The sequence below is a fragment of the Paenibacillus sp. LK1 genome, assembly GCF_002750415.1.
Taxonomy (GTDB): domain Bacteria; phylum Bacillota; class Bacilli; order Paenibacillales; family Paenibacillaceae; genus Paenibacillus; species Paenibacillus taichungensis.
Genome location: NZ_PEII01000009.1, coordinates 173,014 through 288,356 on the forward strand (window position 1 = coordinate 173,014; position 115,343 = coordinate 288,356).

At 47.5% G+C, this 115,343-nt stretch carries 106 protein-coding genes, 2 tRNA genes and 1 pseudogene (2 of these 109 only partly in view); 96 read left to right on the top strand and 13 right to left on the bottom strand.

Going from position 1 to position 115,343, the window contains the following annotated elements:
* The 26 genes from CS562_RS20485 to folE2 all read left to right on the top strand — a co-directional run.
* On the top strand, positions 1–607 hold the 3' end of the coding sequence (locus CS562_RS20485; RefSeq protein ID WP_179087204.1) for a glycosyltransferase family 2 protein. 959 nt of this gene lie to the left of the window's left edge; 607 of the gene's 1,566 nt are visible here — the last part of the coding sequence; its start codon lies off the left edge, out of view; it ends in the stop codon at positions 605–607.
* Between the two features lie 217 nt (positions 608–824).
* Entirely contained in the window at positions 825–1,772 is a 948-nt protein-coding gene (locus CS562_RS20490; RefSeq protein ID WP_099858065.1) for a phosphotransferase family protein, read from the top strand.
* 201 nt (positions 1,773–1,973) lie between these two features.
* Positions 1,974–2,249 (top strand): glutaredoxin family protein, encoded by a 276-nt coding sequence (locus tag CS562_RS20495; protein WP_063566643.1) that lies wholly within the window; start codon positions 1,974–1,976, stop codon positions 2,247–2,249.
* Between the two features lie 308 nt (positions 2,250–2,557).
* Positions 2,558–3,898: an LLM class flavin-dependent oxidoreductase gene (locus tag CS562_RS20500; RefSeq protein WP_064635749.1), complete on the top strand. Its 1,341-nt coding sequence runs from the start codon at positions 2,558–2,560 to the stop codon at positions 3,896–3,898.
* A 197-nt stretch (positions 3,899–4,095) separates the two neighbouring features.
* Positions 4,096–5,739: an ABC transporter substrate-binding protein gene (locus CS562_RS20505; RefSeq protein ID WP_076290867.1), complete on the top strand. Its 1,644-nt coding sequence runs from the start codon at positions 4,096–4,098 to the stop codon at positions 5,737–5,739.
* A gap of 42 nt (positions 5,740–5,781) precedes the next feature.
* A complete protein-coding gene (locus CS562_RS20510) occupies positions 5,782–6,714 on the top strand; it encodes an ABC transporter permease (protein WP_062324145.1) in 933 nt (310 codons plus the stop codon).
* A gap of 55 nt (positions 6,715–6,769) precedes the next feature.
* Complete coding sequence (locus tag CS562_RS20515) at positions 6,770–7,687, top strand: ABC transporter permease (protein ID WP_076290866.1); 918 nt, start codon at positions 6,770–6,772, stop codon at positions 7,685–7,687.
* Between the two features lie 24 nt (positions 7,688–7,711).
* Complete coding sequence (ssuE, locus tag CS562_RS20520) at positions 7,712–8,260, top strand: NADPH-dependent FMN reductase (protein WP_099858066.1); 549 nt, start codon at positions 7,712–7,714, stop codon at positions 8,258–8,260.
* Between the two features lie 67 nt (positions 8,261–8,327).
* Positions 8,328–9,200 carry a LysR family transcriptional regulator gene (locus CS562_RS20525; RefSeq protein WP_063566647.1) on the top strand — a complete coding sequence of 291 codons (873 nt, stop codon included), beginning with the start codon at positions 8,328–8,330 and terminating at the stop codon, positions 9,198–9,200.
* 70 nt (positions 9,201–9,270) lie between these two features.
* The gene (locus CS562_RS20530; protein WP_099858067.1) at positions 9,271–10,332 is read left to right on the top strand and encodes an LLM class flavin-dependent oxidoreductase; all 1,062 of its coding nucleotides are present in this window, start codon (positions 9,271–9,273) and stop codon (positions 10,330–10,332) included.
* A gap of 207 nt (positions 10,333–10,539) precedes the next feature.
* Positions 10,540–11,655 carry an amidohydrolase gene (locus CS562_RS20535; RefSeq protein ID WP_257219569.1) on the top strand — a complete coding sequence of 372 codons (1,116 nt, stop codon included), beginning with the start codon at positions 10,540–10,542 and terminating at the stop codon, positions 11,653–11,655.
* A 795-nt stretch (positions 11,656–12,450) separates the two neighbouring features.
* Positions 12,451–13,284: a histidine racemase CntK family protein gene (locus CS562_RS20545; RefSeq protein ID WP_099858068.1), complete on the top strand. Its 834-nt coding sequence runs from the start codon at positions 12,451–12,453 to the stop codon at positions 13,282–13,284.
* A 27-nt stretch (positions 13,285–13,311) separates the two neighbouring features.
* Positions 13,312–14,106: a nicotianamine synthase family protein gene (locus tag CS562_RS20550; protein ID WP_076290862.1), complete on the top strand. Its 795-nt coding sequence runs from the start codon at positions 13,312–13,314 to the stop codon at positions 14,104–14,106.
* A gap of 30 nt (positions 14,107–14,136) precedes the next feature.
* Entirely contained in the window at positions 14,137–15,438 is a 1,302-nt protein-coding gene (locus CS562_RS20555) for an opine metallophore biosynthesis dehydrogenase (RefSeq protein WP_099858069.1), read from the top strand.
* A gap of 299 nt (positions 15,439–15,737) precedes the next feature.
* Positions 15,738–17,327, top strand: a complete 1,590-nt coding sequence (cntA, locus tag CS562_RS20560; RefSeq protein WP_099858142.1) for a staphylopine-dependent metal ABC transporter substrate-binding lipoprotein — start codon at positions 15,738–15,740, stop codon at positions 17,325–17,327.
* Between the two features lie 13 nt (positions 17,328–17,340).
* Positions 17,341–18,273 carry a nickel/cobalt ABC transporter permease gene (gene opp1B, locus CS562_RS20565; RefSeq protein ID WP_099858070.1) on the top strand — a complete coding sequence of 311 codons (933 nt, stop codon included), beginning with the start codon at positions 17,341–17,343 and terminating at the stop codon, positions 18,271–18,273.
* On the top strand, positions 18,273–19,160 hold the full coding sequence (gene cntC, locus CS562_RS20570; RefSeq protein WP_099858071.1) for a staphylopine uptake ABC transporter permease subunit CntC: 888 nt from the start codon (positions 18,273–18,275) through the stop codon (positions 19,158–19,160). Before opp1B ends, cntC begins: the two co-directional genes overlap by 1 nt.
* Positions 19,141–19,986, top strand: coding sequence for a staphylopine uptake ABC transporter ATP-binding protein CntD (cntD, locus tag CS562_RS20575; protein WP_099858072.1), 846 nt, complete (start codon positions 19,141–19,143; stop codon positions 19,984–19,986). Before cntC ends, cntD begins: the two co-directional genes overlap by 20 nt.
* A complete protein-coding gene (locus CS562_RS20580) occupies positions 19,952–20,716 on the top strand; it encodes an ABC transporter ATP-binding protein (RefSeq protein ID WP_076290857.1) in 765 nt (254 codons plus the stop codon). The genes cntD and CS562_RS20580 overlap by 35 nt, the downstream gene beginning before the upstream one ends.
* Positions 20,713–21,927 (top strand): staphylopine family metallophore export MFS transporter CntE, encoded by a 1,215-nt coding sequence (gene cntE, locus CS562_RS20585; RefSeq protein ID WP_099858073.1) that lies wholly within the window; start codon positions 20,713–20,715, stop codon positions 21,925–21,927. The genes CS562_RS20580 and cntE overlap by 4 nt, the downstream gene beginning before the upstream one ends.
* Positions 21,928–22,029: 102 nt before the next feature.
* Positions 22,030–23,226, top strand: a complete 1,197-nt coding sequence (locus tag CS562_RS20590) for a GTP-binding protein (protein ID WP_099858074.1) — start codon at positions 22,030–22,032, stop codon at positions 23,224–23,226.
* A gap of 31 nt (positions 23,227–23,257) precedes the next feature.
* A complete protein-coding gene (gene rpsN / locus CS562_RS20595) occupies positions 23,258–23,527 on the top strand; it encodes a 30S ribosomal protein S14 (RefSeq protein WP_076290854.1) in 270 nt (89 codons plus the stop codon).
* Between the two features lie 5 nt (positions 23,528–23,532).
* Entirely contained in the window at positions 23,533–24,669 is a 1,137-nt protein-coding gene (locus CS562_RS20600) for an NAD(P)/FAD-dependent oxidoreductase (RefSeq protein WP_099858075.1), read from the top strand.
* The gene (locus CS562_RS20605; RefSeq protein WP_099858076.1) at positions 24,663–26,333 is read left to right on the top strand and encodes a nucleoside recognition domain-containing protein; all 1,671 of its coding nucleotides are present in this window, start codon (positions 24,663–24,665) and stop codon (positions 26,331–26,333) included. The genes CS562_RS20600 and CS562_RS20605 overlap by 7 nt, the downstream gene beginning before the upstream one ends.
* A 27-nt stretch (positions 26,334–26,360) precedes the next feature.
* The gene (locus tag CS562_RS20610) at positions 26,361–26,693 is read left to right on the top strand and encodes a DUF3024 domain-containing protein (RefSeq protein ID WP_090904456.1); all 333 of its coding nucleotides are present in this window, start codon (positions 26,361–26,363) and stop codon (positions 26,691–26,693) included.
* A gap of 45 nt (positions 26,694–26,738) precedes the next feature.
* Complete coding sequence (gene folE2 / locus CS562_RS20615; protein WP_180287193.1) at positions 26,739–27,683, top strand: GTP cyclohydrolase FolE2; 945 nt, start codon at positions 26,739–26,741, stop codon at positions 27,681–27,683.
* Between the two features lie 140 nt (positions 27,684–27,823).
* Here the strand turns inward: folE2 and CS562_RS20620 are convergent, their stop codons facing one another.
* Positions 27,824–28,882, bottom strand: coding sequence for a substrate-binding domain-containing protein (locus CS562_RS20620; RefSeq protein WP_099858144.1), 1,059 nt, complete (start codon positions 28,880–28,882; stop codon positions 27,824–27,826).
* Between the two features lie 262 nt (positions 28,883–29,144).
* Here CS562_RS20620 and modA point away from each other — a divergent pair, with 262 nt between their 5' ends.
* Both modA and modB read left to right on the top strand, forming a co-directional pair.
* Positions 29,145–30,017, top strand: a complete 873-nt coding sequence (modA, locus tag CS562_RS20625) for a molybdate ABC transporter substrate-binding protein (protein WP_099858077.1) — start codon at positions 29,145–29,147, stop codon at positions 30,015–30,017.
* On the top strand, positions 30,014–30,697 hold the full coding sequence (modB, locus tag CS562_RS20630) for a molybdate ABC transporter permease subunit (protein ID WP_175381166.1): 684 nt from the start codon (positions 30,014–30,016) through the stop codon (positions 30,695–30,697). The genes modA and modB overlap by 4 nt, the downstream gene beginning before the upstream one ends.
* Before the next feature lie 143 nt (positions 30,698–30,840).
* On the opposite strand, the gene CS562_RS20635 is transcribed toward modB, so the two are convergent.
* Complete coding sequence (locus tag CS562_RS20635; RefSeq protein WP_099858078.1) at positions 30,841–31,377, bottom strand: GNAT family N-acetyltransferase; 537 nt, start codon at positions 31,375–31,377, stop codon at positions 30,841–30,843.
* A 265-nt stretch (positions 31,378–31,642) separates the two neighbouring features.
* On the opposite strand from CS562_RS20635, the gene CS562_RS20640 reads away from it, so the two are divergent.
* From CS562_RS20640 to CS562_RS20725, 19 genes are all read left to right on the top strand, one after another.
* Complete coding sequence (locus tag CS562_RS20640; RefSeq protein WP_063566659.1) at positions 31,643–31,972, top strand: hypothetical protein; 330 nt, start codon at positions 31,643–31,645, stop codon at positions 31,970–31,972.
* A 294-nt stretch (positions 31,973–32,266) separates the two neighbouring features.
* On the top strand, positions 32,267–33,106 hold the full coding sequence (locus tag CS562_RS20645) for a transporter substrate-binding domain-containing protein (protein ID WP_099858079.1): 840 nt from the start codon (positions 32,267–32,269) through the stop codon (positions 33,104–33,106).
* A gap of 26 nt (positions 33,107–33,132) precedes the next feature.
* Positions 33,133–33,876, top strand: coding sequence for an amino acid ABC transporter permease (locus CS562_RS20650; RefSeq protein ID WP_076290845.1), 744 nt, complete (start codon positions 33,133–33,135; stop codon positions 33,874–33,876).
* A gap of 4 nt (positions 33,877–33,880) precedes the next feature.
* Positions 33,881–34,591, top strand: a complete 711-nt coding sequence (locus CS562_RS20655; RefSeq protein ID WP_099858080.1) for an amino acid ABC transporter permease — start codon at positions 33,881–33,883, stop codon at positions 34,589–34,591.
* Complete coding sequence (locus CS562_RS20660) at positions 34,588–35,340, top strand: amino acid ABC transporter ATP-binding protein (protein WP_064635771.1); 753 nt, start codon at positions 34,588–34,590, stop codon at positions 35,338–35,340. Before CS562_RS20655 ends, CS562_RS20660 begins: the two co-directional genes overlap by 4 nt.
* Positions 35,341–35,461: 121 nt before the next feature.
* On the top strand, positions 35,462–35,749 hold the full coding sequence (locus CS562_RS20665; RefSeq protein ID WP_024632560.1) for a hypothetical protein: 288 nt from the start codon (positions 35,462–35,464) through the stop codon (positions 35,747–35,749).
* Between the two features lie 23 nt (positions 35,750–35,772).
* Complete coding sequence (locus CS562_RS20670; RefSeq protein WP_076290964.1) at positions 35,773–36,111, top strand: alpha-helical endospore appendage domain-containing protein; 339 nt, start codon at positions 35,773–35,775, stop codon at positions 36,109–36,111.
* Positions 36,108–36,407: a hypothetical protein gene (locus CS562_RS20675; RefSeq protein WP_076290843.1), complete on the top strand. Its 300-nt coding sequence runs from the start codon at positions 36,108–36,110 to the stop codon at positions 36,405–36,407. Before CS562_RS20670 ends, CS562_RS20675 begins: the two co-directional genes overlap by 4 nt.
* Position 36,408: 1 nt before the next feature.
* Positions 36,409–36,750 carry a hypothetical protein gene (locus CS562_RS20680; protein ID WP_076290842.1) on the top strand — a complete coding sequence of 114 codons (342 nt, stop codon included), beginning with the start codon at positions 36,409–36,411 and terminating at the stop codon, positions 36,748–36,750.
* A gap of 22 nt (positions 36,751–36,772) precedes the next feature.
* Complete coding sequence (locus tag CS562_RS32620; RefSeq protein WP_125477307.1) at positions 36,773–36,952, top strand: hypothetical protein; 180 nt, start codon at positions 36,773–36,775, stop codon at positions 36,950–36,952.
* Between the two features lie 56 nt (positions 36,953–37,008).
* On the top strand, positions 37,009–38,103 hold the full coding sequence (locus CS562_RS20685; protein WP_257219560.1) for a CgeB family protein: 1,095 nt from the start codon (positions 37,009–37,011) through the stop codon (positions 38,101–38,103).
* A 63-nt stretch (positions 38,104–38,166) separates the two neighbouring features.
* Positions 38,167–39,306, top strand: coding sequence for a CgeB family protein (locus CS562_RS20690; protein ID WP_246317951.1), 1,140 nt, complete (start codon positions 38,167–38,169; stop codon positions 39,304–39,306).
* Between the two features lie 60 nt (positions 39,307–39,366).
* Positions 39,367–40,959: a glycosyltransferase family 4 protein gene (locus CS562_RS20695; protein WP_257219561.1), complete on the top strand. Its 1,593-nt coding sequence runs from the start codon at positions 39,367–39,369 to the stop codon at positions 40,957–40,959.
* A 17-nt stretch (positions 40,960–40,976) separates the two neighbouring features.
* Positions 40,977–42,068 (top strand): non-hydrolyzing UDP-N-acetylglucosamine 2-epimerase, encoded by a 1,092-nt coding sequence (wecB, locus tag CS562_RS20700; RefSeq protein WP_099858148.1) that lies wholly within the window; start codon positions 40,977–40,979, stop codon positions 42,066–42,068.
* Positions 42,061–43,047 (top strand): polysaccharide biosynthesis protein, encoded by a 987-nt coding sequence (locus CS562_RS20705; protein ID WP_076290840.1) that lies wholly within the window; start codon positions 42,061–42,063, stop codon positions 43,045–43,047. Before wecB ends, CS562_RS20705 begins: the two co-directional genes overlap by 8 nt.
* The gene (locus CS562_RS20710) at positions 43,044–43,871 is read left to right on the top strand and encodes a dTDP-4-dehydrorhamnose reductase family protein (RefSeq protein WP_076290839.1); all 828 of its coding nucleotides are present in this window, start codon (positions 43,044–43,046) and stop codon (positions 43,869–43,871) included. The genes CS562_RS20705 and CS562_RS20710 overlap by 4 nt, the downstream gene beginning before the upstream one ends.
* Positions 43,853–44,794, top strand: coding sequence for an NAD-dependent epimerase/dehydratase family protein (locus CS562_RS20715; protein ID WP_099858081.1), 942 nt, complete (start codon positions 43,853–43,855; stop codon positions 44,792–44,794). Before CS562_RS20710 ends, CS562_RS20715 begins: the two co-directional genes overlap by 19 nt.
* On the top strand, positions 44,791–45,507 hold the full coding sequence (locus tag CS562_RS20720; RefSeq protein ID WP_076290837.1) for a glycosyltransferase: 717 nt from the start codon (positions 44,791–44,793) through the stop codon (positions 45,505–45,507). Before CS562_RS20715 ends, CS562_RS20720 begins: the two co-directional genes overlap by 4 nt.
* A gap of 230 nt (positions 45,508–45,737) precedes the next feature.
* Positions 45,738–46,454, top strand: coding sequence for a glycosyltransferase (locus CS562_RS20725; RefSeq protein ID WP_099858082.1), 717 nt, complete (start codon positions 45,738–45,740; stop codon positions 46,452–46,454).
* A gap of 137 nt (positions 46,455–46,591) precedes the next feature.
* Here the strand turns inward: CS562_RS20725 and CS562_RS33030 are convergent, their stop codons facing one another.
* Entirely contained in the window at positions 46,592–46,765 is a 174-nt protein-coding gene (locus tag CS562_RS33030; protein WP_170867946.1) for a hypothetical protein, read from the bottom strand.
* On the bottom strand, positions 46,762–48,000 hold the full coding sequence (locus CS562_RS20730) for a glycosyltransferase family 4 protein (protein ID WP_076290835.1): 1,239 nt from the start codon (positions 47,998–48,000) through the stop codon (positions 46,762–46,764). The genes CS562_RS33030 and CS562_RS20730 overlap by 4 nt, the downstream gene beginning before the upstream one ends.
* Before the next feature lie 187 nt (positions 48,001–48,187).
* Between CS562_RS20730 and CS562_RS20735 the strand changes: the two genes are divergently transcribed.
* Complete coding sequence (locus CS562_RS20735) at positions 48,188–48,535, top strand: hypothetical protein (protein ID WP_099858083.1); 348 nt, start codon at positions 48,188–48,190, stop codon at positions 48,533–48,535.
* A 263-nt stretch (positions 48,536–48,798) separates the two neighbouring features.
* The gene (locus tag CS562_RS20740; RefSeq protein ID WP_076290832.1) at positions 48,799–50,286 is read left to right on the top strand and encodes a DHA2 family efflux MFS transporter permease subunit; all 1,488 of its coding nucleotides are present in this window, start codon (positions 48,799–48,801) and stop codon (positions 50,284–50,286) included.
* 75 nt (positions 50,287–50,361) lie between these two features.
* Here the strand turns inward: CS562_RS20740 and CS562_RS20745 are convergent, their stop codons facing one another.
* Positions 50,362–51,435: a glycosyltransferase family 4 protein gene (locus CS562_RS20745; protein WP_175381168.1), complete on the bottom strand. Its 1,074-nt coding sequence runs from the start codon at positions 51,433–51,435 to the stop codon at positions 50,362–50,364.
* Positions 51,436–51,674: 239 nt separating this feature from the next.
* Between CS562_RS20745 and CS562_RS20750 the strand changes: the two genes are divergently transcribed.
* The 6 genes from CS562_RS20750 (at position 51,675) to CS562_RS20775 (ending at position 57,683) form a co-directional block, all read left to right on the top strand.
* Complete coding sequence (locus tag CS562_RS20750; RefSeq protein ID WP_099858084.1) at positions 51,675–52,805, top strand: ABC transporter ATP-binding protein; 1,131 nt, start codon at positions 51,675–51,677, stop codon at positions 52,803–52,805.
* Positions 52,802–53,518, top strand: a complete 717-nt coding sequence (locus CS562_RS20755; protein WP_099858085.1) for an ABC transporter permease subunit — start codon at positions 52,802–52,804, stop codon at positions 53,516–53,518. The genes CS562_RS20750 and CS562_RS20755 overlap by 4 nt, the downstream gene beginning before the upstream one ends.
* 4 nt (positions 53,519–53,522) lie before the next feature.
* A complete protein-coding gene (locus tag CS562_RS20760; RefSeq protein WP_099858086.1) occupies positions 53,523–54,917 on the top strand; it encodes a GldG family protein in 1,395 nt (464 codons plus the stop codon).
* Positions 54,914–55,933 (top strand): DUF4340 domain-containing protein, encoded by a 1,020-nt coding sequence (locus CS562_RS20765; protein WP_180287194.1) that lies wholly within the window; start codon positions 54,914–54,916, stop codon positions 55,931–55,933. The genes CS562_RS20760 and CS562_RS20765 overlap by 4 nt, the downstream gene beginning before the upstream one ends.
* A 234-nt stretch (positions 55,934–56,167) precedes the next feature.
* Positions 56,168–57,148 carry a YhcN/YlaJ family sporulation lipoprotein gene (locus CS562_RS20770; protein ID WP_099858088.1) on the top strand — a complete coding sequence of 327 codons (981 nt, stop codon included), beginning with the start codon at positions 56,168–56,170 and terminating at the stop codon, positions 57,146–57,148.
* A gap of 310 nt (positions 57,149–57,458) precedes the next feature.
* Positions 57,459–57,683 (top strand): helix-turn-helix domain-containing protein, encoded by a 225-nt coding sequence (locus CS562_RS20775; RefSeq protein ID WP_017692532.1) that lies wholly within the window; start codon positions 57,459–57,461, stop codon positions 57,681–57,683.
* A gap of 510 nt (positions 57,684–58,193) precedes the next feature.
* On the opposite strand, the gene CS562_RS20780 is transcribed toward CS562_RS20775, so the two are convergent.
* A complete protein-coding gene (locus CS562_RS20780; protein ID WP_099858089.1) occupies positions 58,194–58,547 on the bottom strand; it encodes a hypothetical protein in 354 nt (117 codons plus the stop codon).
* Between the two features lie 243 nt (positions 58,548–58,790).
* Here CS562_RS20780 and CS562_RS20785 point away from each other — a divergent pair, with 243 nt between their 5' ends.
* From CS562_RS20785 to CS562_RS20800, 4 genes are all read left to right on the top strand, one after another.
* Positions 58,791–59,654 (top strand): MurR/RpiR family transcriptional regulator, encoded by an 864-nt coding sequence (locus tag CS562_RS20785; protein WP_099858090.1) that lies wholly within the window; start codon positions 58,791–58,793, stop codon positions 59,652–59,654.
* A gap of 4 nt (positions 59,655–59,658) precedes the next feature.
* Positions 59,659–60,387 carry a glucosamine-6-phosphate deaminase gene (nagB, locus tag CS562_RS20790; RefSeq protein ID WP_099858091.1) on the top strand — a complete coding sequence of 243 codons (729 nt, stop codon included), beginning with the start codon at positions 59,659–59,661 and terminating at the stop codon, positions 60,385–60,387.
* Positions 60,384–61,598, top strand: coding sequence for an N-acetylglucosamine-6-phosphate deacetylase (gene nagA, locus CS562_RS20795; protein WP_257219563.1), 1,215 nt, complete (start codon positions 60,384–60,386; stop codon positions 61,596–61,598). Before nagB ends, nagA begins: the two co-directional genes overlap by 4 nt.
* A gap of 114 nt (positions 61,599–61,712) precedes the next feature.
* On the top strand, positions 61,713–62,084 hold the full coding sequence (locus tag CS562_RS20800; protein ID WP_076290821.1) for a hypothetical protein: 372 nt from the start codon (positions 61,713–61,715) through the stop codon (positions 62,082–62,084).
* 433 nt (positions 62,085–62,517) lie between these two features.
* Here the strand turns inward: CS562_RS20800 and CS562_RS20805 are convergent, their stop codons facing one another.
* Positions 62,518–63,873: a dipeptidase gene (locus CS562_RS20805; protein ID WP_099858092.1), complete on the bottom strand. Its 1,356-nt coding sequence runs from the start codon at positions 63,871–63,873 to the stop codon at positions 62,518–62,520.
* Positions 63,874–64,103: 230 nt separating this feature from the next.
* On the opposite strand from CS562_RS20805, the gene CS562_RS20810 reads away from it, so the two are divergent.
* The 13 genes and pseudogenes from CS562_RS20810 to CS562_RS20870 all read left to right on the top strand — a co-directional run bounded on the left by CS562_RS20810 (position 64,104) and on the right by CS562_RS20870 (position 84,534).
* Positions 64,104–66,506, top strand: coding sequence for an AraC family transcriptional regulator (locus CS562_RS20810; protein WP_099858093.1), 2,403 nt, complete (start codon positions 64,104–64,106; stop codon positions 66,504–66,506).
* A gap of 331 nt (positions 66,507–66,837) precedes the next feature.
* A complete protein-coding gene (locus CS562_RS20815; RefSeq protein WP_257219570.1) occupies positions 66,838–67,767 on the top strand; it encodes an ABC transporter permease in 930 nt (309 codons plus the stop codon).
* Between the two features lie 39 nt (positions 67,768–67,806).
* On the top strand, positions 67,807–68,694 hold the full coding sequence (locus tag CS562_RS20820) for a carbohydrate ABC transporter permease (RefSeq protein ID WP_024632531.1): 888 nt from the start codon (positions 67,807–67,809) through the stop codon (positions 68,692–68,694).
* An 18-nt stretch (positions 68,695–68,712) separates the two neighbouring features.
* Positions 68,713–70,218 carry an extracellular solute-binding protein gene (locus CS562_RS20825; RefSeq protein ID WP_099858095.1) on the top strand — a complete coding sequence of 502 codons (1,506 nt, stop codon included), beginning with the start codon at positions 68,713–68,715 and terminating at the stop codon, positions 70,216–70,218.
* 229 nt (positions 70,219–70,447) lie between these two features.
* Positions 70,448–73,756 carry a glycosyl hydrolase gene (locus CS562_RS20830; RefSeq protein ID WP_099858096.1) on the top strand — a complete coding sequence of 1,103 codons (3,309 nt, stop codon included), beginning with the start codon at positions 70,448–70,450 and terminating at the stop codon, positions 73,754–73,756.
* A gap of 73 nt (positions 73,757–73,829) precedes the next feature.
* The gene (locus tag CS562_RS20835) at positions 73,830–74,651 is read left to right on the top strand and encodes a polysaccharide deacetylase family protein (RefSeq protein ID WP_099858097.1); all 822 of its coding nucleotides are present in this window, start codon (positions 73,830–73,832) and stop codon (positions 74,649–74,651) included.
* Between the two features lie 56 nt (positions 74,652–74,707).
* On the top strand, positions 74,708–76,885 hold the full coding sequence (locus tag CS562_RS20840; RefSeq protein ID WP_257219564.1) for a glycoside hydrolase family 88/105 protein: 2,178 nt from the start codon (positions 74,708–74,710) through the stop codon (positions 76,883–76,885).
* 192 nt (positions 76,886–77,077) lie between these two features.
* Complete coding sequence (locus tag CS562_RS20845; protein WP_099858099.1) at positions 77,078–77,302, top strand: RHS repeat domain-containing protein; 225 nt, start codon at positions 77,078–77,080, stop codon at positions 77,300–77,302.
* A gap of 99 nt (positions 77,303–77,401) precedes the next feature.
* Positions 77,402–82,300 (top strand): RHS repeat-associated core domain-containing protein, encoded by a 4,899-nt coding sequence (locus CS562_RS20850; RefSeq protein WP_099858100.1) that lies wholly within the window; start codon positions 77,402–77,404, stop codon positions 82,298–82,300.
* A gap of 15 nt (positions 82,301–82,315) precedes the next feature.
* On the top strand, positions 82,316–82,558 hold the full coding sequence (locus tag CS562_RS20855) for a hypothetical protein (protein WP_099858101.1): 243 nt from the start codon (positions 82,316–82,318) through the stop codon (positions 82,556–82,558).
* Between the two features lie 62 nt (positions 82,559–82,620).
* Positions 82,621–82,866: pseudogene (locus CS562_RS33900) on the top strand (RHS repeat-associated core domain-containing protein); the annotation flags it as partial.
* A gap of 545 nt (positions 82,867–83,411) precedes the next feature.
* The gene (locus CS562_RS20865; protein ID WP_099858103.1) at positions 83,412–83,738 is read left to right on the top strand and encodes a hypothetical protein; all 327 of its coding nucleotides are present in this window, start codon (positions 83,412–83,414) and stop codon (positions 83,736–83,738) included.
* 472 nt (positions 83,739–84,210) lie between these two features.
* Positions 84,211–84,534, top strand: a complete 324-nt coding sequence (locus tag CS562_RS20870; protein WP_099858104.1) for a hypothetical protein — start codon at positions 84,211–84,213, stop codon at positions 84,532–84,534.
* Between the two features lie 1,001 nt (positions 84,535–85,535).
* Here the strand turns inward: CS562_RS20870 and CS562_RS20880 are convergent.
* Entirely contained in the window at positions 85,536–86,411 is an 876-nt protein-coding gene (locus tag CS562_RS20880) for a DUF72 domain-containing protein (protein ID WP_099858106.1), read from the bottom strand.
* A 314-nt stretch (positions 86,412–86,725) separates the two neighbouring features.
* Here CS562_RS20880 and CS562_RS20890 point away from each other — a divergent pair, with 314 nt between their 5' ends.
* From CS562_RS20890 to CS562_RS20910, 5 genes are all read left to right on the top strand, one after another.
* Positions 86,726–87,469, top strand: coding sequence for a class I SAM-dependent methyltransferase (locus CS562_RS20890; RefSeq protein WP_076290813.1), 744 nt, complete (start codon positions 86,726–86,728; stop codon positions 87,467–87,469).
* 18 nt (positions 87,470–87,487) lie between these two features.
* Positions 87,488–88,477 (top strand): MBL fold metallo-hydrolase, encoded by a 990-nt coding sequence (locus tag CS562_RS20895; RefSeq protein ID WP_099858108.1) that lies wholly within the window; start codon positions 87,488–87,490, stop codon positions 88,475–88,477.
* 168 nt (positions 88,478–88,645) lie between these two features.
* Positions 88,646–89,041, top strand: coding sequence for a hypothetical protein (locus CS562_RS20900; RefSeq protein ID WP_099858109.1), 396 nt, complete (start codon positions 88,646–88,648; stop codon positions 89,039–89,041).
* A complete protein-coding gene (locus CS562_RS20905) occupies positions 89,038–90,081 on the top strand; it encodes an FAD:protein FMN transferase (protein WP_099858110.1) in 1,044 nt (347 codons plus the stop codon). Before CS562_RS20900 ends, CS562_RS20905 begins: the two co-directional genes overlap by 4 nt.
* Before the next feature lie 33 nt (positions 90,082–90,114).
* On the top strand, positions 90,115–90,768 hold the full coding sequence (locus CS562_RS20910; protein WP_063566697.1) for a ferric reductase-like transmembrane domain-containing protein: 654 nt from the start codon (positions 90,115–90,117) through the stop codon (positions 90,766–90,768).
* 131 nt (positions 90,769–90,899) lie between these two features.
* On the opposite strand, the gene CS562_RS20915 is transcribed toward CS562_RS20910, so the two are convergent.
* Positions 90,900–91,466 (bottom strand): phosphatidylglycerophosphatase A family protein, encoded by a 567-nt coding sequence (locus tag CS562_RS20915; protein ID WP_076290808.1) that lies wholly within the window; start codon positions 91,464–91,466, stop codon positions 90,900–90,902.
* A 214-nt stretch (positions 91,467–91,680) separates the two neighbouring features.
* Here CS562_RS20915 and CS562_RS20920 point away from each other — a divergent pair, with 214 nt between their 5' ends.
* The 8 genes from CS562_RS20920 (at position 91,681) to CS562_RS20955 (ending at position 99,931) form a co-directional block, all read left to right on the top strand.
* Positions 91,681–92,736 (top strand): GerMN domain-containing protein, encoded by a 1,056-nt coding sequence (locus CS562_RS20920; protein WP_063566699.1) that lies wholly within the window; start codon positions 91,681–91,683, stop codon positions 92,734–92,736.
* 146 nt (positions 92,737–92,882) lie between these two features.
* Entirely contained in the window at positions 92,883–93,641 is a 759-nt protein-coding gene (gene rph, locus CS562_RS20925; RefSeq protein ID WP_053783129.1) for a ribonuclease PH, read from the top strand.
* Between the two features lies 1 nt (position 93,642).
* Entirely contained in the window at positions 93,643–94,266 is a 624-nt protein-coding gene (locus CS562_RS20930; protein WP_099858111.1) for an XTP/dITP diphosphatase, read from the top strand.
* Between the two features lie 368 nt (positions 94,267–94,634).
* Entirely contained in the window at positions 94,635–95,477 is an 843-nt protein-coding gene (locus CS562_RS20935) for an STM4015 family protein (protein WP_099858112.1), read from the top strand.
* A 12-nt stretch (positions 95,478–95,489) separates the two neighbouring features.
* Positions 95,490–96,842: an STM4014 family protein gene (locus CS562_RS20940; protein WP_257219565.1), complete on the top strand. Its 1,353-nt coding sequence runs from the start codon at positions 95,490–95,492 to the stop codon at positions 96,840–96,842.
* Positions 96,835–97,620: an STM4013/SEN3800 family hydrolase gene (locus tag CS562_RS20945; protein WP_099858113.1), complete on the top strand. Its 786-nt coding sequence runs from the start codon at positions 96,835–96,837 to the stop codon at positions 97,618–97,620. The genes CS562_RS20940 and CS562_RS20945 overlap by 8 nt, the downstream gene beginning before the upstream one ends.
* Before the next feature lie 53 nt (positions 97,621–97,673).
* Entirely contained in the window at positions 97,674–99,071 is a 1,398-nt protein-coding gene (locus tag CS562_RS20950) for an STM4012 family radical SAM protein (RefSeq protein ID WP_099858114.1), read from the top strand.
* Entirely contained in the window at positions 99,068–99,931 is an 864-nt protein-coding gene (locus CS562_RS20955; protein WP_099858115.1) for an STM4011 family radical SAM protein, read from the top strand. Before CS562_RS20950 ends, CS562_RS20955 begins: the two co-directional genes overlap by 4 nt.
* Positions 99,932–100,110: 179 nt before the next feature.
* On the opposite strand, the gene asnB is transcribed toward CS562_RS20955, so the two are convergent.
* Positions 100,111–101,955 carry an asparagine synthase (glutamine-hydrolyzing) gene (gene asnB / locus CS562_RS20960; protein WP_099858116.1) on the bottom strand — a complete coding sequence of 615 codons (1,845 nt, stop codon included), beginning with the start codon at positions 101,953–101,955 and terminating at the stop codon, positions 100,111–100,113.
* A gap of 194 nt (positions 101,956–102,149) precedes the next feature.
* Here asnB and CS562_RS33545 point away from each other — a divergent pair, with 194 nt between their 5' ends.
* From CS562_RS33545 to CS562_RS33555, 4 genes are all read left to right on the top strand, one after another.
* On the top strand, positions 102,150–102,278 hold the full coding sequence (locus CS562_RS33545) for a hypothetical protein (RefSeq protein ID WP_257219566.1): 129 nt from the start codon (positions 102,150–102,152) through the stop codon (positions 102,276–102,278).
* A 4-nt stretch (positions 102,279–102,282) separates the two neighbouring features.
* Positions 102,283–102,450: a hypothetical protein gene (locus tag CS562_RS33550; protein ID WP_257219567.1), complete on the top strand. Its 168-nt coding sequence runs from the start codon at positions 102,283–102,285 to the stop codon at positions 102,448–102,450.
* A gap of 25 nt (positions 102,451–102,475) precedes the next feature.
* A complete protein-coding gene (locus tag CS562_RS20970; protein ID WP_053783121.1) occupies positions 102,476–102,832 on the top strand; it encodes a hypothetical protein in 357 nt (118 codons plus the stop codon).
* Between the two features lie 91 nt (positions 102,833–102,923).
* Positions 102,924–103,052, top strand: a complete 129-nt coding sequence (locus CS562_RS33555; protein WP_256336669.1) for a hypothetical protein — start codon at positions 102,924–102,926, stop codon at positions 103,050–103,052.
* Positions 103,053–103,130: 78 nt separating this feature from the next.
* On the opposite strand, the gene CS562_RS20975 is transcribed toward CS562_RS33555, so the two are convergent.
* Positions 103,131–103,424: a magnetosome magnetite crystal formation protein family gene (locus tag CS562_RS20975; protein WP_053783120.1), complete on the bottom strand. Its 294-nt coding sequence runs from the start codon at positions 103,422–103,424 to the stop codon at positions 103,131–103,133.
* A gap of 281 nt (positions 103,425–103,705) precedes the next feature.
* On the opposite strand from CS562_RS20975, the gene CS562_RS20980 reads away from it, so the two are divergent.
* From CS562_RS20980 to CS562_RS20990, 3 genes are all read left to right on the top strand, one after another.
* Positions 103,706–103,779, top strand: a tRNA-Arg gene (locus CS562_RS20980).
* 161 nt (positions 103,780–103,940) lie between these two features.
* On the top strand, positions 103,941–104,735 hold the full coding sequence (locus CS562_RS20985; protein WP_257219568.1) for a class I SAM-dependent methyltransferase: 795 nt from the start codon (positions 103,941–103,943) through the stop codon (positions 104,733–104,735).
* A 382-nt stretch (positions 104,736–105,117) separates the two neighbouring features.
* Positions 105,118–109,107, top strand: coding sequence for a S8 family serine peptidase (locus CS562_RS20990; protein WP_099858117.1), 3,990 nt, complete (start codon positions 105,118–105,120; stop codon positions 109,105–109,107).
* Positions 109,108–109,348: 241 nt separating this feature from the next.
* On the opposite strand, the gene CS562_RS20995 is transcribed toward CS562_RS20990, so the two are convergent.
* Both CS562_RS20995 and CS562_RS21000 read right to left on the bottom strand, forming a co-directional pair.
* On the bottom strand, positions 109,349–110,581 hold the full coding sequence (locus CS562_RS20995; protein WP_099858118.1) for a CynX/NimT family MFS transporter: 1,233 nt from the start codon (positions 110,579–110,581) through the stop codon (positions 109,349–109,351).
* 158 nt (positions 110,582–110,739) lie between these two features.
* A tRNA-Arg gene (locus CS562_RS21000) sits at positions 110,740–110,813 on the bottom strand.
* Positions 110,814–111,217: 404 nt separating this feature from the next.
* On the opposite strand from CS562_RS21000, the gene CS562_RS21005 reads away from it, so the two are divergent.
* The 4 genes from CS562_RS21005 to clpX all read left to right on the top strand — a co-directional run.
* Entirely contained in the window at positions 111,218–112,060 is an 843-nt protein-coding gene (locus CS562_RS21005) for a hypothetical protein (RefSeq protein WP_099858152.1), read from the top strand.
* A gap of 135 nt (positions 112,061–112,195) precedes the next feature.
* Positions 112,196–113,536, top strand: coding sequence for a trigger factor (gene tig, locus CS562_RS21010; RefSeq protein ID WP_076290796.1), 1,341 nt, complete (start codon positions 112,196–112,198; stop codon positions 113,534–113,536).
* Positions 113,537–113,913: 377 nt separating this feature from the next.
* Positions 113,914–114,504, top strand: coding sequence for an ATP-dependent Clp endopeptidase proteolytic subunit ClpP (gene clpP / locus CS562_RS21015; RefSeq protein ID WP_024633993.1), 591 nt, complete (start codon positions 113,914–113,916; stop codon positions 114,502–114,504).
* A 12-nt stretch (positions 114,505–114,516) separates the two neighbouring features.
* Positions 114,517–115,343, top strand: partial view of an ATP-dependent protease ATP-binding subunit ClpX gene (gene clpX, locus CS562_RS21020; RefSeq protein ID WP_063566713.1) — the 5' portion only. It continues 427 nt past the right edge of the window; 827 of the gene's 1,254 nt are visible here — the first part of the coding sequence; it begins with the start codon at positions 114,517–114,519; its stop codon lies beyond the right edge, outside the window.

A 115,343-nucleotide genomic window follows, 5' to 3' on the forward strand; every position in this document is an offset into this window, starting at 1 on the left:
CCGGCTCTCGCTGTATGCCAAGGTGTCGACCAGTCAGCAGGAAAACAAAAACAAGACGACCCAGAGCAAGTCAGATTCCCCCGATCTGCGACAGCGCATTTCCACCAAGGGCAGCAGCGATGTAACACATAAGCTGAGACGCAGCACGGACTTTTACCCGGAGGGATGTTACATCTCTGATATCAAGGGCGATGTCTATCGACTGATGCGTGGACAGCGACGCAAGCTGAACATCCCCGTTCCACGCGGCATTTCTCCCGTTCTGGTTGCGAAACCGGATCTGCTCGGGGCACCTGAAGGTGAGCCACTGATATCTGCGGGTGAGGTACAAGGCTGGCCCCTGGAAAGAAGTCATGTTCACGCTCAACCCGTTCAGAGCAACCGCGATGCACTGGAGGAAGGTATGATTGTTGCCGCGACGAATGAGCGGGATATATGGTACCAGATTAGTGGCAGTAAACGCAGGAGGTTTGCAACCCCTTATGCTGCGGAACGGTGGGGAGTGCAGTCTGGGCATATCGTTCATGTATCTGCGAACCAATTGCGTACGATCGAAGAAGGCTGGCCCATTATTGCTCCTCCCCAGCTCTTGAACGAAGATTTGTAATGACCGGGTTCGGCTGCCATGTATATCGGCACGACAGCATGATGCGGAATATGATGTACAGCGTATCGTAACGCTACACATCTTTCCGCATCCGAACTTTACATATATCACGAATCATGAGATGTAACGATTGAAAGATTAGCGATTTACTTTTACACTATGACCAATTCAATTTTCTAAAGCATATTTAAGTATACCGAGATAGGGGGAATACACGATGAAAGACACCATGGTAGTACAAGCCCAAACTATTGCTGGTGAGTTTCTTCAGGAACAAGTGAGATCCTCATACCCGATTATCGGAAAAGGTTTTGTGAATCAGGTGTGCTTGGTTGAGACGGAACGTCATAAAGTCGTGGTCCGCATGAACAACAAGGTTAATTATCCTACCTTTATCAAAGAGAAATGGTGTATTGAGCAGGCAGCCGCAACGGGTATTCCAGGGCCATCTACATTGTCCGTTGGGGTTAAGGATGAGGTGGCATATATGATTCAAACGTTTGTCGAGGGGGATAACGGATTGGATAGTAAAGTAGCCCCGACTGACATCTGGAGGAAGCTCGGTGAATATGCGAGACGTATACATTCCATTCAAGTGGCCGGTTTTGGCGAGGAGCTGATTGATCCCATTCAGGGTACATTCCATTCTCCGCCTCATCCAGGATCAGATGGCAGCTGGAAAGGATATGTGCAGTATAACATCGATAGTTTGACAGAGCGTGATCCGTTGCTTGAGTTGGGCGTAATCAAGAAGAGTGAATTGGGGATTGTACGACAATGGTTCGAGCAATTGCAAGATGAAAAGTTCCGATTCGGTTTATGTCATGGTGATATTTCATTAAAAAATACGATGGTTCATCCGACAGGTCAGTTAATACTGCTCGATTGGGGGAGTGCCGAAGTTACGGTTGTGCCCTATGGAGATGTCATCCATCTGATGCGGTGTCAGCTCCGTGATGAAGGCCCTGATGCGGAACAATTGAAAGCGTTCTCGGAAGGATACGGAATGAGTGTGGAGGAACTGGATCTGGCGAGGCATGTATTGCTGTTAAAAGCCTTTGATACCCTCCGATGGGCTATGGATAAACGGCCGGACCAGGTTAACGATTATGCCAGTTCTGCCAAACAGGTCTTTAACATGGTTAGTGATAGGTTCAGGAATTAGAGAGCTCTTGAAGAGCTCTTTTCAAATTTTAAATTTAATCTTTCTATGTTCTTATAGGTTTATTCTATTGGAAGATCCATTGACGCTTGAAGAGGTGAGGAGTACATTTATAGCCATAATTCTTATTTAACAGATAGGAATTAATGGTCTGGGTGGTGATCCATCCCCGATCTGACAATGAAACAATCAGGAGGTATGCCGATGTCTTCTACATCGAAAAAAGTAGTGCTCTGGAGCAAAACAGGCTGTCATTTCTGCGGGGAGGTTAAGGCATTCCTAACGGCCCGCAACCAGCCTTTTGAGAACATCGAAGTGCAAGGCAACGATGTGCTGAGGGACGTGCTTGAAGCCAAATATGGGATTCGACATGTACCAGTCATTGAGGTGGGTGGAGACGGCAAGTATGAAGCATTGCTGGAGCCTGATTTGGAGAAACTGGCGGAACTTCTCGCCCAGCCCGATGAAGCAGCAGTCTGACCGGACGTGGCGGATCTCTTGATAAAGCAGTTTCCGGCTGCTAAAGGCTGTCATATCAGTGTGCAGCAGTCGGAGACTTTTAAAAGCTCTAATCCATCCTCTTATTTAGATATCCAATCCTTATATAGAAAAGTTCTATAAGCAACGCTGTTGACCGATGTGCGGGGCAGTGATAAGATTTGTGGAATTAAAGCTGACCAAACTCATAGGAATAGTTAACTTTTGAATTTTCTTCTTTCGTTATCCGTATCAGATCGGACTTTAGAAATTTCTTGATATATCCTAATCCAAGGAAGGCGGAATGTAATATGACGGCTCAGCGCAGTTTGAAATTTGGAGCGATTGTCCACGGTGTCGGAGGCAGCATGACGACTTGGAGACATCCGGAGATTCAATCGGATGCCAGTGTGAATTTTGAATTTTACAAACGCCAGACGTTGAAGGCAGAAGAAGGCAAATTCGATCTCGTTTTTATCGCTGACGGTCTTTATATTACCGAGAAATCCATACCTCACTTCTTGAATCGATTTGAGCCAATCAGCTTGTTGTCCGCCCTGGCCGCCATTACGTCACGGATCGGTCTGGTTGGAACACTTTCCACCTCCTATAGTGATCCATTCACAGTTGCCAGACAGTTCGGTTCCCTTGATCTGATTAGTAACGGCCGCGCTGGCTGGAATGTGGTTACATCCCCGCTTGAAGGTTCAGCCAAAAACTACAGTAAAAGCAACCATCCTACCCACCCGGAACGTTACCGGATTGCAACCGAATATTTGCAGGTGACCAAGGGCTTGTGGGATTCGTGGGAAGACGATGCCTTTGTAAGAGACAAAGAAAGTGGCGTTTTCTTCGATCCATCCAAGCTGCACACACTCAATCATGAAGGAGAGTTCTTCTCCGTACAGGGCCCACTTAACATTGCACGTTCAAAGCAGGGGCAGCCGGTTATTTTCCAGGCAGGTTCTTCAGAAGATGGCAAGACCCTTGCTGCCAAAGAAGCGGATGCTGTTTTTACAGGACATGATTCAATTGAGGATGCACAGGCCTTCTACAAAGATGTCAAAACCCGCGCAACAACCTACGGACGTTCCACACAGGATATCGTCATTTTGCCAGGGATCAATCCAATCATTGGACGGACAGAAGAAGAAGCAGAACAGAAATATCAGGAGATTGCCAGCCTGGTCACTATCGATAAAGCGCTGGACTACCTGGGACGTTTCTTCGAGCATCATGACTTCTCCCAATATCCGCTGGATGAACCATTCCCTGAATTGAATGGCATTGGTAGCAACAGCTTCCGCAGTGGTACGGACAAAATCAAGCGGGATGCCAAAGAGCAAGGATTGACGCTGCGTGAAGTAGCCCTGCGGGCAGCTACACCGAAGAGCAAATTCCTTGGCACACCGGAGCAGGTGGCTGACAAGATCCAGGAATGGTTCGAAGCCGAAGCGGCGGATGGATTCATTATTCATTCCGAACTGCCAAGTGGATTGGCCGATTTCGTAGAACTGGTTGTTCCGATTCTGCAAGAGCGTGGTATCTATCGCACCGAATACGAGCATGACACATTGCGTGGCAATCTCGGTGTGCAAATTCCCGTGAATCGTTACACGGCTGCCCGGGAGCAAGTGGGAACCGAGGCTTAAGAAACTGGGAAGCTGAAATTCGGCACAGTCAAGGAATGAGGCGTCTGGATAAACTATTCAGATTGCATATGCGGAAAGTGCCGAATGATGCTGCAAAACCAAGTTAACGGATAGGTTATGTAGATAAAAACCTATAATTCATTAAATCATTAATTCAATGAATCAATGACACCTGTATACACAGAGGGGGAAGCTATATGAACAGGTCTATCTCATGGATGAAATATATGGCATTGGCGGCAGTATTGGTACTGGTATTATCCGGTTGCGGAGCGGCAGGTAACTCGAACAGTGCAGTTCAGGCTTCCGGTGGGGAGCAGGCGGCTGGGCAAGCAGAAGGTGGGAACCTGACCTACGCACTCGCCACCTCGCCGGATACGCTGGACCCGCATCGAAGTGGCCTTGCCGTAACCGTACGTGCGATTCGAACGATCTATGACAATCTGGTGGTACAGCTGCCGGATGGCTCCATCAAACCTTGGCTCGCCAAGGAGTGGAGTGTATCGGAGGATGGCAAAAGTTATACGTTCAAACTGCGTGAAGATGTGAAGTTCCATGATGGCACACCATTTAACGCGGAAGCTGTGAAGTTCAATCTGGATCGGGTGATCGATCCGGCAACCAAAGCCGCCAATTCCCTTGCCCTGATTAGACCTTATAGCTCCTCGGAGGTTATTGATGAATACACCATTAAGGTGAATCTGGAACAGCCTTCACAAGCTTTTCTCGGTAACTTGAGTCAGGCCCTGCTGGGGATTGTATCTCCTACGGCCGCCAAAAAGTATGGCGATCAACTGGGTAAAAATCCGGTAGGGACCGGTCCGTATACCTTCGTGAAATGGGATGAAAATGCGGATATCGTTGTCGCCAAAAACAAGGATTACAACTGGGCTCCTGCAACCGTTGAAAATGAAGGTGCCCCTCATATTGATACGATTACGTTCAAAATTGTACCGGAAGAAGCAACGCGCATCGGCAGTGTACAGAGTAAGCAGGTGCTTGCTGCCGAGACCGTTCCGCCGCAAAATATTGCAGCCCTGAAGAACGATCCGAACCAGCAATTGTTGCAGGCCAATACCGTTGGTTTGCCATATACCCTCTTCTTCAATCTGCGCAAAGCGCCTTGGGATGATGTGAAAGTCAGACAGGCGGTGCAATCTGCAGTTGATGTGGAATCCATCGTGAAGACACTGTATCTGGGCAACTACGAACGAGCGTGGTCTGCGCTGTCTCCGGGAATCCTCGGTTATAATGCTTCTCTGGAAGGAAGTATCAATCCGGATATTAACAAGGCCAATCAGCTGCTTGATGAGCAAGGTTGGATCAAGGGAGCAGATGGCATTCGTGAAAAAGATGGTAAGAAGCTGACTCTGCATTATGTGGATGGTTCGCCGAACCGGGAGAAACGTAACGACATTGCAGCGATTATTCAGCAGCAGCTCAAGCAGGTCGGCATAGCAGTTGAAGTTGAAATTACGAAGGACGTTGCTACGGTCATCTATCAGAACTGGGATTATGATCTCTATGGCAACAGCCAGGTCAATTCTGATCCGAATGCGCTCTATGCCTTCTATCATACGAGTGCAGAAGGTGAACGTCCGACATTATCCGGTTTATCTGATCCGAAGATCGATAAACTGCTCGAACAGGGAGCGGTGGAGACTGATCAGGATAAACGCGTGGATATCTATAATCAGATTCAACAATATCTGATCGAGCAGGCTGTAATTCTACCGATCTACGTGTTCCCTTATACGGTGGCTGCATCCAAGTCGGTGCAGGGTATCAAGTTTGATTCACTTGGGTATCCGTTGTTCAACGATGTTCGGATTCAGCCATAACACGAAACGTCAATTATGCAGACAGGAAGGAGACGACCCGGTATGGTTCAAACGATACTGACAAGACTTGCTACATCGCTTCTGGTTATTTTGGGAGCTTCGGTGCTGGTGTACTGCATCATGTATCTGCTGCCGGGTGATCCGGTCCTGCTTATGCTGGACCCGTCATCGGCAACACCCGAGATGATTCAGAACCTGCGGGTTCAGCTCGGTCTGGATCAGCCGTTTTATATCCAGTTTGCCAACTATTTCGGAGACATGCTGCGTGGGGATTTCGGCAAATCCATGATTAATTCCGACCCGGTGCTGCCCAAAATTCTGGAACATTTCCCTGCCACACTGGCGCTGACCGCGCTCAGCTCAATCATTGCGATAACCATTGGCATTACGCTCGGCGTACTGTCTGCCATTCATCGTAATGGCGTGATTGATTTTATCGCCCGGCTTGTTGGATTGTTTGGCATCTCCATGCCGACCTTCTGGACCGGCATCCTGTTGATCCTGTTGTTCTCGGTTCAGCTCGGTTGGTTCCCGGCGATGGGCTCCGACGGATTCAGTTCATTGGTGCTTCCTGCTGCAACACTGGGCCTCGTCGGTGCGGGTTTCATCGTACGTATGGTGCGTAACAGCATGCTGGAAGTGGTGAACGAACCGTTTATCGTGGCATTACGAGCAAAAGGTCTTTCACAGCGGACCATCATGTACGGTCATGCGCTGCGTAATGCACTGATTCCTGCGGTGACGGTCATTGGCATGTTAATTGGTGATTTGCTTGCAGGAACCGTCGTGGTGGAGACGGTCTTCTCCAGACAGGGTATCGGCAGAATTATCGCGGATGCATTGATGGCCAAAGACCTACCTGTTGTGCAGGGCGTAGTCTTTTTCACAGCAATTATCTATGTCGTGTTGAATTTATTGGTGGATATCTCTTATGCGTACATTGATCCCAGAGTTAGGCGTGCAGTCCGAACGTGAGGACGGATGGAACAGTCTGAAACATCTGAACGCGTAGTGAGGAAGGAGGAGTCTTATGAGCATGAAACCATTGGTGGGTGACGAAAAAGGTTGGACGGCCAGAACAGGGCGTTTACGCCTCTGGAGTCGCCGTCCCCTGCGTCACCGCGTCTCATTCGCGGTATCCCGTTTATTCTTTTATGCAGCTTTGCTGGTCGTGGTGTTTACCGTCACTTGTGCAATCGTGCCGGGATGGATTGCTCCTTATGATCCAACTCAGATGATGACGGATGCCATCCTGCAGGCTCCCTCTGCTGCGCACCTGTTTGGGACCGATTATTTTGGCAGGGATATCTTCAGTGTGGTTGTGCATGGCAGCAGGGATTCACTGCTGATTGGATTTGCCTCGGTGCTGGTGGGTGGTCTTGTGGGCAGTGCCCTTGGCATTATTGCCGGCTATGCCGGAGGGGTTTTGGATACAATCACCATGCGGGCCGTTGATATTCTGATGGCTGTTCCAGGCGTGTTACTGGCATTATCCGTCGCGGCAGCGTTGGGGCCTGGACTGCTTAACATTGCACTGGCTGTTGCGGTATCCTCCATTCCGGGGTATGCACGGGTGATGCGTGGGCAGGTCATGTCCGTTAAAGGTTTGCCTTTTATTACAGCTACACGTTCACTTGGGGGCTCCAATGCCCGTATTTTCTGGAAGCACGTACTGCCTCATTCGTTGTCACCTTTGCTGGTTATGGCGACGCTGGGCGTGGGTACCTCCATTCTGACTGGCTCCGGGCTCAGCTTTCTCGGACTTGGCGTGTTGAAGGAAATTCCCGACTGGGGAGCGTTGCTCTCGCAAGGGAGAGGTTATCTGACGGTTGCCTGGTGGATCTGTACCTTCCCGGGACTGGCAATTACCATGTTTGTACTGGCGGTTAATCTGATTGGAGACGATATCCGCGATCGGCTGGACCCCAAAGTAAATGGAGCGGCTTGACCGCTATTCCAAGGAGGAATTATGATGTCACATGTCGTTATTATTGCCGGATCGCCTTCCAAACGTTCGCGTCTGACAGGCCTTACGGATTACAGCAGCAGTAAATTAAGAGAGGCAGGCATTACCGTTGAGGTGATTCATGTAGCCGACCTGCCAGCGGAAGATCTGGTGCAGGCCAAGTTCGATAGCTCATTCATTCGGGATGCGCTCGCTGTTGTTGAAGCCGCGGATGCAGTCATCGTGGCAACACCGGTATACAAAGCATCGTACTCTGGCGTGCTGAAGCTGTTCCTGGATCTGATTCCACAGGAAGGACTGCGGGGCAAGCTGGCTCTTCCATTAGTCATCGGTGGCTCGATTGCCCATCTGCTCGCCATCGATTATGCATTGAAGCCTGTTCTGGCAGCACTTGGCGGAAGACATATTCTGGGCGGAGTATATGCAGTTGATCAGGGAATTGATCGACTTGATGACGGAAAATATGTGCTTTCGGCGGACATCACTACAAGATTGGATCGTTCCCTGGAAGAATTGATATTGACTCTGGAAAAGAATGGTATTACGATATTATAAAACCAAGTAAATTCATTGGATAAATAGATATAGATAACGTCTGCGGACGTGGAATCGGGGGGCGCTTATGAATATTGAGAACATTGAAGCATTTGTATATATCAATCATTACGGAAGCTTCAATAAGGCTGCCGAGGTACTCTTTTTGTCCCAACCTTCTGTCACCGCTCGTATTCAGTCCCTTGAACGTGAACTCGGCTGCAAATTGTTTGACCGTCTTGGCAAACAGATTGTGCTCACGGAAGAGGGGAGAAAGTTCCTTCCCTACGCCCAGCAGGTACTGCAAGTGATTCAGAAGGGCAGACAGAAGATACAGCAACGCCGTACGACGCCCGATGCACTTCGACTTGGCAGTACGGTATCCGTATCCAACTATGTCATTCCCGACTTTCTGCCCAAAATCAAGGAAGCTTACCCTGAGGTGAACATCAAACTGACTACAGCGACGACGGACCAACTCGTCGCCAAGCTGCTGGGTCAGGAAATCGATCTTGCTTTTGTGCGGAAGGTTATGCACCCGGCGATCCGTACAGTTGCTTTTTATGAAGATCCAATCCAGCTATACGTGTACAAAGGCCATCCATTTATTGAACGCGGGCATGTCAGCATGGAGGCGATCAGGAATGAGCAGCTGGTCTTTTTTGAATGTGGTTCACTGGACTGGCTGCGCATACACCGGGCCTTTGACTCGCTGGAACACCCGCCGGATATTACATATCACGTTGATAATTCGGAAACGGCGAAGAAGCTGGTGAAGCAAGGAGCAGGTATTGCGTTTCTCCCAGGTCTGACAGTGCAAAAGGAAGTGCAGGATCAGGAGTTGTTCCCTATTCAGGTACATGAGGTTGCAGGTGTATCGTTGCAGATCAGCGTCGTTACGTTAAAAGAAGAACATTCGCCTTTTGCAGAGCCTTTTGGGGAACTGTTGCGGCAGCTATAGATAGAGTCATTATGGAAGCCAGGAAGGGTTTATTCAGTCAGGTTCGGCATGATCGAAGGAGGAGAATAGGATGGGTATTCGTGTTGGCATATTGGATCAAACCCCGATCTATGAAGGGGAGACGCCGATTGATGCTTTTCGGCATACGATTGAATTGGTTCAGCGGGCTGAACAGCTTGGATTTCATCGTTTCTGGGTATCGGAACATCATGATTCAGGTCATGTTGCCGGCTCCTCACCGGAAGTACTCATTTCCCACTTGCTGGCGCATACAGAGCGGATTCGTCTCGGTTCTGGCGGGGTGATGCTGCAACATTATAGTCCTTACAAAGTGGCCGAGAACTTCAATGTGCTTTCTGCGCTTGGTCCGGGGAGAATTGATCTGGGTATTGGACGTGCACCGGGAGGATTGCCCCGCTCCACGCAGGCACTACAGCAAGGGATTCAGGAGGCCGCTTCACTGAAGGAGAAAATTAATCAGGTAAAGCAGTTCATCCATAATGAACCGCATGAAGATGAAACACATCCTTTGGCCGGCTTAAGCGCTGCACCGGTATCCGAAAATCCTGCCGAGCTATACGTGCTTGGAGCAAGTATCGATAGCGCAGGCATGGCGGCAGAATTGGGACTGCCTTATGTATTTTCATTGTTTATTAATAGCAATACGGAGGTTGCTCTGGAGGCTCTGCGAACTTACAGGGAACAATTCGACCGCTCACTTGGACGGGAGCCATATGCCATCCTCGCTATATCACTGATTGTGGCGGAGAGTGCGGAAGAAGCCGAAGGACTGGCAAGTGAACATATGCTAGTCAAGATCCATCTGGAGAATGGCAAGGTATTGACGGTTGGTTCCGTTGAGCAGGCGGAAGAATTCGGACGGCAATCGAACGAGAAGTATCGGATCGAGATTCTGGAGCCAAGTGTGACGAGAGGTACGAAGGAAACGGTTGGTTCGGCTCTGGTGAAATTCCAGCAGGATTTTGCCGTGGATGAACTGATTGTTACCACAGCCACACGTGATTTTGCCAAACGCATTCGTTCATTTGAATTATTGCGTGAGGCGCTGGATGAGCAGGGACTGGGCGAATTTGCACATGAGTCGACACCTGCGCAAGCGGTGATCGGTTAGGCATATATATGATATAGAGCATACCTGTTGAAGTGACCCGTGTATTATATTAACCCATCTTACATGGCACATACGATGATAAAAGGAGGCAATATCGTGAGCAGTGATCTGAAACAGCCTGAGCAACAGGCAGAGCAAGAAGAACAGAGCCGCAAGCAGGAACTTTACGTTGGGCAGGATGAAGAATTCGCAGAGCACTTAACCGCGATTCGGCGACATTTGCATCGTAACCCCGAGCTATCCGGAGAGGAACGGGAAACGACAGAAGCCATTCGGGGCTGGCTGGTGGAGGAAGGGGTACGAATTGCAGATGAATATTCGCTGCGAACGGGCCTTATCGCTGAAATTGGGCAGGGCAATGGCCCGGTAGTGGCATTACGCGCAGATATTGATGCCCTGCCGATCCAGGAAGAAACGAAGCTGGAGTATGCCTCGCAAATCGCTGGCCGAATGCACGCCTGTGGTCATGATGCACACACCGCCATTCTGATCGGTGCTGCACGATTGTTGAAACAGCGAGAGTCCCGGCTGCCGGGCAAAGTTCGTTTGATTTTCCAGCCTTCGGAGGAGAAGGCGACGGGGGCACGGCAGGTTATTCAGAGCGGAGCGCTATCCGAAGTTCAGTCTATTTTTGGATTGCATAACAAACCGGATCTGCAGGTCGGTACGGTAGGTATTCGTGAAGGAGCGCTGCTCGCAGCGGCAGATGGTTTTGTGGTTAAAGTGGAGGGTGTCGGAACCCATGCGGCAGTGCCGGAAGCGGGCATTGACCCGATTGTGGTGGCATCTCATATTGTGACTGCATTACAGGCCATCGTGAGTCGTAATGTTGGAGCACAGGAGAGTGCCGTGATCAGTGTGACCAAAATTAACAGCGGCACCGCCTGGAACGTTATTCCGGAAGAAGCCATATTGGACGGCACCGTGCGTACCTTTGACGAGAAGGTGCGCGCCCGGATTCGCGAACGTTTCAACCAGGTGGTTGCCGGTGTCGCAGCAGCCTATGGTACACGGGCTACCGTGCGCTGGATTCAGGGACCACCTGCCGTAGTCAATGATGCCTCATTGGCTGCTGCGGCTGAGCAGGTCGCGAGTGAGGTTGGGTTGAACAGTATTCGACCGATCCCTTCCCCGGCTGGCGAAGATTTTTCCTTTTACCAAAAGGAGGTTCCGGGACTGTTCCTCTTCCTCGGAACGTCAGGTCCGCACGAATGGCATCATCCTGCATTCGATGTGGACGAACGGGCACTGCCGCTTGGCGCACATCTTCTGGCAGCGCTGGCTGAAGAGTCACTGCAGAAGTTGCAGTCCAACGGAGGATAAGCGATAACTGCTACGTAAATGCGCGAATAATGATTAATTAATAAGATAATATGCTAATACAATAGCGAATGGACGCAAAAAACGGTGACCTCAATCAGGTGGCCGTTTTTTGCTGTTTCCGTTTTTTTAATTTCAGTATGAAATGAACATGACCTATCTCTTTGTTGCACAAGATCTTCAGGCCGTGGCGAATCGGTGTGATCGGGTACTTTTTCTGTATCGGGGAACGATCGTGGAGGAGCTTGAACGGAATTGTCTCTCGGACGCAAAGAATGAATATGCAAAAGCATTGCTGGCATCCGTTATACCTTTTAATCGTCACTGATGTATCTCTAATTGCAAACGTTGGGCTAAATTGAGTTGACGCAAATACGTCAGATCCCTTCCCGTTTACGCATGAAATTACAGTCACAATGCTCACTTTTTGATATGGAAATATTTGTTGACGCTCCCAAGTGGGATGTGCTATATTTTTCTCGACTGTTAATCGTAATTATTACTATTAAAATTATTTTTATTAATTATCTACACATTTACATGAACGTAGAGGACAGAAAAAACCTGAAGAAGCGGAGCTAAAAGCTTTCTGAAAGAAAGCAGCATCGCAAGCATACACCTCGCCTTTATCCCCGGATTTTCCCCTTTGAAAAAGGGAATCAAAAAAATCTGGGGATAACAGCGATCGGAAGGTTGTTCTGTCATCGGAGTGGCAAGTGTAAATCTTCTTAATTTCAATTTATATAGCTAAGTGAGCTCAGGCTTAATTCCATCATAAGAATAGGAGTAGCGGCTGCGATGAAACAGGAGATTGATTTTATCAAGTTTAATCCCACGCAAAATATGACGGTTCTGGTGAAGACGAATCATCCAGCTGAGACATATTCACACATCGCCGCCCAAATTATGTCCTATGACAACGTATACGCTGAACAAGTGGGGTTTATTGGCGGATCGGATAAACCGGAGGCGGCTGCCCATTTGGAAATGGCCGGTGGAGAGTTCTGCGGGAATGCTTGCATGGCCTTGGCTGCGTATATCGCGTCCGAGAACGAGTTGAAATCCACCGATTTCACAGAAATCATCTTGGAAGTTTCCGGGACAGATCGATTAATCAGATGTCAGGTGAAGCAGCAGCAGAATGAATATTTTTGCCAAGTCACGATGCCCATACCTGAGCAGATTGAACAACGAACCGTAAAGTATGAGGGAATCGATATGGATATGGTGATCGTGCGGTATCGGGAGTTCATCCATATCGTCGTCGAAGTGGAAGCGTTTGATGAAACGATGAGAAAGAGGGCACAAGCGCTGGCGCGATTATTAGGCTTAACCTTGGGAGATAAGCTGATTGGCATTTTATTATACAACTCCCAATCGGAGGAGCTGGCACCGCTCATATTTGTCCCACAGCTGGATAGTCTGATCTGGGAAAGGGGGTGCGGTTCAGGTACAGCCTCGGTGGGAGCCTATCTGGCATGGAGCAGGCAAAAGGAAATCGTTCAGCATATCAAGCAGCCTGGTGGTGCGATTAAAGTGATGGCTGAGTGGAATGGAGCAGAGCTTGAACGAATTACGATCGAAGGATCGGTTGGAATCGTGGCCCAGGGCAAAGCATTTATAGATGCATGATTATGACGAGTTAGAGGAGGAAAAGGAATGGAGACATTGATTGATTTTCAAACATGCTTGAGTGAATTTTCTGAGAAATTCGATGAGTTGGCAGGCAGATATGATCATACGGTTCAGCATAGCTCAGAGCTGGAGGCTTTAATTGATGACTATTCCACGTTTATAACGGACAAGCAAAATGAACGAATCTGGGAACAACTCGCTCAAGAGGAATCAGGTAGCATGCACCAGCTGGTCCTTGATCTGCGAGATAAATCTGCACGGTGTGTGGCGGTCATGGAGAAATATCGGGCATTGAAGCTGCAAGACGGAGATGTGGAAATCGCGGATTATTTCAGAAATATAGAAGAATGTATTGAAAAAGAGTTTGGCAGCTTTCATGTCACCTCGGACTCCAAAGTGCTGCTGGTAGGCTCGGGGTCATTTCCCATGACACCTTTGTTTATTGCCAAGCGAACAGGGGCAGAGGTGGTTGGCATCGATATTGATGCAGAAGCTATTACACTCGGGCAGCAGGTTGTGGAGAAGCTGGGTGCGGGCTTGAACATCCATTTGGAGCAAACATTGGTGCAGGACCTTGCTTTTACGAGAAAAGCAACACATATCATTTTCAGTTCCACGGTTGCCAATAAATATGATCTGCTCGATCAATTGCACGCATTGACGAATGATCATGTGGTGGTGGCGATGAGATACGGTAACCAGTTAAAGTCATTGTTTAACTATCCACTGAGAGAAACCGACAGCAGCAAGTGGAAAATGGTCGACAATATTCTGCGTCCGGATGATGTGTTCGATATTGCATTATACCAAAAAGCATAGCTCGCTAGAGCTTGGGAAAGAGAGGTCCATATGAGCGGATTTCAACGAGTACTGTTGCTCGGAACAGGCCCTGCATCCATTCAGCTGGCAGTATCGCTCAAAAAGCAATTCAGCTGCACCATAGGTATAGCGGGAAGAGAATCGGTGCGTTCAGCATCTTTTTATGAAGCAGTTCGGCAAAGTGACGGATTCATTGCAACAAGCATTCAGAATGAAAAGCATCGACCGTTGGCAGGTGAATGCTTCGTCGATCAGGTGTTTAAGGGATATGAGACCATTGAAGGCGAATGGGATACGCTCATTTTCGCTGTGACAACAGATGCTTATATCGATGTATTGAAGCAAATGAAGAATAACTTCATCAAACAAGTAAAATACATTATTTTGGTTTCTCCAACCTTTGGCTCCAACCTGCTGGTAAGCCATTATATGAAGCAGCTGTATGCGGATACGGAAGTGATCAGCTTCTCTACCTATTTGGGGGATACCCGATGGATGACTGACCAACCGTCCAACCATGTCATTACAACTGGAGTCAAGAAAAAGGTCTATATCGGTTCTACTTCATCTCCTTCTGAACATGTGGACGGACTTTGTAGGATGTACGAGCAATTGGGCATTGCGCTGGAAGTTATGCCATCTGCACTCGAGGCGGAAACAAGAAATATTTCTTTATATGTGCACCCGCCATTATTCATGAATGACTTTTCATTGGACGCTATCTTCGGAGCGTCAGACACTCGGAAATATGTATATAAAATCTACCCCGAAGGTCCTGTAACCCAATATTTGATTCGGGACATGCGGACACAGTGGAACGAAATGATGAAAATCACGGATAGGCTCCGTATCCAGGGTGTTAATCTGCTTCAATTCATGACGGATGATAATTATCCGGTACGTTTGGAGAGTTTATCACGTCACGATATAGAGAATTTCAATCAGTTGCAGGACATTCATCAAGAGTACTTATTATACATACGGTACACCTCGTTGTTGATTGATCCCTTTTCGGAGCCCAACCCGGAGGGCAAGTATTTTGACTTTTCGGCTGTTCCCTTCAGGAAGATATTTGTCAATCAGGATGGAGCGTTGGACATTCCCAGAATGCCCAAGGAGGATTATTATCGCATCAAAATCATTCAGGGCATTGCGAGACATTTACAGGTAAGCTGCCCAACCATCGATTCGTTTATTGAAACTTATGAGGCGAAGATTCAAGAAGTCGCTCGCGCTCACCCGGATCAGGATCTATCCGAAGCATTTGTTGTTCAAACCTTCAATGAAGACATTCGGATGATCTGCACAGGGCTGGCGAACAGCACGGTTTAATTACATCTCAATCTATACAAGTGAACCTGAATTTTACATCATAACGGAGAGTGCAGAACCAATCTGAAGAAGCGAAGCTCCAAGCTTTCTGAAAGAAAGCTGCATCGGAAGCCTACGCTGCGCCTTTATCCCCAGATTTCTCCTTTTATATAAGGGAATCAAAAAAATCTGGGGATAAGAGCGATCGGAAGATGGTACTGCAATCGGAGTAGCACGATGTAACATTTTTGAAGTGAACTTATATATATCTTTCATGATCAGGAGGAAATGTTGTGAAAAAGGGTAGTGCTTTAGGTTTAATGTTGCTGTTATTGTCTGTCATTACCGCGCTCGCAGGATGTGGGCAGGATGGGGGAACAACAACGGAGTCAGCGAAAAGCGAGGTAAAGTCTGAACTCATTTATGCATCCGCTAAGGATATTAATGATATGAATCCTCATTTATACACCGGTTCCATGCCCGCACAAGGGATGGTTTACGAATCCTTGGTTGAAAACACGGTCGATGGAATCAAGCCATTACTGGCAGAGTCATGGGATATTGCCGAAGACGGGAAAACGTATACGTTCCATTTGCGACAGGGTGTGAAATTCCATGATGGTGAACCGTTTAACGCAGAGGCGGTCAAACAAAATATTGATGCGGTTCAGGCGAATGCTGAAAAACATGCCTGGATTAAGCTCTCCACCAAAATCGTAAGTACAAAAGTCATGGATGAATACACATTTGAACTGGTGCTTTCCGAGCCCTATTATCCAGCTCTGGTGGAGCTGTCCATGACCAGACCGTATGTATTTATATCACCCAAAGATTTTACGAATGGTGGCACAAAGGATGGGATAAGCGGCTATCACGGCACAGGGCCCTACAAGCTGACAGGACATAAAATCGATGAGAATGCGACATTTGAAGCCAATGAAGAATACTGGGGCGGCGCACCTATGATCCATAAAATCACGTCCAAGGTTCTCCCAGCAGGCGAAACGACATTACTGGCATTACAGAAGGGCGAAATCAACTTTATATTCACCGATGATCGGGGTGCGGACAGCATTGATGTTGAAGCCATGAATCAGTTGGCTGACTCGGGTGATTTTCAAGTGGTCCGAAGTGAAGCGATGAATACAAATATGATCGTAGCCAATAGCAGCAAAGTGGATAACCCTGTCCACGAAACGGCTGTTCGTGAAGCGATATGGGTTGCCATTGATCGGGAAACGATTAGCAACGACATTTTTAACGGAACCCAGACCGTAGCGGACACCTTATTCTCTTCAAACGTTAACTATGCCCATGTTGAATTGAAGAAGCGAGAGTATAATCCCGAGAAGGCAAAAGAGATTTTGGAGAAGGCAGGATGGACATTAGCAGAGGGCAAGGCTGTGAGAGCAAAGAACGGCCAGCAACTAGCTCTGACATTGTATTATGACAGCAATTCATCTTCGCAAAAAACACAGGCAGAATTGATCCAGCATGCCTTAAAAGGATTGGGCATTCAGCTGGAGATTGTCGGTGAGGAATCCACTTCCATTGCGAACAGAAGGGCAACCGGGGAATATGATCTGCTGTTCAATCAAACCTGGGGACTGGCGTACGATCCACAGAGCACCATCTCTGCGTTTACTTCGGATTCCGCCTATAAACACACAACAAGCGGCATAGCCCAGGCGGATGAACTATATAACAAAATTGATGAAGTCATGGTCTCTACAGATGAGGAATCCCGCCAATCCCTGTACGCCGACATTATGAAAATGGTTCATGATGAAGCGGTGTTTATTCCGATTACCAATGGGCGGGTTACTGTCGTGGCTCCCAAAAATCTGGACGGAATCACATTCAAACAGACTCAATATGAATTGCCATTTGAGCAAATGAAATTTAAATAGAGCGGGGATGGATATGGGAAGTTATATAGTCAAACGGATATTGCTCGCCATACCTCTGCTGTTCGTCATTTCATTGATAACGTTTGTTCTCATTAACCTTTCGCCCCTGGATCCCGCCGTAGTTGTATTACAGGCACAGGAGGTTCCTCAGATCACGGATGAATTAATCGCCCAAACGAATGAAGCATTGGGGTTCGATAAACCATTCGTCATTCAGTATGTGAATTGGTTGATTGCCTGTATGAAGTTTGATTTTGGTAGCTCGTATGTATCCGGTGAACCGGTGTGGTCCTTGGTTGGTCCAGCATTCCTGAACACATTAAAATTAACGCTGGTATCATCGGTGTTCATTATTGGATTCTCCATCCTGTTGGGTGTGATCTGTGCCATGAGAGAAGGGAAAGCCGTCGATAAATCGGTCAGAGGCCTCTCATTTGTCCTGACCGCAATGCCATCTTATTGGCTCGCAGCCATCATGATCTGGACTTTTTCCGTCAAGCTGGACTTGTTGCCTACGAGCGGAATGGATTCGTTGAAGAGTTATATTCTGCCAGTGGTTGTGATTACGGTGAGTTATACAGGTATTTATTTTAGAACGGTCCGGAGTTCGATGCTAAGCAACATGAATGAGGATTACGTGCTCTATGGAAGGGCAAGCGGCTTAAGTGAGCGGAAGGTGACCCTGCATATTTTACGTAATTCGCTGCAAGTAGCGGTATCCATATTTTGCATGGCGATCCCCATTGTGCTCGGCAGCACGGTTGTGATTGAAAATGTGTTTGCTTGGCCGGGACTCGGAAGATTAAGCGTGCGGTCCATCCTCAATCGGGATTTCCCGATTATTCAGGCGTATGTTCTTATTTTGGCCGTAACCTTTGTGCTGTTTAATACGATTTCTGACGTGATCAATGCGGCGATGAATCCCCGATTAAGAAAGGATCTCTGATGCGATTATTAAAAAATTTGAGCAAAGACAAGCTTGCGATGACATCGCTTGTTGTTATTGTGATCATTGTTGCTATGGGCATATTTGCCCCATTGTGCGCACCCCATGACCCGGAGGAAGTAAATATGAAACTTCGATATGCTACCTCCTCCTGGAGTTATTGGTTAGGAAATGATCATTTGGGCAGATGTGTGTTATCCAGACTCATTTATGGAATTCGTCCCAGTGTTCTATGGGTTTTGGTTGCTTTGATGATATCTGTTCTTGTCGGAGCTGTCGTCGGATTTATCGCAGGGTACTTCAAGGGGAAGACAGATGCCTGGATCATGAGACTTTGTGATATCATGCTGTCTTTCCCGGGATACGTCATGACACTGGCGGTGGTTGGTATTTTAGGTGCGGGACTTGAACATATTCTGATTGCGTTTGTGGTCATGAAATGGGCGTGGTTTGCCCGCGTCATTCGAACCTCCGTGATGCAGTTCTCCGAAATGGAATATGTGAAATTCGCCAAAGCCTCTGGCATTGGCAACTTTAGAATTATTACCAAACATATTGTTCCGGTTACATTTGCCGATGTTGCGGTGATTGCCAGTGGTTCCATGTGTTCGATGATGCTGCAGATCTCAGGACTTTCTTTTCTGGGTTTGGGAATCCAGGCCCCTCATGCCGAATGGGGGATGATGTTGAATGAGACAAGGGAAGTCATGTTCTCCAGACCGGAGTTAATGCTGGCACCTGGACTAGCCATCGTGATTGTGGTGTCGGCCTTTAATTTTTTATCGGATGCACTTCAGGTCGCGTTGGACCCCAAATTAATGACTTCCGAAGGTAAGCTTCGTAAAAAAGAGGTGGGAAAAGTCGTTTATGAATATAGTAGAGGTTAAACATTTGAAGATCTGGGACGCCAATACGGACAAGGTCATTATTCATAACAGTTCATTTCAGGTCAAACAGGGAAGCTGTCTGGCCATTGTCGGAGAAAGCGGAAGTGGTAAGTCCGTCACATGCAGGTCTATTATGCGTTTGAATAAACCCTGGATTCGCCAGTCCGGAACAATTCTCTTCAAAGGTGAGGACGTGAACCAGCTTTCTGAACAAGAGATGAGACGAAGAAGAGGAAAAAACCTGTGCATGATTCTGCAAAATGGCATGAGCGCATTTGACCCTTCTTGTGTAATCGGTGTGCAGATCCGGGAGACGCTACAGACGCATTTCGACTGGAATAACAAAGAAAGCGAACGGAAGATCATTAGCGCCATGGAAAGTGTCATGTTAAAGCATCCGCAAGAAATCCTGAATCAATATCCACATCAGCTATCAGGTGGCATGTTGCAGCGCATTATGATTGCATTGGCACTTGTGTTGGAGCCGGATCTGATCATTGCGGATGAACCCACAACGGCATTGGATACGATCTCTCAATATGAGGTGGTTGAACAATTGATTAAATTACGCGAACGAATGGGTTGTTCCATGTTGTTTATATCCCATGACCTCGGTGTGGTCCAGAAGATTGCAGATGAAGTGATGGTCATGAAAGACGGTGCCATTGTCGAAAGTGGGCCTATTCGGTCTGTTTTTAAGAAGCCGAAGCATGCCTATACTCAATATTTGGTTTCCACCCGGTTGGAGTTGAGCAATCATTTCAGGAAATTGATGCAGGGAGGGGATGCAGATGCTCAAGGTGGATGGGATCGAAAGGTCCTATAAACAAGGCGGATTATTCTCCAAACAAAGACAGAAGATATTGAAAAAAGTTGCATTTGAATGCCAGCATGGCGAATGTCTCGGCATCATCGGCGAAAGTGGGAGTGGCAAGTCTACGCTGGGACGTTTGATTCTGGGCATCGAGAAGCCTGATCGCGGGCGTATTTTATTTGAGGGGAAAAACGTGAATGATCGCCGCGTGAGAAGGGGAAGCATCAGTGCCGTATTTCAAAATTATACGTCCTCCATTAATCCATTTCTCACGGTGGAGGAAGCCATTATGGAGCCTTTGAAAGCTCATAAAAAAGTGGAAGCGGATATGCAAAGCAGGGTGGATACATTGTTGCATCAAGTGGGATTAGACTCGTCCTACAGGCTCAAATATCCGCATGAATTATCCGGTGGAGAGGCTCAGAGAGTATGTATTGCGAGAGCCATATCTACTGAACCCCGATGCATTGTATTTGATGAAGCGATCAGTTCTCTGGACGTGTCTGTGCAGATTCAGGTGCTGCGATTGTTAAAAGAATTGAAGCAATTCTATCAGATGAGCTACGTTTTCATTACGCATGATATTCAGGCGGCAGCCTATATTTGCGACAGAGTTATTATTTTCAGGGATGGTCAGATTGAGGAAATGGTGCCTATTGAGCAGCTGAAGGATGTTCAGTCCGATTATGCCAGGAGATTATTAACCTATTTAATTACGTTTCAGGAGGAGGACCAGGGATGAGTGGAGCGATGTCATGGCCGTTTCTGCGTTTGTACATCCTGGTTCTTCTGTATTTTAGTGCAAATGCAATTCTTAATGTCATTATTCCTTTACAGGGTGAATCCTTGGGGGCGAGTAGTACAACCATCGGGCTGATTATGGGTGCCTATATGTTCACGACCATGTTTTTCAGGCCATGGGCAGGTCATATCATTCAAAAGCGCGGACCAATCAAAGTACTTCGTTTTATTCTGATTATTAATGGTTTTGCCCTTGTTCTATACACGTTTACAGGGCTTGGAGGTTATCTGGTTGCTCGTATTTTACAGGGGGTATCCACTGCTTTCTTTTCCATGGCGCTGCAGATTGGCATTATTGATGCCCTGCCGGAGAAAGACCGTTCTCAGGGCATATCCTATTATTCGTTGTTCAGTTATATTCCAGGCATTGTGGGACCTGTCTTGGCGCTAGGGATCTGGCAGACAGGCGGCATGGACTATTTTACAGTCGTTCTGATCGGTATTGCTATCTGTACAGGCGTCTTCGGGTATACCGCCAAAATGGACAAGAGCAATGAGCAACATCCTGTTGAGAATTCATCGGTGCAGAACGTAAGCATGTTTGAATCCTTCCGTCAGTTGGTACAAAATCCATTCTTGTTTAGATGCAGTGTACTGATGCTAAGTGCTTCCGTTGTATTTGGTGCCATCACGACCTTTATTCCCCTGTACACCAGTCAATTGCCAAGCGGCAATGCGGGTGTCTATCTGATGCTTCAGGCAGGAACTGTTGTGATCGCCCGGATGTTGTTACGTAAAAAAATCCCCTCCGATGGCAAATGGCATGCACCTTTTATCATGGGAACGATGCTGCTGTTGGCAATAGCCGCACTATGTGTAAGCTGGGCAATCACAGGAGGAGCTGCCCTTTTGTATGTGGGGGCCATCTTGATGGGTATCGCTCAATCCATTCTCTATCCAACGTTAACTACCTATTTATCCTTTGTGCTACCGCAGTTGAATCGGAATGTGTTAATCGGTTTATTCATAGCGACAGCAGATCTAGGCGTATCTCTGGGTGGTGTGTTGATGGGACCGCTCGCTGATCTATCCTCCTATTCGTTTATGTACATGATTTGTGCTATCTTAGGGGCGGTAATGATAGCTTTTGCCTATGAACGAAGAAAACCAGTCACAGATGTGTCTGTGATCGCACGAGAAAAGCAAAAATGATTTGACAACATCCTTCAACAGGATTATAGTCATTGTTGTTAATCGTAATAATTACTATTAAGGTCAGAGTTATACGGACCACACCATAAGGAGTAGATACACATGACACAAAAGCGGGTTCCGGTAACTGTTCTTAGCGGTTACCTCGGTTCAGGTAAAACAACCGTTCTTAATCACGTACTGCACAACCGCCAGGGGCTCAAGGTCGCCGTCATCGTTAATGACATGAGCGAGGTCAACATCGATGCCGCTCTGGTGAAGGGTGAGGCGACATTGTCGCGCACCGAAGAAAAGCTGGTGGAGCTGTCCAATGGCTGCATCTGTTGCACTTTGCGGGATGATCTGCTGCAGGAGATTGAGAAGCTGGTGAATGAAGGCAGGTTTGATTATATCCTGATTGAATCCTCAGGCATCAGTGAACCTGTTCCGGTAGCGCAGACCTTTACATATGCCGACGAGGAATCGGGTATTGATCTGACAAGTCTGGCGAAGCTGGATTGTCTGGTAACCGTCGTGGATGCGCATCGATTCTGGCATGATTTTGCCTCAGGGCAGAGCCTGCTGGATCGGAACCAGGCCACAGGTGAGGAAGATACCCGCGATGTTGTGGACCTGCTGATTGATCAGATTGAGACTTGTGATGTTCTGCTGCTGAACAAATGTGATCTGGTCGATGACGTGGAGCTGAACAAGCTTGAAGGTGTCATCCGCAAACTTCAGCCTAACGCCAAAATCATTCGGATTGTGAACGGTCAAGTCAACCCGTCTGAAATTTTGAATACAGGTCTCTTCAACTTCGAGAAAGCAAGCATGTCCGCCGGGTGGATTCAGGAACTGGAGAAGGAATCACATACACCGGAGACCGAGGAATACGGTATTGGTTCCTTCGTGTATCGTCGTCGGAAACCATTTCATCCTTCTCGTCTAGCTGAATTCATGAGCTACTGGCCGGAAGAAGTGGTGCGTGCCAAAGGGCTGGTCTGGCTCGCGGCTGAAGGAGATGTGGCTGCAAGTCTGAGTCAGGCGGGATCGTCGATTCAGTTTGGCCCCGCAGGACATTGGGTTGCGGCTTTACCGGAAGCGGACAAGGAAGAAATTTTGCGTACAGAGCCAGATGTACTGGAGAAATGGGATGCGCAGTGGGGAGACCGTCAGACTGAGCTGGTCATGATCGGGATTGAAATGGAGCGCACCATTATTGAAGATGAACTCGACCAATGCCTGCTCAGTGATGAAGAAATGCAGGCCGACTGGGGGCATTTTGACAATCCCCTGCCTTGGCCAGTTGAAGTCGTATAGAAATTTAACTCATACAAAGGAGCTGTAATCCATGGCCAAAAAATCAAAAGTGGTACGTGAGAAACAACGTCAGGCAATCGTAGCCAAATATGCAGAGCTGCGCCGGGAACTGAAAGAAAAAGGGGATTATGAAGCACTGCAGAAACTGCCGCGCAATGCTTCGCCGACCCGATTGAAAAATCGGTGTGAACTGACAGGCCGCCCAAGAGGATATTTGCGCAAGTACAAGGTATCGCGGATTGTGTTCCGTGAGCTGGCTCATCAAGGGCAAATTCCGGGTGTCACGAAGTCAAGCTGGTAAGCCCCATGCATGATCCATATGATTATGATTGTGTAATTGTTGGAGGGGGGCCAGCCGGGATCGGCATGGCCTCTGTCCTGCAGGATATGGGGATGCCACGTTTTACCGTGCTGGAACGCAGTGAGGTGGGGGCAACTTTTCTGGCGTGGCCGGAGGAAATGCGTCTGATCACCCCTTCGTTCACCAGCAATGCCTATGGCATGATGGATCTGAACGCTGTAGCTTTGAACACGTCTCCGGCGTATACACTGGGAACAGAACATCCAACAGGGCTGGAGTATGCGAAGTATTTGCAGGTGGTGAGCCAGTTCAAGAAATTGCCTGTGCAAACGGGAGTAGACGTTTCGGAGGTTATTCCGGAGGAGAAAGGCTTCAGGGTCGTGACATCCAATGGACAACTGCGGACACGTTATGTCATCTGGGCAGCAGGTGAATTTCAATATCCGAGACTGGACTTGTTTCCTGGAACTGAGTATGGTGTGCACAGCAGCTTATTTTCCAGCTGGACGTTGGTTCAAGGAGAAGAATGTGTCATCGTTGGTGGCTATGAGAGCGGTGTGGATGCAGCTATTCACCTGAGTAAACTGGGGAAAAACGTAACGGTAATCGACCGTAATGGACGAGGACTCGCCAAGGGCAGCAGTGATCCCAGTGTGGAACTAAGCCCTTATACGAAGGATCGCCTGCGCGCGGCGATGATGGATAAGCGAATACACATGATGCAAGGTTATGAGGTCAAGTGGATTGAACCGGATGAAACGGGCGGTTATGTTCTCTATTGCGAGAACGATTCCGGAGAGTCCCACTTGCTTAAGACGGGTCAGGCTCCTATTCTGGCGACCGGGTTCCGCAGCAGTTTGCAACTGATTGAAAATCTCGTCGAGCGCAACAAGGAAGGTCAGCTACAATTGGGAGCGGCGGATGAATCGACGATTGCCCCCGGACTGTTTATTACTGGACCACAGGTCATGCATGGTCAACTCCAATTTTGCTTCATTTATAAATTCAGACAGCGCTTTGCGGTTGTGGCCCAGGCCATGGGTGAGAGACTTGGGCTGGATCTGGCTCCACTGGAAACCTATCGCAAAGAAGGCATGTTTCTTGATGATCTGTCCTGCTGCGGTGAAGACTGTACATGCTGAATTCGGTTGTGGAGCAACCCGAAGAACTTCGTAAAGTGGTGCTGGTTGGATTCGAATCCGCGGGCAAATCGGCTCTGTTTCGGGGACTTACGGGTAGAGATACAGGCGAGGAATCTAATGTACGGGGCTCCACGGTAACAATCCGCAGAGCGGAGTTGCTTGAGCACCAGCTTGAATTGCTCGATACACCCGGAATCCGGATGAAGGATGATAGCGTAACGACCATGCTGACGTTAAAACAGCTCGCAGCTGGTGACACAGTAATCTTGGTCATCCGCGGCACGGATGTGGTGCAGGAACTGCCTTTACTGCTCGGTATGCTGGATGTTACAGGCAAAAATGCTGTATTGGTGCTTACGTTTGCCGACAAATGTGGTCCCGGATTATCTGCTCAGGTTAACTATTACCGTAAAGGTTTGGGCATTTCCGTTCTGCCGCTCAATACAAGGGAAATGGATGGAAACGCTCAAGACCTGATATGCCGTGCGATTGTTGCCGCCAGATCCATGAAGAGGCATCCTGAGCTCGCATCAACTCCTGAATCCTCTGTGATCGAACCGCAGACTACGATGTTTGAGCATACGGTTTGGGGACGTTTTGTGGCTTTGGCTGCATTGGTATTATTATTTGCAGCACCAGTGTATGTGGCCTATCTGTTCTCCGGCTGGATACAATCGCTCGCAGATGCCTGGATTCTTGAACCGCTCCATCGCATGACTGCGGGATTATGGAGCCCGCTGCAGGCGATAATGCTCGGAGATTACGGCATGATTAGTCTGGGCTTGTATTCGTTTATATGGGCATTTCCGGTCGTATTCCTGATTGGGGTTAGTGTGGCAGTGACGGAGGAAAGTGGACTGAAAGATCGGATTACCGACTCGCTGGATGGGTGGATGCGCAAAATCGGCTTGAACGGCAAAGATCTGATTCCAGTCCTCAGTGGTTTTGGATGCAATGTTGTGGCTGTGTTCCAGAGCCGTACCTGCAGCTCCTGTACACGAAAGGCCTGTGTTTCAATGATCTCCTTCGGTTCTGCATGTAGCTACCAGATTGGAGCTTCTCTATCCATATTCAGTTCCGGCGGCAAGCCGTGGCTGTTCTTTCCTTATATGCTTGTACTGGTACTTGCAGGCGCACTTCATACACGTCTGTGGAATCGAAATCGGCTGGATGACACGCTCCCGTTACATGCCAACCGTACATTTCTGCAAAAGCCATCATGGCACTCTGTAAGCTGGCGTGTTCGGTCTGTCATGAAACAGTTTCTCGTGCAGGCGATGCCTATTTTCATCGCTATTTGTGTGGTGGCCACGTTGCTGGAGCAGACAGGGGCACTGTCTGCCCTGACTGACGCGTTGACGCCGGCACTTGCGATCTTTCATCTGCCGGGCGATGCCGCGGGCGGCATTTTGTTTTCCATTTTGCGAAAAGACGGGTTGTTGGTGCTGAATCAGGATCAGGGTTCCTTCGTTGAAGACTTGAGCGGCGGGCAGCTGTTTATTCTTGTGTATCTGGCTTCCACGTTAACGGCATGTCTGGTGACGATGTGGACCATTCGCAAGGAGTTGGGAGCAGTCTTTGCCATGCAACTGGCAGGCAAACAGCTCGTAACATCACTGGGCAGTGCATTTGTACTGGCATGGCTATGGAACTGGATTGCATAACGATGTTGATGAAAGGGTGTGATCTCCATGCTGGACTCGTTTACCATTCGGAGAATTCAATCGGTGATGAACGGTTATATCCATGAGAAGGTCCCGGCACCACTGCGCACCATGGTGAAATTAACGTATGAGATGAATGATAATGAACTGATTTTGACCGAGGAAAGACCCGCTGAAGAACGATATCAGTGGGACAAACTGCATATTGCCCGATTTTACTGGGAAGAGAATCAGTGGAAGGTATATGCCAAAGACGAACACAGCAGCTGGAATGTGGTAGACGTTATTGAGCCTTGTCCGGATTTTGAAGATCTGCTGGAGCAGGTTGAGCGGGACGAAGCGGGTCTGTTCTGGCGCTGAATGCGTGGTTTTTAACGCAAATATGTGCTGGAGGGAGGGTTTGCAATGCAAAAGGTACAACAGAATAACAGGATTAGCCGAGTAGTGAACGATTCTTTTATCATGCCGGATAAAGCTGAGCGCTTGCGGTTATTCGGCTCCATTGATCCGATACAGGGAGATAAGCCTGTACGGAAAGAAGAGATGCAAGATTTGCAGAATAGCAAAAATGATTTTCTATTTGAGCTGCAGCAAGTCGGTATTGATCAGGTGAAGTATCCTTTGGATGTCATTTCGGCCAAAGATCCCGTTCGATTGTCCAGCATCGGAACGTTCCGGCTGACGACTTCGCTGGATCGCGAATCAAAAGGCATTAACATGAGCCGCTTGATGGAGCAGCTTCAGCACAGTCGCGGAGAAGGGTTAAGTGACCGGATTCCGGATCTGGTTGCGCTGACGCAGCGGATGGCCGAACAGATGAATCAGGCGAAGGCAGAGCTGAAAGTGACCTATCCCTGGTTCTACGAAAGAACCGCCCCCGTAACCGATTTGTCTGGACTAAATCATTCTTTGGCTACGGTTCATGTCATCTGGGAAGCTGGAAAATCCCCTGTTCTGAGAACAGGTTTACATATACAGGTCACGACGTTATGCCCATGTTCGAAGGAGATCAGCGAATATAGCGCGCACAACCAGCGGGGGTTATTACGTATCCAGGTACAAGCCAACCCGGGAGACGCGCTACCGGGCTATTGGAAGGAAGAACTGCTAAATGTGGCCGAATCCAATGCAAGTAGCTGTCTTTACCCCATACTCAAAAGGCCTGATGAGAAACGGGTCACGGAACGTGCATATGAGAACCCGCGGTTTGTGGAAGATATCGTCAGGCTGGTGGCGGCAGATCTGTATGAGAAGCACTGGGTAAATAAATTTAAGGTAGACTGCAAAAATGAAGAGTCCATTCATCAGCATGATGCCGTAGCACGTATCGTATATGACAAGTCGAGATAACGATATTGTGAAGGCTAAGGAATTCATTTCATTTTATATCACATTACAAAATGAAGAGTAAACAGAAGAACACCGTCAGAGCTTCAGCGGCGGTTCTTCTGTTTTTTTGCGATCCTATGAGCAATCCAATTGCCATTACGCTAGACTTCATACAAAATTTCACCCGTTCGCGATACATCATATCCTTCAAATGATTGCAGTTCCTGCCTGAATGCGGGTGATTGCAGAATACGCAGTACCGATTCGATCCACGCTTCGTTCCCTTGTTTCTTCAGCATTACCAGATCATAACGTTCCTGAACAAGTGGAATAAAATCAACCTGACCGACAAGTCGTGCGGCCTTTTCGCTGCCGATTCCTACATCGGCTTCACCGGAACTGACCTTGGCAGCTACACCCATATGACTGGTTTCTTCCACGTCATACCCAATCAGATGTGAAGCAGCGATACCATGCAGACGTAATTGTTCATCCAGCAATACACGTGCACCCGAACCTTTCTCACGGTTAGCCAATCGCAGTTCAGGCTGCTTCAGATCTGTCCAGTTCTGCAAGCCCCGCGGGTTACCTCGTTGTACATACAACCCGGCAGGCCGTGTTAGCAGATTAACGACGACATACGACCAGCCAATCAGGATTTTGCGAATGTAGGGCAGATTATACTCTCCTGTATCTCCATCCAGCAGATGGGTGCTGACCAGATCCGATTCCCCGCGGTACATGGAGATCAAGCCGTCGAGACTGCCCATGAACGAACGCAGTGGACGAATATCCCGTGTTTGTTTTTCCATATATCGCATGAGAATATCGAGGCTAACATCTTGTCCCGTAATGACCAGATGACGGGCCGAATGCGCTGACAAAGGGTTGCCCGTCATGGAGCTTGAAGCTGGGAATGTCTCTCTGGATAGAGGAGTAGCACTTGCAGCGGAATGAACGGTATGATTGGTCAGATCACTTCCCGTCCCGGAATAAGATTCAGAGGGGGGAACTGAATCCACAGCGGCCCGGTGCGCTGGCGATTGAAGCTGCTTGGAGCGCTGTTTATAAGCCTCCAGATCGGTGGCGTCAACTCGCATTTGTTTGCCGACGCGATAAGCGACGAGGTCTCCCTTTTTGATTAGATCGTAGACCGTCAGTTTTGATATTTTGAGTAGCTTGGATATTTCTTCGGTGGTATAGGATTGCTCCTCCGTCATCAGTGAAGATCCTCCTTCAAGGTACAGATCATATAACGTTTCGTTCATCAACGCTCATCATCCCGGATAAACGCGGGGGTCTCTTGTACTATACCATTAACAGCCAGAGGGGATAAACTCGCCCACCACAATTCAGCTATTGATGGTTTGGCTTTCAACGAGTGCGCCAAAGACTACCTTCCTATTTCAATGATCTTATGTATAATGAAATATAATTAATTATATCTAGTTATAACTAAACATAACATCGGGGGAGAAGTAGATGAAGAAGAGTATTGGATATGTGTTGGGGAGTATGTCACTTGGACTGGCTCTTGTATTGGCCGGTTGCGGTGCAAGTACGGACAGTAAAGATACATCCACAGCAATGGAACAAACCGGTTCAACACCAGCGACATCAGGTGACAGTTCAACGGCTGGGGCAACAGATCCTCAGGAAAAGGTGGAGCTAACGATCTCAGCGGCAGCCAGTCTCACGGATGCCATGAAGGAAATTGAAACGAATTTTGAAGCCGCGAATCCCAATGTAGAGCTTAACTTCAACTTTGGCGCATCCGGTGCATTGCAACAGCAGATTGAACAAGGCGCGCCAGCAGATGTTTTTGTATCAGCTGCGACCAAAAATATGAACGCGCTCGTGGATGAGAAATTGATTGCATCCGGTGATCAGAAGAATTTACTGCAAAATTCATTGGTAGCCATTATTCCAGCGGATCGTTCAGATACCGTATCAAGCGAGAAGGATCTGACGGCGGATTCCATCAAGACCGTAGCGATTGGTATACCGGAAAGTGTACCTGCTGGAACCTATGCGAAGGAAGCATTGACCAATGCCAAACTATGGGATCAGTTGGAGGGTAAGCTTGTACAAGGCAAGGACGTCAGACAGGTTCTGCAATATGTAGAAACAGGCAATGCGGATGCGGGGTTTGTGTACAAAACGGATGCACTCACTTCTGATCAGGTGAAAATTGCATTTGAAGTGGACAAGAACAGCTATACACCAGCCAATTATCCAGTAGGGATTATTGAAGGTACGAAGCACCGGACAGAAGCAGAACAATTCTACACGTATTTGCAAACGCCTGAAGTGCTTGATGTATTTGCCAAGTACGGGTTCTCCATTCCGGAATGAATGTGAGCGCAATAGACTGGGCGGTATTCTGGCCACCGGTTCGTCTATCCCTTCAAGTTGCGCTGTTGTCCAGTGTGATCGCAGCAGTGTTTGGCATCGCTGTGGCCTGGAAGATGTCGCGTACCTCGTTCCGTGGCAAAATTGTTCTGGAAACGGCATTTATGCTTCCGCTCGTGCTTCCGCCGACCGTGGTCGGATTTATATTGCTCGTGTTACTGGGGCGTAAGAGCCTGCTCGGACAGTGGATTGAAGCCATCTTCTCCGCACCTGTCATTTTCTCTTGGTGGGCTGCCGTGATTGCCTCGGTAGTGGTTGCTTTCCCATTGGTATATCAGACGATGAAATCCGGCTTTAGCGGGATTGATCGGGATCTGGAAGATGCAGGCCGCTCCATCGGAGCGAATGAATGGCAGGTATTTCGTTATATCTCACTTCCGCTTGCAGGGAGAGCGTTGATGACAGCTTTTATCCTGGGTTTCGCTCGTGCACTGGGGGAATTCGGGGCCACGCTCATGATCGCAGGTAATATTCCGGGCAAAACGCAAACCGTACCCACTGCGATCTATGTTGCTGTGGATTCGGGCAATCAGACGATGGCCTGGATGTGGACCGGCTCTATTATTATCATTTCGTTTATCATGCTGCTCTTAACCCGACAGCCGCGCGACGGGAAGGCATGATGTGGGCTATTTAAAGTGAAAGCGATAAGGATTAGCATTCAAAAACCCGCTCAAGGAATCTTTCCTCGGAGCGGGTTTTCATTTACACAGGCCACGTATATCGTATATCATGTATGTTTACGTTCATCCAAGCCGCTATTTGTTCAGCCTGTTTGAACAGAAGGCGTCTCATAACGGGAAGGGTCGAGCGTTTTGATCATAAATACAATCTCTTCCTGCCGTTCAGGTGTCTGTACCGTTTTGTGATGGAAGGGTTCATATCCCCGCCGTTCATACATGGGAGCAAGCCAGGGATGGCGGGTCGCCGTTGCCAGAAATACGGCAGGAGCATCAAGCTTCTGTAGAATGATATTTTGCTCAACCCAATCCAATAGTTTAGAGCCATAACCCTGGCTTTTATGGTCCGGACTTACCGCGAACCAGCGGATAAAAGGATAAGGACTGATAGCTTGCCGCTGTACATCTTCAGCTCGATCAAGGGTAACCGTGGCAATGATTTCTCCCCCTTTTTCAAGAATGTAGCATTCATGCTGTACAATATTATTCTGGATGACTTCCAGTGTAGCGTGTCCGGCTGGAAAAGGAATGTTCAGAGCCCGAATTGTCTCATAGGCATCAACGGTAACAGCCTGCAATTGTTCAGCATCTTCAAGCGTAGCCAATCGGTATTGTTCGGTCATGATCGATCAATCCCTTCTATGAAAATTAACTATTCCAACCTGTTAAGTTGGTTTAATATTTTGGTGTTATTTTATCATGAAATTCATGGTTGGAATATAATTCTCGAATCAGATCTGTCTATAAGTCCATCGAAAGCTTCTATATGTAAAAATGACAAAACTTTTTCCAATTTTACTCGTTTCAGGACTCGCCTAAACCATGCTCTATCCTGTAAAATAGAACTAACTGATTCCAGCCAAGAACTGAAATAAGGAGAGACGACTAATGAATACGAAACCTGATTGCGGTATATCGTTGCAAATCGACGACTATCTGGATCTTTTGCATTTTGCCATCCAAATCGAGGATCAGGAATGGCAGCAGTCCCTTATCCACCAGCTCAAAATATTTCAGCCGGAAGCGGAGCAGCGCACACCTGAAGAAGAATTATGGATGAGATTTGATTATATCAACAGTAAACTGACAGGTCTCTGCCACCAGATTCACGCGGCCCATTCAACGGATGAACGCAAGAAGTTTGAAGAACGAATCGGACTGTTGCAACTGCAGCGTATAGAAGTAGCTCGCAAAATTAAATGGGCTAGTCGCAGATAGATGCGTATTGGAATTTAATGTGATCTGCAATTCAAGAAGCGATCCCCAACCCCGTTGGAGGATCGCTTCTTTTGGTTTATTTTTTGATGTAGGAATTGGTGAAGCATAGAGAAGTTCTATAACGTTATCAGGATGTCCTATTAACATACATATTGCCTAGGTATGATATACGATGCTATTCTTTGTTCAACCTAATTCCGACTATACAAGTGTGAATGGTTAGTTAAATCGAAGATGAGGAATGGGAGTACACATCATATTGGCTGAAATGACAGCCTGTGGAGGAGATCGGGAATGGTTAATCAATGGGGGATTCAGAAATTTCGGACAGCATTGCTGTTCATTACTATGTTGGCGGTACTGGCGGGTTGCAGTTCAGGCAATGCATCGAATGAATCGGATTCCGCATCTGCGTCCGGTCAAGATAAAGTGAAGAAGATCATAGTGGGTACAGGCACTCAATTCCCGAATGTTTGCTTTATTGATGAGAATGGCAAGCTGACGGGATACGATGTAGAACTGATCCGCGAGATTGATAAACGATTGCCAGAATATGAATTCGAGTTCAGTACGATGGAATTCAAAAACCTGCTGCTCAGTCTTGAAACGAAGAAAATAGACCTGATCGCTCACCAGATGGAAGTGAATGAAGAGAGACAGGCCAAGTTCCTTTTTAATGATGAGGCATATAACATTTTTCCTAATAAAATCGTTGTGAGCGAGAAAAACCAGGATGTAAAATCCATCGAGGATCTGAAAGGTAAAAAACTGATTGTTGGCGCTACGAGTAATGCGGCTGTACTGGCTGAGAAATGGAATGCAGCGAACGGGAACGCCATCGACATTGTGTATTCCGGAGCAGGGGAAGATACGAATACCCAAATCAAAACAGGTCGGGTGGATGCAACCATCAGCACGCAGTTTGCCATCGATTATCAGAATAAAGTGGTGGATGCACAGTTAAAGACTGTCGGAGAGGCTCTGTCCAACTCCAAAGTGTATTTCATTCTGAACAAGGATGAGGAAGAACTCAAAACGAAAATTGATGAAGCGCTCAAATCAATCAAGGAAGATGGAACATTGAGCAAATTGAGCACAGAGTGGCTGGGAGCCGATTACACGGTTGAGGAATAGTTCGTTGAGAAAGGTGAGCGACGGTTATGGGTAAATCATTCGATCTGTCATTGGTTCTGGATTTCGTCCCTGAACTGCTGCGATATTTGCATATTACACTGATTGTACTGGGTGGCTCCATTGTGCTCGGTCTGGTGGGCGGTGTGCTTCTGGCGGTTCCGAGGTTATACCGGATTCCGGTGCTGAGCCAGCTCGCGACCCTGTACGTCTCTTTCATGCGGGGCACACCGATTCTCATCAAGTTGTTTCTGGTCTACTACGGATTACCTGAATTGCTCAAGCCTATAGGAGTCGATCTGTCCAGGACTGATCCGCTGGTATTTGTCATCGTGACTTATGCGTTAAGTGATGCAGCGTCCTTTGCGGAAATCTTTCGCGGAGCTGTGCGCAGTGTGGACAAGGGACAGACGGAAGCAGCTTATGCAGCGGGCTTAACCACGTTTCAGTCGTTTCGGCGGATTGTGGTTCCGCAGGCACTCATTGTTGCTTTTCCGAATATGGCAAATACGTTGATTGGCTCGTTAAAGGATACGTCACTTGCATTTTCGATTGGGGTTATGGATATGGTGGGCAGGGGGCAAACGCTGATCTCGGCTACATCGCATGCACTTGAAGTGTATATCAGTCTGTCGGTTGTCTACTATGTTATTGTGCTGGTACTTGAAAAAGGATTTGCTGTCGCTGAACGCAGACTCCAGCGTCACGAACGTAAGAAAGAAGTCCGTGGGCCAGCGGTAAGAGCTGAACGCCTGAAACGAATAGCGGGGTGAGCGAATGTCTATTGATTTCAACTTTATCTACACATCTTTTTTCCAGATTCTAAAGGCATTGCCACTGACACTCGTCATTACGATTGTACCGTTGATCGCAGGTTTTGGCGTTGGTCTGGTCACGGCTTTAATTCGAATCTATAAAGTTCCCTGGGTCTACCGAATCGCTGATTTCTATGTCTCGTTTTTCCGAGGGACACCGATGCTGATGCACTTGTTTCTAATCTATTATGGGATTCCGCTGATCATCGACAAGCTTGCAGCCCGGTACGGCTGGGCCTTTCAGTCGTCTTCCATTCCGATTCTGGTGTTTGTGCTATTCGCCTTCTCCTTAACTGCGGGAGCTTATATGTCTGAGATTATCCGTTCCGGCATTCTGGCGGTGGATACCGGGCAGATGGAAGCTGCACATGCCGTGGGCATGAGTACCTCCCAGGCGTTGAGACGCATTATTTTACCTCAGGCTGTTGGTGCGGTTCTACCGAATCTGTGCAGCATGTTTGTTGGTTTCCTGCATGGATCAACTCTTGCATTTACCGTGTCACAGATGGATATTCTCGGCAAAGCGGATGTAGTGGCTTCAGTCAGTCTGAAATTTCTGGAGGCTTTCATTGCTGCCGCATTGATCTACTGGGGTCTGACGGTAATTGCCGAACGAATTACAGCTTTGCTGGAACGCAGAGTTGCCGTGTACAGCAAAGGAGGGGTGTCATGATATCACTGACGAATATACACAAATCTTTTGGTCAGCAGGAAGTGTTGAAAGGTATTGATCTGACTGTGGAGCAGGGGGATGTTGTTGCCATTCTTGGACCGAGCGGATCCGGCAAAACGACATTGCTGCGCTGTGTAAATTTTCTTGAACGTGCCGATGAGGGCAAGGTACAGATCAGCGGGTTAACCGTAGACTGTAAGCATGCCCGCAAACATGACATTGTGCAGTTGCGGCGAAAAACGGCAATGGTGTTCCAGCATTATAACCTGTTCAAACATAAAACGGTGCTGGATAACGTAACGGAAGGGTTAATCATTGCCCAGAAAATGTCCAAAGCAGATGCTCGTGAACGAGCCTTGCGTGTACTTGAACAAGTGGGTCTGTCCGCCAAAATTAATGAGTATCCCAGCATGCTGTCAGGTGGCCAACAGCAGCGGGTAGGCATTGCTCGGGCGCTGGCACTGAATCCAGAGGTAATTCTGTTCGATGAACCAACCTCTGCGCTTGATCCTGAACTTGTAGGTGAGGTGCTGTCGGTCATTCGATCGATTGCCCAGGAAGGCATCACCATGATTGTTGTCACCCATGAAATGGGTTTTGCCCGTGAGGTGGCAAATCGAGTTGTATTCATGGATGGGGGTTCCGTAGTGGAAGAAGGCACACCGGAGGAAGTGTTTGTGCGGCCCAAACAGGAACGTACCCGCCAATTCCTCAGTCGATACTCTTCCGATTGGAGTTATGTCATCTGACGATATAGGCGCAAGCTGGAGTAACTGACGATCCCGGCCCGGCATATGCTGTAGCAGGCAAATGCTGATAGGCCGGGTTTTTCTATGGGTGAAGCAGGCCGTGACGGTAAGGAGGAGGACCATGCAGAGCAAAATCGATGAAATACTCACACATATTGCACATTCTCACCAGCAAGTTGCGCGTGTACTGGATGCCAAACGTCAAGTCGCTGTGCGCATGTCTGAAATCATCAATCATTTGCCGGATATCGAACCGGAGCTGGATGGCGTTGACGGTCTGCTGGACAGCTCGGGACAAATCAACAAAAGCATCATCTCCTATTTGGGAGGCCTGGCAGACCTGGAAGAAGCCGTAGCCGAAACGCTGACCCAGGTGATGCGGGAAATGGCGGATCAAGAGGAAGAATAAGCCCGGAAGGCGGGTGAATGGACATGAGCAGAGAACAAAGTCTCATACTGATGCTGGACGCAGCAGCCAAGATGCAGTGGAATATTGCCCTGATTTTGGAGGCCAAGGCGATTGAAGCCGAGAAGGTAAGGAACTGGGCGTTAAATCATTTGAATGGTGAGGCTTTTCTGACGCATAGCGATCAGGTGGCAGAGCCACTCAAAATGCATGATCAGCTGGTGGAAATACTGGAAGGATTGACCCGAATGGAAACCGGATTATGCAACAACCTGAAGGCCATCATGGTACAGAACGATAGTGAAGAAGGCGGCATGGACGGTGGCATGTTTGGCGGTATGGATATGGGGGATCTCGGAAAATGAGTCTGTTGCGGCGTGAGCAGGAAGCGAAACTGTCCCTCATTGAGTCCATTGCACACAGTCAGCAGGCGCTCGCCCGCATTCTGGACAGTGTGGCCAGCGTGTCTGCCCACTCGGAAGTATCCGCCCGCAGTCTGGCCGAGAACATTCGTTTGCTGAGCCGTTATCAAGAAGAGATGTCCCGGATGGTTACGGGGATTCAATTGGCCCGAATCCAGCATGGGGAGCCTGGTGTGCCATGGCTCAAAGACCCTGGATATGCGATACGCATGGTCCGGAACATACAGGAGGAATGTTGACATGTTAAAGAAGAAAAAAATACGTCTGAGAACCAAAAGAGCTCTGCTTGCTCGCGGGGCCCGTCTGCGTAAAATCCGTAAACTACGTGCGGTCAAAGGCAAACGTGTACTGCACAAACGTACCCTCAAAGGACGCAGTGCGTGGCTCAAAAAAAAGAAACGTGCGGTACGACGGCACCGGAGTGTGAAGCCGGCGCAACCGTTCGTCCCGGCTACCCCTACCGATCCGAACCCGGACAGCGCGTACAGCCAGGGGTACAACGAGGCGTACAACGAGGGATTCAACGCGGGTTTCGCCAAGGGATTCGAGGACGGACATCAGTTGGCTTACAAAGCACAGTAACAGAGTAGGTGTGCATTTTCGGATGACTATAGATGCATGTCCAGTGTATGACGATTGCCCGGGGGGACGGATCCCTCCGGGTTATTTGTATCGCCGCAAAAGCGGACATGCCCGTGCAGGCGGATGTGGAGGGCAGACGCCAATTTTGCGCCTTGCAGGACACCCGTCCATGATGCATCTGACCCCGGGGCATATCCTTTAGAGGGAACACCAATCTCGGGGAGAATCTGAAAGTGGGATCTCCTGAAGGAAGACAGGGTGAAGGATGTGGCAAAACGACGACACCGGCCGCCTACAGAAGCGGAGACGGCTTACCGTGGCGGATATGCAGAAGGCCGCAGATTTGGCGGCTGTCAGGCCATGATGGAGCGAGTGCAGATATTTGAGCCGACCGTGCGGAATATGAAAGTGCTGTACATTCCGCAAGGATTCGATGCCATCGATGAAGGCGTCATTGGAGCCTTGCAGCAATCTGTTCGTGAATGTGTTGTCGGATCGCCGGCAAACATGCTGCAGGAAGCCAGCCAGCACAGGCCCGATCTGGTGCTGGTCATGAATGGACTACACGTATTTCCCCCCGATCATCTGGAACAGGTGAATGGCATAAGGGGACTGGGAATTCGAACAGCAGTATGGTTTGTGGATGACCCTTATTTTACCGAAGATACGACAAGCATTTGCCAGCATTATGATGTTGTGTTCACGCATGAGGAAGCGGCTGTGCCGTTCTATACTGCACATGGAGCGGGTCGGGTGGTCTATATGCCGCTGGCAGTGAACCCGGGGATGTTTCAGCCAAGGCGTACGGGGCCGCAGCATCAGTATGACATTTGTTTTATCGGTACCGGATTCTGGAATCGAATTGCACTGTTCGACGAGCTGGCTCCTTTTCTGGCGGACAAAAAGGTATTCATTGCCGGCAGTCAGTGGAACCGGCTGAAACGCTTCGACATCATGGGCCAATTTATCCATGAGGGCTGGATTGATCCGGGAGCAACAGTGGATTATTACAATGGCGCCAAAATCGTGATTAACGTTCACCGGACTTGCGAGAATGGGGAAGACAATCGCAATACGCATCATCTTCAAGGTCATTCCATTAATCCGCGGACGTATGAGATCAGCGCCTGTGGCACGATGCAGATAACGGATGCACGCAATGATCTGCCACGCTACTACCGGCCTGGATATGACATCGAGACCTTTACAACCGCGGCTGAACTTCAGCACAAAATCAAATATTATCTGCACCATGAAGAGGAACGGCGAGCCCTAGCTTGGCGTGGGCTGCTTACCACACTGAACCAGCATACGTTCACTCGTCGTATTGCTCAGCTGCTGGAACACGTGTAAATCACTTTCTGCAGAACAGCAAGAGTTAGAGAATCCTATCCCAAAAATAAAAGGAGTGGCGGTATGTCTCTCAAACACCGTAAAACGAGAAAGTCTCATGCACCAGTGCTCAGTCTGGCTGACCAAGCACGCAAAAACGGGCAACATGCCGGATATGATGCGGGTAAGGAAGAAGGATATCTTCGCGGCCGTGCCAACTATATAGTCAATTGTGCACAGGAACCATTGCCTTTTCGACAGATCCACGTCCTTTACGTATCTTCAGGTAAAGGTTTCCCGTACTCTCCACTGGATGAGGCAATCATGGCCACATTACAGGGCATGGTTGCTCAGGTAACTCTTTCCGATCCACGCCAGCCTGTATCGGAAATTGCATTGCAAACCCGGCCTGATCTTGTGCTTGTGTTGGATGGCATGGATATTCCAATGGAGCATCTGGATGCAATTCGGCAAGCAGGCATTCGGACGGCGATCTGGCTTACCGATGATCCGTACTATACGGATATGACGCTTGAGACAGTGCAGCATTTCGACCATGTGTTCACCTTGGAACTGAACTGTGTGGATCTGTATCGGCAGAATGGTTGCCCTTCAGTACACTACCTGCCGTTTGCTGCCTTTACCAACCACTACTTCCCAATTACAACGCCGTCTTCACTCCACCGGGAAGTCAGCTTTATCGGTTCGGCTTACTGGAACCGGGTGTATTTCTTTAATCCGATCATGGCACAGCTGATGTCACACAATACTGTGTTTAATGGCATCTGGTGGGACCGTCTGCCTGACTATGCTGCTTACGGTGAGAAGATTGAATTGGGTCGCTGGATGAGTCCTCAGGAAACGAACGATGTTTATAACGGCACTAAAATTGTCATCAACCTTCACCGTTCCCACGAAGACGATTCCGTCAATAACAACCATGTTAAAATTCCACCAGCCTCTCCGAATCCGAGAACATTTGAAATTGCGGCTTCCACGACCCTTCAATTGACCGATGCACGGGATGATCTGGCACGTTTCTATAAACCAGGTGTAGAAATCGAGACCTACTCTTCCCCTCAGGAGCTGCTTGATAAGGTTGAATACTATCTCACTCATGAGAAAGAGCGCCGTGAGATTGCACTTCGAGGGCTGGAACGGACATTAAAGGATCACACGTATGGAAAAAGAATCAACGAACTGCTGAGTATTATATTCCCTTAATCCTGTCCGGAAGGAGGTGTGCACAGAACCCTGACATTCGTATTCAGGGTCCGTGCAGCCATGGCGACTAAACCCAAACTCATGTTGTTTTCCCATGTGTGCAACACCCGCAGCATTACGGGGGCGGAGAAGCTGCTGCTTCATTTTATGAGGGAAATGGGTACCATCTTCGATTGTGTACTTGTCGTGCCTCAGGAAGGTAAGCTCGCCGGATTTGCGCGGAGGTTCGGTATTCAGGTCAAAATATGTTTCCTGCCGATGCTTCACGGTGTGTACACACCTTACCGGGGAATCGCAACGGATGCAGAACAGCTTCGCCAATCACCAGCCTATCAGGATGTGGTCTCCCTTATCCGGGAGACTGCGCCTGAACTGGTGTTAACGAATACCTGTGTCAACGTGATGCCAGCTGTAGCAGCAAAGTCTCTGCAAATTCCGGTTATCTGGAAGATTACCGAAATTATTCAGGAGAATGAACATACAAACGAGGCTGTACAGATGATTGGTCGTTACTCGGATTGGATCATAGGCATTTCCGAAACGGCGATAACCCCATTCAAACAAGCGGGCATGAGCGACAAACTCACCGTGATTTCCCCAACCTGTGATCCGTCTCTGCCAGCTCCAGATCGATGGGTGCACTTAAGGGAACGCAAACGCAAAGAGCTTGGTTTCAAGCCATCACAGATCTGCATTGGTTACATCTCTTCCTTTATATATGATGCCAAAGGTCTGAAACCTTTTGTGGATATGGCTCTGCAATTGTGCGAAACCCATCCACGCTGCCGATTCTGGATCATTGGTACATCAGCGGACAAAAAGTACTATGACGAATGTGTATCACGGGTGAAAAAATCCGGCTATTATCGGAGATTTACCTTTACGCCGTTTGAAGAGAACGTATCACTGGCCTATACGGCTATGGATATCGTTGTTATCCCGAGTATGGTCAAAGAAGGATTCGGAATGACCGCGCTGGAGGGGCTTTATTTTGCCAAACCGGTTATCGCATTTGCCCAGGGCGGATTGAAGGAATTGCTGGAATCGGTAGGCAGTGGTGCATTTCTGGCTCCGCCGGGTGATACTCAAGCGCTGTTCACGCTGGCCACAACGTTGTTGAATGATCCTGAACTGGCTTCCGACACCGGATGGCGCAATCGGACAGAAGCGGAAAAGCTCTATGGTATTGAAACCTACAGGGCAAAGTTGCATACGATGGTGACACAGTGGTTAACGCGTTTTCCCGGATGGTTTCCGTATATTCAGCCTCCGAATGGTCCAGTGTACGCATGGGGCGAGGGGCAATTGCGAACCGTGCTGGTTCTGGAACCAGCTACAGTTCGGGCACTTTTATTTCCACTGAATGTGATCCAGACGTTGCCGCTCTCACCGTTACCTCCGCTTGCGATAGGTCAACTTGTCCATGAAGCAACAGACACCCGATCAAACGGCAGAACGGGACGGAGCCGTCACCAGCGATTATCCCATCGCAGTGGGGTTCATGACAGAACGAAACGGGTGACGGGAACAGGTAGAAGGAAGCTGAAGGCGCGTAAAAAGAAACGTGTACGCGTGGGGCAACCGACTGCTCGCAAACGTGCTCCTGGCAAAGCCAGACGAAGCCGGGTACGCCGGAGAGTATCCAATAGATGATGAAGGCAGGGATTACGATGAAGATCATGACGGTGCTGGGGACGCGACCTGAAATCATACGGCTCAGCCTGATCATTTCCAAGCTGGACCAGTACGCGTCCAAACATATTCTGGTACACACGGGGCAGAACTTCACGGAAAGTCTCAGCGGTCTTTTCTTCAAGGAAATGAGCTTGCGGGCGCCGGACTACGTCCTTCAGGATGAAGCGGCCTCGTTGGGTCGGCAGTTATCCTCGATGTTTACGCAAATGGAAGATTTATTAAATCAGGAGCAACCGGATAAAGTGCTGCTGCTCGGCGATACGAACAGTGCATTATGTGCTGTGTTGGCTGAACGGATGGGCATACCCGTCATTCATATGGAAGCGGGCAACCGATGTTTTGATCTGGATGTGCCTGAGGAGAAAAATCGCCGGGTCATCGACGCCATTTCAACCATTAATATGCCTTATACCGAACAGAGCAAGAAACATTTGGTTAGTGAAGGGGTTCCCAGTCGACGAATTGTGCTGACAGGCAATCCGATCTATGAAGTGATGAGTCACTACGACACACAGGTGAGTACCAGCAAAATATTGAAAAAATTGAAGCTGAAGTCCGGGCAATATTTTTTGGTTACGGCCCATCGGGCAGAGAATGTTGATCACCCTCCTCATTTGCTGGAGATCATGAAAGGCTTGAACCAGGTTGCTGAAGAACATGCCATGCGAGTCATATGCAGCATTCACCCTCGAACGGCTATTCGAATTGCCGAGCATCTGCAACTGGAGATGCACCCGCTGGTGGAATTTCACGAACCATTCGGTTTTTTCGACTTCGTGATGCTGGAACGACATGCACGCTGTGCACTTACGGACAGTGGTACCGTACAGGAGGAGTGCTGCATTATGGGTGTGCCTACGGTAACCATGCGTCGCACAACAGAACGACCGGAGACGGTGGATTGCGGCAGCAACGTGGTCTCAGGTCTGGATGCGGAGCGTATTGCGGGCTGTGTGAAAGTAATGATCGAAATGTCAAACGACTGGGATTGTCCACAAGGCTACAAAGCAACCGATGTATCCAGTAAAGTGGTCAAATTTCTGCTTGGAGGGAAAATGCATGTTTGAAAATAAGCGTATACTCGTAACTGGCGGTACGGGATCATGGGGTTATGAACTTGTGGCTCAACTGTTGCCCCAGCAGCCCAAGGAGATTATTGTATACTCCCGGAATGAGTCCAGCCAAGTGGCGATGAGCCGTGAATTCGAAGACCCGCGTCTTCATTTTCGCATTGGTGATATTCGAGACAAGGAAGCGTTGACGGTTGCCTGTCAACAGGTGGATTATGTGTTTCATCTCGCAGCGCTCAAGCATGTTCCAGTGTGTGAAGATCAACCCTACGAAGCACTCAAAACCAATGTGATCGGCACACAAAATGTCATCGAAGCTGCAATTGAAAATAATGTGGAAAAAGTCATTTACATCTCGACCGACAAGGCCGCTAATCCATCCAATTTCTACGGCATGACTAAGGCGATCGGAGAGAAGTTGATCGTATACGCCAATCTGCTCCACAGCAATACGCGATTTGTCACTGTACGTGGTGGCAATGTACTTGGAACGAATGGCAGTGTTGTGCATTTGTTCAAAAATCAGATTCGTCAGAAAGGTCAAGTTTCCATTACCGACATGAACATGACGCGGTTCTTTCTGACCTTGAAAGATGCCATCACCTTGCTTTTCAAAGCATCGGTGGAAAGCGTGGGTGGCGAGATTTTTGTTATGACTATGCCGACGTGCAAAATTGTGGATCTCGCTGAAGTGTTGATTGAGGATTCAGGTGTGGAGAATGTGTCCATTGTGGAGCGTGGCACCCGGCCAGGCGAGAAGATTCATGAAATACTGATGAGTGAATTCGAGAGCATGACAACCGTTGTATACGATGAGCAATACTTGGTGATTTTGCCTACCCTCGGCATACCGGGGTTGAAGGAGCATTATACGAATTGTCCTCCAGTATCCTTCAGCAGCTTCAGTTCTGAGCATCAGCTGATGACCAAACAGGAGATTCGTGACATTCTGCAACGCGGAGGATTTCTGTCATGAAGCTGCTGATACTTGGGGGGAACGGAATGGCCGGCCATATTCTGGTCGACTATTTCCGCCGTCAAGGCGTGCATAGCGTTTTCTACACGACCCGTGATGTATCGGACCCTAATGGTCTTCTGTTGGATGTAAATGACTGCTTTATGGTCGACCGTCTGGTGGAGGTGGTGCATCCGGATGTCATCATTAACGCAGTGGGTGTTTTGAACAGCTTTGCAGATGAAGACAAAATTACCGCTTATCACATTAATGGATTCCTGCCGCATCGTTTGCGGCGGGTTGCCGACACGATTGGGGCACGTCTGATTCATATCAGTACGGACTGTGTGTTTAGTGGGGATCGAGGGGCGTACCGAGAGGATGATGTTACCGATGGAACATCTGCCTATGCAATTACAAAAGCATTGGGTGAAGTCCAGGATGCTGGACATCTGACAATTCGCACTTCCATTATTGGACCTGAAATTCGGAAGGGTGGCATCGGTCTGATGCATTGGTTCATGTCCACTACAGGGGAAGTTGGCGGATATACACGTGTCTTCTGGAATGGGGTAACCACCCTTGAATTGGCCAAATGGGTAGATCATTATCTGTCGTCCCCGCTTAGCGGTCTGATTCATTTGGCTCATCCGAAACCTGTCAGCAAGCATGATCTGCTTCTCCTGTTCCAACAGACATGGAATAAGCAGGATGTTGTTGTTGTACCGGATGATAGCGTAGTGCAGGATCGTACGCTGGTGTCCACACGTGAGGACGTGAAGACAGACCTTCCGGATTATTCTACAATGCTGAAGGAGCTGGCATTATGGATGGAGCAGAGCTGACAGGCAAAAAGGTGCTGATCACAGGTGCGTCCGGTTTTACAGGGCGGCATGCGGTCGCTTATTTCCGGGCAGCTGGTGCAATGGTTACAGCGGTGGTCAGGCGAGTCGGAGTGCATTCGTTCGGCGATGGTGTAGCTGTGCATGTCTGTGATCTGAATGATAAACAGCAAGTTCGTCATTTGATTGACGAGGTGAAACCGGACTATGCCCTGCATCTCGCAGGCAAAAATTCGGTGCCGGAGTCCTGGTCCGATCCGCTACTAGTATTGGAGACCAATGTGATGGCTGTACTGTATCTGCTAGATGCTCTCCGGAGCTGCCCAGCGGCACGGACCGTTATTGTAGGTTCCCGGTTAAAATACACGCCTGAACCCGGTCGGCCTCCGCAGCCTCCCCACCCGTACAGTCTCAGCAAAGCACTGGAGGAGATGGTGTCGCTGTCGTGGATGTCCCTCTTTGGACAGCAAATTATGCTGGCAGAGCCGGGCAATCTGATCGGTGCAGGTCCTTCAACAGGAATATGTTCGCTGCTGGCACGTCATGTTGTCGCCTGTGAACAGGAAGGTAAAACGGAGCCTTTCCGTCTATCTGGCCGGGATAATACCCGTGATTTTCTGGATGTACGGGATGCGGTTCGGGCCTACGCAACCTTGCTTGTTCAGGGCACGTCAGGCACCGTTTACCCCGTCGTATCGGGCAAAGAGAGAAGCCTGGGTGAAATAGCGGATACGCTGCTGACCATGACTGAAGCGAAAGTACCCGTACGCTGGGACGGAGCTTCTTCTGGTCCGGACGGCGCTGGAGAGCAGGAGGAGATGTCACTGCTGCGCAAGTTGGGCTGGCAGCCACTGATTCCTTTTGCCCAATCTCTTCAGGACATTCTGAGCGATGTTCGTACTCAGCAAGGGAGGTCCACTGGATGAATCCAAGAGTGTCCATTGTCATTCCGTTTTACAATTGTCCATATGTGCCTCAAGCGATTCAAAGTGCGATGAACCAGACGTATCCCGATGTGGAAATCATTATCGTCAACGATGGCTCTACCCGGCATGCGGATCTGCTTCAGCCTTATCTTCCATACATTAATGTTTTGGGCAAAAGTAATGGCGGCACAGCTTCAGCTCTGAATCACGGCATCCGTCATGCCTCCGGGGACTATGTCGCCTGGCTGAGTTCGGATGACCTCTTATATCCGGATAAGATTCGTCATCAGGTTGAATTTATGCAACGGGAGAATGTGCTCATCTCACATACCAACTTTAATTACATTAATGAACATTCAGCGGTGACCAAGTTAAACGGGGGGGCAGAACCGGTGGCCGAACCGGAGTGGCTGCGCCTCTTCGTATACGGCAATCCGGTGAACGGCTGTACTGTGATGATTCGCAAGGATCTCTTTAGTGGGGTGGGCCTGTTCAATGAACTGTTGCCTTATACGCATGATTTGGATCTATGGATGCGTATTTTGCTGAACGGCCATCGGTTTCCATATCTGAACGAATCGCTTACGGCATATCGACGGCATGGGGGAATGGGGACAGTACGCCATGCGGATGCCATCGGTCGGGAGGCCTCCATGGTATGGTCCAGATATCGGGAGCCTTTGTTGCAGCGGATTGCTGCCATGGGGGGATAAAGAACTTTGGTGGGGGTTATGGAGGCCGCAAGTTGGCCGAATAACGCCCTCTTTATTTATATGCATTTCTATCAGAATCTTACTGATGGAAAGCCGCTCTTTGGATTAATGCAAAATGCTCATATACGTAATTTATGAGTCGTTATGCAACAGATGCCCGATACCTAACGGATCTATCCTCATATAATAGGGAGAATGGTAATATTCACGCGGAGAAAGGGGAGGACCGAATGGAGCCCAAGGTATCAATTGTCATTCCTTTTTATAATTGTGCGTATATCGAGCAGGCTGTTCACAGCGCCATTCACCAGACGTATCCGCATATTGAGGTCATTGTGGTGGATGACGGCTCTACGAAGCATGTGGAGCGGCTGCAACCATTCATGGATCGCATTCACTATATTCGAAAAGAGAATGGTGGAACAGCAACCGCGTTAAACGAGGGAATCAAACAGGCGACAGGTGATTACTTTGTCTGGCTCAGCTCCGATGATGTGATGTTGCTGGACCGGGTAGAGAAACAACTGAAGTTCATGCTTGACGTCAAGGCTTCGTTCTGTCACGGTGCCTATCATTATGTAGATGCGAACAGCGAATGGATGGACACGGTGAGACCAGAAGTAGGGAGTCGTCTGGAGATGCTTCAGGTGCTGACCGAAGGTTGCCCAATCAACGGTTGCACGGTGATGCTTGAGATGGATGCATTTCGAAAGTTCGGCATGTTTGACACCGATTTTCGCTACACGCATGACTATGAGATGTGGCTGAGACTGTTTCCGCTCTATGAGCTGTTCTATTACAATGAGCCACTGATGTGTTATCGGGTTCATGAATCAATGGGAACCAAGAAACACTTTGAGGCATTGAAAGCCGAGATGGAACTTGTTCAAGCGAAGCATCGGCCCGTATTACTCAATCTGCTTCAGGTTGGCGGTTACTGGAAGTAGATGTGACAAGTGATGGAAGAAACCACGAATAGCTAGCTAGTGAACCGCAAGAAAAAGAGGGTATTCGGTTGCCGTAAAGTGATTACGGCATGAACGAATATCCTCTTGTTTGTTCCTGTTTGTATAGTTACTTGACTCTAATTTTTTTCGGAAGTGAGTATGTGCATGGTTGCCGGATCAGGAAAAACGTATCCTTTGGGCAGCTTCCTCATTAATTCGTTCATTACAGCGTAATCCACCTCGATATGCGTCGTCGACACAGGGGTGGAGAACCAACGATTATACAAATCACTAGGGACGAGCAGTGTCATATTCTCTGACCTCCCAACTGAATGGCTTCCTGATAGACATGCAGCGTGCGCAACCCCATCTCCTCCAGTGAACGATGTTGTTCAGCCCATGCTTTGGCTGCTGCTCCTACCTTTGCACGGGTAGCATCATCCTGCAGAAGGGCATTTAACAGTGCGCTAAGGGCTTCGACATCCTGTGGTGGAACGACCCAACCAGTATGTTCAGGCTGCACCATCTCAGGCATGCCTGCCGTACCGCTGACAATGACAGGCAATCCGGCGAGCTGAGCCTCTGTAACCGAGAAAGGCTGCGTATCCTGCAAGCTGGGCTGTACATAAATGTCAGCATGGCGTAGGAATGAAGGGATGTTGTCGAGTTTCCCCCAGAAAACGATGTCAGCACCTACCCCAAGATCATTGGCTAGGGAGCGCAAATCCTCCATCAGATTGCCTTCCCCAGCAATCCAGCAGACCCAATCCGAGCGATTCTTCTTAAGGCTGGAGAGTGCTTTGACCAGAATATGAACCCCTTTGATGTGTTCCAGTCTGCCCGTAAAGGCGATCACTTTTTTGCCCGCTGTCTTCCTCTGACGGAACTTGACTGCTGCTTGGGCACGGTAGGCCGGAATATCTACAGCATAAGGAATAATTCGAAATTTGGACTCGGGAACATGGAGGTCCGTAAGTGTGCTCTTAATCCAATGGCTGGAGACCAGAATAAGCTGGGATTGTTCAGCGCTTCGCTCTTCCAGTGACAGGAAGTAACGTCCGCGTTTGGATTGCAAGTATTCGGGAAGTGTGAGCTTCGCGTTAGAGTTCTGAGCATCGTAAAAGGCTTCGCGCGCAAGCGCTCCGTGATAACTCGTTACCATGGGTGTGTTGCGGTTTAATATACGTCTCATTGCAACCGCTGCTACCGGGTCCTGCGCGTGGATGACATCGTAATGATCAACGCCGAGATAGGCAGCTCCCATTTCAAAGGCATACCTGTTCAATTCATAATAAGCCACGAGAGAATCGGCAGTAAATTGAGGCAAATCTGTCGGATTCAGCTTGGCTTGAAGCATGGGCCATACCTTATCTTTGGAGAAGGAACGATTGAGATTGCGAATGTACACTTCATTTTTGGCTCCGTTGGTGCCCATAATATCCACCTCTACGCCAAGAGCCATCAGCCTGTCAGCCAGCTGTTTCACATATGTCCATATTCCACCCATCTGTGTAAGCTCCCAATAAGTCACGAGCAGAACTCTCATAGGTACCTCCTTGTCACGGCCTGTACAGGCCGATCTTCTATCCTGTTAGTTTATGAAAAAAAGCAGACAAAAGGGTGGGCATTTCGTTGGAATTAATTAAAATGGGTGATTGCAAATAGCAATGGACGAGAGCAGGCATACCATATCTAGAGAAAGGTTCAACTCTGCTTTAGAGGAGGGATATACCGTGGCCGCATATGTACTGGAGATTCACGAAAACTTGCTGCAAACCGTTGTACCGGTGAGATATATGGACATTGAATTGTCATTTGTGGGAAATGACGATGTGGATATCTTTGTCGGAGGAATCAGTCAGACCCGTGGGGAGTTGTATCGCTATCTTTGCCGGATTGGGGCTGACACAGGAAATCACATTATTCATAATCTCGCGGTCTCATCCGATCCGTGCGAACTGCGCATCATTAGCAACAGTTCTATACCAAGTCATCTGGTTATTCGAATGTACTGCAGAAGTGACCAAGGCCAGACCTTGGGTATACTTTCGGAGCATCAGATGATCAAATTGGCAGATTAGCAGAGGTCACCATAATGAGCATCGATTAACCAATGGGGTGGGGCAGGAGAAAACCTGGTCCATTTTTTGGCATACATACGTGATTCGTTATCCAATAAAAAAATAGCTTGACAGCAAAGGTATTTTCATTAGAATTAACCTATGCTTAAACAAAAGTTTAAAACGACGGTTTAAAACAAGGGTTTGAAACGTCGTGAATATAAGGCCGATGGAGAGACACATACAAAGATAATGCCTCCAGGCCGGAAAAGAGAGTGGAGAGAGTGAAACAACAAACAGCAGTGCCCCAGGACCCGGCGGAGTTCTCAATTAAAACGATTATTCTGCCGCTACTGGCTATTATTGTTGGGATGATTATGGTCATCTTGGACAGCACGGTGGTTAACGTGGCAATTCCGAATCTGGTTCAATATTTTGAGACCGATTTGAAGACCATTCAATGGACGGTTACAGGATATACGTTGGCCTTGTCAGCCGTCATTCCGCTGGCGGGATGGTTGACCGACCGATTTGGTGCCAAAAGAGTATTTCTGTTCACGATCGCGATGTTTACTCTGGGTTCAGTCTTGTGTTCGATTGCGCAATCTCCTGAACAATTGATTATTTACCGTATCATCCAAGGGCTTGGCGGAGGTATGGTTGCGCCGATTGGTATGGCGATGGTATTCCGTCTGGCTCCTCCTGAAAGAAGAGGTTCTATCATGGGTATGCTCGGGATTCCGATGCTGTTGGCCCCTGCGCTGGGTCCGGTATTATCCGGCTGGTTCATTGAGTCATTCAGCTGGCACTGGATCTTCCTGATCAATCTGCCGATTGGTATTGCCGCGTTTATTCTATGTATCAAATTCCTGCCGGATACGGATCGTGGACGCACGCCTGCGCTTGATCTGCTTGGTATGATTCTGGCACCAATCGCATTCTCGATGCTCGCATACGGTGTAAGTGAAGGCGGAACAAGCTGGACGTCTGCAACAACACTGACAGGTGTGATTGTCGGAGGCGTAGCGCTGATCTTATTCGTTATCGTGGAGCTTCGTCACAAAAATCCGCTGTTGGAACTTCGGGTGTTCAAATCATCTGATTTCACACGGGGTATTATTCTGGCATGGGTATCACAAGTCGCTTTATTTGGTGCAATGATTTTGATTCCACTTTATCTGCAACAAATTAAAGGCTACACTGCATTGGAAACAGGGCTCATTCTGCTCCCGCAGGCGCTGGCTTCGGGTGTGGGTATGCCGCTTGGTGGACGTTTGTTTGATAAAATTGGTGCAAGACCACTCGCTTTCGTGGGTCTGGGTATCATCTCGGGTGCACTGTTTATTCTGTCATCGATTACGGCGGAAACGGGCCTTGGCCTGATCATTCTTAGCCTTGTCATGATGGGATTGGGTATGGGTTTCTCCATGATGCCACTCAATACGCATGTACTGAATGCTGCTCCACGTAAGCTGGTAGGTCGGGTTACCCCGCTTACTGCTGCTGCACAACAAGTGGTTGTGTCCTTTGCAGTTGCCGGCTTGACCGGATTCCTGACCTCCCATATTGCAAGCAATACAGCTGGAGCTACTGATGCTACAAGTGTGGTGAATGGCTTAGTGGCTGGTTTCAACGATACCTTCTTCCTGGCAGCGTGTATTGCCTTGTTTGGATGCCTGCTTAGTCTGATCTTGCGCAAACCAAAACGGATGGAGGAAGAATCCCTTCAAACAGGGGATCAGCCTGATCCTGCAATGATGATGGGACACTAATTCTTATAATCTGATTTCATGAATTTAATGTTTAGGCAGTTCAGAGCATCTTTCTGAACTGCCTTTTTGTTTTGTTTAAAAGAAAATGCTCAAGGCAGTCATCATTTCCCGAAATGAAGTGGCGTATCGGTCAGGGGAGAAGGAGATGGCCATATGCTGTCTACCTTGAATGCGTATATATTCCCGCAGCTTTTTGTTGCGCATAAGGTCTACCGCTTCAGATACAGCGGTTTTCACGTTGCCTATCGGATAGAATTTTCCTGTTCGGTTATGAGTAATAAAGGACCTTACGCCATCCGAATCGGTACTGAGAACCGGGCATCCGCAGCTGATGGCTTCAGCAACGGCATATCCAAAGCCTTCAAGTAGGGATGTGGACAGCATGATACCCCCGGAAGCTGCAACCATGGAGTAGAATGTAGGCATCTGGGAATGGGGCACGTTGATAAAGATGCCAATCCGATCTTCAAGCCCGTATTCTGCAAGCATGTGACGGAACATGACCTCGTCCTCCGGATTAGCCAAGGTCGGATCATGGAAAAACCATAGTCTGGCTTTTGGAATTTTTTTAATGATTTCGCTGGATATCATCAAATACTCCCGCCAGTTTTTATTGTGTTCGAGCCTTCCTACCCATGCAAGTACCGGATAGGGAGGAGTATCCACCGAAATTGGGGCAAAGGTATTGGTATCCAGCATATTGGGAATGACAAACCGGTGAAGCCAAGGGCACATATGAATGAACAGCTCCAGTAAATGATCTGTTGGAGGAATGACCGCAGCATTACAGTGGGCTTGAAGATAAGGTACTCCCATCTGAATGGTTTCCATAGCCTGTTCACGCGTACCGAGTCCCTGTGCTTCATAGATAATGCGTCCTTTATACCCGAGGGCTCTTAATCTGCCCGGCATGGCAATATCGGAGGTAACAATAATGGCATCATAACGATGATGATGAATCAAACTGTGAATTTCCTCATCACTGGAAGCGGTGAAGACCGGCGTGCTGGTATTGTTCTGCATTCCCGAGCCAGGGTACAGATACAATACATGCGCTTCGATGCCATGGCGTTGCAGAACGGCTGTACGCAATCGGTTTAAAGTATCCACACCGCCGCTTGGAACAAAAAATGTGAATAGTACTTTCACACGGTTCACCCTCTGACTTTTGTGCAGGTGCTCATGCCCCTGTACTGTAAGGTACGTTGCCTCAGAGTGCAGGGTGTGGGTGAATGAAGTGTTGTTCACATTTTAGACACATATTTTTAAGCTCTCTTTTAAGTGACATTAAGCTGCATTTAGGATACAACACGTAAGATACAAGGAACTTCCCGTGTTGACCATCTGAAGAAAGCGATGATGGCACACGGGTATTTTAACGGGAAAGGATGAATGATGTGCTCGAAGTGAAACAGGTCAGCAAAGTATTTGATGGGCGGCGCGGCGTGCATCAACTGGATTTCACAATGGAGCGCGGTGAGATTGTTGGATTTTTGGGACCGAATGGTGCCGGAAAAACCACAACGATGCGAATGATTACGGGCTATTTGCATCCTACGGCAGGCTCCATTGCAGTGGATGGCATATCAGTGCACGATCAGGGCAGAAGCGTTCGTTCCAAGATCGGCTATCTGCCGGAGACACCGCCGCTTTATCCAGATATGACGGTACAGTCGTATTTGAAGTTCGTCGCTAATCTGAGGGATGTCCCGACCCGTGAAGTGAAATTGCGGATCAGTGAGATGGTCAGCAGGCTGGGTCTTCAAGGTCGCGAAAAGCAATTGGTTCGCGGACTGTCCAAAGGGTACAAGCAGCGTCTGGGTCTGGCTGGAGCCATTATTCACAAACCGGATCTGCTCGTGCTGGATGAGCCGACTTCAGGACTCGATCCAAATCAGATTATGGAGATACGGGATCTGATCCGTGAACTGGGTGAGAATCATACAGTGCTGCTCAGTACACATATTTTGCCGGAAGTGAGCACGCTTTGTAATCGGATGTTGATTATTAATCAGGGTCAGCTCGTATTGGATGGTTCACCGCAGCATTTTGGCTCAGCGATGGGGGATCAGTTTAAGGTATCTATTGAAGTGAAGGCAACAGAGCAGCAATTACATAATGTGCTGACACCATGGGAGGAGGTACGGAGCGAAGTCATTCAAGCAGCAGATGGACAGGCATCCAATGGTTCTGCTGATACGGTTAAAATGCTGCTTACCGGCGAATCTTCCGAAGATTTCCGGGAGGAACTATTCTACCTTTTGTCTGGTGCAGGCTTGCCGATCCTGGAGATGAAGAAAGAAAATCTTAGTCTGGAACAAATTTTCCTGAAGCTTACCACAACGGAAACGGAATCCGAAGTGGAACTGGTAAAACAGGAGACTGAAACTGATAAAGTGCAGCTCGCCAATCATGCGACAGATGAAGAGGCCAATTTGGGCACGACGTCAGATCTGAAGCAATCGACTAGTTCCGAGAGCACTTCATCTGATTCCCACACAGGGGAGGGTTCCAAATGAGACGAATGATGGCGGTTTGCAATAAAGAACTGCAGGCATATTTCCTGTCACCGACCTCGTATTTCGCTTTTGCCGTATATGTACTGATGACAAGTTTGCTGTTCTATTCCAGCTTTGTGTATTACCAGCCAAGCATTGTAGATTATCGTCTGGTGCTGGGGGACACGTTATCCATGCTGCTGTTTGTGGTGCCGTTGCTGACGATGCGTCTGGTGGCAGAGGAATTCCGGCAGGGCACTGACGAATTGTTGTTGACTTCACCTGCACGGGTGACCGAAATTATTTTCGGTAAATATTTGGCGTCACTCGCCATTCTTGTTGTACTTATTCTGTGCAGTCTCGTTTACCCGTTTATTATGTCCTTCTTTGGTGAACTGGATCTGACATCCGTATGGTTGTCTGCACTGGGTCTCTTTTTCCTGGGCGGAAGCATGATGGCGATTGGATTGTTTGCTTCCACGTTATCTCAGCACCAGATGGTGTCTGCGGTAGCCGGTTTTATTATTTTGCTCGTATTGTGGATGCTTGATTCATTTGCAGGCAATTCCGGATCTGCGTTACAACAATGGCTGGACCCGTTTGCGTTGACGAACCGGTTTGACAGCTTCACGAAGGGTGTAATTAGCGGCCCAGATATATTGTATTACGTGACGCTCTCAGGTGTGTTTCTGCTGTTAAGCATTCAAATTGTGGAACGGAAGCGGTGGAGGTGAGAAGATGAAAAAATGGTTGAGTCATACCAACAGTACCGTGCTGTCTGTAGCGGTGATTGGCATCTTTATTTTGCTGACCCTGTTTCTGAATTCACTTGGCGGGTTCCAACTGGATCTGACCTCGAATAAACAATATACCTTGTCTGACCAGTCTCTTACCGCGATCAAAAATGTAAAGGAAGACGTCAACATTCTGGTGTTAACCGTCGAAAATGCGAATAATACGGTCTTGAACCGGGAAGTATCGGATATGGTTCAGGAATATACGAAACGCAACAGCAAACTGACGATGAAGCAATATAATCTGACGCAGGAGCCTACGCTGGCCTCCAAATATGGTATCACAGGCAGTTCCATTGTATTAGAGCAGGGCGATCAATATAAAGTCATTGATATCGCCAGTCTGTTTACGGCTGTCGGAGATGGAAGCGATGGATCGTACCAGTTCACAGGTGAGGAAAAGTTGACACAAGCGCTAATGAATCTGTCTTCAACGGAGATGCACAAAATGGTCTTCCTGACAGGACATGAGGAGCTTGGCCTGGATCAACTGACTACGCTGCGCTCATCTTTGGAACAGAATAATATCACGACAGAAGAACTTCAGCTGAATCAGGCAGGTCAGGTTCCAGAAGATGCGGACGTACTCGCAATTATTGGGCCACAGCGGGATATTAGTGATACTGAACTGAAAGCTATTCGGACATATCTGAGTAACGGCGGTAAATTGCTGTTATCCCTCGGTTTTCACGAAGACATGAAGTTGACTTGGAAAAATATCGATGCACTCATGACGGATTATGGTGTGGTTGATGAGCATGCAGTCATGGTGGATAACCAGCAGGCCAGCACAATGGGCCCACTGTGGGTTGTGCCGGAGTATGGCACACATGCCATCACGGATAAACTGTCAGAAAGCAAACTGTACCCGATGTTATCCCTGTCCATTGCTTTGACGAGCAAAGAGCAGGATAAATACACGTTGTCGCCGCTTATTCATTCATCCGATGAAAGTTATGGCGAGACTAATATTGCAGGTTTATTGCAAAACGAAACAACCAACGATCCGGATCAGGATGTACAAGGTCCTGTTGAGCTTGGATATGCGGCGGATACAACAGATGGCAAACCGAAGGCTGTAATTCTGGGATCATCCATTTTCATGCAGGACTCGGAAATAGTGAACGGTGGTAACCGAGATTTTATTTTGAATACCGTCAACTATTTAAGTGAAAAAGAAGATGGAGTAACGATTCGGCCACGGGTGCAATCCGGTTATCAAACGGCGTATCTGGATGGTCAACAAGCCAGAACCATTTTCTTCGTGGCGATTGTCGCATTCCCGCTCATCTTTGTTATGATAGGTGTACTCTTATGGTGGAGGCGCAGACGTGTATGAAAAAATGGGTCCCAACGATTTTAGTCTTATTGGTCTTGATTATCGGGTGGGTCTATGCGGCCAGTCAAAATTATTTTCGTGAAGAGGAAGCGGAGAAGGTCAAGTTGCTCGGTATAAAGTCTGCCGATATACAGTCGATCACGATTCATGATAACAATACAGACACATCAGGTGCTTCAAAACCCTCATCTTCACAATTGGAACTAAAGAATGGTGTATGGAGTATGGTGGAACCCAAGGCCTATCCTTTGAACGGGTATACGGTTAGCAGCTGGCTTGATGCCTTAAGTGGTGCGGATCAGGAACTGGTTGTAGAGAAGGAGCCGAAGGACCTCGATAAGTATGGATTGGGTTCAGATGCAACGTTGCTCGATATCCAGCTAAACGATAACCGTGAGATCAAACTGAGCATCGGTGGCCAGCTGCCAGCTGATGACGCTCGTTATGTGCGGGTAGACTCCGGACCTGTTGTAGCTGTACAGACGGAATCCATCAGCAATATAGAATTATCACGGCAGGATCTGCTGGATACGACTCCGTTTAATCTGGATGAAACGAATGTCATTACACTGGAATGGGAAGGCGAAGCAGCCACCTGGATGCTCAAATCTTCGTCAGATGAGGGTGCGGCAGATCAGACGTGGACGCTTAATGGTGAAGCGATTGAAGCTACAGATGCTGTATCTCTGATTGGCAAAATCAAAAACCTGTCCACAGCTGACGATGTGCGCAAAGCTTCTGAACTGAAGGGAACCGTGCCACGCTTTACTTTATCCGTTGAGCAGAAGGTTAATGGAGAAGCTGTTACGGATGTGTACCGAGGGCTTACTATTCCATCAGAACCGGATCAGATCTGGGTAGTCACGCCGGACGGTCAGTGGGCCTATCCAATGGATGCAGCTAGTCTGAAGGAAGCTGAGCAGTTTCCGAATTCGATCAAAAAATCAGCATCAGCATCATCTTCGAGTGAAGATAATGCTGATGCTGATGCGAATTCCTCCTCCACATCCAATTAAGTGAATGGCTCCTTCAACATGATAATGAAGGTTCACACTAGAACAGGAAATCGAAGGTTATATGGAGCGGTGCTGCACTTTGTGCAAGCATCGCTTTTTTATTTTTTATGTAATAGAGAAATCGTTTGAGCCCAGATAAAGGAGGCTAATGTTCCATATCCTTTCAGCATATCGCATTGTACAGAAGAGCATCCTATCCTTGTGACCAAAACCAACATAATTGGAGGATGAGACATGCCAGCAGCCAAAAAGGCGACAGCAATCAGCTTATCTTTGTCTACTGCAATCTTCGTAATGGCTGGATTGACGGGTTGTGGAACGAGCACAAAAGATAACAATCTGCATACCCAAAGTGTTCGTCACGAAGTGAAAGGCATCAACCGTTATGGTGTTGAGTCCAATGGGATGGATGGTATTCGTGCGAAAAGCTATCGGACGCATAACGTCACTGACCTGAAATCAAGTGACGAGCTGGCTAAACGTATTTCAGAAATGAAGGAAGTAAAGTCCGCAAGTGTTATGCTGACTGATCGTAACGCATATGTTGCAGTCCGTTTGACAGATGGTCACACTGGCAAATTGGAAAGCAAATCTTTGCGTAACCGTGCAAATGGCACTATGCGTACAGAAAGCATGGGTCAGGATATGGGCGGTTTGCGTGTAAATGGTGGTAATGGAACCATGTCTCCATACAGCACCAGCGGCATAGCTCCGGGATTGAACACGGATGCAGCTACGGATCGCAGCCACATGGGCAATGACCGCAGCATCTATGGAACCATGGGAACTGGATCGTATGGAATGATGCGTGGTCTAACTAACAGTGGCAATGCACGTACAATGACAGAAGGTCCACGTACAATGAGCGAAGGTCGCTACGGGATGAAGAGTGAAACATCACGTATTGATAGCACGGATGATAACACCTCCGAAGAGATTAAATCCAAAATCTCGGCGAAAATCAAACAATTTGCACCTCACGTGGAGAACGTATACGTATCAGCTAACCCGGACTTTGTACAACATGTGGAGAGCTACGCCACAGATATCCGTAACGGCAAACCGGTTAGCGGCATGATTAACACGTTCCAATCGATGGTTGAACGTATTTTCCCAACGAATGCGTTGAACACAAATCACCGAGACGGCGTGCTTGATGATGGCATCATGAATCGTAACAACAAAGACGGCATGTTGAATCGCATGAATCGGTAATTTAGATTGAACAAGATGCCTTTGCGCTGATGGTCAACATTAGTCGCGAGGGCATGTTTTTTTAAAAGGAATATTGATAATAACGATTAAGAAGATAATTCATAGTATGCCCATATGATACTTAGTCCCAATTGACGATTCCAGATTACTACGTTTGTGTACCTTCATAGTGATTATTCATTCAAATTTCAATTCACTGCCCATTTTTTTGATAAAACTGAACCAACGCCCTTGACCTTACATAAGATGAGTTGACTGTATCCCCTTAACCTTGTTACACCAACACAACCCAGGCAAGGAGGGGTGAACATTGAAGGGTATCGATCATAAAAGCAAATTTCTGTTGACCCACCGTGAACGCGAAGTATTCGAATTACTGGTTCAGGACAAAACGACGCGTGACATCGCAGGGCAGTTATTCATCAGCGAGAAAACGGTGCGCAACCATATTTCGAATGTGATGCAAAAACTCAATGTTAAGGGTCGTTCGCAAGCAGTTGTCGAGCTGATTAAGCTCGGAGAACTGAAGATCTGACGCGATACTGCACAGTTGATTGAAGCAGCATGAAAGTCTTTTTCTATTCTTCATCATGAAGAATGGGGAAAGACTTTTTTGTTTTAGGTGGAAAGCAAAAACAAGCGAATTCCTAAAATGAAGGAATCGCTTGTTTTAAATAGTCATTCTCAGAAGTCTGAATTCAGAAGCTGCTGAGTGCAGTCCGCTATTCTGCTTAGCTCGGATTTAGGATAGCCTAGCCGCTTTGTCTTTTCGCAGCACCACCAGCAGGAACAATGTATTTTCCCTTTTGCAAAAATACCTTCGAACTTGTAGGACCAACCGTATCGTACAGCAAGCTGTTTTTTTCGTTGAATAACACGCTTTCTGTGATGCCTGTAATAGGCTTGATTTCTTTGCTGAGATTTCATGGATCATCACGCTCCCTTGGGAAAAGGCTCAGCCCGCAGAAATTCCAAGGGTACAGAATGCTACGGGCAGAGCGTGATGGGAATCACAACCGTAATCGTATATGGCATAAGGGTTCACCTACATATGGTTATTGGAATGCACCTCAATAAAGGATCTCCATTGTTTCTTTGAAAAAGGCTGATAGTAGAGCTGCTCCAATTCACCGTATTGTGTTTCATCTAAGTGCAGATAGAGTGCTTTTTTTGCAATTTTGGCAGCAGGTTGGAAGGAAGATTTTGAACCGCCAGTTTTACGTTTGATTGGAATATGAAACTGCAGCAAGTCTGCGAGGTTATTCCAACCTTCCCAGCTCAGTCGCGCTCCACGCTTCCAGTCGATGGCATAGAGGACATAGTATTTACGAGCTTCGGTCTGTTTTATGGCAATAATCCAGGTGGAAGGAATCATTTTTTGACGTTGTCGTCGATTCATCGAGTGTACTCCTTCCTTAGAAATGAAATGTCCACATTCACTTCAAGGTTTATCTCCAATATAAGCGGAATCCCACTCCTTAATCAAGAAGATACATTTTTAAAAAATTTATCATACATACCGTGAATACATGGTTAAAATCCTCTTGATTTGCAATAACGTATTGATTAAAATGAAAATATAAAAATAATTTTCTTTATTTATAATGAATTAATAAAAATAATTTTCATAAAAGGAGAGCCCATGGCAGCCATACTACATGCGTTGCAGCAAGAGCTGAATGAACTTCCGTCTCAGGAACGACGAATTGCAGAGGTGATTTTACAGTCCCCATCTGATATTCCTGGCTGGACCATTAACCATCTTGCACAGCAAAGCGGAACAAGTGCGGCTACGGTAACCCGCTTTTGCAAATCATTCCATTTCAAAGGTTTTCCTGATTTCAAAATGAAGCTGGCCGCAGAATTGTCCCATTCCACCAATGAAACAGCTTATCAGGATATCGTGGCAGGTAATCCTTTGTCCAAAATTGTGGAAGCCATTGAAGCCAATCATCTTGCATCCATTGCGGACACCACCCGTTTGCTGGATCTAGGAAGGCTGGAGCATGCAGTTCAGTTACTATGTCATGCCCGTCGTATTGATCTCTACGGTGTCGCAACCTCTTCCATTGTTACGCAGGATTTCTACCAGAAACTTGTGCGGATCGGCAAAAGCTGTACTGCCTTCTCGGATTCACATATGCAAATTACGTCGGCTTCTTCACTGGGTGAGGGAGATGTGGCGATGGCGGTATCTTATTCGGGTGAAACGCCGGAGACGATCGATGCCTTGCATTGTGCCAAACAGGCGGGAGCTTCTACCATTTCACTGACATCCTATGGCAATAACAAACTCGCGGCGGTGTCGGATATTCCGCTCTTTACGTCCTCGTTGGAAGAAGGCATGAGGCGCGGGGATATGGCTTCACGTATTGCATTGCTGCATGTCGTCGATATTCTGTTCACGGGCATGGTTAGTGCCGACTTTGACCGTTTTATCCCCAAATTGGAACAATCGTATCACAATGTACAGTCTTATCGAGTTCAACATAACGGAGGTGCCTAAGAAGATGAATATACGTATTTTTGAAAATGAAGAAGATTTGAACGCAACGGGTGCAGGTGTGATTGCCAGTTTGCTACAGACGAAACCCCGGGCTGTACTGGGGCTTGCGACTGGAAGTTCTCCTGTGGGTATCTATAAACAGCTTATTGCTTTGTATCAAAAAGGTCTGGTCAGCTTTGCGCAGGCATCTTCCTTCAATCTGGATGAATATGTCGGTCTTCCTGTAGACCATCGCGAAAGCTATCGCAGCTTTATGAATGAACAATTGTTTTCCCATATTGATATTGATCTCGCCAGAACCCAGGTGCCGAATGGACAGGCTTCGGATTTAAATGAGGAGTGTGTTTCCTATGAACAACGGATTGATGATCGTGGACCAGTAGATCTGCAACTGTTGGGTATCGGGCATAATGGCCACATTGGCTTCAATGAACCCGGAACCGAACTCACAGGACGAACACATGTGGTGGATCTCAAAGAAGAGACAAGAAAAGCAAACGCCCGCTTTTTTAATCATATTGATGAAGTTCCGACTCAGGCCATCACGATGGGTGTAGGTACGATTCTAAAAGCCAAACAAATCTTGCTGATCGCCCGTGGTGAGGAGAAAGCCGAAATTATTCGTGAAGCCTTTATGGGGCCGATTACAACACAATGTCCCGCTTCGCTGCTGCAATGTCATCCCAATGTGGTGGTATTGCTGGACCGTGCTGCGGGGAGGTTGGTGAAATGAACGTAGAACCTATGGAAAACCAGGAGCAAGAGAGTGAAAAAACCATTTCTCTTCTTCGAGGTAAAATCGTACTGCCCGATGGTGTAATGGAGGATGGTGTACTCGTCTGGACAGAAGGGAAAATCCTTTATGCTGGCGCACCCGAGGGACTATCTGAACAGATTCGCCGTGAAGCCGTATCTGTGCCTGTTTCCAAACATGGCGTCATTGTGCCTGGATTTATAGATATCCACGTACATGGTGGTAATGGAGAAGATTTTATGGACGCAAGTAAGGAAGTATTGGATAAAATCACTTCATTCCACAGCACACAGGGAACTACTGCAATGCTCGCAACGTCCATGACAGCGCCCAAAGACAGTCTCGATCGGGTATTGTCTGAAGTGGATAGTTATCGTTCCGGTGACATGCCTTTTGCACAGTTGGAAGGTGTACATCTGGAAGGCCCGTTTTTCAGTCCTAAGTGGCCCGGCGCACAAAACCCGGATCATATCGTGTTGCCTAATGTGTCCTGGCTTGAGGCGTGGGAAAAACAATATCCGGGCCTGATTCGTCAAGTCACCCTGGCGCCGGAACGTGAGGGAGCGCTCGAAGTCATTTCGTGGCTGCGTGAGCAGCGAATTACAGCGGCATTAGGACATACAGATGCGACCTATGAAGAAGTACAGCTTGCGGTCGAAGCCGGGCTGCACCATGCCGTGCATACATTCAATGCGATGACACCGCTGCATCACCGCAATCCCGGAGCTGCCGGCGCAGTGCTTAGTGATTCCCGCATCAGTGCAGAGGTCATTGCAGACGGTATCCATGTGCATCCGGCGGCGATGTCTATTTTGGCTCAACTGAAAGAACAAGCAGATCAGCTTGTGTTAATCACAGACGCGATGTCTGCTACCGGGCTGGATGATGGTGAATACAAAATTGGCGATCTGCCTGTGATTGTTACGAAAGGTGTGGCACGTTTGAAAGACGGAGGCCAACTGGCAGGAAGCACGCTCACGATGATTCGTGGTTTCCGCTATCTGGTACAGGAAGTAGGCTTGAGTCTGAATGCAGCGTCACGCGCAGCCAGCCTGACGCCGGCACGTCTGCTCGGCATTGATCACCGCACGGGTTCCTTTGCTAAAGGCAAACAGGCGGACGTCGTTTTGCTGAATGGTGATTTGAAAATTGAGGAAGTGTGGGTGAAGGGCAGACGAGTTGGCGGTTAATTCTACATTTGTAGTGTTGTCGTGTGCCTCAACAGGCAATAGCTTGCGTAATGTGTTAAAATAGATCTCAAAAAAGCCGGGATCTGCGGATCACGCATTACGGAGGCGTGAAACATGGAACGTAACGCTATGCTCGAATTCGACCCGTTCATCACAGAGCTGGCGGAAAAGCTGCACGTACACGGATATTATGCCTTTTATGGCGAGCACTACAATGAGACCGATATGGAGCAGTACCGTAGACACCTGTTCACCTCATTCAGCAATATCGTATGGGTGGAGCTGGATGCACGCAAAAAGTATATGATTGTGGATCACCGTGGACGCAACACGGTCATGAAGTTAATTGACGGTATGCTGAACACCCGTAGAACGCTGCGGGCCAATCTAGCGATGGCTGGCACAGACACCTCCGGAGTCCAGCAGGAAATCACGCATATGATGCAGCTTGTGCATATGTTAAATTTCACAACCTTCCGCTCATAAGTAGAGGATACAGGATTAAAATCTAGAGGATGTCTCCGGAAGTTTGTATACTTCTTCTAGTCACAACGCTAACGAATCTGTCGCACCAATTATAAAAGGGGCGTGCCGTCATGAATATAGACGGCACACCCCTTTTATCTATCTATATATCTACCTACTATCCTTCATTTGTAAAGTAGGTTCAATCTTAAAATAAGTCATGGAAAAGCTGCAAAGTAGTGAAGGAGACGAAATCGATTCTGAAGAAGCGAAGCGTTCGCCTAAAAGCTTTCTGCAAGAAAGCTACTTCGGAAGCATATGCTATCCCTGGATTTCACCTTTGTCAAAAGGGAATCAAAGAAATCCGGGGATAACAGCGATCGAAAGAACGATTCGTATCCGTAACGGCCACTTCGCACGCTGACCAGCACTTATTTTTGAAATGAACTAAACTTTACAAACTTTTCAAAAACTGAACAATTGTCAACAACCCTTTATCAAAATTCTCCAGGTTGAAATGCTCATTCGGTGCATGCAGATTCTCATCTGGCAAACCGAAGCCCATCATAACAGCCGGAATACCAAGCACGCGTGAAAGTTTCTCCACGATCGGAATGGAGCCGCCATCTTTCGTAAACAGGGCACGAACCCCATACACTTGTTCATAGGCATCAGCTGCTTTTTGCAGTACTGGATCAGATGGATCAGTGTTGAACGCAAAGGCTTTCTCAATCTGTTTCACATGTAGCGTTGCGCCTGGTTGAACATGAGCGCGCAGATGTGCTTCGATACGGTCCAGCACCTGCTGTGGATCTTGATCCGCAACAAGGCGGCATGTAATTTTGGCATGAGCTTCCTTCGGAATAACGGTTTTGGTGCCTTCACCTTGGAATCCGCCCCATACGCCATTCAGTTCCAGCGTTGGACGTGCGCCAACACGTTCGACGAACGAGTAGCCTTCTTCCCCGTATAATTGCTCCAGTCCGAGGTCTTGACGAAGCTGTTCTTCATTGAAGCCTTGCTTCACGAACTCTTCTCTCATCTCAGGAGAGAGCGGCAGAACACCATCATAGAAACCATCTACACTCACGCGGCCTTGCTCATCATGCAGCGAAGCGAGCAGGGATACCAATGCGTGCAGTGCGTTCGGTACACCGCCTCCAAATGAACCAGAGTGCAGGTCAGTATTGGCTGTGTTCAGATCCACTTCGAGTGAGCAAAGACCACGCAGACCTGTGGAGATCGCCGGTTTTCCTTTTTCGAGCAGGGACGTATCCGAGATAAGTACCATGTCTGCACGTAGCTTGTCTGTATTGTCATTCAGATAGATCGGCAGGTTCGGGCTGGAGATTTCCTCTTCGCCTTCGATGCAGAATTTCACATTAACGGGAAGTTCCTTGTTTTCGGCAAGCAGTGCTTCAACCGCTTTGATATGTAAGAAGATTTGTCCTTTGTCATCCGTAGCACCACGTGCAAACAGTTTGCCATCACGAACGGTAGGTTCGAATGGAGGTGTTTCCCACAGGTTAAGCGGATCGACAGGTTGTACATCATAGTGTCCATAGATCAGTGCAGTAGGTTTGCCGGGTGCATGCAGGTGATCTGCATATACAATCGGATGTCCCGCTGTTGGAATAACCTCTACATTTTCCATACCTGCACGAGTGAGTGCATCTGCAGCCCATTGTGCTGCACGGTTAATATCCTCTTTATGCGTCGAAATGGCTGAAATACTTGGAATGGACAACCATTCATTCAATTCTGCCAGGTGTTTCTCTCTATTTTCTTGAAAATAAGTTTGTTCCTTCATTAAAAGGCCTCCTTCATGTTTTGCTTTATCCTATTGTAATCCATTTTGATGCGTTAATAAAACATTGGTTAAAAAATGATCTGATACATACCGTTTCATTCCCCTGGAAATTATGCGTATAATACAAGAAACGGATTTCATCCATATATTCTCATGTAAACCATTCCGCAGGGGAGTTGAGGGAGTTCCCATGACAGTCAGACCTTACGCAAACAGGCAGGTGAGCGCTAATGGAACCAGTTAGGAAGGGAAGACCCTCCAGCAGACTCACGCGTTGGCCAGGGTTAACCACAGGACGACATAAAGGGCGTTTTTATCGAAATAGTTTGATGCTTATTTTGCTCATTGCCAGCATTCCCGGACTGATTACAGGCATCGTGATGTACCAGTTGGTCGTTGGCCGAATGGAAAATGAATTTAATCAGATGCACCGAAGCCAGATTGAGAACCGGGCGCGCAACGTGGACGACCAACTCGCTTATCTGGAGATGACCTTGTCCCATTGGGCTTTTGAACCCAGGTTTGGCAATGCGCTGCGAACGCTGGATTTTGTGTATTATTTCAACGAAACACAGGAGATCGTCACCACACTGTACGTGCTGCAAGGCTCTCATCCGCTCATCAAATCCGCGCAGCTATATTTACAGGAACCGAAACCGATTTTGTTTAATCGCGATTATAACGAGTTGAAGGATGATGCAAAAATACAGGCCTACGACCGCTATCTGACGATGGGGAACCATGTGTATTGGACAGACTGGATTGCGAGCCAAAGCAGTGATAAAGCATCTCAAACGAATGATAGTATACTGCATACCGATCCGGGTAATGCAATGGTTCTTGTACATAAGATTCCGGGTGAAAGCATTAATCCATTTGGTGCGCTGATCATTACGCTGGATAATGAGAAAGTCGCCAGTTTGTTGAAAACGCTTACTCCTTATGATGAAGGGTTAACGTTCCTCATGGACCAGCAGGGCAATACACTGCTTACCGGTAATCCGGTTGCAGGGAAGGCTGACCTTGCTTTTGAGCAGCAGCTCAAAGAAGAGGTAACCCTGCATGCAGACAACCATTCATTCCTGTTCAAATATGAGGACGAGACCTATTCCGTGTCCTATGGATCACTGAGTCGAATTGATTCGGACTGGACATATGTCTCCGCAGCTCCGCTGACATCGGTGACCTCGCCAGTGAAGCTCGTGTCCAAAATCATCGTCATTGCAAGTGCCGGCAGTCTTGTCCTGGGGTTGCTATTATCCTGGTTTGCTTCACGCAGAATATATTCTCCCGTAGCAAGGATGCTCCATTTATTGACGCCGGGCAGGAATGAAGCGACAACAGACACCAGGCTGGATGAATTCCAGCTGCTGGAACAACAGTGGAACGAATTGACCTCGCAGAGCCTGACCGCCCACCGGCAATTGCAGGAGCAGCTTCCCCATTTGCGGGATAGTTTTGTATTACAACTGGTGCAGGGGCATCTGTATGCCTATAATGAGCAGGATCTTCAGCAGCGGATGAGGAATCTTGGGTTTGAGGTGGACGACCAGCAGTTTTTGCTGCTTCAGATGTATTTTACGGGCTATGCCCAGCTGCAGGGGAGATTTGGGAGCCAGGACACGGGGCTGGTTACCTTTGCGGCGGTTAATATCATTGAAGAAGTTGCCAAAAATTATTTTAGTCAAATTAGTGTAATGAACTTTCACGACCTGTCTTCAGCCATGCTTGTGATTGCACCTGAGGACGAGCCTGTGAAGTCACACGCATTGTTATGGGGTCAGGAATTGGTGGAGGTCATTGGTCAGACATTGAGAATGAACGTGACCGTGATGGTGAGCCGTCCGGCCGCGTCTCCTCAGGAATTGCCGGGATTATTCATGGAGATGGAGCAGGCGGTTGCCTATCGCAGCGTGGAAGACGGGAGCCAGATTCTTGATCTGGAGGATGAGCAATGTTTCCGCAGAAAGGAAGAAGCCTCCTACCCATTGGGGCTGGAACGTGAGATCCTTCAGGCGATCAGACTTGGGAAGAAAAATGAGGCTGAGCGTGTACTGGAGCAATTTATGGCCGAGATCACCCGAGCAGGCAGTTCCGAATTCCAGGTGCAGCAGATGATGCTTCAATTGCTGGGAAGTATTCAGCATATGATGCTGCAGACTGGGGTAACGCCTTACAAGCTGTTTGGTGGCTGCAACATGTATGAGCGCTTATCTACGATTCGCGAACCAGCACAAATGATGAAATGGATGATCGGAGAAGTATTGCTGCCATATGTGCAGGAGATCGAGATGCGTTCCCAGGAGCCGATGAAGCAGGTCGTGGAACGTACGATGTTGTTTATTGATGAGAATTATAGAAACGAACTTTCCCTGGAAAGCTGTGCAGATGCGGAGCAGATGACCCCTTATGCATTAAGCAAGGCATTCAAGCAAGTATCGGGCATGAATTTCATTGATTATTTAACACGAGTACGAATGGATGCGGCGAAGCAATTGCTGCGTGAGACCACGATGAAAATCAATGATATCGCAGGCGCTGTTGGATACCAGCACAGTTACTTTAATCGGATTTTCAAGAAACAGGAAGGCTTAACGCCGAGCCAGTATCGGGATCAATGGCTAGGTAAATAAACCTGTTCATAAGAATTCATCATTGACCGGAATCCCGATTCATGGGACTCCGGTTTTTCATGTTTTATCTCGGAAACAAAGAAGGATAATGCTGCAAAAATGTGCAATAACCTCTGCCAAAATATATCCAAATTGAAGGAGGAATGGCGTTATAGCGGGCTTTCGGACCACTTTGCACAACCATGCAAAAAATGAAGGTTGCCGGAAACAAGGCAGCTGTATAGTCTGAGTAACAGGTCGATTGATAACGCTTACATAAATAGGGAGGGGAGACATTATGAACGGGAAGACGGACTGGAATGAAAATGGCGCTACAGCAGCTCAAGTGGAAATGGCCGCATTGCCGATGAAGCGGGAGTCCAACTGGAAGAGGCAGATCAAACGAAATAAATGGCTGTACGTGCTTGTGCTTCCCGGATTTTTGTACTTTGTCATTTTTAAATACTTGCCCATGTGGGGGATCGTTATTGCCTTCCAGGACTATCAGCCTTTTCTGGGTATTCGCGACAGTCAATGGGTGGGCATAGAGAACTTTACGAATTTCTTCTCCAATCCAGACTTCTTCCGATTGCTGAGGAATACGCTCGTCCTTGCCCTATATGATCTTATATTCTTTTTCCCGGCACCGATTATTATCGCTTTGTTACTCAATGAAATCCGGGTCGCTTTCTTCAAAAGAACGATTCAGACGCTGGTCTATGTACCTCACTTTGTTTCCATGGTCATTATCGCGAGTATCACTTATGTATTCCTGACTCCACAAGGTGGGGTACTCTATGACCTGATCTCCTGGATCACAGGCAAACCGATCGATGTATTGGCAAGTCCGGGGTCATTCCGTCCGCTCATTATTATTCAGATGATGTGGAAAGAGATGGGCTGGGGAACGATTATCTTCCTGGCGGCACTGGCAGGTGTGGATACAGAGCAGTATGAAGCTTCGATTGTGGATGGTGCAGGACGATTACGACGCATGTGGCATATCACGCTCCCAGCGATTCGCACAACCATTGTCATCTTGCTCATTCTCAGGCTGGGGAACTTTCTGGATACCGGTTTTGAACAGATCTATCTGATGACCAACTCGCTGAATCGTGATGTGGCAGATGTATTTGATACGTATGTATACACCGTCGGAATTACGCAAGGTGCATTCAGTTACAGTACCGCGGTTGGGTTATTCAAGTCTGTGGTCGGAATTATTCTGGTGCTGGGCAGCAACAAACTGGCCAAGAAATTCGGGCATCCCGGAATCTATTAAGAGCATGTACGTCATCCATTGATAAGGAGGAAATCGCCCATGAACAGCCGTCTATACAACAGCCCTGCCGGCAGAGTATTTGATATTTTCAATTACGTCATGCTGGGGATTCTGGGCATATTAACCGTCCTTCCTTTTCTGTATATTATAGGAAATTCATTCGCGACCGAAGCAGAGATTACCGAACGCAGTTTTTTCCTTATTCCGAAGGTGTTTTCATTCAGTGCGTATGAGTATATTTTTTCCTCGTCCACCATCTTCCGCAGTATAGGGGTATCAATATTTGTTACGGTTGCAGGTACATTGGTCAATCTCTTCTTCACGCTGACGATGGCTTACCCGCTGTCCCGAAGTGACTTCTGGGGCCGGAATGTCATGATGAACATGGTGATTTTCTCCATGCTGTTCGGCGGCGGGATGATCCCGACCTATCTCGTCATTCGTGGACTTGGACTTCTGGATTCCTACTGGGCCCTCATGCTTCCTGGCGCGATCAGCGCTTTTAACTTAATTGTTGTCAAAAACTTCTTTCAACAAATGCCGCCAGGGCTGGAGGAAGCGGCCCGCATCGACGGCTGTTCGGATCTTGGGGTACTGTGGCGAATTGTTCTGCCATTATCCAAACCGGTGATTGCCACATTTGCGTTATTCTACGCCGTAGGGCACTGGAATAACTTTTTCTCGGCACTCCTGTACATCTCTGACAGTGACAAATGGCCACTGCAAGTCATGCTGAGACAGATCGTATTGCTCTCGCAAGCCAGTGTCGGAGATATGGCGAACATGGACCCTAATTTTGTACAACCACCAGAGCAGTCGATCAAAATGGCAGTTATCGTCGTAGGTACTATTCCGATTTTGCTGGTTTATCCGTTTTTGCAGAAGCATTTTGCCAAGGGTGTCATGTTAGGTTCAATCAAAGGCTAAAGCCAAGGGGGAGAACGTATGGGACAAAAGACGGGATTCAAAAAAGGTGCATTGCTACTCTCTGCATCATTGGTACTGAGTACGGTTCTGGGAGCTTGCTCTACGGACAAAGCAGGTTCAGGAACAGCTGCGGGAGGCACGGATCAGATCACGATTATGCTTCCGAACTTTGAAGCGGAGAATCCGCCCGATAACAGCCCTGTGGTTCAGAAGCTTGAAGAATTGACCAAGGTGGACGTGAATTTGCAATGGGTACCGAGCAGCTCTTATGAGGACAAATTCAATATCACGCTGGCCTCGGGCAAGCTGCCCGATGTTATGGTTGTGCTTGGTAAGTCCCCAAGTTTTATTAATGCGGCTCGTACCGGAGCTTTCTGGGAGCTTGGACCTTATTTGAAAGACTATCCGAACCTGAGCAAGATGAATGAAATTATCACTAACAATGCTTCTATCGATGGCAAAACCTATGGCATCTACCGCGCACGTGCTCTGGGACGTAACGGAGTCACGATCCGCAAGGATTGGCTGGAGAAGCTCGGTCTGGAAGAGCCAAAGACCATTGACGAGTTCTACAATGTATTGAAAGCGTTCACGAAGGATGATCCAGACGGCAACGGTAAAGACGATACCTACGGTCTGGTGGCGAGCAAATTCACGGGCCCTTGGGATAACATGCAGATTTGGTTTGGTGCACCCAACAAATGGGGTGATGATGGTAATGGAGGTTTGATGCCAGCGCATGAGACTCCAGAATATATGGAAGCTCTGAAATTTTTCCGCCAAATCTATAGCGAAGGTCTGGTCAACAAGGACTTTGCCGTGATGGATGCAACGAAACTACCTGATCCTTTTGTAAACGGGCAAGCAGGTGTCATGGTGGATGTAGCGGATAACGCACAGCGGATGGATCAGAAGATACTGGAGAAAGATCCGTCAGCGACTGGACATGTGGATGTACTTCAAGCGATGGAAGGTCCAAAGGGATTACGCGATATGCCAACATCCGGCTATTCCGGTATGATTGCAATTTCCAAAAGCAGTGTCAAAACGGAAGAAGATCTGAAAAAGGTGCTGAGTTTCCTGGATCAACTGAATGAACCTGAATTGCAGGCGCTGCTAGGGAACGGTCTGGAAGGCAAGCAGTATGAGAAAAAAGAGGGTTACGTCATTCCGACCACTGACAAACTGGCGCTGAGAGATGTACAGGGTCTGAATCAGATCCTCATGTTTATTCCAGAGGACAAAACACTTCGTGTGCAGCAGACCCCTGTTCGCGAAAAAGTTGCACAGGTGCAGAAAGCCAATGAGGAAATCGTCATTGCTAATCCTGGCGAACCACTGATTTCCGATGTGTATGCCCAGAAAGGACCACAGCTGGATAACATCATCAATGATGCCCGTATCAAATTCATCGTGGGGCAAATTGATGAAAAAGGCTTCCAGGATGCTGTTGCATTGTGGAAAAGCAGTGGCGGCGACGACTATGTCAAAGAAGTGAATGAGCTGTACGCTGCACTGAAGTAGTTTGATGTTCCAGAGCCCGGCAGCCTTGCTTGTAGTGCAAAGGTGCAGCCGGGCATTTCCGTATATGCATAATTCAGGACAATTAAAACCATCTTCCTCTTTTTTTGTGAATTATAGCTTCCAGTCTTTGGATTTTGATGTATAATCATTGAAAACAAACCTATTTGAACTTAAATGAACGTTATCGGTAAATGGACGACCATTCTTGCACATACAGGGAGGAAGCGACATGTGGAACAGGGATGCATTTGAAAATCCCGAGGCGCAGTACCGGGTTCATCCCTTTTGGTTTTGGAATGGGGATATGGAAGAAGGGCAAATCAAACGGCAAATAGCCGAAATGTCTGCACAGGGCGTAGGTGGTTTTTTCATCTGTCCACGTCAGGGGCTAGAGATTCCCTATCTGTCCGAAGCATGGTTTGACAAGGTACGGATTGCAGTGGAAGCGGCGGCCGCCTGCGGCATGCAGGTATGGTTATATGACGAGTATCCCTATCCAAGCGGGATGGCCGGCGGTGAGGTGACACTTGATTTTCCTGAGGCGAAGCAGCGCCAGCTTGTACATCAGCAGATTTGTGTTCATGGCGAAGAAACAGTGGATCATGAGTTGCCGTGGGGTCGATTTTTAGTGGCGAAGGCAATACCCAAGGATGCGCAGGGCAAACGATTGTGGCATGAATCCATTGATTTGCGCAGTAACATCGGCAATATCCAGACTGATCAGGTATATCAGGAGACAGGACTCACGTCGTATAATCGCAAGCGGTTTTTTACATACCGAACGGCTTTTCGCCTGTTATGGAAAGCTCCCGCTGGGGAATGGGACGTGATTATATTTCAGGAAGAAGAGATGGATGATTTCAAATATTACGGCAACTTTGTAGACCCGTGTCACAAAGAAGCGATGAGCCGTTTTATTGAACTGACCCACGAACGGTATAAGGAAGCCGTTGGAGAACAGTTTGAAAGCGTAATCAAAGGCATGTTCTCTGATGAAATTGCGCCGCTTGGGCGTATTCCTTGGTCTCCACAGCTTCCTCGATTTTTTAGCGAACGCTGTGGTTACAGTCTGATCGAGTCCCTACCTGCTCTACTGCATGGCGATGTCCCAGACGCAGAACGTATCAGGTATGACTATTATCAGTCGCTACATCTGCTGCTCAGGGAGTCGTATCACAAACAGGTACATGACTGGTGTGAAGAGGCAGGGATTCAGTATGCGGCAGAAGTGCCCGGGGTACGGATGACCACGCAGTTGTTCAGTCATATGCCAGGTGGAGATTCGGCACATGAGAAAATCGGACGCCCCTTATCCTGGATTCTGGAACGGTATGGCAAAAAAATGCGCGACAACCCGAAGATGGTCAGCTCGCTTGCCAGACAGCTTGGCCGAAGCCGTAATCTGATTGAGTGTTTCCACAGTGTAGGCTGGTCGATGACCTTACAGGATGCCAAATGGATGATTGACCGGATGGCAGCCATGGGCACCAACTTTTTTAACTTCCACGCCTTTTTCTATACCATCGGCGGACTTGCCAAGCATGATGCACCGCCATCCCAGTTTATACAGAACCCGTATTGGCGTCATTTCCGGCAGCTGGGAGATTACACGGGACGTTTAAGCTATCTGATGAGCACCGGGACTGCGGACATTCGTATTGCTGTGCTTGATCCAACGACTACGTTCTGGAGCCTGATGGGCAATCCGCTTCACGGATTCGAATATGGCGGAGAAGACGAAGCAGAACGGGCGAAGCTGGATCGTCTCACGAACGATTGGATGCGGATCACCTCGCATCTGGTCGAAAACAGACGTGACTATGATCATCTGGACCCCGAGCTGTTAGCGGAAGCTGTGCTGAATGAGGGTACAATTCAGATTGGCGTTGCACGTTATGAAGTGCTGATTCTTCCACCGATGCTGAACCTGGAGGCAGCAGCCTGGCAGCAGGTGAAGCTGTTCGTAGAACAGGGGGGAACGGTCATATCGGTAGGCATGCCTCCGCATGTAGCCATCCAGAGAGGAAGCCCTGCAGGAAATGAGGCCGCTCAGTTCTTTGGCGCAGGCAACCAGCCGCACGAGGCATATTGGGGCAATGCGGAAGAAACAGGTCATGAGAGCAGCGAATTGATGTGGCAGCAGGGACAGGGGAATGCCTATTTTCTACCTGCTGGAACAGGTCGCGGGGATGACTTCTCCTTGGAACTGATCTCCCTGCTGCTGGATCATGTACTGCCCGAACCGATCTGTTGGATCATGGAAGAAGAAAGTGCGTCGCTGCTTATGCAGACCCGTCAATTATCGGACGGAGAGTTTATGATCTTTTTGTCCAACCAGGAAGGACAACAACTTGAAGGGCAATTGAAAATAGTAGCCAAGCGCTTATGGACGGATTTGGATCTTTCAGCGGGTACACGTCTGCTGGCGGAACGCCTCGATCTGGAGACAGGACAGCGTGAATTATTGCCGTTTACCAGCAGTGGTGGTGAATGGTGCATTTCGTTAAAGCTTGCTCCCTATGAAGCACATGCGGTGAGGCTTACTTTACAACATGCTCAAGAGGCATCAGAGGGGAATCGTTTAGTTACTGAGACTGAGAACGCACCCCATACCATTCAGCTTCCTTCGGAAGGGCCATGGCGTCTGGAAACCGTGCAGTCCAACACACTTCGAATGGGACAGTTCAACGTAACAGCTTCCAATGACAACGGTGTAATTTTTGAACGTAATCATGCTGCAGTCAAACCGTTTATTGACCAGGCGGCTGAATTGTCGGAGAACCATCATCTGCCGCTCCAGTTTAATCAGGTATTTGGTACACCGAAGAAAGCATCCGTTGCCTATCCAATCGAGTGCAAGTATACGACTACATTTGAGCTAAGAACGGCATTGGCAGAATGTCTGTTATTCATGGACAGGGCAGCGATATCAGGTGACTGGACCATGGATATCAACGGAAAACAGATCGGACCTGATCAATTTGAGCCGATTGAAATTAATGATCACCATAATATTGGCTGCAATATAACAGAATTGTTGCGCAATGGTCTGAATGAAATAACCGTTACCGTACAGGTCATGAGGGATGAAGAAGGTATCGTTGATCCACTGTATCTGCAAGGTCGGTTTGGCGTGGAATTTCATCATGAAGGCATGGTCTCTCTCGTTCGTGAGCCGGATACGTCGAGCCGAATTGGGCCTGAGCCACAGCCGTTTTATCCCCATTTTGCAGGAGAGATGAGTTACAAACGAAGCTTCTGGGTGGATCAGTCTGCTGAAGAGGTTGCGTCCTTTGAACTGGAATTCAATGATTGGCAGGTGCAGGATGTGGTCGAGGTACGGGTGAATGGTCACACTCTGGGCGTTCGATGCTGGTCTCCATATCGCTGGACGGGAGAAGCCTCGTGGCTGCGAGCAGGGGATAACGATATTGAAGTACGAGTTACCAATACACTAATTGGACTGCTGGAAGGTACGTATTTTGACTCGGGCAGCCACAGTTTGCAGGAAGCCGGTCATATATCAGCTGAAGAATAAGCCTCACAAGATAAACGGATATATTCCTTATGGAGATAGAAGGATAAGCAGTTGAAATGGGAGGAGTAAAAAGATGGGGCATCGTATCCAGTTTGACCGCTACCCAGGTGGTGTGATGAAGGCGTTGACGTTCAGTTATGACGATGGTGTGGTGCATGATCGCAGACTGGTGGAAATTTTCAATCAGCATGGGCTGCGGGGCACATTCAATCTGAATTCCGGTACGCTGAGTAAGCCTGGCCGAATTGAGACGACAGAAGTTGCGAAGTTGTATGCCGGGCATGAAGTGGCTGTGCATACGGTCACCCATCCCACATTGCCTTATGTTCCGGATGAGCTGCTGACCGAAGAGATCATGGAAGATCGGAGATCGCTGGAACAGCTTGTCGGTTATCCGGTAAGAGGTATGGCCTATCCGAATGGCGGTTATGACCGTTCACTCAGCACCAAGCTCGAATGGCTTGGCATCAATTATGCACGCACGGTTGAATCCCATGGCAGGTACACACTGCCTAAGCGGCCGCTTGAATGGCATCCAACCTGCCACCATAACCATGATTTGGCGGCCCATGCCGAACGATTTATCCAGCATACGAAGACAGGTACGCCACTCTTGTTATATGTATGGGGTCACAGCTACGAATTCAATGATAACGACAATTGGCAGATTATAGAGCAGTTTGCTGAGAAGATTGGCGGCCGGGACGACATCTGGTACGCAACGAACATCGAAGTGATTGCATACTGGAAAGCGGTCAAACGTCTGGAGTGTTCAGCAGACCGGTCGATTATCCATAACCCATCGGCCATCTCCATCTGGTTTACAGCGGATCAGCAGGTGGTTGAAGTGAAGGCTGGCGACACATTGCGACTAACCGAACGAATCAAGGTATAGGAAGGGAGCTGACGATCATTCGTTATTTTCATGAAAACGAGGCGATTGCAGGCAAGGTGTATGATTCAATTCCGGATATTTTGACTACTGTGGCACAGCGTTATATTGGGGACCATCCGAAACACTCCTTTCTGTTCCGAGCGTACCATCGTGAAGGCTTCCGAAGACTTGGGGATTATCGTTATGATCTGAATCTGGATGCCAAGTGGAAAGAGGCTGGTGCAGGACAGTATGTGTACGTATGGGGCAAGTTGTGGAGCCAGCAGGAGGCCACGTTAAATACGGGACTGAACTGTTATAGTCCGGTGACGGTCTATGTGAACGGAGAAGAGATTTTCAAATCGGAGCTATTGCAGGAGTTATTTCCCGAGCGAAGAACCCAGATTCCGATTTCCGTGAAATATGGCTGGAACGATGTGCTGCTTTGTTTTGTAAAAACAGAGGTGGGATTCGGCGGGATTTACGGAACAGCCTCATTTAAAAACTTTCCGCTTCACTTCCTCACACCAGGTGTGGATCGCCAAGGTCAGGAGGGCTGGTTGTACTCCGAACCAGTCGATGAACCTTTATCATCACTCCCTCGTGATGGCATGACTGAAGCAGAAACGGGCCTCTCCTGGTATCCGCACAGGGACTGGACAGAAGGGGAACAGAACGCTGGAGCTTTCGCCAGAATCTTTGGGACAGAGCAGCCTGCTGTTGCGTACGCATGGTCCAAACTGGATGTCATCCAACCGGGATCGTCACCTGTTCTTTTGCAAGGGAAACATGAAGGTGCCCTCACCCTGTATGTTGATGGCAAGGAAATATATTCCGCTGGGCAAAGCGGCAATTTCCGCATTGAACTGCCTCGCCGCTACGGTCCATCTGATCTGGTAGCGAAAGGCGAAACCAAGGCTGGGTGCAAGTTGTGGGGATTCACCTTGGAAGATGCGAAGGATTCCACTGCAACGGGATGGAGATTAAGACCACCTCATCCGGTTGCAGGATGTCCCGATGCGTGGCTGTATACGGGTGGATTTTCCCCAGGCTCTGAACCATCTCCCCAAGACATCGTGGTAACAGATACTGTATTTGATGATGGAGCCCAAGGTGTATACTGGCATGTTGATCTACCTGAAACGAGTGTCCGGCCCTATTTGGAAAATACCCATTATGGCAAATGGAATTATCCACTCGGTGTTACTCTGCTTGGACTTCTACAGATTGGACAGGAGTTGGGACGTGACGACTATGTTCAGTATGTGCGGGACCATATCGGCCTGAGTACGTCGTTTGACCGTTACGGTCTGTGGGATCGGGAAGGGTACGGCGCCGCGGGAATCAATAATCAGCTGTCTGCAATCGACAGTCTGGATGATTGCGGTTCGTTTGGATCTACTTTGCTGGCAGCGATGGAACTCGGCGACATTCGTGGAGGCAGGGATACCGCAGATCGTATTGCGGGCTATATTACGGATGAACAGGAACGTCTGGAAGACGGGGCCTTTTACCGTGTTCGTGGTAGCGGAGAGATGCGCCAGGAAACGATGTGGTGTGATGATCTGTATATGAGCACACCTTTCCTGATGCGGTACGGCCAGTTGACGGGAGATACTTCTTATTGGGAGGATGCAATCAACCAGTTCCTGATGTTTCGCAAATATTTGTATATTCCCGAACAACAGATCATGTCCCATGTGTATGATTTTGTGCGTGGACAGGCGACAGGTATACCATGGGGGCGCGGGAACGGATGGGTTCTGTTTTCGCTAACCGAACTACTGTCGATTCTGCCAAGTGATCACGTCAAACGGCCAGAACTGCTGAGCTTCTACCGGGATTTATGTCAGGGGTATCTGGCACTGCAAGGTGAAAATGGTCTCTGGCATCAGGTGCTGAACCGCCCGGATTCATATGAAGAAACCTCCTGCACGTCGATGTTCATCTACGCTTATGCCCGCGGTATTCGTGAAGGCTGGCTGGAGCAGCCAGAGGCCTATCTGGATGCGGTGCGCAAAGGATGGGAGGGCATGACCCATCTGTCCATTGATTATAAAGGCAACGTCTACGGTGTATGCCGGGGTTCCGGTTACTCCTTTACCGCACTCTATTACCGGGATGATTTGGGATGGATTCTGAACGATACGCACGGTATCGGCATTGTGCTCTTGGCCGGGATTGAGGTGTATAAAATGAACCAGCAGCTAAGCCGGATTTCGCTCGACGCTTCGGTTACAGCCGTGCAGCACTGATGTTTGATTAATCCATATGAAATAAAATAAGACTATTTAGGCAACTTAATTGCCTAAATAGTCTTATTATTGTTCTATTGCCACAATTTTTCTGTATATTATGGATCATACAACAAATTTTGATAGATAGTTACAAAATATATTTACTATAATGGGAAAGATCCAATTATTCTGTCATAGGGAGGAATTGAATTGAAAAACAAAGGGAAATGGAAAAGGTGGACTGGAGCATGCGTATTAGGTCTGGGAATATTTTGTATGGCTTCGTCCGTACAAGCGGCAGGCAAAACGACCTATGTATATGATTCCAACAATCGATTAACATCTGTGACGACCGCTAATGGAAAGGTATATACATATCGGTATGATACCAACGGAAATCTATTAAAAATAGTTCAGAGTGCGTCTCAGCGATAGGGCAGCATTATTGATAAATTATCGCAGTGGGGACGATTCAAAGTTAGTCTGCGTTCGTCCAACCGGAAATTACAATCCATACGAGGAGAGATTAATGAAATGAAAAAAGGGTTATCTGTTCTGCTCATTCTCACTTTTTTGGCATCCATGTTATTTCCGCCAGAACTGGGGATACAACGTGCTGTAGCTTCTCCATCCTATGACACACCGGATACCGTGAGTGTGACAGAAGATGTATACGGTGATGCTTCATTGAACCCAGCGTTGGGAAGCGCTGTGGATTCGAATGATCTGATCACCATTACGACCGTATCTGAACGCTTTCAAGTGGAACGGGACTGGATCATTCTTGAACTGGGCAAAGGCTACGCACTAAATGAAATCTATCAGGCATTGCTTGCTCAGGAACAAGGAGGCTCCTATGAATCATACATACAAGAGAAGTATCCAGACACCATAAATCATTCATTAACAGTTAGTCCTGAATCGGTTACATTTGAAAACGAACCCGGTTCGTTGGGCCGGGTGGATGAGCCCTCGGTGACAGAGGCTATATACAACGATGAATATGTGTCTCCTTCTGTAACAGACGAGGTGTATGCATCACCTCATTCATTCGCTCTCGCTGCCAACGGTTATGATGACATTGCCTTGCAACGTCAGTCCATCAAGTTCGATCAGGCTCCTTATGGAGTGGGGTCGGTAAATGATAGTATCTCTACGAGCGATGGCTCGCTCAATATAAGCGTGGTGGATCTGGTCATGCCGGGGGCCAACGGTCTTGATTTTACTCTGCGTCGCAAGTATGATAGCTCGCTGGGCAAGGACCAGATTGGTGCGAGAGTAAATCCTGATTTTAAAAACACAACCGAATCGACAACAGAGGAACAAAAATTTCCAATCGGCAAAGGCTGGATATGGGACTTACCTTACGTTAAGCATGAAGGAGGTGGGACGTATGTTCATATCCCGGGAGTCGGTACGTTCGCCGATTCTGAAAGAGGTGGGTTAACAGGTTATCCTTGGGAGAATCTGGACTTTGGACTTGTACACTCCGATCTCTATGTATCCGGAGAAAAAGCGTACTATGTTTTAATTGATTACAATACCGGTATTGTTCAATATTTTGATCAGGCGGGCAACATTCTGCAAATTCGTAATCAGTATAATAACACCATTGAATTTTATTACACTACCAACTTCAATTACGGCACCGTTCTGAGTTTTGTTATGAGTCGGGCAGGCAAGGGACAGCCTGTACAGACGATGGATTTTTCATACAGCACCAATGAAGTCAAAGTATCCTTTGATGATCGGGTGGTCACCTATAAAACACGAAATGTGACGAGTAACAATCGTACACAACGATTGCTCGATCACGTCATTGATGCAGAAGGAAGAATAACGAAGTATGGGTACCTTCGATGGAATGGTCTCCTTTTCAACCTGATTGATTTCTACAAGGATTATACGGGAGAAAATCAGCAGGTCTATTGGGGATGGAATGACTGGCTCGTGTTGGCCTCCATTGAGCATCCAACCAAAGCGATGACGCAATATACTTTTGGTGGGACTGTACTGCGAAAACTGGGGCCGACTGGTGCGGAGACTCAACCTCGATATGGTCAGCGCAGAGTGTACTACAGCACAGCGGGACAGGAAGTATCCAACCAAATCAATGTGAGTTATAGCGGCGATATTGGTGCGATATACGGACAAAACAATACCTTTACGACGACGGTGGAGGATGGGCTAACCCGCAGCGAGTACAGCTTCAAGAAACAATTTGTTGCACATAACAAACCGGACGTCGTCTATAACACACAAATCAGCACCCGCGTCATCGAAGGAAACCAGCGGCGGGTTACAGCCTATACGTACAATGAAGCCGCTTATCGGAATGTACCAACCCGCATTGAAGAACGTTCGTATGATACGGCCGGTGCCTCCAGTGCAGCGGTGACTTCACTCCAGTATAACGACTGGGGGCAGGTGATCGCCCGAACGAATCCACTGGGTGCAACGATCAAGTCCACCTATGAGATGAAGTTTTTCAGCGGATATGACTTGTCACCGCTGATTGCCCTTACCCAAAGTACGGAAACGGGCGGTAGTAGCCAGCAGGCAACCACCAATTACAGTTATGATTCGGTTACGGGATCATTAACACAGTCCGTCATACGGGACAGTCAAGGCAATCTTCTGGGCCAGACTAATTATCAATATGATGGATACGGGAACCCGATTGTGCTCCAACTGAAGGGAGAGACGGCGGATACCATCGTTCGTCAACAGTTTGGTTACAAATCCATGTTGCCTACCCGGCAGGAAGTCCAAGTTACGGATGCGGCTGGGAAGAGTTCTACCGTTACTGTGCAAGCAGGGTTTAACGCCACTGGTGAAATGAACAGCTATACGGACGGCAATCAGAATACGACAACGACGACCTATGATAAGCTTGGGCGTGTCATTTCTGAGAAGAATCCGGACGGAAGCATGACCACCTTGTCCTACGATGACGTAAATAATACGTTGACGGTCAAGACACCTGATCTTAGCCAAACGGTATACCGTTTTGACCCGCTGGGCAGGTTGTCCAGTGAAACGAATGTACGGGGCAGCAAGACCTATACGTATGATGTTTATGACCGGATGATCGCTCAGACGGACGCCACAGGACAAACGATCACCTATACGTATGATGCATTCAATCGGGTCATTCGTCAGCAGGACGGTACGTCCACCACCCAAATGGCCTATGATGATGCGGCGCGTACCCTGACGATCACCGATGGGGAAAACAACCGGATTCGGGAGACCTATAATGTCATGGGCCAAGTGACCAAAAAGGAAGAGCTCAAGGCCAGCGGCAACGTGGCTCTGGCCACCTACACGTATGACAGCGTGGGCAACGTCATCTCCGTCACCGATGGAAACGGCAACCTGACCACGAACAGCTATGATGCTTTGTCCCGTCTCACCTCGGTGACCGATGCCGAGAATAAAAAGACAAGTTACACGTACAATCTCGGTAGTGACTTAACGAAAGCAGCCTATGCAGACGGAAAGACCGTCCAGAAACGTTATGATGAGATGGGTCGTTTGCTGGTACAGACCGATCCTTTGGGACAAGTCACGACCTATACGTATGATGCGAATGACAATGTGACGAAGGTGCTGGATCGGAAAGGGCAGGAACGAACCTACATATACAACAGCCGCAACTTCCTGCTGGAAAACCGGGCCAGTGATGGACCGATCTCGTATACCTATGATGCCATGGGCCGGAGAACTGGCATGGGCGATCCTACCGGAAGTACCCAATATGCATATACACCCGTCGGTGAACTGGAGAAAATCACGTATCCGGATGGGGCGACGTTAACGCTGGGTTACGATGCCCGAAGCGCACGTACTCGTCAGACCTTCCAGCAAGGCAGTTATACGCTTAACATGGGCATGACATACAAGGGAGCCTCGGCGCTACCGGCATCCCTGAGCTTGACGAGTGGAGGCGGAGCGACCCTCGGCAGCTTCGCGTACACGTATCGCGGCAACAACAGTCTGGCACAAAAAAGTGCAGGGTCCGGGTGGAAGGAAGTCTATACCTACGACGGCCTGAACCTGAAGGGACTCACGCATGCGTTTAATGGTACAAACGGTCCGAGTTACAGCTATGCCTATGATAACAACCGAAATATCACGAGCAAAACGGATCAGGGAATCTCCTACCGATTCACCTATGACAAGCTAAACCGAATTCAAACGTCCAGCCAGTATCAGGAAACGTTTACCTATGATGTTCGAGATAACCGGAGCAGTCTGGAGAGTGAGCGGGAGTGGAGCCCGCCTGCACCAGCTTCCTACACCTACAATGCTCGCAACCAACTTACAGGTGCTTTGGTCAACGACCAGAGTGTAAGCTACCGTTACAATGGGGACGGCTTGATGACCGAGCGAAGTACGGGAGGTCAAACCACCCGTTACTACTATGACGACCGTGGACTACTGGTGGCCGAAGGCACGGTAAGCAGCACGGGGACGGTGCAGATTACGGTAGGGTACATCTACGACGCCACTGGCAAACTGACCGCCCGGCAGATCGCCGGAGAGAGTCAGCTACAGTCCTACGTGACCAACGGCCACGGGGATGTGACGGAGATCCGGAATGCATCTGGCAACGTATTGAATCGATACACGTACGATATCTGGGGCAACCCGGAAACAACAGAGGAGACGGTCCCGAATGCCCTTCGTTATGCCGGGGAGTATTGGGATGAAGTGACAGGCCTCCAGTACCTGAGAACCCGTTGGTATGATCCATCCACGGCCCGTTTCATCAACGAGGATAAGGTGGAAGGGGAACTTACGAATCCGCTGAGTTTGAACATGTACACGTATGTTGAAAATAACCCATTGATCTATGTGGACTCCAGTGGAGAGTCGAAAAAACCGGCTAATAATGTTTTGTTGGGATTAGAAAGTGGCAGTGGTAGTGCCAGTGGAGGACGAATGACCCCAGGCGGAAGCATGGGTGGAGGTGGAAGCAAAGGAGGAAGTGGATCGTCTGGCAATAAGCCTAAGCCGTCGACTTCAGGTAATGGACAGACTAGTCAGGGGACGGGGAAACTTACTGGTTCTTTAGATGGTCTTAAATCGTATGAAAAAGCAGTTATAGATGATTTAATTGCTCAAGGTAAAAATGTAGAAGTTATTGCAAAATCTACTCAACAGGGTGTCAAAACCCCAGATTTCTATGTTAATAAAGTAAAGACTGAGTTGAAAACATTAACTGGAACGAGCTTAAATACAGGGGTGACAAGGATCCAGGAAGGCTTTAAACAGGGGGCGTCGACAGTTATTATTGATGCTAGGCAAACTGGTATGACTATAGAAAATGCTCAAAGTGTGATTAATCGTGCTGCTGGGACATACTCTGACAAAGTTTTGCCCGGTCGAGTTGAGATTTGGACAAGTAAAGGAGTTGTTTCAAAATAAGAAAGGAGAATAACAATGGCCAGAATGACATGTAAATGTGGAGAAGTAATATCAAATACTCTTGTACCAAATAATGTACAATTAAGAGTCTATACTGACGAGGAATGGGATGCTATTATTCAAATTGATTCAATAGATCCTTTGGCAATTCCATTCCCTAAGTATGATGTTTGGCGTTGTGACAAGTGTGAGAGAATTTACGTTTGTGATTGGGAATACGGTAAAGTTATTAAGACCTTTATTTTGGAAGAGGATTAAAATTGACAACATTGAATGAGCTGGTAGGAATCCAATCCTGTCGGCTTTTTTTCTAGTTGTAATACACGTATGACATCTGGGGCAACCCGGAAACGACTGAGGAGACCGTTCCGAACGTCTTGTGTTATGCCGGGGAGTATTGGGACGAAGTGACGGACCTCCAGTACCTGAGAGCGCGTTGGTACGATCCATCCACGGCCCGTTTCATAAATGAGGATACGGTGGAAGGCGAACTCACGAATCCACTGAGTTTGAACCTGTATACGTATGTGGAAAACAATCCATTAATCTATGTCGACTCTAGTGGAGAGTCCAAAAGACCATCAAAGAACTCTTTAGAAGGGTTAGCATCTGGGAGCGGAAATGCCAGTGCTGGCGCAGGTCGATCATCTGGAGGAAGTTTTGGTGGTGGCGGAAGTAAAGGAGGGGGTAGAGGAAGCAGTAGCAGCGGATCAAGTAGTAGTAAGCCATCGACCTCAAGTAATGGACAGGCGAATAAAACGACGGGGACGAATTCATCTTCTGTAACAGTAAGTTATGGAAATAGTACTTCAAGTGTTTATCGTGGAGGTAAAACATTTGAAGTGAAAACTAATGAAATCAAGCTGGACAAGAAAACTGGATTAGTCAAAACAACACATGGAGTATCCTTGGATACCAATCCTGGTAATGTTTCTAAATTCGGTGGAGCTTATAGAATTGAAAGTATTCCTGATGGTTTAAAGATCATTCAAAGGGGGAGTAGACTAGAAGATTTTGAGATAGTTCTCGCGTATGATATGTCACTGAAAATGTATCAGGACTTATTGAACTTAATTAAGGTATCACCGGTAAAATAATTGGAGGTAAGATCATGGATGAGATCAAAGTTTTTTTTCTTGAGGACACGGAATTAGCGGAATATGAAGCAATTAGTAAAGGGTATAGAAACGATGTCATTGTTACTGTCTCAGATATTATATACCGTGTATACGTATATGATATCGTAAGGCTTCAACAGGATTTCGAATCAGAATTGGAGAATTACGGGTACTATTCAATTGAACCAAATTTAGTTTTAGTGAGAGAAGTAAGTAAAGAGAATATTCAATTAACGATTAAGGCGCTATATGAACAAAAATATTTTGAGAATTTAAAACCTATTGATAAAAGTAGCGTCGGTGATTTTTTTAAAAAATAACAATTTGTATGTTGCGATAAATAAAATTTGTTAATTTTTTCCTCGAAAGTAATTTACAAGATCGCCAGTGATACGAATAAATAAAATAGGGTTGCACGAGATACTGTCTATACCCAAATTTTCAGATCCCTCAAGCAACTAAGGATTGGCTCACAAAGAAGGGAATTGGTTTTAAGGAATCCTTAGATTAAGAGAAGGGATGATCGATATCTGTCTCATTATCTATTGAGATGTGCTTATCAGGGCAACTATGAGAATACCTAATTTAAGCAAATGGAGTGCTCGTTGGTATCACCCTTTCACCCCCGTCGAGTTTGAACCTGTACGTAGAAAACAATCCATTAATCTATGTCGACTCTAGTCGAGAGTCCATAAGGCCGGCAAAGAACCCTTTGGAGGGGTTGGGGGCAGGTAAATTTATTTTTGATCAATTTAAAAAGGGATTACATTAATAATCAAGGAGTTGAGAAGTTTGAACACCGATGAACTCTTAAACTGGGCTTCAACAAACGATATAATTGAACGTGCTAAAAAAGCCTTTTGGTCATATATGGAAAACTATAAAATGGAGGAGCCGGATGAGTATAGAGAGTTATTTAATAATGTGGATTTGAATCTTCTAGATACAAACATTAGCAAAATAAGCTTAACAATTAGTTATAGATTTGACGAGCCGATTAGTTTTGTATCTGTTTTTATAGAAATTATTTATGAGGAAGAAGAGTTGTGTATTTATGAGTCCTTATTTTCACTAGATGGAAGTGAGTTAGATGATTATTTAAGAATGACAAATTAGAAGAAAGTTCTATATTTGGTGGAGTTACGAAATTTAAATCAGGTATGAGTAGTGCTAGACATGAGATTGCAAAACAAAATGATGCCACTTACTCTCTATACTCAAATTCGCGGATTCCTCAAGCGATTAAGGATTGGCTTACAAAGAAGAGAATTGTCTTAAGGAATTTTTAGATTAAAAGGAGAGATGAACCATGTCTGTCTCATCATCTATTGAAATATGCTTATCAAAGCAAATATCAGGAATGACTATTCTAAGCAAATTAGAAAATTCGGTTGGTCGTATAACGATCACGGACATGCAACTTTCCTGCCCATCGGTGACGATGATGATTATGGTTGGCAACACGTAAGTATTTCTAAAGAAGAGTTGTTAAAGATTCTAAGTACAAAAGAAAAGCAAAGAGAATTAATCGGGATTGGAATGACTTGGAAGGATACGAATATAGGAGGCACTTTTTTAATTCGTGAGAATGGCACTTTTGAAATGATATTAATCGTAAAGTTGTTGAAGTAGAGAGTTACAGCAATATAACTGATATAAATTGGTACATGACCAAATTGATCTCTGTATTTGGTCCGTTATTTGAGTCAATTTCTTAACCAAGACCATGTGTAAGTTTTTCCCTCTAATGAAACCTTGAGGAGAAACATCCTCAAGGTTGTTTTCTTTTAAAAAATAATCAGCATCTCTCCGCTTGCTAGCCTTCGGCTTGAAGAAGGGTAACGAATCGGATGGGAGAAATGATTTCAGGTCTCAGATCTTCTAGAAATATTATCAATATGATGGATACTGGAAACAAACTGTGTTTCAACAGGAAGTACATGTTACGGATGTGGCCGGGGAGTATTCGGAGGAAATAATAGCCCTCCAATACTTGAGAAATTGTGTAACGTTCCGAGCGTCGGGCGATTTATTAGTGAGGATTTGCCCGAAGGTCACTAATGAATCCGCTAAGCTTGAATCTGTAGCTTATTCTAGTTAGAGTCTTGAGTTGAAGCTTAAAACAGCTCCAATTGCTCCGGACCCTCTTCCTCCTCCGGCTCCGTACGGTCAGGGAAGGGCTTCACGGGCTGCTCCAGCAGCTCCATCATCATCTGTGCATTGGCAGCGGCGTCGCCGCCCGAGTTGTTGTTGAAAATCACAAATACATCTTTGCTCTGCTCCTGCAATTTCTCCAAATAACCTTTCCACTCCAGCAGCTCTTCCTGGTTGTAGCGATACAGATAACGGGTCTCACGCCAATTGGGTGCACCATTCTGATGCCAGCCTGATACATTGCGCCCATGCATACGCACCAGCGTCATTTCGGCATCGGTAGCCTCAGGTACGATAGGGATAGATCCTGGCCCCGCCTGGGGTTCATCACAGACGCTGTGAATCCAGCCTTGTTCCTTCAGAAATGCCAGCGTCCGTTCGCGCATGCCTGCTTCATACCAGCTACGATGACGAAATTCGAGGGCACACGGGATGCCCTCCATTCTCAGTTTTACTTCACGCAGTTCATTGACGTTGTCCCGATTGCATTCAAACCACGGCGGGTACTGGAACAAGGCCGCTTGCATCTTGCCTGCTTCCATGACAGGCTCCAGCGATTCGCGAAAAGCCTTATACATCTCTGAGGTGCTTGTGAAATAGGGTTTTCCCCGCAGATGTCCTGTCATCCCTTGATAGGCTTTGACGATAAAAGCAAAGGATTCCGGCGTTTCTGCTGCCCAGCGTGCCATCCGGTCCCGAGGCTGAACGGCGTAGAAGGAACTATCTACCTCCACGGTCGTAAAATATTGTCCATACAGACGGAGCTTGTCTTTCGCTTTGGTACGGTTCGGGTACAAATCCTCCTGATCTCCCCAGCCCGTAAGTCCAATCCGAATCATAAATAACACCTCCTGCTGCTTCTTCTTATGTTAGCGTTATATTTCAGTCGTCTCCTGTACGTCCATGAAGTGAAAAAAACGTCATACTGGTTTGTGAACAATCTCTATGTATAGTTAACCGATTCGCGGTGGCCTGACTATGTTTAACATTATATCGTGTGGTTTCCGGCCGTTCAATGTGGACGATCCTTGGAAATTTTTGAGTTTGAAGGATAAAGACGATACAATGGCTAAAAGCTATAGAGATATGATCCGGCTGATAGAACAGCGTATTACGGATAGTTGGCCAGTGACCATGTGGAGGGCGATACGTAATGACGGAATGGTATGAAAAGAGTTTTGGAGAAGACTACCTTCTTGTGTACAAACATCGGGATGTGCAAGGTGCATATCAGGAAGTACATAAAATGATCAATTGGTTAAAGCTTCAGCCAAAGTCCAAGGTACTTGACCTTTGCTGTGGTATGGGCCGACATTCTCTGGCCCTTGCAGATGCTGGTTTCCAGGTGACCGGAATCGACCTGTCTGATGTGCTTCTGCGTGAAGCACGCAATATGGACACCGAACATCGTGTTGAGTGGTATCATGCCGATATGCGTGAGCTTCCACTGAAAGGCGGATTTGACGCCGTTGTCAATCTATTTACCTCATTTGGTTATTTCCGAGAGGATGGAGAGCAACTAAGAGTGTTACGCGCCATTCATCGGATGCTGAAGCCAGGCGGCAGCTATATTATTGATTTTATGAACACGGCTTATGTGACTCGTCATCTGGTGCAGCATTCAACACGTGAAAGCGAAGGACAGAATATTGAGGAGTTTCGCAAGATCCAGGATGGATTTGTGCAAAAAGAAATTCACATCACCGATACCGCATCGGGCCAAAAACCAAGAATCTATCAGGAACGCGTCAAGCTGTACACCCGTGAACAACTACGTGATCTGCTTCACGAGGCAGGACTTATGGTGGATCAGGTACACGGTGGTTATGATGAAGAGAAGTACGATGAGCAGACATCGCCGCGGATGATTTTTGTCGGTCATCGGCCGGAGCAGTAGAGTTGGAGGAGAATATTAATGAAGCGAACGGAATCCATTTCCATGCCAGTAGGCATGCATCGTGTCAAGATTACTATGGCTTTTCCTCTACGTTGGGTGAACAGCTATGTGCTCTATGAACCGGATGGAACAATAACGATAGTTGACCCGGGACCACGCAGTACTGAGACGGAACAGGAGTGGCACGAAGCACTCGCAGATTTCAATTTAACTTTTCAGGATATTAGTCAGATTGTACTGACCCACCATCACCCCGATCATCTGGGGTTGTCTGGCTGGATACAGCAACAAACGGATGTGCCTGTTCGAATGTCCACACGATCCCGCCAGGAAGCGGATTACATGTGGGGAACGGAGGCAACCATCAATACAGTGTTGCCTGAATATTATAGTCGCCATGGAATGCCGGAAGACAAGACGCAACAGATACGTGAACATATGGAGGGATTTATCTCACAGATTACGCCACTTCCGGTAGTGACACCGATTGAAGATGGCGAATGGCTGGTTATGGGCGGGAAAAAGTGGCTTGCTGTAGAAACAGGTGGACACGCGCCAGGACATCTATCCTTCTATGCGCCGAATTCCAGGGAGATCTTGTGTGGAGATGCCGTATTGCCGCAGATCTCACCGAATATTAGCCTGCAGCCGGGAAGTGACGATCAGCCTTTATTGTCTTATATGGAAGGACTGCATCGACTGGGGGCATTGGATGTAGGAGTGGCATATCCAGGGCATCGGAATCCGTTTGGCCATTTTGCCGATCGAACGGTTCATCTGCTCACTCATCATGAAGAGCGCCTTCAGAAAATGATGGAGCGAATCCGGGAAGCACCGACGAATGCGTATGAAATCTGTGTGTTTATGTTTGGTGACCGATTGGGAACACATCAGCTTCGTTTTGCGATGAGCGAAACTTTGGCGCATTTGCAAGAATTGATCCGGCGAGAGCATATTATACAGGAGCAGCAGCCCGACGGAGTATTCTTTTTTATCGAAAATACTTAGGATTACAAGACTTTGACCAGGAGAACTGCCTGTTCAGAGTCTTTTTTTGCGTGTAACGACTCCAATAAATGAAAGCTTTAGTCTCTCTTAACCGTTCATTCATCTTCTTTTAAGGCAGCACTTCTATGATAAATGCATGAACTTCGCCAGAGAAAGCAGGGAAGAGCGATGACTAGGAAAAAACGAAATCAATGGAGAAAATGGCAAGCCTCAGCGGCAGCAACGTTGACCGTGGCTGCACTCTTTCAATATGTAAGAACTTCTGATGCCTTTGATGTCGCTTATGCGGCGGCTAATGGTACCGATATAAGCAGTACAGCTTCCACCCAGATAGATGCTCAGGATGATGTCATGGACGAATGGACGAACAACACAGATAACCATTCCGATGCATCGTCCAATGAGGGCTATAGCCTGGATGAGGAAACGACTGATGGAAGCACTGCCATCGGTTCGAATCAAGGCAGGTCGTCGGGTGGCTGGATAACAGATCAGAACAGCAATCAGGATACAGACTCCAGATATAGCCGTGGCAATTATCAGTCACGCACGGGTGCATCATGAGCCGCACGGAGCAAGTCTCCCGTCTTCTTAAGTTCCGCTTCCGGGCGATGAACACGGACGTGGAAGTTCAGTTAGCCGCAGGACGGGAAGAGGCTGAGCATGCGGCAGCCTTGGTGAAGAATTGGTTCGAAGCGCAGGAACAGCGTTTCAGCCGATTTGTGGCAGACAGTGAATTGAATCGTCTGAATTGTTGCACAGGATGGATGCCAATCTCCGCAGCAATGGATGAAGTGTTAAGTTTGGCATACGGTTATATTGGACAGACGGAAGGTATTTTTCAGCCAGGTATCTCTCAGGCTCTGCGGGCTTCGGGTTACGATGTCAGTTTTGAGCAGCTGCAACAAAGAGAGCTTCAGCAATCTGGAACCGAACGCAGATTGGACATCCGGCCATCGGATACAACAGATATGCTGAGAGACGAATATGACTATAGCCGCCCACGTTGGATTCAAAGGGAAGGCAGCCGAATGGTTCATAAGGACCCTGGAACTGAGCTGGACCTTGGGGGCATTGTTAAGGGTTGGGCCGTTGAGCGTATCGCCGATTGGCTGCAACGTACACTTCATATTTCGGCCGGATTAATTAATGCAGGTGGAGACATTCAGGCATGGGGGACAACACTTCATCCGATGTGGTCCGTGCAAGTCACCGATCCTTATCAGGAGGAGCGAAATCTGATAGGGAATATTCAATTGAGGAAAGGTGCAATTGCCACTTCAGGAGTGGGACGGAGACAGTGGCAGAATACGGACGGAAGCCTTTCACATCACTTAATTGATCCCCGGACGATGGAGCCAGCAGATACGGATGTGCTGCAGTGTACAGTTCTGGGCCAGCATGCCTCGCAATGTGAGATTATTGCCAAGACCGTCTGTATTTTGGGAAGTGCCGATGCAGTAGGTTGGTTAAACCGTCATTACGATCGTCATGACGTCCTCTGGATGACCAGGGATGGGAGCACTTATTTTAGAGGAAATACCGATACGCTCGCTGAACGCTGGCCTGGTTTCGATCCGGATCACCGCTTCAGTCTTATATAAACGACAAGTCTATCAGATGTGGGGGAGCCGGTTATGGCGCAATGGATTGTAGATTACCTGCCGACGTGGAATATCATTCGAATTAGTGGAATCGCCGCTTATTTGCTGCTCTTTGCCGGTGTGTTTCTGGGGATTGCCCAAGGGATGCCCATGGCTAAAGGCAAACCTAAAGCGGCCATGTTTAAATGGCATACCCGAACGACCTGGCTCGCCTTTGGACTTGGACTTGTGCATGCGTTAACCCTATATATTGATCACTATAGTCCATTCACCTGGAGTGAACTGCTCATTCCGTTTACGGCTTCAGTACATCCGATCGGTAGCGGACTGGGCACATTATCCTTTTATGGTTTGGTGATCGTACTGCTATCCAGTGATTTGCGTAACAAGCTTGGCCGCAAATGGTGGTTTATGTTCCATATGTTGTCTTATCCCGTATTCATCGGTTTACTGTTCCATGGCATGGTTACCGGTTCTGATTCAGGCAATGTGATTTTGCGTCTGATGTATGTGTTTACTGGCTTAAGCATTCTTGGTATTACGGTACTTCGTGGCATGCTGCGAGAACGCAAAGGCCCGGAAATTACAATTGGACCCAGTCGTGTACAGCCTAAGCCAGCAGCGGAACAGAAATGGGCTGAGGTGTATCGTTTGGCGGGAGCCGGAAGACAGGAGCATCTGAAATAGCGTATTACAAAAATAAGTGAATCAACACAAAAGAAGCGGCCTTCGTGGCCGCCTTTTTGTCATGATCAGAAGAAGTCTGATTGTTGAATTTACTTGGTTCGTTCATTTCCAACTCCTATTACACATGCAAATTATACGATATCATCGCTGACAGGTTTTTCTCCCAAAGCTTCTTCAAGCTCCGATTGTTTGCGATGCGCAATCCGGCTGCTGGCTGCTGAAGCGATAGCCCCCACAATATCATCCAGAAACGTATGCACAGGCCCAAGGCTCTTGTCGTTCAAACGTTCAAGCACACCGGGTTTGAGCTTGTCTACATAACCGTAGTTCGTAAATCCGATACTGCCGTATACGTTGACGATAGAGAATGCGAGAATCTCATCCACGCCATATAAACCTTCATCATTTTCTATCATCTCCTGCAAAGGAGAAATGAGTTTGCCTTGCTCTGCCAGCAAGTCCAGTTGAATGCCTGTCAGGACTGCGTTCTGCACCTCACGTTTGCGTAATACTTTCTCCACATTGTCGATACATTCTTCCATCGTAAGACCTGGGTAATACTTTTTCTGTAGCATCATGACCAGTTCTGCGATCTCAGGGATCGTAACGCCCCGCTTGTGCAGCCATTCCCTCGTTGCCTCAGCCACTTTGCGGCTATTCAGGCTGTAAGGGATTTTTTCTTGCTCCGGATGTTCCATGGGCGATTCCTCCTCTGAAGTTAGCAATGTCCCTATACTTATATCCTAATACGTTATTAACCGTTTTGGGTTTCTTTGCTATCCTTCGACGGGGATGGAAGGCCAGTTTTCAGCTTTATGCATGGTGAGCTTGTTTAAAAAGTAGTTATTTTTTGGGCAAAGGCTCGTATACATGGTAGTACAAACTGTAAAAATGATGAGGGGGAACGTGATCATGAGTAAGATCCGTTATTTGCGTACAGCTTCTGCAGCTGCGCTGTTGAGTATTCCTGTGGTGTTATCTGGATGTGGCATGTTTGGGGCACAGTCCTCCGAGGCTATTGATCCACCGCCGCCGATTCAGGAAGCGGCCATGATTCAGGCGGCTGAAGGCAATGGCTCACTTGCCAAGCTGCCACTTACAACCGTGTATCTGCAGGATCAACAAGGATTGCTAGCTCCGGTATCCATGACACTCCCGTCAGGCACGGACGTTAGCAGTCCCAAAACAGCCCTGGATACACTTGTGACGGGTGGTCCATATGCAGGTATGTTGCCTGAAGGATTTCAGGGCGTACTCCCGCAGGGGACCGTTGTTCAGAACGTAACGATTCATTCGGATGACAAGCTGGCAGTCGTGGAGTTCTCCGGCAATTTTGCCAAGTATGATGCCAAGAACGAGCGAAAAATGCTGGAGGCAGTCACCTGGACACTCACGGGTACACCGGATGTGCAGAACGTACAGATATGGGTAGACGGCAAAAAGTTAACGCAAATGCCAGTAAACAGCACCCCCCTGCCGGAACCGTTGAATCGGGCGGTGGGCATTAATCTCGATTTGGGTGATACATTCACGACCAACAGCAGCCCGGTAACGGTTTATTTCTCAGCCGCTTCGCCAGCAGGCATTCAATATTATGTCCCGGTTACGCGTCTTGTGACACCAGGTGGAGACCGGGTGCAGGCGGCGCTGAATGAACTGATCAAGGGACCAGCCAAAGGCGGGGAGCTGGAAGAGGTTATGACAGGCGGAACGCAGCTGCAATCGGTCAAAACGTCTGAGGATGGAACCGTAACGGTTGCACTCAAAGACGATATGTTCACTGAGGGAGATGTCGTGCCAAGTGAACTGCTGCAATCCGTCGTATTGACTACGGCCGAAAACACAGCTGGCAAGGAAGCTAAAGTCCAGATCGAATGGAATGGACAAAAGACAGTCATGAGTGATGATAATCGGGATTACAGTGCCCCAGTATCGAAGCCTGAATATATCAATGAAATTCCAATTTAAGTCACAATAAGCGGTCTGATGTAGGGTTGACAGAACTCTTTGGTGGACAGGATGCTTTTAAGTGAACTCTTTGGTAAAATAGAAGGGATTAGTAAAAGTGTGAACAAGCTCGACATTACAGGATGCTTAAGTCGTAGGAGGCAGAAATGATGAGATCTAACGGACGAACCAGCGACCAGCTGCGCCCGATGAATTTAACAATTAACACGAATAAATACGCCGAAGGTTCTGTACTGATTGAAGTGGGAGATACCAAGGTTATTTGTACAGCTACGGTGGAGGAACGTGTTCCTCCCTTTATGAAAGGGCAGGGTAAAGGCTGGGTAACGGCTGAATACTCCATGCTGCCACGTGCAACACATACCCGTAATCAGCGTGAAGCGAACCGCGGCAAATTGACTGGACGCACCATGGAAATTCAGCGTCTGATTGGCCGGGCACTGCGCTCGGTCGTTAACTTGCAGGCTCTTGGTGAACGTACGATTACACTGGACTGTGATGTAATCCAAGCTGACGGCGGTACACGCACAACGTCCATTACCGGTTCGTTTGTAGCTCTGGCGCTCGCAGTGAACAAAATTGCCCAACAGCATAAATTGCAAGTATTCCCGATTACGGATTTCATTGCAGCGGTTAGTGTGGGTGTAGTTGGAGAACAGCCGGTGCTGGATCTGAACTATGATGAAGATTCCAAAGCCAAGGTAGATATGAACCTCGTGATGACAGGCGGCGGGAAATATGTGGAGCTTCAGGGAACAGGTGAAGAAGCACCATTTGATCGTCGTGAACTGAACGCGATGCTGGAGCTGGGTGAGCAGGGCATTCTGGAGATGATTGAGCGTCAGAAAGAAGTTCTCGGTCCCATTGCACTCAAGATTGGTGCTCGTGGATTAGGAGAAGCCTAACATGAGTCTGGATAGCCCAATTATCATTGTCGCAACCCGTAATGCAGGGAAAGTACGTGAATTCGCTCATGCATTCGCTCCGCTGGGCAAAGAGGTCAAAAGTATGTTTGACTATCCAGAGCTGCCGGATGTCGTTGAAGATGGTGTAACCTTTGCAGAGAATGCCTGGAAGAAAGCCAAAACGGTGGGCGATGCTCTTGGCTTGCCTGTCCTGGCTGACGATTCGGGATTGTGCGTGGATCTGCTGGATGGTGACCCGGGAGTGTATTCTGCGAGATATGCAGGCGAGGGTGCAACCGATGCGAAGAACAATGCCAAATTGCTTGAGGCGCTGGAATCGCTCAAATCCGGTGAGGATACGGAGCAACCGCTTTTGAGTCCGGCAAGTTTCGTCTGTGCATTGGTGCTGTATGATCCCGCAACCGGACACAAGTACGAAGCGGAAGGTACGGCTGAAGGCTGGATCACTGCTCAAGCAGCCGGTGCAGGCGGTTTTGGATATGACCCACTTTTCTATGTGCCTGAATACGAGATGACGATGGCCGAGCTTACGCTGGAGCAAAAGCAGGCGATCAGTCACCGGGGCCATGCCCTGAGAGCACTCGTATCCAGCCTGAAAGGCTGAGATTCAAACGAATCGGCTCATATGATTATGAATGTATAAGGTGAATTATTGCCTTGCTTAAATATCAAAGCGTTAGTGGAAGGTAAGAGTCATTCCTGTGGAATGCTTCACCGACCATTAACGTTTTTTTATTTTTATGGAGTGGAGCCGATGTTAATAAAGCCAGTGCGGGGGACCTAAAATAAATCCCGCTTTTTTCAGTGAAAATATCGGAACGTACGTTCTTATACCTATATAAAAAATGCAGAGATTTCACGTTTGAGCAGCGCATTAGGACCGGGGTTGGAAGAAGTTGCAAGTCTTGTACCGTATGGGTTAACATTCAAGTTAACGAATCATCAATGAACTCAAACGGAGGGGATTTGCTTATGCAAGAAGTGAAGCTTACGGTGTCTTATGATGATTATGAGGACGGTATTCGTATGGAAACACTGATCAGGGAACTGGCTGCCAAACCGGAGGCTGGTTCGCTGGAGAGTCTGATTATTGGAGACTGGGGGCAGGCCTATGAAAATTCGCCGGAAGAATTTATGGGCGCGCTCATCGAGCTGGCTCCAAGCTTTCCTTCATTGAAGAAACTGTTTATCGGAGATATGGGCTTTGAAGAATGCGAAGTATCATGGATTATTCAGACGGATCTCACACCACTATTGGTTGCTTTCCCTGAATTGAAGTCATTTACAGTGAAGGGCAGTAGCGGGCTAAGTCTGGAACCCATCGAACATGCCAAACTTGAAGAATTAATCATTATTTGCGGTGGTCTTCCCAAAAGTGTGTTAGCTTCAATTGCCCGGGCTAAATTGCCTGAATTGCGTAAGCTTGAGCTGTATTTGGGCGTGGATAATTATGGATTCGACGGTTCACTTCAAGATGTACTTCCACTTTTGGAACAGGGTTTATTTCCAAAGCTCGTATACCTGGGTCTGAAAGACAGTGAAATTCAGGATGAGATTGCGAAAGCTGCAGCTGAGGCGCCAATTCTGGATCAACTTGAAATCCTGGATCTGTCAGAGGGCACGTTGTCTGATGAAGGGTCTGAGGCGCTGCTTGCCAGTGACAAGATCAAAAAACTGAAACATCTCAATCTCAGTTACCACTATATGACAGACGAAATGCTCATTCGTTGGAAACGTTCCGGTATATCTGTAGATGTTAGCGAGCAACAACAGAGTGATGAAGATGACTGGCGTTACCCGTCGTTAACGGAATAAATGATGTCAGGCATGACGGAAATGGAAGAAAATTTGCAAAGCCCAGTTAAGGATTCGGATATGACTCTGGAGCAGCCGTTATTGTTAATTGGAAACCCGAATAATCGCCGTACCCTTGGATTACAGAAGGCAAGACAGCGTATTGGCTTACAACCTGCATTTGTGTTGCCTTATGCGCATTTACTAAAGACTTGGAGACGGGGCGGAACCATGGTGGATGCCGTACAGCAATGTCTGGAAGGGCGAGGGACTACGTGCATGCAGGGAGAGCCGTGGATATCTTCACCAGCATCGATGTTATATGAGAATCATGATTCAGTTCATGGCGTGAATAGTATACCTCTTATTCGACTGGATGCCCCTGGTGAGGAATGGGAAGTAGAGCGTGAGCTGCTCTTTCTTGGAGCTGTGAATGATGTATCTTCGTTAATCGATGGCCTTTCTGCGAGAATAATTCCGGCAGAACAGACACTCACTCTTGAACAGGAGTGGGGGCGGATCTACGCGCCCAACCAATGGTTTCGTGGTTGGAAAGCCTGTTTGGAACGAATTCGCCAGGAAGCTCTGGAATATTGGCCTAATGCCCGGTTCATGAATGATCCCGATGACATTGCGATTATGTTTGATAAAAGGAAATGCCAGCAGCATCTATCTGCTCATAGCGTTCACGTTCCCCCAACACTCCAACCTTCGGAGTCGATCCGCAATTATGCGGACCTGCGTACAGCGATGAAAACAGCGGGTATGAATCGCGTTTTCGTGAAGCTTGCGTGTGGCTCCGGTGCTTCAGGCGTTGTTGCCTACCAAATTAATCCGCGAACGGGTGCTGAAATTGCCATAACCACTGTGGGAATGGAACGGACTCAGGGAAAGATCAATTTTTATAATGAGGGCCGGTTGCGCAGGTACACACATACTTCAGAGATTTCTGCGCTCATGAATTGGCTGTGTGCTGAGGGGGCCCAGATTGAACGTTGGATGGCAAAAGCGTCCCTGGGTTCAAGCGTGTTTGATATACGCCAGCTTGTGGCAGGTGGACAAGCAGGTCATGCCATCGTAAGGCTTAGTCAGACACCGATCACCAATCTGCATTTGCGCAATGAGCGGTTGCTGCCCGCAGAAGCGGGGCTGGATGAACAGCAGATGAATGGAGTTCAGACAGCAGCGAAAGCAGCAATGGCTGCCTTCCCCAACTCATGGTCTGCTGGGATTGATGTGATGCTCAGTGGAGTTACTGAGCCGCGTGCCTATATTTTGGATGTGAATCCGTTCGGAGATTTGTTGTACAGAGTGCAGCATAACGGACTTGGAACCTATGAATGGGAAATGGAACTTTTGCGAAAGGAGCCTTACAACTATGACTGATATGAACACCATCGTAGGCTCCCATGATCTATTAATGATTACACTGGACACGTTAAGGTATGACGTAGCCAAGCTGGAGGAACAGAATTGCCCCAACCTGTGCGGTACGGGTCCTTGGGAGAAGCGTCATACTCCGGGAAGTTTTACCTATGCGGCACATCATGCTTTTTTTGGTGGCTTCATGCCTACACCTGCTAATACAAACAAAGCATCCCACGTACGACTTTTTCATTCCCGGAATACCGGATTAAAGACGCATCCGCATACGTGGCTGTTCGACACACCGGATATCGTATCCGGTTTTGCAGCTGAAGGATATCGTACAATTTGTATAGGTGGGGTCATTTTCTTCACCAAGAAAAATCCACTCGCCAAAGTGCTGCCAGGTTATTTTCAACAGAGTTACTGGCGGATGAATTTTGGGGTAACCAACCCCAAATCGACTGAGCATCAGGTTCAGCATGCCTTGAAGCTGCTGGAGCAAAGCACACCAGATGAGAAGCTGTTTTTGTTCCTGAATGTGTCTGCCATCCATGGGCCCAATCGCTATTTTGTGGAGGGAGCAAGAGAGGACTCGGTAGAAACACAGCGTGCAGCGCTTCGGTATGTGGACAAGGCCCTTGGGCCATTGTTTGATGCAATGAGGCAGCGTTCAAGGTCTACGTTTTGTTTAGCTTTTTCCGATCATGGCACGGCGTATGGTGAGGATGGCTATCAGGGGCATAGGCTCGCGCATGATGTTGTTTGGAATGTGCCTTACCGTGAATTTATTTTATAGAACAAATAATTCATATCATCAATAACTACACACCGGATACAGGGAGGAAACCGATGGACGATCAATCTCAACATACGACAGCAGGTCATTCCGCACAGTCCGGATCCAACACAGCTTCAGGTCTCAGAGAAGTACTTGCTTCACCCTATCGCTCTTATTTATATTCCTATCCCCATAAGACCGCATATCGGGAGTTGAACCCGCCTTTACCGCTCGGTCCATTGTGGGAACGTGAGAATACCGATACGTATTTTTTATATATGCACATTCCGTTTTGTGCCGCTCGTTGCGGATTCTGCAACCTGTTCACGCTGCCGGATCGTCGTGATGACACCCATGTGCGTTATGTGGATGCGCTGGAACGGCAAGCCAAACAGTGGGCACCACCCACATCACGCAGACCCTATTCAAGGTTTGCCATCGGTGGTGGGACGCCCACATTATTAAATGAAATTCAGTTGAACCGTTTGTTTGATATTGCTGAACAGGTGATGGGGCTCGATCCGACGCAAGCTTCGATCTCGGTAGAAACGTCACCGGATACCGTGACAGAAGCCAAATTGGCCATCATGAAAGAGCGGAGCGTGGACCGGGTAAGCATGGGCATCCAAAGTTTTATCGAAGCCGAAGCCTCAGCCATCTACCGTCCGCAGAAACCACAGGAAGTGGAACGAGCGCTTGAGAAACTTACACGGTATGAATTTCCTCTGTTGAATCTGGACCTAATCTATGGTCTGCCGGGACAAACGGTGGAATCATGGCTGTATTCGCTGGAACGTGTCCTTTCATATGAACCGGGTGAGATTTTCATTTACCCACTGTACACCCGCGAGAATACCATTGTGAAACCGGATGATATACAACGTCAGGGACCGGATATTCGGATGGAGTTGTATAAGGCTGCGCGTGAGACTTTAAAAAGCAGAGGCTATGTCCAGTATTCCATGCGCAGATTTGCCAAAGAACAATCATCTTCTGGAAGCAAAGAGCTTCTACCCTACAGCTGTCAGGAGGAAGGCATGGTTGGTCTCGGTTGCGGTGCACGCTCTTATACTAGTGAAGTACACTATGCTTCCAAGTATGGTGTTAGTTATAAGGCCACACAGAGCATCATCGCCGATTATGTGGCAACCGAGCGTTATGATGTGGCCGATTACGGCATTGTACTCAGCCTAGAGGAGCAGAAGCGCCGCTTTATTCTGAAAGCTCTGCTGCATCGGGAAGGATTGGCGCTATCGGATTATGATCAACGATTCGGAACGGAAGTCCTGTCAGACTACGGATGGTTGAGTGAACTATTGTCTGAGGGCATGGCTGAGCTTGAGCAGGACGATAAGGGTAACCAGGTGCTGCGTCTGACAGAAGAGGGATTGGGCTACTCGGATGCTATTGGAGATTGGCTCATCTCCGCTGAGGTTCGTGAACAAATGGAAGGGTTTGTATTCTCATGAGAGCAACCTTGTATTATCGGGGGAAGCTGTCGTCCTGTAATTACGACTGTCCATATTGTCCGTTTAGCAAAACGGTAGATTCCAAGGAGACGTTGGAAGTGGATGAACAACAACTGCGTCAATTTGTGAATTGGGTGAGGGATCAGGAGAGTGCTGGTCATCAATTTTCGATTTTCTTTAACCCGTATGGAGAAGCTCTGGTAAGACGTTGGTATCGTGAAGCGATGATTGAGCTATCGCATATGCCACATGTGGACAAAATTGCAGTCCAAACCAACCTATCTGTCAAACTGGACTGGGCCCGTGAATTGAACCGAGATAAAGCGGCTTTCTGGGCGACCTATCACCCACGTGAGACGAAAGAGTCTTCCTTCGTCAAACAATGTTTGACTTTACGTGAGATGGGACTTGCTTTTAGTGTGGGGACAGTTGGATTGCGCAGTGCATTCCCTGCTATTGAATCGATGAGGCAGGCTTTACCCGATGAGGTGTATATGTGGATCAATGCATTTAAAGATCGACCCAAATATTACAGCGTGGAAGAGGTCGACTTTTTACGATCCATTGATCCACTGTTCGAAGGGAACCTGCGGGATTATGAGAGTCTGGGTAAGCGTTGTTCCGCTGGTTCGGAGGTATTTTATGTGCAAGGGTCAGGGCATGTAAAAAGGTGTTACAAGGACCGTCGAATTATTGGGCATCTCTACCGCGATGGTTTGCAGGCTTTGGCCGCAGATCGGCCGTGTGGCATGAAGAAGTGTGGCTGTTATATCGGTTATATTCATATGGAGGATTCACCGTTCAGAGATATTTTTGGCAATGGGTTGCTTGAACGTAATCCGGTTCTAATTAATCGATAGATAGAGGTCAGCAAGTAGTAGGAAGATGCTACGGAAGAATTGCAGCAGTCACTTGATATTTTAAAGTGGGATGATGTATAGCCATACCATAATTTAGTCGTGTACGACGAAGGGGTGCCTGATGAACAGCTATTATGCTGTTCATCGGCACCCTTTTACGAATGAAAAGATAGCCTTATTTATCTTATTGCCACTTTGTACGTACGCAACCACGAGTTGATCTGTGTCAGATAAGCAAACAACTGTGGACCGGACATTAACTGTCCAAACCAGGGCAAATTCGATGAAGCATCCGGTGAGGAGGCCAATTTGCGAATTTGATCTTTGTCGATTAATGGCAAGATCGGTGAGCTGGCGTCATCCAGAATATCAAGCACCTGCTGTTTAACGGCAGCAAGATACTGCGGGTTATGTGTTTTCGGGTACGGACTCTTTTTCCGGTACAACACATCGTCAGGCAGAACACCCTCCAGCGCTTTACGCAGAATGCCTTTTTCCCGTCCGCCTGTCATTTTCATGTCCCATGGCACGTTAAATACATATTGAATCAAACGGTGATCACAGTAAGGTACCCGAACTTCAAGCCCAGCTCCCATACTCATCCGATCTTTCCGATCCAGTAGTGTAGGCATGAACCGGGTGATGTTCAGATAGGACATGACTCGCATTTGGGCTGCCTTACCGGTCTCCCCATCGAGTAAAGGCACTTCAGCCACAGCATCCGAGTAGCGGTCCGCGAGGTAGTCGAGAGGCCTGATCCATTCCCGAATGTCCGGGGATAACAATCCTGCTCGCATATCAGGCGCAACAGACCATGGGAATGTACCGGAGTTCAGCATTTCTTCCCGATGGAACCATGGATAACCGCCAAATACTTCATCCGCTGCTTCGCCTGAAATGGCAACGGTGGCTCCTTTTTTGATTTCTTTACAGAAGAGATAGAGGGAGGAGTCTACATCCGCCATCCCCGGCAAATCCCGCACAAGCATCGCCTGGGTCAGTGCATGAACCAACTCGCCATTTTCAATCTCAATCCAGTGATGGTCTGTCTTCAGTTCTTCTACCATACGCTTAATCCATGGACCATCTGCACCAGGTTGGAAGGAATGGGCCTGAAAATGCTTTGCATTATCCACATAGTCTACAGAATACGTGCTGACCTGACCTTGACCTGTACGGTTATAATAATCCACCGCTAACGCAGATAGAGCACTTGAATCCAATCCACCCGACAAAAGGGAGCAGACCGGGACGTCTGAAGCTAGCTGCCGTTCTAATGTATCTTGTAACAGTCTGCGTACTTCGGCAGCTGTCTCTTCCAAATTATGTTCGTGATTCTGACTTTCCAGCTTCCAGTAAGCATAGGTTTTAATCCCGTTTCGGTTGTAGATAAGCGCATGTGCAGGTTTGAGCTCGTTAAGGGAGGAGTATACGCCGTGTCCAGGTGTTCGGGCAGGACCGACAATAAATACTTCTGCCAAGCCTTCAGGGCCTACCACAGCTTCAACATCCGGGTGGATGAGCAGTGCTTTGGGTTCTGAGCCAAATACGAGTGCATCCTTTGCATGACTGTAGAACAGGGGTTTGACACCCAGCCGATCACGGGCGATAAAAACCTGTTCGCGTCCGCCATCCCATATGGCAAAAGCAAAAATTCCGTTAAACCGGTCAACGCAGGCCGGTCCCCACTCAATATAAGAGGCGAGCAGCACTTCCGTATCACATTGTGTGCGGAAATGGTGTCCGCGCTGGAGCAATTCCTTTTTCAGCTCGGGTGCATTGTATAGTTCTCCGTTATACACGACGGTATAGGAGGTGTCTCCCTGTAACGCATGCATGGGCTGTGCCCCGTTCTCCGGGTCCATAACGCTGAGACGCCGATGTCCGAACGCACAAGGATTGGAGATCCATGTACCTGAAGCGTCGGGCCCCCGGTTCGACAAGCTGTCCGTCATCCGGACCAGCAGCTCTGATTCCTGGGTCAAATCCCGATTCCACTGTATGAAGCCGGTTATACCGCACATGGTTTGTTCATCCTTTCTTAGTCGAGTCATTCATCCGTATGGCTGCTTAGTTGCTAACAGCCAGCAAATGTTGTCTTTTTCGTCAGAAGTCGTAACAAATATATGCCGAAAGCAGGCATAAAATGTCTGTCCTCTTCGGAAACTATATCTAGGAACAACGGCCTCAACATGCCTGTGAAGGAGAGAACTTGCAAATGGACAGTATGACCTATTATGTATCTGTCATGGGGCGCTCCGTTATTCCGGACCCGTACGTAACGTCGTATGAATGGGTGATCCAGGCGACGCCTCAGGAGGCGGAACAAATTACTGGGACTGCTTAATCTGATGCAGGAAAAAGAGGAAGAGGCCTTTCCAGGAATGGTATTCCCTTGGCCAGATACGCCAGAGGAGTCTGTAAACCGTGCATATGAAGCTGTGTTACAGCAGGTGTATCGGGAGATTTATCGCCTAGGAACACCAGAGACCCGATACCAGATTGAACAAAGTACATGAAATGGACAAAGGAGCGAGATAACAAATGTATGCTATTCAGGATGCCAAAATACGCAGATTAACCGAAGTGGATGGATTGTCTTGTGCAGAAGTTGAAGTACAGCCTGGAAATACGGGTGATCCGTCTCTACTTGTATACGTTGCGGCTACCCAGCCAGGGAATTCGCTTGAAGTCGTTCGGATTGTACGCAATCATTCGGATGCAGTCCTGGATTGGTACAATAACAATATGCATACAGCATTTGAAGATGCCACGGAAACGGCGTTTGAGAACAGTGAAGGCATTGCAGCAGGGGAAGATAAAGCACGGTTTCAGAGTGAGTTACTTGCTTTTGGATTACTGGGACCGACACTTCAACGCTATTTGGTGGGGCAAGGTTAAGGCGGTCGTTCCAACAAATGCCGATAGCTGCAAAGGATAAGTGAAATTACCCGGAGCCATACTATATACAAGTTCCGGGGAGGTGATAGCAATGGCTTCCAAGTTCAAGAAAAACAAAGGGAACCTTTATGCGCATCATACCGAGTTTGCCGAGGAAGTGCTCGCCATTAACAGCAAGCGTCCTGCCCAGAGAAATCCGTGGCGTCAGGGGAACAAGTAACCGGAATGCAGAAACCCGCCCTTCTTTTGAAAGGCGGGTTTTTGAATGTTTATTTTAACTTGGTTGTGGAGCTTGTGGTTAGGCATACTCACGCAGCACTTGAATGCCTTTGACGATATTGTACACAAAACTTAATGCATAAATAACAAAGAAGAGTATTACAAATCCGACAGCGGAACCCAGACTGTGGGCGGTAACGAAGAAATAAAGTAGCGGGATTGCCGCAAGAAACGGGAATATATGCGAGAATAAGGCTCGTTTCGCATGTCCCTCAATATAGTTGTCTTTGGCTACAATCCAAATGATGATGGGAAACAAGAACGGTGCGAAGAAAATACTAAAATAGGATAATGCTGATAAAAGTTGTCTCATAGCGGTTTCTCTCCTTTATTTGGTTCAATTGAATGTATGTATGCAAATGATTACCCAGCAAGTCTCATCCTGAATAGGTCTGCCCATTTTAAATGCACTGAGCTTGATATCCTCAATATTGCCTGCTTAAAGCATTCATATTCTGTACCTGTATTGAGTATGAAAATAATACGTTCAAGCCATGTGGAATGATGTAATTATTAATTTTTTTATAAAACTATTGAAAAATATAGAAATCAGAGTATAATAGGAATCGCGCGGTATTTTTATTATACATATTTGTCTCAGTAGCTCAGCAGGATAGAGCAACGGCCTTCTAAGCCGTCGGTCGGGGGTTCGAATCCCTCCTGGGACGTTAGAAAAAAGCTTCCTTCGAGAAGCTTTTTCGCGTACAGGGATGAGAACCCCGATGGTTCGTCGGAGTTTGGTGATAGTTTATAGGTATAAACTATCAAATGTATAGAATTTATATATTTAAATAATAAACCATCTTGTGACACAATGAAGATATCAATCATGAAAGCGATGGTGGTATCCATGCAATCGATTAATCAATGGCAAGCAGATGAGTATGACAACAAACTGGCTTTTGTATCGGGTTACGGCAAAAGTTTAATCTCATGGCTTCAACCTCAAAAAGGGGAGTATATCCTTGACTTGGGATGTGGAACGGGGGATTTGACGTACGAAATTTCTGTAACGCAGGCTGAGGTAGTTGGCATGGATGCATCACCGGACATGATTCGCCGTGCAAAAGAGAAGTTCCCCAATATCGAGTTTATGGAGGGTGATGGACATCAGTTTGCGACGAACAAGCTCTATGATGCCGTCTTTTCCAATGCAGCTCTGCATTGGATGCGAAGTCCTCGACTTGTAGTGGATAGTGTATGGAAGTCTTTGAAGCCTGGGGGACGTTTTATAGCGGAGTTCGGTGGCAAAGGCAATGTACAGATCATTGTAGATGCATTAGAGGAAGTGTTTGAGCGACACACTGGCATTCGTGGATCAGAGCGCAACCCTTGGTATTTCCCGACGATCGGGCAATATAGCAACATTTTGAAACAATGCGGATTTTTGGTGCGACAGGCCTATCACTATGACCGTCCTACCAGATTGGCGGATGGTGAACAGGGTATAGAGGGCTGGTTGGCTCATTTTGGAGGGGACTATTTTGAAGGTTTGAGTCAGGAGCAAATTCAGAAAATCTGTCGTGAAACTAGCCATATCGTTGTGCCGAAGCTCTGGAAAGAAGATGCAATCTATGCCGATTATAAGCGTCTTCGAATTGAAGCAGTGAAGCCGGGATGTTAAATAAGCAAAAGATGTGTAACTGTTAAATGAATTAATAATATATTTTTCATGAAATCCATCGATCACATATAGGCTGGGAATCTCTTTCAGAATGAAGAGACTCTTGGCCTTTTTTCCTATGTTGTATTTAAAAATTGAATTATTAAATCGACAAATAAATACAATTTCACATTTTTCTCTTACTCAAGAACCATATAAGTAATTTTTATATCATATTTGTAATTATTTAGAAGGTAAATGTGCTATTTTAGTAGAATAATTTACCAAGGGTCAATCTACTTGCAGATAGGGCGGTGAGTTGTCACAGGTATTGCAGTACTTGTCATTGCAGGACCCAAGCGATTGGTGAGGTACTTTCATATTGAGAAGGAGGGGCATAGCCTTGAATAAACGATTGATATCTATATTGTTAAGTATCCTGATGACTTTTTCTATCATCATGCCAGCGGTTGGAGCCGCTCCTGTAGGTGTACAGCTTGAGAATTCGCTAAGCAAGGCCGAAGCCAAACAATGGCGAGAAATTCTTGCCCAGCGGGAAGGCAAGCTTGCAGCAGATCCATTTTTGGACAAGAGCCTGGAAGGTCTTGGAGGGGAGAATACAAGAGTAATTGTTGAGCTCTCCAATAAACCAGTTGCTGTTGCGCAAGGCGAATCTACCCTCTCAGGAAAATCTTTTACCTCCTCTATGGAAACAAAGGCTGTGAATCAAGTCGAGCAACAACATCAGTCATTTGTACATAGCCTCACTCAGAATAAAATCAAACACGAAGTATTGGAAAATTACGCATATGCTCTGAATGGTGTAGCCATTGAACTTAAGGGTAACCAATTGGGGCAATTGCTTCGCATACCGGGCGTTGTCAGTGTATACCCTGACCTTGAAATTAACGTAGCCCCGGAAACTGATGAAGTGAATCCTTATATGAAAGATACCGCACCATTTATTGGCGCCCCTGAAGTATGGAATCTGGGATACAAAGGAAAAGGCGTCAAAGTTGGTGTTATTGATACAGGAATCGATTATGAACATCCTAATTTGCAAGACGCCTACAAAGGTGGATGGGATTTCGTTGAAAATGACAATGATCCTTATGAGACAACACGTGAAGAATGGAAAGGATCTGGCGCACCTGAATTTAATGCGAATGGAAGCGCCTATTACACATCCCACGGTACTCACGTAGCCGGTACCATTGCTGCTCGTGAAGCAGGGGACTACGGTATTGTCGGGGTTGCACCCGAAGCTGACATCTATGCCTATCGTGTGCTTGGACCCTACGGAAGTGGTCAAACTTCATGGGTGCTTGGTGGAATTGACCGTTCCGTTGCCGATGGCATGGACGTAATCAATCTCTCGTTGGGTAACGCTGCCAATGATCCAAGTTATATCACTTCAGTTGCACTGAATAATGCCATGCTGTCTGGCGTGACAGCAGTTGTGGCAAGCGGAAATGATGGTCCGAATCGTTATACATTAGGTTCTCCAGGAGCATCTGCTATGGCAATCACTGTAGGTAACTCCACAGGGCCTAGCCAGAGTATAACAGCCAACACGCATTTCTGGATTGGTGAGGAAGGTGAAGGTACGCTTCCTGAAGAACAACCTGTCCCTGAAGTTGAGCCGTCTCCTGAACTGGGTACAGCACCGGGTACGGATACTCCTGAAGTTCCGGCTCAAGGTGAATTATCAACCACACCGGAAGATGTGACAGGTGATGAAGCTTCATCAACAAACGAAGCTGCATTGTCTGAATCAGCATCTGACGATGATACAGCTTTAGATGTGGAAGCCAGCCAATCAGAAGAGGGTGTTCAGCCAGCCTCGCCTTCGGCACCAGTCGAAACCTCTCCAGAGGTTGCACCTGTGAAAGAAGAGCCTGCGATTGCTCCAACTGAAACGGAGCAAAATCCATTGGCTGTTACTGAGTCGGTGTACCGACTTGATGTAATGGGCTGGAGTCTTTCAGCCGATCCGGAATCGGTTTTGACGGATCAATATGATCTTTTATTTGCAGGGTTGGGTAAACCGACCGACTTTGAAGGCAAGGATTTTACAGGCAAAGTGGCTTTTGTACAGCGCGGTGAGCTGGCATTTGTAGAGAAAGTAGCCAATGCCAAAGCTGCTGGTGCAGTTGCTATTATCGTATATAACAATATTCCAGGCCCGATCGGTGTGAGTTTGGGAGATAATTTTGAACTTATTCCAACCTTGAGCATGTCGAAGGAAGATGGAGAAAGTATCAAGGCTGAGCTGGATGCTGGTCAAAGCGTTGAAGTGAGTTTCAGTGACTTCGTTAAAGGTCAAACGGCTGGAGATGAAATGAATCCATCCAGCTCCCGCGGACCAGCCAAGGTGACTCTGGATATCAAACCGGATATAGTTGCACCGGGTACCAGCATTCTGTCTACTGTTCCTGCCTATGGCAAGGACGAGCCTGAAGCAGATTATTCACAGGCTTATGATCGTAAATCAGGTACAAGTATGGCCACGCCTCATGTTGCCGGACTAGTTGCCCTGTTGATTGAGAAGCACAGTGACTGGACACCATTTGATATTAAAGTAGCACTCATGAACAATGGTAAAGTGCTCGACACAACCAATTACGATGTGTTTGATCAAGGTGCAGGGCGTATTCAAGCGGTGAAAACGATTGATCCTGCTGCATTTGTTAAAGTATTGGATGTAACGAAATACACAGAGAATGGCGTGGCTGTAGAGAAACCAAATGTTACAGGTAGTGTGAATTTTGGCAACTTCCTCAGCACGGACGAAAAAATCGTCAGCAAAACGATCAAAGTGGAGTCGCTGAATGGCAGCGGTGGAAACTACACTGTAAGCGTGAATCCGACACGTACAATCCCTGGTGTATCCGTTGCGGTGGACAAGAGCTCTTTTACACTGAATGGTGAGGAAGAGTTACAGGTTACTATTACAGTTCCAAAAGGTGTTACTGCGGTAACAGAAGCGCAAGGATACCTTCAGTTGTCTAATGGAACGGACACATTCAGTGTTCCATATGTCGCACATTTCAACCTTACCCTGGCAGGCGTTAAATACATTGAGACTGTATATGGTACAGAGAAGAACCCGTTCCATTATCCATTGAAGTCTGATGGTACGCTGGATACACTCAATGTAGCTATGGAATTCTACAATCCTATGAATTTTGCCCTTATTGAGATCTTTGATGGCCTTAACCCGGATGGGGGCTATTATGGAGATGGATATATTGGATCTATTTTTGGGAACTACTACAATTTTGCTGCCAACACAAGATATAATCTAGCTTGGGATGGAGAGTATGCAGACTACACTACCGACGAGGTAACAACTATTCCAGATGGTCTTTATACGGTTGACATCACTACAATCGGTGTTGATGGCAAAACGTATATCGAAGATACTTCTCCATTTTTGGTGAAAAAAGCAGCGCCTGATGTAACAGCACCAGATAAGTTGGAATTCAAGCAAGATGAATCTGCTGTCATTAACGGCAGTGTGGATGATTTGTACTTCCGTGTTGCTCCTTCACTTAAAGAGAACTGGAACATTGAGTTTGACCCAGCGGCTGCCTTGAAAGCAACGTATGTCCTGAAAAAAGAGGATGGTTCGATTTACAAGGAGGGTGTATTTGAAGTAAAACCTGATGGTAGTTTCACTCTTCCTTTAGAAGGCATCCAAGCAGGTGAATATGCCGTTGAACTTACGGTAAAAGACCAACAAGGGCTTTCTGGTAAAGCCACTACGGCACTGAGTCTGAAATCCAAGGAGACTGAGCCGGAAACTCCAGCTGTCAAAGCGCCTGGCACACCTGTGTTGTCTCATAATAATTGGGTTGGTAATGGCCTGAGCGAAGGCTCATATATCGTTACCATGAACCTGTGGTGGGGCGAGAATGCCACCAGCTACAAGCTTTATGAGGACGGGGTTTTGATCGATACGCAGAAGTTGACCTACAATGCGCCTCTGGCACAGTTTGCCCAAACGAAGATCACAGGCAAAGCCAACGGCACCTATACGTACGTAGCTGAGCTAACGAACGACAAAGGGACCACGCGGAGTCAGACACTGACAGTCAAGGTTACCAACGCATCGCCAGGCAAAGCAGTTCTCTCTCAAGATAACTGGGATGGCGACGGTAATTATAAGGTAACTATGAACTTGTGGTGGGGAACCAATGCTACTGAGTATCGCCTCTACGAAAATGATAAGTTGATCGATACCCAAGCACTCAATGCGGTTACGCCTAATGCGCAAAGTGCCGTTACTTCGCTGACTGGACGCACTTCGGGCACGTATACTTACCGGGCTGAGTTACTCAACGCAGCGGGTGTCACCAGCACTGATAAGATCACGGTAAAAGTGAAATAAACTCTTCGGCACTTATTTATTGAAGCAATTGTTTTTCACATAAGCGGTCTTCATCCTAATCCTCGCGGGATGGAGACCGTTTTATTTTGTTTTTTCTCTGTTGAGTGAATGGATAACTGCTTATTGTCCTGTTAGTTGTAAATTGAATATAGTTCGCATGAAAGTCCGCTAATAATAAAATGCTCCCCTCATGGAGACAGGTTTTGTTAGCCTGTCACTCATAAGGGGAGCGTAAATTAATCTAACCGATCACTCGATTCTTGCTGGCTTTTATACCTGCTATCAGTAATACAATGGCGAGGAGAACCTGTACCAGCAAGGGAAGGGTCCATCCTTGTGTCCAATCATGAAGCACGCCGAACAGCAACGGCCCGACGGCTGCCAGCATATACCCAAAGGATTGAGCCATACCTGAAAGTCCCGCAGCCTGTCTTGCATCAGACGTACGCAGTACAAAAAACATGGTTACAAGTCCGAACGAAGCCCCGGCTCCAACGCCGGCCAAAGCAACACCGACGGTTACGAGAGAGGAGATGCCGCTCAAAAGGAATGCGTACCCCAGAATCAGACATGAACCTGTAATTGCTGTCAGCCCACGTTGATCTTTCATTCGTCCAGCCAGAATGGGAACGATGAACGTTACCGGAACACTAACCATTTGCATCAGGGATAACATCCAGCCCGCTGAAGAGGAACTGAAACCCTGATCAGATAGAACCTCTGGCAGCCAGGTAATTGTAGTGTAAAAAATTAAAGATTGCAGTCCCATGAACAATGTGACATACCAGGCTAAGGAAGATGTAATAAGGCGAACCGGCTTCGCTTCCGTTTTCGAAGCCACGTAAACTTCGCCGCGACGTCCAGAACGGACGTGAGGCAGCCAGAGAATGAGGGCCAAAATGGACAGTATAGCCCACATGCCGAGTGAAGCATGCCAACCCATGGAGGTTAAGCCTGCCGCAGGAACGCTGATTCCTGAGGCGATAGCGCCCCATATATTCATGGACACAGAATAAAGTCCGGTAACGAGCCCTACTCGCAATGGGAAATCCCTTTTGATTAGACTGGGCAGCAATACGTTGCTCAGGGCAATGCCACATCCAAGGATCGCTGTTCCTGCAAAGAGAACGGGTACAGAGGGCATAAACCGGAGGGATACGCCTATGGTCACGAGGATTATGGCAGTTAACAGAGCGGTTTCTAGTCCGAATCTTCGCGCCAATTGTGGAGCGAACGGAGAGATTGCCGCGAAGGCAAGCAAAGGAAGAGAGGTGAGTAAGCCTGCCAATGTATGACTTATTCCTGTATCTGTACGGATCAGTTCCACAATGGGACCTGTTGCCGTAATAGGTGAACGCATTGTTGCTGCGATAACGATAATGCCTGCCAGCAAGAGCCCGAGTTTCATGGATGCTGACGATGAATTATCGACTGCAGAGCGGTCAGGTGAGTTTTGACGTAAAGATGATGGCATGGTAAATCTCCTATAGTTTATTTGTCTAATATGTATACTTTGATACATACATATACATAAACAAGCATAACATCCCGTGTCAACATCAGCCGATTAACGTATTCAATCATCCCCAGAACGCAAAAAAATGCTTCCCGAAGGAAGCATTTCTTTAATTACGTCCCAGGAGGGATTCGAACCCCCGACCGACGCCTTAGAAGGGCGTTGCTCTATCCAGCTGAGCTACTGAGACATGAAATTTTTCAAGCAAAATTGATTTTATCATAAATNCCTTAGAAGGGCGTTGCTCTATCCAGCTGAGCTACTGAGACATGAAATTTTTCAAGCAAAATTGATTTTATCATAAATAATGATGAATATCAAACATTTTATTTTAATATATTTTTCGTATATGATATTTGGCGGCAGTAACGTTTTTTTTATTATAATTAAGGTTATGTTAGAATATCAGAAGAACTCAAAAAATAGATCGACTTTCGTTTAATATACATCTATTTATGGTTGATTGCGACTGGAGATTCAGGATACAGAGGAGGTGCTCCTATTAAGGAATCCACGACCCCGGAAACCGAGCACAGTAACAATATCGTGCTGTTTCCTAAGACGCTGGACTATTACCAGATTCAATTGACGGTTATGCTAGAAAATGAACGATATGGTGAAGCGATGGACCTGCTTCGCTTTTTGCTGCAATGCCAAGGGCAGGAAGAACGGCATTACGACGAATGGCGAGCCCTGCTCGAATGGCTTGAAGCTGCATTCCCTCATTATGGGGAAGATTTACCCGAGGTTCGTGAAGAGCGTGAGGAAGAGGAAATCAGCGAAGAGGACATGGCACGTCAACATGCCCGATCCAAGCTTGAGCAGGATGACGGCTATGCGGATAAACTGCTTCGTACCGTGATGGAGGAACCTTTATCTGAACAAACGATGCTGGCGCTGGAGCAGCTTGCATATCTCGATCGGCCAGAAATTGATGATTCGCTTACCGGTTGGCTCAAAGACAAGACGCTGCATCCTTTACTTCAGTTCCGTGTGCTTCAGACATTACGCCGCCGAGGTGTTCAAGGCATTATTGCGTTTACTCGTGGGGAAGAGCCGGTTGAAGTGGAGATTGATACGGTTCCGCTGAGACCTGAGGATTTCCCGATTCAGATCGTTCAGATTCTTGAAAGAGTGGCAGATCAGACGGAGGTTCATGAACCTACGCTCTTTTATTTTGCACAAGAACTATGGATTCAATATGTCATGGCCGTGTACGGAACCCGTGATTACCTGTCCATGCTGGAAGAAAATGATTCCATGACAGATATATGGGCTGCTGCTCTACATATGACCGTTGCAGACAGTCTGGGCGGTTCGCATGACGAGGAAGATACTCGCTCAATGTATGCTGTGACAGGGGCGATGCGCTTTCGTCTGGAGCAAGCATATCGATCGATGAAGCAGTTTGTTTCTGCCGGTTTGGATGGTCAATAGGACCCGGAAACGTTTTCCTCAAACCGTATCAAGGGATTCCCCTTGAAAAAGAATCTAATCTTGTTTATACTAAAATGGTTATTTTGTACGTGATTGCCTACGTGAACATGCGAATTTTGGAGGGGAAAGTATACAATGAAAGCAACTTGGGAAAAGATAGAGAAGAACCTTGGGGTTCTTGAGGTTGAAGTGGGTGCAGATCGTGTAACTGCAGCACTCGACAAAGCTTTTAATAAAGTAGTTAAACAAGCAAACGTACCTGGATTCCGTAAAGGTAAAGTTCCACGTTCGATCTTCGAAGCTCGTTTTGGTGTGGAAAGCTTGTATCAAGAAGCAATTGACATTTTGCTTCCTGAAGCTTACACAGAAGCAATCGACCAAACGGATATCTTCCCGGTTGATCGTCCTGACGTAGACGTCGAGCAATTCGCTAAAGGACAAGTATTCAAGTTCAAAGCGAAAGTAACCGTTAAACCTGAAGTTACACTGGGTGACTACAAAGGCGTTGAAGTTGCTGTAGCCAAACATGAAGTAACGGATGTAGAAGTGACTGAAGAGCTCGAGCGTCTTCAACAACGTCACGCAGAACTCGTTGTTATCGACGAAGGCGCTGCACAAAACGGCGACGTTGCTGTAATCGACTTTGACGGTTCCGTTGATGGTGTACCGTTCGAAGGCGGACAAGCTGAGCGTTATTCCCTGGAACTTGGTTCCAACACATTCATCCCAGGATTTGAAGAGCAGGTTGTGGGTCTTTCCACAGGCGACTTCAAAGACGTTGAAGTAACTTTCCCAGAGAGCTACCATGCAGCTGAACTGGCTGGCAAAAAAGCGGTATTCAAAGTGAAAGTACATGAAATCAAACGTAAACAACTTCCTGAACTGGATGACGAGTTTGCAAAAGATGTTAGCGAATTCGATACGCTTGAAGAGTACAAAGCTGACCTGAAAACGCAATTGGAATCCCGCAAAGCAGATGAAGCCAAAGCAGCTCAAGAAAATGCTGTTGTAGAAAAAGTGGCTGAAAATGCTGAAGTGGATATTCCTTCTGCAATGATCGACAGCGAAGTACAAAACATGATGCGTGATTTCGACAACCGTCTGCGCAACCAAGGTATGAACCTGGAAATGTTCCTGAGCTTCTCCGGTCAAACACAAGCTGACCTGAGAGGACAAATGCAGGAAGATGCTTCCAAACGTGTTCGTAACAACCTGGTTCTTGAAGCAGTTGGTAAAGCGGAAAACATCGAAGTGTCTGACGAAGAAGTTAACCAAGAACTCGAAAAAATGGCTGAGTCTTACAAGCGTCCTGCTGAAGAGATTCGTGGCATTCTCGAGGGTAATGGTTCCCTGGACAGCCTTCGTGACGAAGTGAAACTGCGTAAAACGATCGATGTTCTCGTTGAGAACAGCAAAGTCGTTGAAGCTGTTGAAGCTCCAGCTGAAGAAGTTGCTGCAGAAGCTGACGAAAAATAAGACAAGCTGTTATGTAATGAACAGCTGAATAAACGATAAGGCACGTGAATCATTGCGTGCCTTATTTTTAAATTATGGCATCCATTTTATAGAGGATTCAGTAATAATATGGATGGGATTCGTTGTGGCATTGGTTATGCACATTCAACGTCCTATGGTTCTCCTGCAAATAAAAAAAAGGTGAAACGGCATAGGATTGCTCCGATTTGCACATACATAGAAAACATGGTTAAATATGATCAGGCAAAAAAGTAAACTCACTCTGTCTTGACACCACTTGTGAAAAATGACATTGTCACAGGAACGTGTTAGAATGAATTTGGGTTTGCTTTACAGGTAGCCTATGTCTAATTACATGTAGAAAAGAGGTTGGTCTCATGAGTCTGGTGCCAATGGTTGTTGAACAAACCAATCGAGGCGAGCGGTCTTACGATATATATTCGCGTTTGCTGAAGGATCGCATTATCTTTTTAACCAGTGCGATTGATGACGATGTAGCCAATCTTGTCATAGCGCAGCTTTTGTTTTTGGCAGCCGACGATCCTGAGAAGGATATCAGCTTGTACATTAATTCACCTGGTGGTTCTGTCACCGCAGGGATGGGTATATACGATACGATGCAATATATCAAGCCGGATGTATCGACCATTTGCGTAGGTATGGCAGCAAGCATGGGCTCGTTATTGCTGACAGCCGGTGCTCCTGGCAAACGATATGCGCTGACTAACAGCGAAGTGATGATTCATCAGCCGCTTGGCGGCGTTCAAGGACAGGCTGCGGATATCAAAATTCACGCAGAATGGATTATTAAAACACGTCAGAAACTGAATCAAATATACGTCGATCGTACAGGTCAACCCCTTGAGAAAATCGAGCGGGACACAGACCGTGACTTTTTCATGAGTGCTGAAGAAGCCAAAACGTACGGCATTATTGACCAGGTGCTCAGCAGACCGATCAATTCCTAAAGGGGTGGTTTCATGTTTAAATTTAACGATGAGAAAGGGCAATTGAAATGCTCTTTTTGCGGTAAATCTCAGGAACAGGTGCGCAAGCTGGTCGCTGGACCGGGCGTTTACATTTGTGATGAATGTATCGAACTGTGCACTGAAATCGTAGAGGAAGAGCTCGGTCATGACGAAGAACTGGACCTCAAAGATATTCCAAAACCGAAAGAAATCCGCGACATTCTTGACCAGTACGTCATTGGACAGGATCAGGCGAAGAAGTCTTTGTCTGTAGCGGTTTACAATCACTATAAACGGATCAACACACAAAGCAAGATTGAGGACGTTGAATTGCAAAAAAGTAACATTTTGCTGTTAGGACCTACGGGTTCTGGTAAAACGTTGCTTGCGCAAACGATGGCCAAAATCCTTAATGTTCCTTTTGCTATTGCTGATGCAACTTCATTGACTGAAGCAGGTTATGTCGGCGAAGATGTAGAGAACATTCTGCTCAAGCTGATTCAAGCTGCTGATTATGATGTGGAAAAAGCAGAGCGCGGCATTATTTATATCGATGAAATTGATAAAGTAGCGCGTAAATCCGAGAACCCATCCATTACACGTGATGTATCGGGTGAAGGTGTTCAACAAGCGCTCCTGAAAATCCTGGAAGGAACTGTAGCTTCTGTACCGCCACAAGGTGGTCGTAAGCATCCACATCAGGAATTCATCCAGATTGATACCACCAACATCTTGTTTATTTGTGGCGGTGCCTTCGATGGTCTCGAGCAAATGATCAAACGCCGGATCGGTAAAAAAGTCATCGGCTTTAACACCGTTGCGGAACAAAAAGATCTTAA

What these genes read in the sequence shown, in the direction of transcription:
- CS562_RS20515 (WP_076290866.1), top strand. Translation starts at nt 6,770, where the DNA reads ATGAGCATGAAACCATTGGTGGGTGACGAAAAAGGTTGGACGGCCAGA.
- rpsN (WP_076290854.1), top strand. Translation starts at nt 23,258, where the DNA reads ATGGCCAAAAAATCAAAAGTGGTACGTGAGAAACAACGTCAGGCAATC.
- CS562_RS20850 (WP_099858100.1), top strand. Translation starts at nt 77,402, where the DNA reads ATGAAAAAAGGGTTATCTGTTCTGCTCATTCTCACTTTTTTGGCATCC.
- CS562_RS20690 (WP_246317951.1), top strand. Translation starts at nt 38,167, where the DNA reads ATGTCTCTCAAACACCGTAAAACGAGAAAGTCTCATGCACCAGTGCTC.
- CS562_RS20910 (WP_063566697.1), top strand. Translation starts at nt 90,115, where the DNA reads ATGGCGCAATGGATTGTAGATTACCTGCCGACGTGGAATATCATTCGA.
- CS562_RS20680 (WP_076290842.1), top strand. Translation starts at nt 36,409, where the DNA reads ATGTTAAAGAAGAAAAAAATACGTCTGAGAACCAAAAGAGCTCTGCTT.
- CS562_RS20605 (WP_099858076.1), top strand. Translation starts at nt 24,663, where the DNA reads ATGCTGAATTCGGTTGTGGAGCAACCCGAAGAACTTCGTAAAGTGGTG.
- CS562_RS20550 (WP_076290862.1), top strand. Translation starts at nt 13,312, where the DNA reads ATGGAGACATTGATTGATTTTCAAACATGCTTGAGTGAATTTTCTGAG.
- CS562_RS20810 (WP_099858093.1), top strand. Translation starts at nt 64,104, where the DNA reads ATGGAACCAGTTAGGAAGGGAAGACCCTCCAGCAGACTCACGCGTTGG.
- CS562_RS20975 (WP_053783120.1), bottom strand. Translation starts at nt 103,424, where the DNA reads ATGAGACAACTTTTATCAGCATTATCCTATTTTAGTATTTTCTTCGCA.
- CS562_RS20495 (WP_063566643.1), top strand. Translation starts at nt 1,974, where the DNA reads ATGTCTTCTACATCGAAAAAAGTAGTGCTCTGGAGCAAAACAGGCTGT.
- cntE (WP_099858073.1), top strand. Translation starts at nt 20,713, where the DNA reads ATGAGTGGAGCGATGTCATGGCCGTTTCTGCGTTTGTACATCCTGGTT.
- CS562_RS20600 (WP_099858075.1), top strand. Translation starts at nt 23,533, where the DNA reads ATGCATGATCCATATGATTATGATTGTGTAATTGTTGGAGGGGGGCCA.
- folE2 (WP_180287193.1), top strand. Translation starts at nt 26,739, where the DNA reads ATGCAAAAGGTACAACAGAATAACAGGATTAGCCGAGTAGTGAACGAT.
- CS562_RS20935 (WP_099858112.1), top strand. Translation starts at nt 94,635, where the DNA reads ATGCAAGAAGTGAAGCTTACGGTGTCTTATGATGATTATGAGGACGGT.
- CS562_RS20890 (WP_076290813.1), top strand. Translation starts at nt 86,726, where the DNA reads ATGACGGAATGGTATGAAAAGAGTTTTGGAGAAGACTACCTTCTTGTG.
- CS562_RS20905 (WP_099858110.1), top strand. Translation starts at nt 89,038, where the DNA reads ATGAGCCGCACGGAGCAAGTCTCCCGTCTTCTTAAGTTCCGCTTCCGG.
- CS562_RS20670 (WP_076290964.1), top strand. Translation starts at nt 35,773, where the DNA reads ATGAGCAGAGAACAAAGTCTCATACTGATGCTGGACGCAGCAGCCAAG.
- CS562_RS20590 (WP_099858074.1), top strand. Translation starts at nt 22,030, where the DNA reads ATGACACAAAAGCGGGTTCCGGTAACTGTTCTTAGCGGTTACCTCGGT.
- CS562_RS20755 (WP_099858085.1), top strand. Translation starts at nt 52,802, where the DNA reads ATGAGACGAATGATGGCGGTTTGCAATAAAGAACTGCAGGCATATTTC.
- CS562_RS20650 (WP_076290845.1), top strand. Translation starts at nt 33,133, where the DNA reads ATGGGTAAATCATTCGATCTGTCATTGGTTCTGGATTTCGTCCCTGAA.
- CS562_RS20950 (WP_099858114.1), top strand. Translation starts at nt 97,674, where the DNA reads ATGGACGATCAATCTCAACATACGACAGCAGGTCATTCCGCACAGTCC.
- CS562_RS20640 (WP_063566659.1), top strand. Translation starts at nt 31,643, where the DNA reads ATGAATACGAAACCTGATTGCGGTATATCGTTGCAAATCGACGACTAT.
- CS562_RS20835 (WP_099858097.1), top strand. Translation starts at nt 73,830, where the DNA reads ATGGGGCATCGTATCCAGTTTGACCGCTACCCAGGTGGTGTGATGAAG.
- CS562_RS20715 (WP_099858081.1), top strand. Translation starts at nt 43,853, where the DNA reads ATGGATGGAGCAGAGCTGACAGGCAAAAAGGTGCTGATCACAGGTGCG.
- CS562_RS20805 (WP_099858092.1), bottom strand. Translation starts at nt 63,873, where the DNA reads ATGAAGGAACAAACTTATTTTCAAGAAAATAGAGAGAAACACCTGGCA.
- nagA (WP_257219563.1), top strand. Translation starts at nt 60,384, where the DNA reads ATGAACGTAGAACCTATGGAAAACCAGGAGCAAGAGAGTGAAAAAACC.
- cntA (WP_099858142.1), top strand. Translation starts at nt 15,738, where the DNA reads ATGTTGCTGTTATTGTCTGTCATTACCGCGCTCGCAGGATGTGGGCAG.
- CS562_RS20555 (WP_099858069.1), top strand. Translation starts at nt 14,137, where the DNA reads ATGAGCGGATTTCAACGAGTACTGTTGCTCGGAACAGGCCCTGCATCC.
- CS562_RS20825 (WP_099858095.1), top strand. Translation starts at nt 68,713, where the DNA reads ATGGGACAAAAGACGGGATTCAAAAAAGGTGCATTGCTACTCTCTGCA.
- CS562_RS20940 (WP_257219565.1), top strand. Translation starts at nt 95,490, where the DNA reads ATGACGGAAATGGAAGAAAATTTGCAAAGCCCAGTTAAGGATTCGGAT.
- CS562_RS20490 (WP_099858065.1), top strand. Translation starts at nt 825, where the DNA reads ATGAAAGACACCATGGTAGTACAAGCCCAAACTATTGCTGGTGAGTTT.
- CS562_RS20900 (WP_099858109.1), top strand. Translation starts at nt 88,646, where the DNA reads ATGACTAGGAAAAAACGAAATCAATGGAGAAAATGGCAAGCCTCAGCG.
- CS562_RS20695 (WP_257219561.1), top strand. Translation starts at nt 39,367, where the DNA reads ATGGCGACTAAACCCAAACTCATGTTGTTTTCCCATGTGTGCAACACC.
- CS562_RS20620 (WP_099858144.1), bottom strand. Translation starts at nt 28,882, where the DNA reads ATGACGGAGGAGCAATCCTATACCACCGAAGAAATATCCAAGCTACTC.
- asnB (WP_099858116.1), bottom strand. Translation starts at nt 101,955, where the DNA reads ATGTGCGGTATAACCGGCTTCATACAGTGGAATCGGGATTTGACCCAG.
- modB (WP_175381166.1), top strand. Translation starts at nt 30,014, where the DNA reads ATGAATGTGAGCGCAATAGACTGGGCGGTATTCTGGCCACCGGTTCGT.
- rph (WP_053783129.1), top strand. Translation starts at nt 92,883, where the DNA reads ATGATGAGATCTAACGGACGAACCAGCGACCAGCTGCGCCCGATGAAT.
- clpP (WP_024633993.1), top strand. Translation starts at nt 113,914, where the DNA reads ATGAGTCTGGTGCCAATGGTTGTTGAACAAACCAATCGAGGCGAGCGG.
- CS562_RS20765 (WP_180287194.1), top strand. Translation starts at nt 54,914, where the DNA reads ATGAAAAAATGGGTCCCAACGATTTTAGTCTTATTGGTCTTGATTATC.
- CS562_RS20730 (WP_076290835.1), bottom strand. Translation starts at nt 48,000, where the DNA reads ATGAGAGTTCTGCTCGTGACTTATTGGGAGCTTACACAGATGGGTGGA.
- nagB (WP_099858091.1), top strand. Translation starts at nt 59,659, where the DNA reads ATGAATATACGTATTTTTGAAAATGAAGAAGATTTGAACGCAACGGGT.
- CS562_RS20945 (WP_099858113.1), top strand. Translation starts at nt 96,835, where the DNA reads ATGACTGATATGAACACCATCGTAGGCTCCCATGATCTATTAATGATT.
- CS562_RS20865 (WP_099858103.1), top strand. Translation starts at nt 83,412, where the DNA reads ATGGATGAGATCAAAGTTTTTTTTCTTGAGGACACGGAATTAGCGGAA.
- CS562_RS20545 (WP_099858068.1), top strand. Translation starts at nt 12,451, where the DNA reads ATGAAACAGGAGATTGATTTTATCAAGTTTAATCCCACGCAAAATATG.
- CS562_RS20505 (WP_076290867.1), top strand. Translation starts at nt 4,096, where the DNA reads ATGAACAGGTCTATCTCATGGATGAAATATATGGCATTGGCGGCAGTA.
- CS562_RS20985 (WP_257219568.1), top strand. Translation starts at nt 103,941, where the DNA reads ATGAAAGCGATGGTGGTATCCATGCAATCGATTAATCAATGGCAAGCA.
- CS562_RS20710 (WP_076290839.1), top strand. Translation starts at nt 43,044, where the DNA reads ATGAAGCTGCTGATACTTGGGGGGAACGGAATGGCCGGCCATATTCTG.
- CS562_RS20995 (WP_099858118.1), bottom strand. Translation starts at nt 110,581, where the DNA reads ATGCCATCATCTTTACGTCAAAACTCACCTGACCGCTCTGCAGTCGAT.
- opp1B (WP_099858070.1), top strand. Translation starts at nt 17,341, where the DNA reads ATGGGAAGTTATATAGTCAAACGGATATTGCTCGCCATACCTCTGCTG.
- CS562_RS20920 (WP_063566699.1), top strand. Translation starts at nt 91,681, where the DNA reads ATGAGTAAGATCCGTTATTTGCGTACAGCTTCTGCAGCTGCGCTGTTG.
- CS562_RS21005 (WP_099858152.1), top strand. Translation starts at nt 111,218, where the DNA reads ATGCTAGAAAATGAACGATATGGTGAAGCGATGGACCTGCTTCGCTTT.
- wecB (WP_099858148.1), top strand. Translation starts at nt 40,977, where the DNA reads ATGAAGATCATGACGGTGCTGGGGACGCGACCTGAAATCATACGGCTC.
- tig (WP_076290796.1), top strand. Translation starts at nt 112,196, where the DNA reads ATGAAAGCAACTTGGGAAAAGATAGAGAAGAACCTTGGGGTTCTTGAG.
- CS562_RS20770 (WP_099858088.1), top strand. Translation starts at nt 56,168, where the DNA reads ATGCCAGCAGCCAAAAAGGCGACAGCAATCAGCTTATCTTTGTCTACT.
- CS562_RS20800 (WP_076290821.1), top strand. Translation starts at nt 61,713, where the DNA reads ATGGAACGTAACGCTATGCTCGAATTCGACCCGTTCATCACAGAGCTG.
- CS562_RS33550 (WP_257219567.1), top strand. Translation starts at nt 102,283, where the DNA reads ATGCAGGAAAAAGAGGAAGAGGCCTTTCCAGGAATGGTATTCCCTTGG.
- CS562_RS20510 (WP_062324145.1), top strand. Translation starts at nt 5,782, where the DNA reads ATGGTTCAAACGATACTGACAAGACTTGCTACATCGCTTCTGGTTATT.
- CS562_RS20955 (WP_099858115.1), top strand. Translation starts at nt 99,068, where the DNA reads ATGAGAGCAACCTTGTATTATCGGGGGAAGCTGTCGTCCTGTAATTAC.
- CS562_RS33555 (WP_256336669.1), top strand. Translation starts at nt 102,924, where the DNA reads ATGGCTTCCAAGTTCAAGAAAAACAAAGGGAACCTTTATGCGCATCAT.
- CS562_RS20820 (WP_024632531.1), top strand. Translation starts at nt 67,807, where the DNA reads ATGAACAGCCGTCTATACAACAGCCCTGCCGGCAGAGTATTTGATATT.
- cntC (WP_099858071.1), top strand. Translation starts at nt 18,273, where the DNA reads ATGCGATTATTAAAAAATTTGAGCAAAGACAAGCTTGCGATGACATCG.
- CS562_RS20525 (WP_063566647.1), top strand. Translation starts at nt 8,328, where the DNA reads ATGAATATTGAGAACATTGAAGCATTTGTATATATCAATCATTACGGA.
- CS562_RS20785 (WP_099858090.1), top strand. Translation starts at nt 58,791, where the DNA reads ATGGCAGCCATACTACATGCGTTGCAGCAAGAGCTGAATGAACTTCCG.
- modA (WP_099858077.1), top strand. Translation starts at nt 29,145, where the DNA reads ATGAAGAAGAGTATTGGATATGTGTTGGGGAGTATGTCACTTGGACTG.
- CS562_RS20725 (WP_099858082.1), top strand. Translation starts at nt 45,738, where the DNA reads ATGGAGCCCAAGGTATCAATTGTCATTCCTTTTTATAATTGTGCGTAT.
- CS562_RS20500 (WP_064635749.1), top strand. Translation starts at nt 2,558, where the DNA reads ATGACGGCTCAGCGCAGTTTGAAATTTGGAGCGATTGTCCACGGTGTC.
- CS562_RS20655 (WP_099858080.1), top strand. Translation starts at nt 33,881, where the DNA reads ATGTCTATTGATTTCAACTTTATCTACACATCTTTTTTCCAGATTCTA.
- CS562_RS33545 (WP_257219566.1), top strand. Translation starts at nt 102,150, where the DNA reads ATGGACAGTATGACCTATTATGTATCTGTCATGGGGCGCTCCGTTATT.
- ssuE (WP_099858066.1), top strand. Translation starts at nt 7,712, where the DNA reads ATGTCACATGTCGTTATTATTGCCGGATCGCCTTCCAAACGTTCGCGT.
- CS562_RS20675 (WP_076290843.1), top strand. Translation starts at nt 36,108, where the DNA reads ATGAGTCTGTTGCGGCGTGAGCAGGAAGCGAAACTGTCCCTCATTGAG.
- CS562_RS20660 (WP_064635771.1), top strand. Translation starts at nt 34,588, where the DNA reads ATGATATCACTGACGAATATACACAAATCTTTTGGTCAGCAGGAAGTG.
- CS562_RS20815 (WP_257219570.1), top strand. Translation starts at nt 66,838, where the DNA reads ATGGCCGCATTGCCGATGAAGCGGGAGTCCAACTGGAAGAGGCAGATC.
- CS562_RS20750 (WP_099858084.1), top strand. Translation starts at nt 51,675, where the DNA reads ATGAATGATGTGCTCGAAGTGAAACAGGTCAGCAAAGTATTTGATGGG.
- CS562_RS20780 (WP_099858089.1), bottom strand. Translation starts at nt 58,547, where the DNA reads ATGAATCGACGACAACGTCAAAAAATGATTCCTTCCACCTGGATTATT.
- CS562_RS20665 (WP_024632560.1), top strand. Translation starts at nt 35,462, where the DNA reads ATGCAGAGCAAAATCGATGAAATACTCACACATATTGCACATTCTCAC.
- CS562_RS20530 (WP_099858067.1), top strand. Translation starts at nt 9,271, where the DNA reads ATGGGTATTCGTGTTGGCATATTGGATCAAACCCCGATCTATGAAGGG.
- CS562_RS20705 (WP_076290840.1), top strand. Translation starts at nt 42,061, where the DNA reads ATGTTTGAAAATAAGCGTATACTCGTAACTGGCGGTACGGGATCATGG.
- CS562_RS32620 (WP_125477307.1), top strand. Translation starts at nt 36,773, where the DNA reads ATGACTATAGATGCATGTCCAGTGTATGACGATTGCCCGGGGGGACGG.
- CS562_RS20580 (WP_076290857.1), top strand. Translation starts at nt 19,952, where the DNA reads ATGCTCAAGGTGGATGGGATCGAAAGGTCCTATAAACAAGGCGGATTA.
- CS562_RS20645 (WP_099858079.1), top strand. Translation starts at nt 32,267, where the DNA reads ATGGTTAATCAATGGGGGATTCAGAAATTTCGGACAGCATTGCTGTTC.
- CS562_RS20635 (WP_099858078.1), bottom strand. Translation starts at nt 31,377, where the DNA reads ATGACCGAACAATACCGATTGGCTACGCTTGAAGATGCTGAACAATTG.
- CS562_RS33030 (WP_170867946.1), bottom strand. Translation starts at nt 46,765, where the DNA reads ATGACACTGCTCGTCCCTAGTGATTTGTATAATCGTTGGTTCTCCACC.
- CS562_RS20880 (WP_099858106.1), bottom strand. Translation starts at nt 86,411, where the DNA reads ATGATTCGGATTGGACTTACGGGCTGGGGAGATCAGGAGGATTTGTAC.
- CS562_RS20915 (WP_076290808.1), bottom strand. Translation starts at nt 91,466, where the DNA reads ATGGAACATCCGGAGCAAGAAAAAATCCCTTACAGCCTGAATAGCCGC.
- CS562_RS20895 (WP_099858108.1), top strand. Translation starts at nt 87,488, where the DNA reads ATGAAGCGAACGGAATCCATTTCCATGCCAGTAGGCATGCATCGTGTC.
- CS562_RS20720 (WP_076290837.1), top strand. Translation starts at nt 44,791, where the DNA reads ATGAATCCAAGAGTGTCCATTGTCATTCCGTTTTACAATTGTCCATAT.
- CS562_RS20610 (WP_090904456.1), top strand. Translation starts at nt 26,361, where the DNA reads ATGCTGGACTCGTTTACCATTCGGAGAATTCAATCGGTGATGAACGGT.
- CS562_RS20930 (WP_099858111.1), top strand. Translation starts at nt 93,643, where the DNA reads ATGAGTCTGGATAGCCCAATTATCATTGTCGCAACCCGTAATGCAGGG.
- CS562_RS20830 (WP_099858096.1), top strand. Translation starts at nt 70,448, where the DNA reads ATGTGGAACAGGGATGCATTTGAAAATCCCGAGGCGCAGTACCGGGTT.
- cntD (WP_099858072.1), top strand. Translation starts at nt 19,141, where the DNA reads ATGAATATAGTAGAGGTTAAACATTTGAAGATCTGGGACGCCAATACG.
- CS562_RS20970 (WP_053783121.1), top strand. Translation starts at nt 102,476, where the DNA reads ATGTATGCTATTCAGGATGCCAAAATACGCAGATTAACCGAAGTGGAT.
- CS562_RS20760 (WP_099858086.1), top strand. Translation starts at nt 53,523, where the DNA reads ATGAAAAAATGGTTGAGTCATACCAACAGTACCGTGCTGTCTGTAGCG.
- CS562_RS20855 (WP_099858101.1), top strand. Translation starts at nt 82,316, where the DNA reads ATGGCCAGAATGACATGTAAATGTGGAGAAGTAATATCAAATACTCTT.